The organism is Nostoc sp. ChiQUE02, from assembly GCF_034531305.2.
Taxonomy (GTDB): domain Bacteria; phylum Cyanobacteriota; class Cyanobacteriia; order Cyanobacteriales; family Nostocaceae; genus Nostoc.
This window is the reverse complement of record NZ_JAVRBN020000002.1, coordinates 57672-173014: the sequence shown is the minus strand read 5'-3', so window position 1 is coordinate 173014 and position 115343 is coordinate 57672. Positions and strand designations below refer to the sequence as shown.

Genomic DNA, 115343 nt, shown 5'->3' with positions numbered 1-115343 from the left:
AGTCTATTTCTTCTTCGTCATCTTGAAAATCCGGTTCGTGAACGTCACGTGCGATGATCCTACCGTTGGTTTGCAACCAGTCCAACAAAGAAGACTCTTGCTTTAAGGGGATGACATCGGCTCGCTGATTACGAGGTACTTCACGTAATGGAGAGTTCAACATATCGAAAAGGACAAGAAAAGGTTTACGTAAGTTGACATTTAGAGTCTATCACTTGACACGGATTAATTTAGTTATCCTTTCAACCCTTTAGTTGATAAATCCGCATTCAGATAGAAATTTTTTATTTAATAGGCGTATGGCTTACGCAAAACGCTTATTTAGTAATTTTTATGGCTCTACACATAGGTCATGAATATCTTGTTTATGCTGATGGAAAGGACTGATTTTTGAGGTGACAGGCGATGATCGGAAAAGCGGCTCTTATAGATGCGATCGCTGGTACAAATCGCGGTCTACTGGCGACCCAAGCACAGAAACAGGCTATCTTAGCAGCGATCGCCAATTTAGAAGATTTTAATCCTACACCCCGTCCGGTAGAAGCTAGTAATTTGCTAGATGGCAATTGGCGATTACTATACACCACCAGCAATGCTCTTTTAAACTTAGATCGTCTACCTTTCTGCAAACTGGGTCAAATCTATCAGTGTATCCGGGTAGATACTGCCAGTGTTTACAACATAGCTGAGATTTATGGCTTACCTTATTTAGAAGGATTAGTCAGTGTTGCTGCTAAATTTGAGCCAGTTTCAGGTCGGCGTGTCCAAGTGAAATTTGAGCGTTCTATTATCGGCTTACAACGTTTAATAGAATACAATTCTCCGGTAACTTTTATCCAACAAATTGAAGCAGGTAAAAAATTTCCGGCGTTTGATTTTGCAATCAAGAGTGATAAACAGCAAGGCTGGTTAGATATCACTTATATAGATAACGATCTGCGGATCGGCAGAGGTAACGAGGGGAGCGTGTTCATATTGAGTAAAACATAAGTTTATGAAAAATACTGTTTGCGATGAAGGTACGCTATAACGTGTACCTTGTCAAGTAGGGTCTAATACAGTTTTAAATTTGGGATGTGGTAAGGGGAGATGAGGCAGAAAGAATAACTAATATTCAATCCCTAATCCCCAGAGGGGGCCTTGAGTTCCTCAATCCCTAGCCCCTAATGCCCAATTCAGACAAATAACTTAACAAAGACTCTTGCTGCGACCTTCAGGTTGTAGAGTGAAATCAATTAGCCCTCTAGATTGGCGATTGATAACTAAAAGGGAAAACAATCATGGTTCAACGTGGTTCTAAAGTACGTATTCTCCGCCCTGAATCCTACTGGTTTCAGGATCTTGGAACTGTGGCTTCTATTGACCAAAGCGGCATCAAATACCCTGTAATTGTCCGCTTTGAGAAGGTCAATTACTCTGGTATCAATACCAACAACTTTGCTCAGGATGAATTGGTAGAGGTTGAAGCACCAAAGGCTAAACCACCGAAAAAATAGCAGCAAAGCTATAAGGGGGTTGTTTGATGCGACGATGAAGGGTAGTCTTAAGTCTGAAGTATGAAGTCTGAAACTTTCAGTTCATTCATCTTTCATCCAAGCCTACCCTAATCTATGAGAAGCTGCCCTGCGGGTATTTACGGTTTCTCTTGGGTAGTAATACGAGCCACATACGGATGTGTAAGTACTACCCCATCTCTTCTTCCTCGATCCCTGAAATACATCATCAAAATTGTCTGCTTAATCAGCTTGAATGCCTGAACTGCCTGAAGTTGAAACAGTCCGAAAGGGTCTAAACCAATTGACCCTCAACCAAGAAATCACGGGTGGAGATGTGTTGCTCGATCGCACCATCGCCTACCCGTTTTCTGTCGGTGAGTTTGTTGATGGAATTAAAAAGAATGCAATCGCTACTTGGCATCGTCGCGGTAAGTATCTCCTAGCCGAACTCACTCCCTCATCTTCCCCTTCCTTAACCAGTTGGCTAGGGGTTCATCTGCGAATGACCGGTCAACTACTATGGCTGCATCGAGATGAACCATTACATAAGCACACACGAGTTAGATTATTCTTTGGGGAACACCAGGAATTACGCTTTGTTGATCAACGTACCTTCGGTAAAATGTGGTGGGTTCCACCTGGTGTTGCTGTAGAAAGTATTATGACTGGTTTGGCCAAACTAGCAGCAGACCCATTTTCACCCGAATTCACTGTCGAATATCTAGCTCTTAAACTCCAAAACCGTCGCCGTCCGATTAAGACTGCGCTACTGGATCAATCGGTGGTGGCGGGATTAGGTAATATTTATGCTGATGAAGCATTGTTTAAAAGTGGAATTTTACCTGAAACTTTGTGTATAGATTTGCAGCTAAAGCAAATTGAGCGTTTGCGAACAGCCATAATTCAAGTGTTAGAAACCAGTATTGAGGCTGGTGGTACGACTTTTAGTAATTTTCTAAGCGTTAAAGGTACTAACGGCAACTATGGTGGTGTTGCCTGGGTATATAATCGCGCAGGAGAAGCCTGTCGAGTTTGTGACACCCCAATTATGCGGATCAGGTTAGCTGGGCGATCTAGTCACTTTTGCCCACAGTGTCAAACGCTACGGGGAGTTATGAGTTAGGAGAGACGCGATTAATCGCGTCTGTACAAGAGTTAGGAATTTTTACTTCTAACTCAGAACTCTCTTAAAATGCAGATAGATAAAACAAGTTACAAATTTGAGAGGGGAATTGATGGCAGTCAAAAAAGGAGATATGGTTCGCGCTGTCCGCGAGAAACTGGAAAACAGTCTGGAAGCAAAAGCCAGTGATGCTCGCTTTCCTTCCTATTTGTTTGACAGCAAGGGTGAAATTGTAGATGTCAAAGGTGATTACGCCCTTGTTAAGTTCGGGAAAGTACCAACACCTAATATTTGGTTACGTGTAGATCAACTCGAAGAGTTTAAATAATAAAAAAGAATTCAGAAGTCAGAATCTAGGAGATAGAATCAATGCTGAATTCTGACTCCTGAATTCTTGTTGATAAAAATCGCACTTTAATTTATGTCTTTTTCCCCTAACTCCCCAATTGTGTGTAATTTACCCCGTGTCACCATCGTGGGTGCGGGTAGGGTTGGCAGTACTTTAGCCCAACGCATTGCGGAGAAAAACCTGGCAGATGTAGTTTTACTAGATATTATTGCGGGAATGCCCCAAGGTTTGGCGCTGGATTTGATGGAAGCCAGGGGAATTGAAATACATAATCGCCAGATTATCGGCACAAATAATTATGCTGATACATCTGGTTCCCAAATTGTGGTGATTACCGCAGGACTTCCCCGCAAACCAGGGATGAGTCGGGATGACTTGCTGAAAACCAATGCCAAGATTGTGGTGGAAGCAGCAAAGAATGCGATCGCTCATTCTCCCAATGCTATTTTTATTGTCGTCACCAATCCGTTGGATGTGATGACTTATTTGGCTTGGCAAGCTACAGGTTTACCACGCGATCGCATTATGGGTATGGCTGGTGTGTTAGACTCGGCTCGCTTTGAAACCTTCGTTGCCCTAGAATTGGGCGTTTTGCCCGCCGATGTCAAAGCGATGGTATTAGGTAGCCACGGCGATTTAATGGTTCCCTTGTCTCGTTATGCTACCGTTAACGGCATTCCCATCACTGAATTGCTGGATGCAGCCACAATTGAACGCTTGGTAGAAAGAACTCGGAACGGTGGCGCAGAAATTGTGGAATTGATGCAGACGGGTGGTGCTTTTTTTGCTCCAGCATCGGCTACCAGTGTGATGGTAGAATCGATTTTGCTAAATCAGTCGCGGTTGTTGCCTGTGGCGGCGTATCTGCAAGGTGAATACGGTTTAGAAGATGTAGTAATTGGTGTTCCTTGTCGGTTGGGATGCGGTGGAATTGAGAGCGTTTTGGAATTGACGCTTACCCATGAGGAAAGAGAGGCTTTGCATACTTCGGCTGAATCTGTGCGTCAAAATATTGAGCGATCGCAGGAAATTTTAGCTGACAACAAGTCACTAAATAATTCGTAATTCGTAATTTGTAGAAATAGCAGCAAAAAAAAAGGCAGTAGGTTTTAATCCCGTTGCCTCATTTGTTATTCTGAAATTTATCACCCTATAACACCCTGACTTTTATCTGGAAAGCCTCTCTCAAAACATCTCCTCTAGAAGAGGAAAGGCTTTGAATTCTCCCCATTTCTTGGTAGCGAAGAGGATTGGGGGTTAGGTTTTGCGTTAACGAGGGTAATCCTGATCTGCGGGGTCGCCGTAGGGGTCTTCGCTAGCTGGACGGACGTTACCAAACTCCCCTTGGTCTGCGGGGTCGCCGTAAGGGTCTTCACTAGCTGGGCGAACGTTGCCATAAGACGAGATATCTGCGGGGTCACCGTAGGGGTCTTCACTAGCTGGGCTGATGTTGCCATAAGACGCCGGGTCGGCGGGGTCACCGTATGGGTCTTCGCTGGCTGGGCGGACATTGCGATCGCGATATTCAGCATCTTCAGCTCGATCGCTGTTCGATCCCAAGAGGAAATCTTTCGCCTTTCGCAAAAAGTCATCTACCATGATATGTCTCCTGATTTAAGTTCGTGTTTCCGACGTGCGCGATCGGCGTTATCCTCCGGGAAACCCGCTTTAGATTTACACACGCTTCGCTATCTAGAGTGGTGGAGCTGCGGATGAAGTTATGCCAGTTAGATCGCGACCTGAAGAACTCCCGTTATAGCCTTGGAATTGCCGATACTTTTGTGCTTCAGATTCCGGTACTCGAATTCCTTCTGATGGTGGAGTTACCCAGTGAGCGCGATGTTCAGCATCTCGGTAGTATACACGCCCGTTTTTGGAAAGATAGTACTTACCTTGCGCTCCTTCTTGTGGAGCATTCTTATGTTGATTGTAGAGGTAATAAAGAGCCGCAGCTCCGGCCAAAATAGCCACTTTTTGCCCTGTACCTAATCCTTTTTTAGCTTCGGGTTGGTTTGTAGCGTTGCGATCGCTTACTGTTCTACCAACGGTATCATCAACAGGTGGTGGCGTAGCAGTTTTGGAACCACCTCCGCAGCTACTCAGCAAAGGTACCATCAGCAATGCGGAAAGCAGCACTGCAAATAGACGCGAAACTATTTTACGTTCTTTATATATTGTGTTCATCGGATTTCGTCATCACCTGTATTTACTAAAAGCCTTGCTGTTGCAAATACAAAGTTGGAATTCCTGTTATTTCACCTGGAATTGAAAAAACATCTACCACTCAATTTACAACTGCACAGCTACAGCGTTTCACTGTTATGATGAGCGATTTTCTCAGGTATTCCATCCCGCCTTTGAGAGAAACTGCATTCATCCTAAGGAAATATCTTATTGATTTTTTATTAATCAATTTAGCTAAAACGCCGAGATATTCAGCAATTTCTCGGTTATTTTTTTGGGGTAAATAAATTAAAAAGATACAGCTACTATGATGATCTTTGCCAAAAAATACACTCAAATATGACATTAAAAAATACAGCCCAAACTAGAACTCGTCTCCTTTTGGCTTTGTGGGATTTGGGAGGAACGCAGCAGGAAGTTAAAAAGGGTCAACTCACTAAGCGAATTGTATCCAAAAGCCAGAAGGTAGCAGATTATCAGGGTTCATTTGAGGAATTACAGAATCAGGGTGCGATCGCATTCTCCAAAAAAGGATACTCTCTGACATCTCCCAAGGGTTTAGAGGTATTGGGCGAGGGTTTGAGAAGTGGTGATTTTAAGTTTGAAGGGACGATTGTCGGTACTTGGGCGGCGAATGCGTTGTTGCGGTGGATTAGTCAGATAGATGTCGCGTTAACTAGTGCATATGTACCAGCTAATGGGGTTAAAGGTGCGATCGCATCTTACGACGAGTTTAAGTCAGTAGCGTTGGAAGTCTACGAGAAGCTTAACCAAAACTACAACCTAGATGATCTGGTGCCAATTTATCGCATCAGGAGAGAAATAGGCGATCGGGTTAGTCGTGAAAATTTCAACACATGGCTGCTAGAAATTCAAGAGAAAGATATTTTGCAACTTCAGGGTGGAAGCATAGAAGATAGCGCCCCCGACAAGATTGAAGATTCCATTACGACTAAAGTCAGTGGATTACGCTGTTATGCTAAACGCCTCAATTTTTAAACTAAGTTACTCGGTTATTTCCGCTTTTTTTTCTTAGTCATTATTTTCAATAGATGCACAATCATGAATAATTCTTTCTCTTCATATTCAGATATCAATAAAGCTATTACAAGCCATAACCCATTTGATAGATCATTAGTAGTCAGAAATTATGATATCTGGAACCAAACTTTTCCTGATGTTCCTTCCATAAATGCTCATGCATCAGATGCTGTCTTTCAGGCAGTAGAGCAAATTAGCGCAGGAAAACGTTCAGTTATTGGTATAACTATCAAAGCTGAAAAAGGACTAGGTAAAAGTCACTTAATGAGTCGAATACGTCACCATATTCAGGATGAAGGTGATAGTTTTTTTGTCTATATGAGCGAAGTTGATTATGGTGATTTAAACAAAATACATTCTAAATTTCTAAACACATTGGCATCTAGTCTAAAACAGACTGGTAATCAAAGTGTAATGCAATGGCAAGAGATGGCAACTACTTTAGTCAATGAGGTATATAAGTCAAGCTACACTCCTCAAGAGTTAATGAAGCGATTTCCTGGGGTTTTAGCTCAACATCCCAAAATAGTTGATGCCTTGACTGCTAAAGTAATGAAACTTAAGCCAAATATTGAAAATCCTTATTTGATTCAGGCTATCCTATGGACACTTTCCTTAGATAAAGTTTCATTTGCAATTAATTGGCTTGCTGGCAGAGACTTAGCACAGTCACAAGCTGACTCTATGGGATTACCAAATACTAGTCAAGATGATAAAGAAGCTGAAGCATTCCAAACAGTATGCCAAATTCTAGACTTAATTGGTGATTACAGGACAATAGTCATCTGCTTTGATGAGTTAGAAAGCCTCAATTGTAATGAGCAGGGTTTTACAAGAGCACAGGTTATTGCTCTGTTTGCAAAAGATATATATAGCCAAATTAAACGTGGAGTCTTAATTCTAGCTATGTTCGATGAAACTTGGACGCAACAAGTTAAAGTTGTACCACAAGCAGATTCCGTTATTGACAGAATTGGTGAAAAGAAATTTGATTTAAGGCATCTTAATAGTGATGATGTAGTAACTCTTGTCTCGCACTGGCTGAAAGAGTTTTATGATACAAATAATTTAACTCCACCTCATCCTGTCTATCCTTTTGATGAAAATAATTTACGAGAGCTTGGTAAAGAAAAACCAATAGTTAGAAAGGTTTTACAGTGGTGTACAAATAATTGGAATTTACCTGGTGGTCTACCGCAGCAAGTAGATCCACTAAATAAAATTGAAAAAGCTTTTAATAAAGAACTTGCAGCACTTGATAACACAATAGAAAATTACTTTGAAGACAGTATTACCATAGCTGATGCTATACGTTTTTGTTTACTAACACTGAAAGGTGAAACTGTAGAAAGGCTAAAAATCGATGACGTTGAAGAAGTTATAGTCAAAAATGTAGACAAAGGCTACCTCAACTTTAGAATTATTGGTAAGGAAGACGGAAGAGTTGTCAAAATAGTAGTAGCAGTTGTGCAAGAATCTAGCAATAGATTTGTAAGTGCCGCATTGAAAAGATTAATAGATTATAAAACATTTGATATGACTCGTGGCTGCTTAGTTCGTGCTAAAGACGTGAAGACTAATACTAAAGGAAAAGAACATTTGGATGAACTACTTTCTAAAAATTTAGGAGGAGAATTTGTCAAGCTTAGTATTGAAGATGTTAAGCCTCTTTTAGCGATTTTATTTGTTAAGCAAGCTTACAAAGATTATGAAGTTAGCGAAGGGGAAATTTTTCAATTTATAGTTCAATACAAAATTGCAGTTGATAACTATTTGATACGTGAAATTTTAAGTGACCCATCTGGTCAAATTCCTAGTGGTTTAATAAATGAAGAATGTATTGCTGAAACTCAGTCTATACAAAATCAAAATGTAACTAAAGACGTAGATGCTATGCTCGATAATCTACTTGTTAAACTTGGTTTATGAGTAATTTAATTTTGCTCAATACTGCCTTATGTCTACCTTCTCGCGACGTTGAAGCTTTGCTACAAGGGCGAATAATTATAGCTCTACCCCGAACATTTATTCATCCGGGGCGTTCCTTTGCTCTTTATCCGTCTGCAACCTCAATCAACGTGTTACCTGATGAACAATACTACAAGTCAAATTTATTGACGATTACCCAGAAAGTTATTACTCCAATAAGTTCTGAAACAGTCTGGATTCAATCTTGGGGTAAGTGTGAACTGTGCCAAATGCTAAATAACTTAGAATCATTAAAAGCTTTGTCACAATTAAATATTTGGACAACAAAAGGATTACAAGAGATTTTGCTGCAAAGGAAGCATATCTTTCTTGCTTATTTGCGTGTCTATTTGTTGTCTCAGCCAATTGAAATACCTGTGAATCCACAAAGCCAGTTTATAGGTTTACCTGATCCGTTGACGGTATCTGTTGATTTACCAGTATTAAACGATCGCACCTTCGCCCAACGCAAACGCCAGTTAGAAAAGCTAGAACCCCCGCTGCATCCTGAATTGGAAGAATTGCAGAGTGCGATCGCATCCCTAAGCATTAGCCAACCAGCCGCGAAACAATTAGACGACGACATCAAAGCATTTTTGGGTTGGAGTAGTGACAAGCTCATTATTAAGCAACCCGATCCAAATTTAGCTTGGATAAATGATATTGCAAAATTAGGCGATCGCAGCATCGAACAAGACGAGGGTAAAAGTAACTATCAAGCTGGTACAGATTTTGAAATCATCGCACGCCGTAGCCTTGATTTTTTAGGATTCAGAGTTGAAGAAAACTACAAAGGCGGTGCAGGTGGCTTAGACTTATTTTGCTCACAACCTTATCCTCTTGTTTGCGAATGCAAAGCAGGTAAAAGCATTCCTGATCGTGCAGTAGAAGAATTAGATAGGATTGGTAGAAGGCATCTAAAAGAAAATTATCTTCAAGCTGTAAGGTTAATTATTGGCCCAGGTAAACCGACTAAAAATTTGAAAGAATCTGCTGAAATATCGAAAATCAGTATTATAAATGTAATGACTCTACAAAAACTAGTTGAATTCAAAGCAAAATATCCAGGTGCTATTAATTTAGTCGAATTACAGCAATATCTAGAACCTGGGCAAATTGACTATAGAATTGATGAATATATTGATAAAGCTGAGAGAAAAATTAAGTTGCGATCGCAGATTATTACAGTAGTCAAAGAACTCTTTGAACAAGATAGCGAAAGTTCAAAAGCTACACATCAGAGTTTCACAGTTACAGAAATTCGTGTTCATTATAATGTCACTCATAACCCCAAGCTAACTGATGAAGCAGTTCACGATTTGCTGATAGAACTTTCCTCACCTTTAACAGGTTATTTAGGACGAATAAAAAGCAGTGATTGGAAGAGCGATCGCTTTTACTTTCTCCGCGATTTACCTGTTAACTAAAGATAATACAATATATCTCTTTTCTCCCCTCTGCGTTCTCTGCGTCTTGGCGGTTCGTTTCAAAATAACTGAAGTGCGTAGATGTAGCCTGCTGTAAGCACCACAGTTATCCCAAAGTTAACATACCAGCTATAGTGTTCCTGAATCAAATTGAGACGCACACGCTCAAAAATTGTCCAACAACGCCGATAAAATACTTCATCTTCAGCTTTGCATCTATCGAGTTTTTCAGGTGGTAAAGTGCGTTTTGGAAAAATTTTACCTCGACGTGCAGGTTGTTTTGCGGTTGATTCATTTATAAATAATTAATACTATCTATTGACTTAATTTTATTTTATGAGAAGCATTAAAGCGCGTAGGCGCAGCCCACCGCAGGCATCAGAATCTTTGTCTTTTTCTCAGTATATTTTATTTATAGTGACAAAATTTACAAAAATTTTATACTTATCCACTGTGTAATTTCATTTACAGAAGATAGGAGATTTAGTACTGTCGAAGAAACACATTATACTGACTACACTGGAGTTCATTAATAACAAACCTCTACCAAGTTTAAAACTTAGGCGAGATGACCCATGTATTATCAAATTTGGAATTTCTTTCTTAAAGAAGATAAATACATTTATTGGAAAGATAAAACAAAAATTAACAAAACTTTTGATAAGGTTACATGGCAAAAGATTATTGATTTTTTGTTACTAGTAGAGCAAACTTTCTTATTGAAATGTCAACTAGCAGAAACAGATAGCCTTGAGCCGTTTCTCAAGCTAGCAACAGAAAATGGTTATAACCTGACCGCAGAAGAACTTGCCTGGTTTCTAATTACGAGAAGACAGATTTGGGATCTTTTTGATTTTGCACAAAAAACGCCATCTCTCAAAGAAGAATTGTTAATAGCTAAAGATCCGCAGCAGTTTGTCAACATAGCTGCGGAGAATGGCTATTACTTTTCTGTAGAAGAGTTATCTTGGCTGTTAATTGAAATCAAATCATCTTCACAATTAGTATCTATCAACAATAGCGTTGGAGAGATTCTCACAGGTTCAAACTACGGCAGAATTGAAATAGGATACTGGATTTGGCTGGCAGAAGACTGGGGAATTGTGCCACCATTCTGTCATAGGGATAAACCGGGTACTTTCTTATGTCAAAATATCAACAATCCTTTTTTACCTGATCGCTGTTTCTTACCCAAGAGCTATTTTAATCAACGCCTCATGGTAATTCATAATTAAAATAATTCGTCATTCATAATTACGAATTACGAATTATACAGTGAAGCATCCTAGACGGAAGATATATCTTCTATCTAGGATGCTTCACAATAAAAAATTGTTGCTGATACAACAATTATGGACAAAATGTGATATCTAGACTAGAGCTATCAGCTAGCAGAAACCGTCAAACTACCAGGTTTCTGAAGATCACCTTGCAAAACCACACCTCGCTGATTGGCATGGATATGACGCAAAATCTTGTAAATTGCCTCAACTTGCTCTGATGCGCCTGCTTTCTCGGCGAGTTCGTCAAGAGAAATGGGAGTTTTTTCTTTTTGTAATACTGCTAACACTCGTGTTTGCAAGTCGAGAATGGAGGCGGCTGCTTTTTTGCCAGCTTCTACGCCTGGTTGATGGTAGGCGTTGACGTTGACCAAACTAGCGTATAAACCAACAGCGCGTTCATACAAAGCTATTAATGCCCCTACAGTTCGGGGGTTAACTTGAGGAATGGTGACTGTAATCGAATCGCGGTGATTTTCATAAAGCGCTTGTCGGGTTCCTTGGAGAAAACCGGAAAGATAATCGCCTGATGTGACTCCTGGATCTATTTCAGTGGATGGGCCCTGACGATCTTCCAACACTTCAATAAAGGTAGCAAAGAAATTTGCTACACCCTCGCGTAACTGCTGGACGTAAGCGTGTTGATCTGTTGAGCCTTTGTTGCCATAAACGGCGATGCCTTGATGGACAACGTTGCCGTCTAAGTCTTTTTCCTTGCCCAAGGATTCCATCACCAGCTGTTGCAAATAGCGACTGAATAAAAATAAGCTGTCCTTGTAAGGTAGGACAACCATATCTTTTTCGCCCTTTCCATTGCCAGCAAAGTACCAAGACAAAGCAAGCAAGGCGGCTGGGTTATTTTTCACATCTGGGACGCGGGTAGCGTCATCCATTTCTTTTGCGCCTTCCAGCATGGCGCGAACATCAATCCCCTGCAATGCTGCTGGTACTAGCCCCACAGCAGACATTTCTGAGGTGCGTCCTCCTACCCAGTCATACATGGGAAATCTAGCCAGCCAACCTTCTTCTTTGGCCAGTTTATCGAGGTTGCTATCAGGACTGGTAATAGCTACCGCATATTGGGCAAACTCCAAATTGTGTCCGGCGTAAGCTTTTTTAACTTCAATCATGCCGTTGCGAGGTTCCGGTGTTCCTCCAGATTTGGAGATCACCAAGACCAAAGTGCTGGCGAGGCTGTTTCGCAGATGATTAAGAACGCGATCGATACCTGCTGGATCGTTGTTATCGATAAAATGAAGTTTCAGGGGCGGGAAATCAGGAGCAAGAGCTTCAGCGACGAATTGGGGACCGAGGGCGGAACCACCAATTCCAATGGAGATAATATCCGTGAAGCGGCTTGCTCTGGGAGGATGAATAGCACCTGTTTGGACTTTTTCCGCAAAGGATTCGATTTGTTCTAGGGTTTGGACAATTTCTTGTGTAAGTTCTGGAGTTGGCGCTAAATCAGGATTTCGCAGCCAGTAGTGTCCAACCATGCGGTTCTCGTCAGGATTTGCGATCGCACCCTTCTCGAGTTGAGCCATATCCGCAAACGCTTTGTCAAACTTCGGACGCAAGGAATCCACGAAAGCATCATCGAACCGCATTCGACTCACATCTAAGTACAGTCCCAATCCCTCGTGGAAATATAACCAGTTTTGGTATCGTTGCCAAAGTGCCCTAGCATCCATAGGGAAATCTCAAATAAAGTGTTTTTCAAAAACCAGTTTAATGGAAGGTTATAGCGATCCCTGCCTAGCCTTATACAGTTTACAGTTTTAAGTGTTCGCTTAACTCTTCTCCTTAAACATCTGGCATAGGGATGACACGCAGAAATTTCACAATTTCACCCCTAATTTCTATACCAATCAGATAATTATCGAGGGTGAAGCGGTGAAAAATGCCTTCACCATCAAGCTGTCGTAGTTCTTTTAAATCAGTCAGTTGCCACTTTTGGGCTAACTCAATAAAGACAAAATCATGCACCCGCTCGTAAGCAGCAGGTTCTAAATTCTTCAGGTCTAGCAAAAAAGACCTTGCATAGCGCATTTCTAGACTCACTAGGCGTTACCTTAACCAAAAATTGAGGGGCCACTGGCACAAGAAAAGAAAGCGCTGCTGAATCAGAAAAACATCAACAGTCGTATTGCTTCTTCATGGGTTAAGATATCCCACGGTTGCTGTGCTCGCTTGACTTTTTGTATGGCTTTCAGCATATAAAAGTCATAATGTAAAGCTTCGAGAACGTTCCAAATGTCTTGCAAATCCTCATCGGCTAACTGCTCGATTAAGTGATGCATTCTAAGTCGCAGCAAATTCATACGTCAATGATTCCCTACCAGCAAACACTAACAATAAATAGTATTCCCAAAAAATTAGTAAGGCCTAACGGCAATCTAGCACTATGCCCAAGCTACGCTAAAATTTATTCGCCCAGTGAAGAGGGCAGAGGTGCAGGGAGCAGGGAGCAGGGGGGACAAAGAAAATAACCATGCCCAATGCCCAATGCCCAATGCCCCATTCCTAAATAACTACTTAACATGGTTGACTATCTCATTTTCTTAGCAATTTCTACAGCACTTTTTGCTCTATTCGCACTAGGACTCAATTTACAGTGGGGCTTTACGGGGTTAATTAACTTTGGTCATATTGCTTTCATGACCATTGGAGCATATACAACCGTATTGTTAAGCTTAAAGGGCGTACCCCTACTGATATCGGCAGTAGCTGGGGCTATTGTCGCCGCCTTGTTGGGTTTGATAATTGGTTTTGCAACTCTACGCTTGCGGGAAGATTATCTAGGAATTGTCACTATTGGTACGGGCGAATTAATTCGTTTGGTGGTAAATAATCAGGAATTACCTGTGGGTGACACCTGGATTTCTGGGGCGTTTGGTGTGCAAAGTTATCCCATACCCCTATCCACAGAGCCAAATTTGTTTGTCAGATTTGTGATGATTGGGCTTTTGACACTGCTAGCTGCCGTAACTTTTTTTACGTTGTGGAAATGGATTCGCACCACCCAAATATCTCGGACTACTGATTTAGGTAAAAGGACAACTAGCAAACAAGAATTTATATCCCGCTTGAGTGTGGGAATTGTGTTAGCCGTTTTGGCAGCAGCGATTTATATTTCTGGGGCGATCGGACTGTATAATTACAACCCAAAAGCAGGTTTAATGTTGGTGTTGCTGCTAGTTTTAGCATTTGTATACTGGCGGTTAGAAATTTTGGTGCGATCGCCTTGGGGTAGAATTCTCAAAGCCATCCGCGAAGATGAAGAAATTCCCAAGGCGCTGGGAAAAAATGTTTTTTGGTATAAATTACAATCTCTCATGCTTGGGGGTGCGATCGCAGGTATCGCAGGTGCTTTCTTTGCTTGGCAACTCAGCGCCATTTACCCTGATAATTTTCAACCGCAGATCACCTTTGACACATGGATTATGGTGATTTTAGGTGGTTCTGGAAATAACGTTGGCACAATCTTAGGTGCGGTAATTTTCTTTGCTTACGATGCGCTGACGCGGGAAGTCTTACCCAGAATCGTCCCCCTTGATGAAGCTCGTTTGGGTGCATTTCGGATCATGATAATCGGACTAATTCTGATGGTACTGATGATTTGGCGACCTCAAGGTATTCTAGGGAAAAAGGAGGAACTTACTCTTGGTAAATAACCAGTCATCGCCACTTCCCCTTTTAGTAGCCACTAGACTTTCTAAAAGCTTTGGTGGTGTCAAAGCAGTTAATGAGGCGAGAATCGAAGTAGCTAAAGGCAGCATCACGGGCTTGATTGGCCCCAATGGTGCTGGTAAAACTACTTTATTTAACTTACTCTCAAACTTTATCCGTCCAGATAAGGGACGAGTGATTTTTGACGGCGAACCTATTCACAACTTGCAACCATACCAAATCGCCCAGCAGGGAGTAATCCGCACATTTCAGGTTGCACGGACTCTCTCGCGGTTGTCGGTGTTAGAAAATATGCTGCTGGCGGCGCAAAAACAAACTGGTGAAAACTTTTGGCAGGTGCAGTTGCAACCGCACGTTGTCGCTAAGGAAGAAAAGCAACTCCAAGAGCGAGCAATGTTCCTATTAGAATCAGTAGGCTTGGCAAAAAAAGCACACGATTATGCTGGTTGCTTGTCTGGTGGACAACGCAAGCTGCTGGAAATGGGGCGGGCGCTGATGACTAATCCCAAGTTGATTTTGTTGGATGAACCTGCTGCTGGGGTGAATCCGAAACTGATTGATGATATTTGCGATCGCATTATCACTTGGAACCGTCAAGATGGGATGACCTTTTTGATTATTGAACACAATATGGATGTGATTATGTCCTTGTGCGATCGCGTTTGGGTGCTTGCTGAAGGACAGAATTTAGCTGACGGTACCCCAGCAGAGATTCAAAGTAATCCCAAAGTTTTAGAGGCGTATTTGGGAAAATAGAGTGCGATTAGCTTTCCGTTCCAAAGCTTTCCTCCACAGGGACAGAGGCTTTTATTCTTGCTCTGATTCGCTGTTAGGGAACGCTTTGAGGCTTAGGTTTGAGAGAAAGTCGCACACGGTGTCAAATCTTCCGAAATTTGGCTCTTGTTAAAATCGAGTTGTATATCTCAGTGGAAAAAGCTTTTTATGTCAATGATGACAGTTAGAGATTTAGAGCAAGTTCAAACCGCTTTTACCGAAGCAGGTTTAGATTACCAGCTGGAACTCGAAAATGGGAAAATTTCAATAATGGGCCCGTCAGATATTGTATCCAGCGAAATTAGTAGTCGTCTCATCGCCTTTCTCTTTGCTTGGATAAATCCTCGTCGCTGGGGAAGAGTGTTTGATTCTGCTGGCGGTTTCATCATGCCAGATACAAACCTCAAAGCACCCGATGTTTCCTTTGTTCGGGCTTCCCGACTTCTCCAAAGTCCTCGTTACTTTGGAGAATTTGTCCCTGACTTGGTGGTAGAAATTAAATCTCAGAGCGATAAAATTAAACTTATAGCAGCCAAAATTCTGAAATTTATAGAACTAGGAGCCGTTGTCGGGATTCTGATTGATCCTGATGAAGAGACAGTTACAATTTACCGTTCTACAGGTGAACCGACAGTTTTAGAAAATGGCGATATTTTAACGATACCAGAACTTTTTCCCGGTTGGGAATTGCCCATTACTGAATTGTGGCCTCCTATCTTTACCGAGGAAGAAACACAAATTTTGTGAAGAACTTTAGTAGCTACTGAACCGCATTATCACTATAACGAATTACATTGGCGAATCCACAAACGTCATTACGAATTATTTTAATCTTCATTATTTTCTGCAAAATTGACTTGCTCATAAAGGTCGCGCAATTCAATTTGAAAATCAACTGTTTGCAGTGATAAAATTGCAGATTCATGTTCAAGTTCAGTAAATAACCATTGACTTTCCGCAGTTTTTACATACTGCATCACGTGATACTGATATTGATCGATTAAAATATATTCCTTGAATTCGGGGATAGAGCGATAATAAAGAAACTTATCGCCTTGGTCATAATTTTTAGTCGATTTAGATAAAACTTCAGCAATTAACATTGGGTTCATAACGGTTGTTGTGCTGGTTCCCGTATAAATAGGTTGTCCCTCAATCACCATCACATCGGGATACGTATGCTGCCGATAACGGGGTATCCACAAACGCACATCACCAATATAAACATCATAATTTTTACGCCTTAAAGCAATTTTTAATGATGCAGCTAAATTCAAAGCAATTTTATTATGATTTGTAGTGCCACCCGTCATCGGTACAATTTCTCCATCACGGTATTCGCTTTTATATTCCGCTTTTTCTTCAATTTCTAAATACTCTTCAGGTGTGTAATAGAATTTTTGTGTTTCTAACTGCATAAATATACGACCTATGATTGTGCCGTTGCTTATTCATCTTTCATATCTATGTTATACGCCAGTAAACCCCATTCTCTCGCTGCATTAACTGGCAAGCAATCAACTCCCGTCGCAGGGTGGCGCAGTCAAGATGGTAGCGTTTGAGAATGTCATTTACCAGGCGTTCAGGATAGTTGACTCCTATATCAAACTGGTTTACCAACCACTTGAGAATTACCAAGCGCTTTTTGCGACTAGCAGGAATTTCTTTGAGGCGTTGAACGGAGTCCTTGTCGGAGACATCGCCCTCGAAATAGTTTTTCAACACCTTGCTTTCCCAAGCTTCAGTATCCACATCTTCTATCAAAGATGCTATTTTCTCAGGTGTAAAAATTTCCTTACTAATACTTTGCAAAGCCTCGCTATCCAATTGATACAGACGGCTATTGCCCTCAGGGCGCATTGTTACCAAATTTAGCTCTTTAAGTTTCGCTAAATGATGAGATACCGTCGGTTCCTTGAGTTGCAGTAGCGCCGCCAATTCTTCGACGCTGCACTCCTGATTCGCCAGGATACCTACAATCTTCAATCGGCTATCATCCGCTAATGCCTTGAAAAAGCGGAGTAAGATGTTAAATTGCTCTGGTTGCATAACTGACTTCTAATTAGACATCTATCTAATTAGAAGTATATCTAAATTGAAAACCCATTGGCTCAGAACTCCAACTTCTCACCAAAAGTCGGGGTTCTTGTTGTTCAATTTAACTAAACTGTTCCTCTGCATCGAGGTTAAATAACATTTGCAGAGTTTGCATACAGCGTCGTCTAGCTTCAACATCTTGCTGCGATCGCAACTGTACCATCGGGTCATGTAAAATTTTATTGACAATTCCCCGCGTTAATGCTTCAATCACCTCTTGATGTTTTTCGGCGAATTCCGAACCCAATCTCGACAAAGCTTTTTCTAACTCTTGTTCGCGGATGGTTTCGACTTTATTTCGCAGACAGCTAATAGTAGTCACAGTTTCCAGACTGCGCCACCAAATATCAAAAGCTTCCACTTCTTCCTCTAAAAGTCGCTCGGCTTCCTGTGCAATCTTCCGACGGCTTTCGTAGTTCTGCGCTACTACTGCCTTCAAATCATCCACATTAAACGCTTGCACATTTTCTAATTCATTTACATCCGCATGAACATTACGCGGCACAGAAATATCAAATAACATCAGAGAGCGCTGAACTTCTAAAACCATTTCTAATTTGGCACGGTCAAGTATTGGCTCTGTTGCCGAAGTACTTGTAAACACCAAATCACTATCGGCAATTACAGTCATCATTTCCGATAGCGGATGAATTTCGATAGGTTGCTGAGGGAACTGCTTTGCTAATTCTTGAGCGCGATCGCGAGAGCGATTTACAATACTAATTTGCACAGCACCTTTAGAAAGTAAGTGTTGCACCAGCAGGCGCGACATTTTACCAGCGCCCAGAATTACCACTCGGCAAGCAGCTAAATTTGCCACTTTTATCTGCGCTAACTCTACAGCTGCCGAACTGATAGAGACAGCGCCAGTACCAATACTAGTTTCAGTGCGAACCCGCTTCCCAGCTGTCAGCGCTTGTTTAAATAATCGATTCAAAATGGTTTTTATACCGTTATATTGCTGCCCCAGTTTGTGAGTAGTTTTCACCTGAGCCAGAATTTGACCTTCTCCGAGTACGAGACTATCCAAACCACCTGCTACCCGCATCACGTGCATCACTGCATCATCATGTAACAGCATAAATAAGTGTTGTCGCAGAGAAAGCACGGGTAATTTACTATATTCCGCAAGAAACTGAGTTATTTCTCGGATACCTTGGTCTGCTTCACTGGTAACAATGTAAATTTCCAGGCGGTTACAAGTGCTAAGAATTGCAACTTCGTCAATATGGGGATAGCTGGCCAGTTGAGCGATCGCACTTTCAATTTGTGGTTCTGGAATGCTCAGTTTTTCCCGGACTTCTACTGGGGCTGTTTTATGGCTTAACCCCACCACTGCTATATTCATTTGCTAAATCGTAGTTACTAGTTGGTAGTTGAAAATAGGGCATTGAGTGAGAATAGGGAATGGGGAATTTTTGTTTATTGGTTGGTAGTTATTCCCAGCAACAAACAACTATTAATCACTAACTACTAACTACTAACTACTGTAGGGGTAAAGCATTTTGATAATTATTTTTCAGTTTTATAGAAAGATTTCTTTCCAAATGCTTCGTCCCTACTTTTACCATTCCCCATTCCCTAAAAATTAGTTCAGTTGGAGAGTCTTGGGTTCACCAAACATGTGAATTGTGTCAACAAATCGAGCAGTTTTCGACTGGTTGGAAATTACCAAGCTTTGAGTTCTAGCTCCGCCGTTGAAGAAACGTACACCATTCATCAGATTACCACTGGTAATGCCGCTAGCAGCGAACAGAACAGTTTTACCAGATGCCAATTCATGAGCATCATAGACCTTATCGGGGTCATTGATATTCATAGACTTTAAGCGATCAATATTGGCTTCTCTGCTTTCTCCAATCAAACCTGTTTTTACGACTGCTGGATCGTAAATCAGTTGACCTTGGAAGTGTCCACCCAAAGCACGCATTGCAGCTGCCGAGATTACACCTTCAGGAGCCGCACCAATACCCATCAACGCGTGGATATTAGTTCCAGCAAAACCGCAGCTTATAGCTGCACCCACATCACCGTCTGAAATTAGAGCGACTCTCGCTCCAGCCTCACGGATTTCTTTAATTAAATCGTTGTGGCGTTCGCGCTTCATGACCACGATCACGAGTTCTTCAATCGAGCGCTCTAGACACTCAGCGAGAATCTTGAGGTTTTCTGTTGCTGACTTGTTGATGTCTACCTTGCCCTTAGCTGCGGGAGGTGCTGCTAACTTCTTCATGTAAAAGTCAGGAGCAGCAAATAATCCACCCTTTTCAGAAATTGCCAAGACAGCCATCGAACCAGGTTGCCCATAAGCTACCAAGTTCGTACCTTCACAGGGATCAACGGCGATGTCAATTTCGATTAATTCATCAGGGTTACAGAGAGCTTCGGCATTTGGTTGAGTACAAATACCAACTTCTTCCCCGATGTATAACATAGGCGCGTCGTCACGTTCGCCTTCCCCAATCACAATGCGACCACGCATATAGATTTTATTCATCCGTTCCCGCATAGCTTCCACAGCTACCTGGTCAGCGATGTTTTTTTCGCCTTTACCCATCCACTTTGCGGATGCGATCGCGGCTTGCTCTACTACTTCAATAATCTCTAACCCAAGTGTATTTTCCACAGAGTCTGCCCTCTCAGCTGCTTGAATTTCCGTCGTTTCATCTGGCTATTTCAGTTTTCAAGTCTACCAAAGGGCGGATACACGTGGAAGAAAGTTAAGTTTTACTGCTAACTGGTTATAAAAGTGCCAGTTAAGACATCCTGATTTTTTACTCCTACTACTCCAGTATAAAGCGTGTTTAAAAGTAACTAAGTTAAGAACTAGCACAAATGGGTAGCAGTGTATATCTATTTTTTCAGTGTTTATCTTTAGGTATAAAATAATAAAGAAAAAAAGCTAGTGAATTCACTAAAAACTGGAGAATTATCGAAAAACGATAAATAGCTGGTCAAATTAAGAGGTTAATCGTGTTTATCGACTACATCACACTAATGTTAATCAATATGGTAGCCGGGTTATTTCTACTGGCTGACTATGTGTATCGTGGTATAGATAGTTCTAATCAAAGACAGTGGATTCCCGGCTTTGGAATTGCGGGTGCAATCGCACTCACAACTGGTTTACACATGAGCTTCACCTGGCCAGTTACTGGTAGCTTTAATATTGCCTTTGGTGAAACAAGTATCTTATTTGGAATCTTGTTTGTGGCGGCTGCGATCGCACTGGCTCAAGGTTGGGATTTATTGACAATAGCAGTTTACGGCTTCTTTGCTGGTGTAGTTGCGATCGTAGTGGGTATCCGCATCATCAACTTGAATTTGACAAAGCAACCTCTTTTATCGGGAATCGGCTTTATTTTAACTGGGTTAGGTGGCATTTTTGCAGCGCCAACTCTCTATTGGAAAACCAACCGAACTTGGCGGCTAATTGGTGTAGCTGTGCTGATAGTAGCCGCTCTAATTTGGGCATTGACTGGATATTTGGCTTACTGGAATCATTTAGAGGGTTTCCAAAAGTGGGTTCCAGCGCCGATGCGGTAAGCAATGATCTAGGCTAGAGACATAGTTAAAACCTTGCTTAAGAAAATATGCTGGACTTTCTTAATCCCCTCTTAAATCGCCATCCAGAGCAAGTCAAAGCCAACGTCGAACTTTACACATGGCAAACTTGTCCTTACTGCATTCGTGCCAAAATGCTGCTGTGGTGGAAAGGTGTAAATTTCACTGAATATAAAATCGATGGCGACGAAGCAGCCAGAGCTAAAATGGCAGAACGCGCTAATGGACGCCGTACCGTACCACAAATTTTTATCAATAACCAGCACATTGGCGGCTGCGATGACCTGTATCAGCTAGACACACAAAGTCAACTCGATCCGCTTTTAGCCCAATCCACTATTTAGCAGTGAAGGAGGCAGGAGGCAGGAGGCAGGAGGCAGAGGGCAGGAGGTTTTACCTCAGTTGGGAATTCAGGCCCCTTGCTGTTGAGAGAGCCACCAAATTAAAATTTTGGTGTTCTTGTCTTAAACTCTTGCTCTATAAAAGGTTACGACAGAGAGAACGAAGCAGTATTCCTTTTCCCTCCTGCCTCCTACCCTCTGACTTGAAAGAGCAGGGGGAGCTGGGGAGGCTGGGGAAGCTGGGGGAGAAAAACACTTTCATGCTTGGCTGTGAAATTTTTTCATCGGGACTGCCTTTATTGATAAGAATATGTTAACTAAGTATACAGAATATCTTATACATCAACAATGGATGAGTTGTGCCCTCGAATTAGCAAAAGCAGCAGGTGATGCAGGTGAAGTCCCCGTAGGTGCTGTTATCATTGATTCAACTGGCAAATTGCTGGCACAAGGAGAAAACAGAAAAGAGCGCGACAAAGACCCTACCGCTCATGCGGAAATCCTCGCTCTCAAGACAGCTGCAACAACTTTACAAAATTGGCATCTTAATGAATGCACCCTCTACGTAACTCTCGAACCTTGCCCGATGTGTGCAGGTGCTATTGTGCAATCGCGTCTAGGACTACTTGTATATGGAGTAGACGATACAAAAACTGGCGCAATTCGTACAGTTATTAACATACCCGACAGCGCTGCTTCTAATCACCGTCTCCAAGTAATCGGAGGCATTCTAGAGTCAGCTTGTCGTCAGCAATTACAGGCTTGGTTTGCCACTAGGCGGCTTAGGGTAAACTAACGGACAGAGGCAAAACTGTCCATCTAGTACGACACAAGTCACGCAAGAGAATCTACGGTGTAACTAATCAGGCTTTTCGTTAAATTTTTACCCGTCAATCATCTGCATTCGTCATGATGGAATTTTACTATTCATCCGATACCTGCCAGCGCACACCAGTAAATCCCCAGGCAAATCGTACGACCTCAAGGGTTTCTCCTTGGTTAAGTCCACTGGCATATTTATTAGGGCGTCACTGCCTACTACCATTATTCTTTGGGCAAATTAGAATAACCGGACAAAAAAATATCCCCACAACTGGGCCTGTTATCTTCGCTCCTACCCATAGAGCACGTTGGGATGGATTGCTTGTACCCTACGCTGTTGCTGATTGTATGACAGCAAAAGACCTACGGTTCATGGTAACTATTGATGAATGCCAAGGATTACAAGGCTGGTTTGTCCGGCGCTTAGGGGGCTTTCCAGTAAATACTCAACACCCGTCAGTTGGCTCTCTGCGACACGGAGTTGAGCTACTTAAACAGGGAAAAGCCGTGGTGATTTTTCCAGAAGGTAATATTTATCGTTATGGTAAAGTTCCTTTGAAGCCGGGAATTGCTCGTCTGGGTTTGAGTGCTGAATCTAGTCATTCCGGGCTGGGAGTGAAAATTATACCTATAGGCATTAATTACAGCCAACCTTATCCAAATTGGGGTACAGATGTCAGCATTCACATTGGCTCCCCAATTAGAGTCAAAGATTATGCAAGTGGCTGTATAAAAAAAGACGGAAAAAAACTTACTGGTGATTTAGCAAAGGCACTGGAACAATTAAGCCATCAAGAAACAGAAATTACTAATCATGCATTTGCAGAAATCACTAATTCTTGATGTAGTCAAAAGTCAAGAATCCCCAGAATGGCTCTTAACCATTGACCATTAACCGTGCATGATTAAGAAACTGCACGTTGTCAAGGTTTGACATTAATTTCTAACTGCTATATTGATCCTGCATAAGTCACAAAACATAAGTCACAAAACATTAGTGGTATTTTGCAAGCTTTGAAGATGTATATATCTACATTACCCTCTCTTGATCGGATATTCAGCCAAATTGGCATTTTTTTGAGCACATAACTAATAATTCTCTGTAAACTACTAAATTGGTTGATGATAAGTATTCTTACTATTTAGTTAGCCAGTTAAATAAAAGCCTTTGGATTCTCCGTAAACAAGACTGGTAAAAACAAAATTTTAGGAAGCGCAGACTGGGGACATCAGCATCTTTAAGTGGTTTGGTGCGATGCCTACGACGGGCTACGCCTATGCCAATAATTCAAGCAGTGCTTTGGGAAAATTCTCCTGCTAAATATCCCAGTTAACCTGAGATAATTATTGGGGCGGAAAGTCGCTAGTCAGACAGATGGTGATGCAGTCTAAATCATTTTCTCAAATCAATTCTTCGCCACCGCCTTGTCAAACCACTCCCAAGCTGCTTGCTAGTAAACTGATGATTGGAAAATCAGAGAAATTAATGCATTGAGGCAGTCTACCGTAGGTATCGCTCTGATGAGCGATATAAGTTAGTTAATATACAGCGTAATGGGAACTCTATTAAACCGATTTTTAGTCTAAATCAGAGATACTTAGGATGTAGCTTTGCTTTGTCCAAGACCAAAACAGAGTTAAGATACCCGAAGTTTCCATAACTTTTTGATATAGTTGTTCCACTAATTGATCCCATGAACACTGCTGCCGCTGTTACCTTGATGCACCGTACTGTTTTATCAGTCATAGCAGTCCTCAGCCTGCTATCACCTGTGAATGCTCAGGTATCACAGTCACCAGGCACTACCAGCCAACCACAACCCATTGACCCCAACGATCCCAATAACCTTCGTCCCATAACCCAAAATAACAGCCTTTTGAGCATTGAAGGGGGCGATCGCCTTGTGAAAGATGCAGAACAAGCCGTTTCTGCTCAAAACTACCCCTTAGCTGCGAAGAAACTGCAAGAAGCACGTCAAGTTTATAATCAGCTATCTAATTTTTATCAAGAGTTAAATTCTAGCTTTTCGGGAATTGACAATAGAGTTTCTGATTCTCAGCGTCAAAAAGCTCTATTAACAGCCCAAAAGCGAGATGAAGCAACCTTTCAGCTAGCATTGGTACATCGGGCACAAAATCAGCCAGAATTAGCAGTACCGTTGTTGATTCAAATAATTAAGAGTCAAAACCCAACGCGGGATTTAGGCAAGAAAGCCTATAAACAGTTGTTTGAATTGGGTTTTGTTGATTCTCCCTATCCCAGAGAAGGTGGTAGTTCATCTTCCTCATCCCCAAAAAAATAAATTAAATTTTTGTTGTCTCTTTTTCCCTATCTCTCCTATCTCCCTAACTAGTCGCCTGAGAACGCCCTAGTGCTAGGATAGAGCTATCCGCTGTAGCCAAAACCTGAGCGTTCTCAAAAATACAGCTCAGAGGCGCGTGTATCTACAGCCTTGCCAAAACCTGAAGTTGGCACAGGCATTTGCTCTATATCTGTTAATAATAGAAAAGTAAGTTTTTTCAGGAATTGCGATGATTAGTCCGCAGCAGGTTGAGGCAATGATCAAGGCGGAACTGCCAGACGCCCAGGTTCAGGTGCAAGACTTGACTGGTGGCGGTGACCACTATCAGGTGACAGTAGTTTCATCGCACTTTGCAGGTAAAGGACTAGTGCAACAGCACCAGTTAGTTTATGGTGCGTTGGGTCAAGCTATGTCAACTGAAGCGATTCATGCCTTGGCAGTAAAAACATACACTCCCGAAGCTTGGCAAGCAACAGCAGCTTCGTAAATAAGAGTTAGAAGTTAGGAGTTATGAATTTTGACTCTTCACTCCTCACTCCTCACTGTTGAATCCAACATAGGAAACACAAATACCATGACGCCAGAACTCAAAGACAAAATTGATAGCTTGCTACAACAGAACAAGATTTTAGTTTTCATGAAGGGAAACAAATTAATGCCCCAATGTGGTTTCTCCAACAACGTTGTGCAGATTCTCAATACCTTGGGAGTTCCCTTTGAGACGGTTGACGTTCTATCAGACTCTGAAATCCGTCAGGGAATCAAAGAATACTCTAACTGGCCGACAATTCCCCAAGTGTATATCAATGGTGAATTTGTTGGCGGTTCTGACATTTTGATTGAACTGTACCAAAAAGGTGAATTACAGGAAAAGGTAGAAGTAGCATTAGCTTCTTAATTTCTCTTTACGCAAATTAGAGGGTATACTGCTGAGTTTGCGCTTCGCAATCAAGGCAATGTGCCGTTTTTAATGTCCTTGAAAGGGGAGACACTATTTCTCTACCCTTTCAAGGTTTTTTAATAGTGACCAATGTTGGGTATGATTTTATAGCCAACCAACAATCCCCTCAGTCCCATTGGCAAGACCAATATAGGGCTGAGGGGATGCGTTTTATCAATACAATAATATCTCCAAAATCTCACACCACGGCAACCCGTTGACCAGTACAGATAATATGCTATGATCACCTGCGGTAATTAACGGTTACTATCAATAACCAGGTAAATGGTACTTAGTAGTAATCAGGTTGTGGCTGTGGTTGCGGCACTGCAAAATTTGATCCATCGTACAAGTAGCGGCTAGCTTCCTCTTCTAAGCGATGAATCAGGTAAGGTTCAATGGTGTTGCCATGTCGTAATGCGGCTAGATATCCATCCAAATACATCCGCATATCATCCGTGCGATAACCGCGATTCCATAACTCGACGAAGGCGTCGGTGAGTCTTTGGTAATAGCGGATGGTTTGTGTGTCTTGGAGCATAACTGCTGTATTAATCTCTTTGGAATGAGAATTGTAAATGATTCACGCTCAAATGTGAAGTGTAATTTCACTTTCGCATCAACTCAAAGTCAACACATCTACTTTGGGTAGCACCCTCCTAGCAGCTACAAGCTACTTTAATCCTATTCCAGAAAACATCGATTCTAGTTATCTGCTAAGTTATTTTTATAATTTTCATGGTCAACAGCCCAATTGTATTGGTGTTATATTCCTAGATGTGGGGATTAATTTTTGCGAAAAAATCCACTTTTACCATCAGGTTGAAAGGCTGTTCTAGTAAGGGTTAGCTGGGTGGTTTATAGACATTTGCTACATTACACCCATCTAAAATCAGAATGTTAAGATAGAACAACTTTTGATAAGTCTAACAACGCTTTTAATAAGTTTAACAAAAATTTAAGAATATTTCTAATCGCCTTTTGGCAAAGCATAAATTAAAGATATTGCCACTCTTTTTATGAGGAAATGTAAAGCTAATAGCAGTTGAAGTAACAAAGGCTACAAAACCTTAGAGATGGGCTTGTTACTTTGAAAGTCATCGACGCTAAGGGGTCTTGCCACCGTGGGTTCGGTTTGTATAGAAATCATTGAGGGGAATCCCCATCTGAGGTCGTTGTTGGGTTGGCACTTGCAACAACTGGAATACCGTGTGCATCAAGCTGCCAGTATTTATCAAGCAAGGGAAGTATTTTTAAGCCATCAACCAACACTGGTAGTTTTAGATGCAGACCTGCCTGATGGTGATGGCATTGAGTTTTGTCGTTGGTTGCATCGTCAGCAGCAGCCTCTAATCTTAATGCTATCTGCCCGTAATAGTGAAGCTGATATCGTCGCAGGTTTAAAGGCGGGTGCAGATGATTACCTGAGCAAACCTTTTGGGATGCAAGAGTTTTTAGCACGGGTAGAGGCACTGATTCGCCGGAAGCGCACACCTACAGCACCAGCTTATTTGGATTATGGGACTTTGCAAATCGATTTAGTTCAACGCCGCGTTCGCTTTCAGGGGGAGTTCATCGACTTAACGCCCCAAGAATTTAGTTTGCTGTACGTTTTGGCACAAGCTGGGGGAGTACCTCTGAGTAGGTCGGAATTGCTACGTCGTGCTTGGCCTGACGCTATCGATAACCCTCGTACCATTGATACTCACGTTTTGTCGTTGCGGAAAAAGGTTGAACTCGATCCTCGGCAACCGAACTTGATTCAAACTATCCGCAATGTGGGATACCGTTTTAACATGGAAATTTTGAATACCAATATTTCACAGTCACAAACAACAAAGTTAACTAGAGAAAGATTTAGTAATCAACGTTCAACACTTAGTAGTAGTCAAGTGTGATCGGGCGTGGGAGTGAGGGACAAGGAGATAATAAGACTAACCATGCCCAATACCCCATACCTCATGCCCAATGACAATTGACTAATTCAAACTTTAAAATCCAAAATCGTCTTGCGCCTCTGCTTGAATCAAGCTTTCTCGTAATTCAATCCAGTCTATCTCTGAGACTCTTTGATTTGCGAATAGTTGACCTTGTTGTATGTGTAATAACCGAGTGCAAAACATCTGGGCTAGTTCCAGTTGGTGATTTACCATCAGAATTGTGGTTTGATGAGTTTGATTCAACTCGGTTAAGACTTGCATTAGATGAGAAGCCTTACCAGCATCTAGGGCAGAGGTTGGCTCATCTAATAATAATATTTTAGGCTGGATGACTAAGGCACGAGCGATCGCTACTAATTGTCGTTGTCCCGCAGAAAGTTGCACCTCTGTTCGCCCTAACCATTCATTGGGAATGTGCAGTTTTTCTGTCCAGTGATTGACTCGTTGCTGAATTGTCTGTTTGGGCAAACCACGCAAAACTAAAGGATAAGCCAAGGCTTGCCCAACTGTCATCCCTAACAGCTTCGACTCTTGCAATACAAGTACAAGCATCTGACGTAGCTGGATGACAGGAATTTGGCGATATTCTTGATTTTCTAGATAGAGTTTACCACTCGTGGGTTCAATTAGGCGGTTGAGGAGGTGTAATAACGAAGTTTTCCCAGCGCCTACTGGCCCTACAATGGCAATGCGATCGCCCTGGAATACCTCCAAGGAAATATCTTGCAATATGGGGTATCCTTGCTGATTGCCTAGAACTTGGGTTTTCAGCTTTGTAAACAGATTAACTTGCTCTAGCCTGAGTGTGGCTTTTGCTGTATTCAAGGGGAGTGGTGACTGGGGACTAGGGACTGGGGACTGAGGAGAAATCAATGCCCATACCCAATTTTAAGTTAATTGTCTGGTAGTTAAGGCTGTAGCGATCGCCCAGCCATCGACCAATAGTAGCAGCAGCGTGAATACTAGTAAAATCAAGTACATCCACGGCTGTGCTAAAGGGCGAACATCTGTAGTATCAATACCTGTCTTTGCTTGGACAATTTGCACGAAACGGGCAAATCCAGCTACACGCATCGGTAGTAAATAAGCTTTCCCATCCTGGCTGAGGAAATAATAAACTAGCCCCCCCTGACCAGTGGTGCGGGGTTTTAACTCTTTCACCTCTGACCAAGGTAAAAACCAGCCTTTACGAAAAAAGCGAGGCACCCAGGCGGGGTAAGTAACCTGAATTCCCTGGTCATCTACCGTTACTCGTTGAGTCAATACAGCATACAAGGCAACTAAGCCGATGCTAATCCCTATCCATAATAATCCTGGGGGTACTGGTGCAGCTGTTACCTGCGATAAGAAGGGTAATGGGACTGTGAGTGCTATGTATAGACTCAACAACGTTATCCGAATCAAAGGAGACAGACGAAAAACAGAAGCTGAGATATTGGCTGAGTTTACTGTCACGGCTCAATTACAATGCTTTTCTTCATTGTAGGGTAGGTCTATGTCTTAGCTGGACTGTTGCACATAAGCTATGCCACTTTGAAACCGCAAATTATCCTTCACGGTAAATATTTTTGCACTACAATCCAACCAGTAAGGGATACCCAGGCAAATCCTACAAATAGAATAATATTTACGCCGATGTGTAAGGGTCTAGCCCAAGGTCGTGTGGAACTAATTTGCGTGGCACTGAAAGCAGACAGTAAAACTAATGCTACCACTATCAATCCAGAGACCAGGTGTGATGAATGACCTAAAGAACCAAAGTGCCCTAAAGTGCCAACAATACCGATCGCCAGCAATAGTAGCACTAAACTTACCATACTGATGCCCATTAGATAGTGGAGCGATCGCACTTCCCTATTTCCGCCCATAAATTGGGTAATAAAAGGGAATTGTTGCGAAGTTCTCGCCCGGAACATCCAAACGCCAGTGACTGCTAACATCAGATATGCCAGCAGAGACAACCCCATCGACCAGGCGGCTATTTTCCACAACCAAAGAAATGAAGGCAGATTCATAAGAATGATTGTAGATGAGAGTGGGGAAGCAGTGGGAGTGAGAGAAAGAAATGCCCCATGCCCCATAAATAATAAACAAAAAGGGCTGCTGAATTCAGCAACCCTTAAATTGAGCTAAATTGTTTTTTTTAATCAACAGATGCTAAACCAGCCACTTGTAAAGGTTTTGTAGTATCTCCGGTTTTTGTATTAATTTGCTGCACCATTGGTTTGGTATTAATAGGGTCTTTTCCAGCGGATGAGTCTGTATCAAACTCATAAGTACTGGGTTCTTCGAGCATCAGGCGATCGCACGGAATTTTATCTGATAAAATTGCACTTGCCATCATCCCTGTATGAATCTCCATTTGACCTTTTCGTGGAGCTTCAAACACTAAACGTTGTCCAGGGAAAACAACCCTTTCAAAATACCAGTTGGGAATATTGGAGATGCGAGCTACCTGTATTTTGCTCGTGGCATTAATGTAGCAGCAGAGAATTTTCCCCGATTGCTCAGGTGGTAGAGGATCTAATATTTGAGCCATAACTGCTGAGGAGCTTTACGCCACAATTTTACATTACACTAGCCAAGCCTAGCACCCACTGATCCCCAGTTGCTGTAACTGCGAATACCAACTGAGTCTTTGTAGATTATTTCTTTCTAAAGATATATTTTTAGTTATGAAAATTTTGTAATTATTTATGCCTTTTCCGGAATTATACACTACAAAGAAAAGTTTTTGATATTTTTTACTGGTATAAAAGCTTTAATCTCTTAAGACAGATCATTAGGGAATAGACATGACAATGATCCCTTTGCTTTTCCCATAGCGACGAAGTCAGTTTTGCTGTTTCATCTATGCCAAGATTAATCGGCTGGGATCATCGCTTAATGAATAAACTCGATGTTATGGTAAAGCTATATGAAAAAATGTCTTCATAAAGCTCTCTATAGATTCCATGTATGTTTTGTGCACAGCAATTTTAGCGTTTACGGCATTTGCTAACAGCAGGTTCATCGATACCAATAATTGGCTTAAATGTCAAGCGCAATTGTGATAAATAAAACCAAATAAAACAAGCACACACTTTCAAACTGGATGTTTCTCTCGCTTTCTCCAAAGATTGGCAAGATGGAAGTCAAAACACACATAATGGAAAATCGAATTCTTTACGTTCGCCTTCCTTGTAACCCCATCTTTCCTATTGGGGTTGTCTACCTGAGCGATCATGTCCACAAGCAGTTTCCTAATATTGAACAGCGCATCTTTGATTTGGGAACAGTGCCACCTTTAGACTACAGTTCGGCTCTGGATCGCTGTATTGATGAATTTAAACCGACACTACTAGTATTTTCTTGGCGGGATATTCAAATTTATGCCCCAGTTGGCGGACGTGGTGGCAACCCACTGCAAAACGCCTTTGAATTTTACTACGCTAAGAATCCTCTATTGAAACTACGTGGGGGATTGGGTGGTTTGCGAATCTTCATCGCTTACTATGTAGAGTTGTGGCGAAACCAGGGCTTAATCAAACGCGGCTTAAAACGTGCCCAAAAATATAATTCTGATGCCCGTGTAGTTGTAGGTGGTGGTGCAGTCAGCGTATTTTACGAACAGTTGGGTAAAAGCTTACCCCAAGGGACAATTATTTCTGTGGGTGAAGGCGAAACCCTGCTGGAAAAACTTTTAAATGGCAGAGATTTTCGAGATGAACGCTGTTACGTTGCAGGAGAAACTCAACCACGGAAACGCCTAATTCACGAACAACCCACCCCACTAGAAAAAACAGCTTGTAACTATGACTATATAGAAAGCATCTGGCCGGAATTTAACTTTTACCTGCAAGAAGAAGACTTTTATATAGGTGTACAAACTAAGCGTGGTTGCCCTCACAACTGTTGCTATTGCGTCTACACCGTCGTTGAAGGCAAACAAGTACGCATCAACCCAGCAGATGAAGTGGTTGCTGAGATGCGCCAATTATACGATCGCGGCATTCGCAACTTTTGGTTTACCGATGCTCAATTCATCCCTGCGAAAAAATTTATCGCCGATGCCATAGAACTATTGCAAAAAATCGTCGATTCTGGTATGACAGACATTCACTGGGCAGCATATATCAGAGCCGACAATTTGACACCCCAGTTGTGTGACTTGATGGCGAAAACCGGGATGAACTATTTTGAAATTGGGATTACCAGTGGTTCTCAAGAACTCGTGCGGAAAATGCGGATGGGGTATAACTTGCGAAACGTCTTGCAAAACTGCCGTGATTTAAAAGCAGCTGGTTTCAACGACTTAGTTTCCGTCAACTACTCCTTTAACGTCATTGACGAACGTCCCGAAACCATCCGCCAAACCATCGCTTACCACCGCGAACTAGAACGGATTTTTGGTGCTGATAAAGTCGAACCTGCCATCTTCTTTATTGGACTACAACCCCATACTCATTTGGAAGAATATGCTTTTAAAGAAGGCATCCTCAAGCCAGGGTATGATCCAATGAGTTTGATGCCGTGGACAGCCAAAAAACTCCTTTGGAATCCGGAACCCCTTGGTTCATTCTTCGGCAAAGTCTGCTTGCAAGCTTGGCAACAAAACCCCAACGACTTCGGACGCGAAGTCATGAAAATTTTAGAAGAACAACTGGGTTGCGCTGACTTAGAAGCAGCACTTACAGCACCGTTAGAAACGAAAGAAAAACAGTTAACAGGTGTATCCTAGAAAACACGAATTCTGAGTTTCTCCCCCTTTGTTCCCCAGTGCCTCTGCGGTTATTTTTACCAAATCCCATGTTAGAAGGTTCAATCCTACAACAGCTAGAAACAGCCCATCGCCATACCACCAGGCCAATTCGATTCGGTGTTTACTATAAAAATACCCTAGTTGCCCTGTGCCACGCTCTAGAAGACCATATCTTAACGGACGACGGTACACCCTTAGTAATCACAGCTTTCCAACAGGGTAAATGGTATCTACAAGAAGCTCAACGATATGCAGACATTGCCCAGTGCAGCCGCGAAATTGCCATCATGGCTGCCGCTGAATCCGGCTTTGCTGAACATCCTACCAGCCAGCTACCCAATGTAGACTTAGTAGCATTAGATCCACTCGATCCAGTGGCGCAGGAGTGGCACTTAATTATTTTGTCACCTAAATACACAGCGATGGTAATTTGTCAAGAATTATCAGAGGCTGATTATGGCAGCGCTGGAGTGCCGACATCAGACTTAGAGCGTAAATTCTACGGCTTGTGGACATTTGAGCCGGAGTTAGTGCAAGAGACAGCAGAAATAGCGATCGCTCACATCAGAAAATACAACCCAGAACTGGCGAAAAAACTCACAGCCGATAAAGAACAAATTGTACCGTCAATGGACAGATCCCAAAATTTAGGTGCAGTTGTCTCCCGTGTAGTAGATTACCTCCAGACTGGGCAAGATAATTTATCCATACCAACAGCGCTTCAGAAACAAACCCTAGATCGCAACTTGGTTTCTAACGAAATCCAAGCTTTTTTGCGAATGGCGCAACTGATGGATATGGCAGATGTCAACAATCCAATGGCAGCTGCGGAAATAGTAGTTCTTGCTGAAGCGATCGCCCAGCTTTTGGATCTTCCCGCATGGCAGATTAAGAGACTGCGGCTAGCGGCTTTGTTGCATCGCATAGATCCATTACAAAAAGCAGAAAGCGTTCTCACTGGCGGTATATCCACACGGTATCAAGAAGATGCCCCTAGTTGTCCCTTAACCTGTCCTTTAGTACCGGGGGCGCAAGTATTGCGAACCATGCCACGACTGCGAGCAGTTGCCCAAATTATTACTCATCAAAGTGAGTGGTGGAATGGCACAGGGGAACCAGCAGGTTTAGCTGGAGATGAAATTCCCCTAGAGTCGAGAATTTTGGCATTATTGGCAGACTTTCAGTGGCGAGTCAATGAGCGAAAATCGTCAAATGAAAGCCGGGAACAGATATTTACTCAAGCTTTAGATGAGTGCAGACAGCAACAATCTACCCGCTTTGACCCTAAACTTGTAGATACCCTAACTCTATTAGTTATGGGTTTACAACAGGGACTCGACTTACCCTTGATGACACCCAAAGTCAGCGCCGGTATCTGGATACTTGATTCCCAATGGGATAGCCACAGCAAGATAAGTGAGGAAATTGGTAGTTACTTTACATGAATATTGAAGCCATTAGATTAGGAAAACTCAAACAACTTCCAGGGGCCAATTTAGAAGATGAGGAACTCTCCCGACTGGATTTAAGCCGGATTAATCTTGCTGGCGCTACTCTTGTCGGCACTAATTTCGCGGCTTCCAAACTCGAAGGTGGGCATTTGGAGGGGGCGAATTTGATGGGGGCCAACCTCCAAGAAACTGACTTGCGGGCGAATTTGATGGGAGCAAACCTGATGCAAGCAGATTTAACAGGCGCTGACTTACGGGGTAGTAACTTGCGCGGCGCTAACTTGATGGGAGCAAGACTCAGTGATGTGTCATTAGTGGGTGCTTTCTTAAGTGGTGCCAATTTAATGAACGTGAACTTACAAGGCGTTGACTTGCGAGGTGCTGACTTGCGGGGTGCAAACCTGACTGGGGCAAATCTCAAAGGTGCAGACTTGAGTCGCGCCGATTTGCAAGGGGCATTGTTGAGTGAAGCCAACCTCGAAGAAGCGGACTTGCGGGGGGCAAATTTGGCAGGGGCGAATTTGACAGGAGCGAATTTACTCTGTGCAGAGTTAGAAGGTGCAAATTTGAGTGGTGTTAATTTGAATAAAGCGTGTGTGGTGGGTACTGTGGTTGAGACGCTTGCGTAAAGATTCTACCAAAAAGCCCAGTATCCTTGGCTATTGTTAAAATTTTTGCAGATGAAGCAGGTGAAAATTTGTGAGTCGAAGTGTACCTAGTCGGAGTCCCTATTAACGAATCAAAGCATGACCGACGAAAGCCAATCAAACAACTCAGATGAAGAAGAGTTTGATCCGGTAACAGATCCAAGGGATTGGTCGGCAGCAGAAACAGAGTTAGCCTGTTTCGCGCTTGCCAGAAGCAAAGGTAAACGGTTGGTTAAAATCATCAACACCAAAAAACCACCGATGCCGATTATTTGTATTTTTGAGGACTACCCAGAATGACACCCGTCGCCGCCCAAGTCTCAATTAGCGCAATCATTCCCATGTTGACTGCGATCGCAAATCGGCAATGGGAACAGTTTAAACAACTGGAGGCAGATTTTGTATCCCAGTACGGCGTAGAAGTATGGCAAGAGGTTTTTAATTTCCGTCTCAAGCCATCATTGGATAAAGATTCTGACAGATGGCTACTGATTCAGTGGTGTGGTGAAGGAATTATCTCAGTCAAAAATGTGGCGTAGGTGCGATCGCCAAAGTGAATTATAGCGATCGTTTTGATTCCCATCCAAAGGTTACTACTTCACCGTTTCGCAGTACTCTCAGCTATTGTTAAAATTTTCGCAAATGAAGCAGGTGAAAATTTGTGAGCCTAAAAGAAGTTATCAGACTAGCAAAGCAACTTTCAACCGTGGACAAAGTACGTTTGATCCAGCAAATTGCTCCTGATATAGAACGCGAGTTAACAGATCAATCATCTATCGTTCTCCGCAAATCATTATGAGGACTGTGTGCGGATTTGGGAAAAGCGCCTTCCGCAGAGGAAATTGATGCAGCCCGTAGTGAAGAATGGGCTAGTTTTCCACGAGAGGATATTTGATGCTGCGTGCTGTAGCTGCCACTCATGCAGTCATCTGGTACATTTTTGGCGATTCCCGATTGTCTACAACTGCCCAGAATACCATAGCTCAAATAGCATCTTCTTGAGATCAAGTTGCTTTCTTTTCCATTACCCTAGCCGATGGGAGGAGTAGCCGCCCGCCGATTTAGTTATTAGTCATTCGTTATTGGTCTTAGATCACTCTGAAAATCTTTCAACCCAAAGGATATCTTTGTCAATCTGCATAATTTGACGTTCGATTGCAGCTTTGATATCTTCACTAGGATTTAAATCAGCTTCTTTTTGATACCGAATTCTACGTCGTTCGTATGCTGCTAGTTTGGAATTATATATACCCAAAAATCCCCTACCTGCATAAACATTGCGAGAACGGGCATTTGCTTGTATTGCTTTCATATTAGCTGTTACTTCACGCTTTTGTAATTGTAATTCTTTTTTCTGATGGCGTAGTTCCTTGAGTAGTGCCTTTTGCTCTTTAGAAGAGTTAGGGGTAAAGTCTATGGCTTCTTGTAATTTCTCTGCCATATTTTCTAGGACTGATATATGTTTCTTCTGAAGCTCATTTATTTTCCACTGATTCAAAATATCTTTATGACTAGCTATTTCTGTCTCAAGATTTTGAATTGAGTTCATGATTCTTTGAATTGTAATGCCTGCATTGTTTTCCCATTCTGATACTTCAGAGAATGTATAAAGTCCCTGAAAATCAAGCATTACTTTTGTATAATTACTTTCTCTCAATAAAGTCTGAGCAAGTAAGGAAATTTCGCTCTCTACCTCTGATATTTGCTGCTGTAATTTGTTGTATTTGCGGGCGAATGCTTTTCCACCTGGACTGAAGAATACCCAAAAAATTAATCCCAACGATATCAATAGAAAAAGTATAGCAATAACAGGAGTTATTCCAATGTTAAAAGTTGAACTGCTAAAGACCAACCAGCAAGTAAAGATAGCTGCACAGAAAATTCCAGTAATAATAATTTGTAACTGAGGCATCTGAACACATGCAAAATTTTATATCAAATTACCTATTACTAGCTTTCCCAAAAATAATAAGAAATTAGCTATCTTTAGAAAATGTTACCCATTTTTAATTTTTAAGACTCCGTCCCCGTATCCACAAAGCTAGTACACTCATTAACAACACCCCCATCACTCCTTGCAGGGGATTATTATTTACACCAGTTACCCAATCAGGAACTTGACCAGAATATTTCACTAATTTACCTACATTAATAATGTAGTAACCCCAAACTAAACCACCATGTAGACCAATTGGAAAACCCAAGCGTCCCCTACGCCAACGCTTTCCCCATACTTGCGTTAACCCCAGCAGTACTAAAGCTGGAAATTGCGGCAGTGTATGAATAATTGCCTCCAAGGGTTTGATAAAGTGCAATGTAGCAAACGCAGTTGCATCTGTCCACAGTGCCACACGCGGACTGTAATCTCGTTGTAATTCATCTAGCAACCAGCCTCGAAATAACAATTCCTCAGCAAATCCAACACCTAACCCAACAAGTAAACCCTCTAAAATAACTTTCAGTAAAAAAACTTTCGGTTGTTGCCACACCAACCAACCCAACAAACTTTCTACCCCAAAAAGTATCAGAATATTAATTATCCCCAGAGCCAAGCCACGCAGTAAATCCACACCGTTTTGCCGCGTGAATTCTAAACCATAATGCCGCAGAATTTGGGGCTGCTGGTAGACATATTTACCCCATAATCTCAAAAGAAAAATAAAAATCGCATATAACAATACCAATGTCAATATACTTTCTAAGTTTGAATCATGTACTAGTAAGTATATTGGTGTAGCCAATGGCAACCATAGCAACAATAAAGTCAAAATAAAAGAACCCAGCCTAATAGGGGCAGGGCGTTCAGCTAAACGGGCAATGTTTTTTTTCATACCTAGTAAGTCACCAAACACCAGTCAATATTCTAAATTTCGACTAATGACCAATGACCAATGACTAATGACTAATGACTATTCGTCAGGTTCAATCGTGCTACTTAAACCGTGACTTTTCAATGTTTCGCAATAGAACTCAGCGTGTTCCTGAGCGCAAGTAATGACTAAAGCTAGCCCGTTAGTATGGGCTTCCATCATGATGCTAACAGCCTGGGGTTGGGTAAGGCTTGGCACAGTGGCTATTAGTGACTGCACAACATGCTCCATTGAGTTGTAGTCGTCGTTATGGAGCAAAACGCGATACCGAGGCGCTAGCTTACGGGTTGTGGAAGGCTTTTCAATAGTTTCAACTGACACGGCTCTTTGCTCTTTTCTTGTTGATTCACTACTACAAAGTGTCTGTGTAGCGATCGCTTAACAGTTATTTACCTATTCTATAGTATTTCTGTCCAGATACTATGCTAGAAAAACCCCTTTGCTGCCAGGGATTGGTCGTATTAGTTTTGCGTAGCTACTTGTGAGATACATATCTTAGACATCGTTGCCGTGAGAGTGCTACCTTAATCTTACAGAAGCTTTCCTTAAACTTAGCGCATTTTTACTTTTAAGATTAAGCAAGTTGTAAAATAATCCTTGCCCCTGCCCAAACTGCATAATAATGGACATGAGCCTAGATTTTCTTCAACCGGGACAAATTGTGTCTTTAGAGCATGGCGACAGGAATCTGTATGCAGAAGTCATTCAATTTGTAGTTTCCCGCCAGTTGTGTTGGGTGCGTCCTTTATTAATGGTTACTTTGATTCAAGAATCACCGCTAATTACCGATTTGCGGGATGCATCTGACCTGCTTTGGCCTGCCAATTTATTTCGGCCAGCTTTAGACACAGAAGTAATTACCTTCTTGAGCCAAATTTTAGCAAAAGAACCAAAAACTGAACCTGACTCAGCCGCCAAGCAGCAACTCAATCAGTTTATTCACCAACTTTGGCAAGCATATCAATAGGTATTAAGGCATAGAGCATGGGGCATTGGTCATTTATCATCCTCTTCCTGCTCCCTCGTCTCCTTACTCCCCATTACGCCTTATCCCCAGAGAGTTCTTTATTCCCCCTATCAAGCGTAGCGAATACCACCATCTTTCAATTCGTTGCATCCCTTCTTGTAACCGCTCATCACTAAGAAATTTGATCGCTACATCCTTCAAGTTTTGTGGCTCTTTCTAAAACTCCGTTACAAAACTTAATTACGTTAGCGTAGCGGTAGCGAGTCTGTAAGTGTCATTACGAATTATTTTAATATCCCAGGCTAGGAACCAACTGGATTCGACCAGCATCCATCTCTGCCATTAATAATTCTAGGGCTTCGTAATCAACATCAGAAATGTAACCCAGTTCCGTCAGTTCTGAGTTGATTTCATTTTCTATCTCAGGAGTTAGTTTTTTAATGTCAAGAGCTTTTTCTACCAATTTACGAATAGCGTACTGAGTTTTCATAACTAATAATCCAACTGTATATGATACCGATCATCCCAGATCGGTCTAAGTATAAAGAGCAATCAAATACTAATTTACTAGTGATATATATCACAATTTAATTAGCTAGATAGATAATTTGCTATGACTTTGCTGTATGCCATCAGCAAGGCTAAAGTGAGAGGTTTAACTTACCGTTAAGACTTGGCTAAATTAGCTTTAGTGATAGAATAAACAAATTTTTTCAGCATAGTTACTGATAATTTGTCTGCTCTATGGCTGTCTATAGTTGATTGTTTTTGAACTGGGATAAAAAAAAAGTATATAGAAACACATTTTAAACGGGAATTATAACAATCTTTAAACAGAGATACTAAACCAATAAAGATTCAGCAAAGAGAGCTAAGACGTATGGTCGATGCAACAAAAAAGAGTTTATGTTCAAATAATCCTTAGCTTGACGCTTCAAAAATTCTCAATAGGATGTAACTATGCAAGCAGTGCTTAACTATCCCAAGATTGCAGTTATTCGGCCCCAAGGGTGTTTGAATGGTGCAAACGCCTTGGAATTTGAACGAGATATGACCACAGCGTTGGCACAAAATGGTATTTCCATCTTGGTAGTAGACCTAGCAGGAGTAGAATCGTTAGACAGCGCGGGATTGATGGCATTGTTATCTACACACAAGCTGGCTCTTACTTTAGGACGGAGTTGCCAACTTTGTGCTGTTGCTCCATCAATTAGAATTATTTTTGAACTGACGCAACTCGATAGGGTATTTGAAATATTAGATGGTGAAACCGAATTAGCTGAAACATAACTTTATGTAAAAGCACGAAGGTTTGGGCAATAAGTGGACTTTATGTAAAGGAGTTGTAAGTTGCAACGATAAACTCTGTTATAAGACCTAATTCAATGCTAAGGTTGGGGTTGAGTAGCTGTAATTAAGGTAGCTAGAAGATAGCACAGTGGTTGTTGCAGTTGAAAAATTAATAACGTCGGATATTTTAAAACCAGCCCGTTACCTGGGTAACGAGCTGTTAGCAGTACACAAACCTTGGGATACGACAGCAATACGTTGGGTTTTAACCTACCCAGAAGTATATGAAGTCGGTGCATCTAATTTAGGGCACATCATCCTTTATAACATCTTGAATGCCCAACCGCGTCAATTGTGCGATCGCGCCTACCTCCCAGGACAAGACCTGGCAGCCAAACTACGCGAAACTAACACGCCATTGTTTGCGGTAGAGTCAAAGCGATCGCTGACAGAATTCGACATTTTAGGCTTTAGCCTCAGTTATGAACTGGGTGCAACTAATATCCTAGAAATGTTGGATTTGGCTGGAATTCCTTTAACGTGGCGAGAACGCCAAAAAGCAGGGGAAACAGGTGGAGAATTTACTAATCTCCAGTCCCAGTTTCCGTTGATTTTTGCGGGTGGGCAAACAGCGACATCAAATCCTGAGCCTTATGCCGACTTCTTCGACTTTTTCGCCCTTGGAGATGGAGAAGAACTGCTGCCAGAAATTGGTTTGGTGTTGGAAGAAGGCAAACAAGCAGGATTAAGTCGGGAACATCTGTTACTGGATTTGGCACAGATACCAGGTGTATATGTGCCTCAGTTTTACGAGATGGCAGAGGATGGCTCAGTTCATCCTCGTCGCCCAGACGTGCCAAAACGAATTCTACGCCGGGTTGCAACTCCTATACCAGCATATTCTATTGGGTTAGTTCCCTACGTAGAAACGGTGCATGACCGCTTGACCATTGAGATTCGACGTGGTTGCACTCGTGGCTGTCGCTTCTGTCAACCAGGAATGCTCACTCGACCAGCACGGGATGTAGAACCGGATAAAGTGGTAGAAGCAATTGAACAGGGTATGCGGGCTACTGGTTACAATGAGTTTTCCCTCCTATCTCTGAGTTGTTCTGATTATTTGTCCCTACCAGCAGTGGGGATGGAAATCAAAAATCGCTTAAAAAATGAAAACATTTCTCTGACTCTACCAAGCCAACGGGTAGACAGATTTGATGAGAATATTGCCAACATCCTTGGAGGTACGCGCCAAGGTGGACTGACTTTTGCTCCAGAAGCTGGAACTCAGCGGATGCGAGACATCGTGAATAAGGGGTTGACGAATGAAGAATTGTTGCGGGGGGTGAAAACGGCTTGGGAGCAAGGCTGGGATAAAATCAAGTTGTATTTTATGATTGGCTTGCCGGGTGAGACGGATGCCGACGTTTTGGGCATTGCGGAAACGGTAAGCTGGCTACAGCGAGAATGTCGGGGCAACGGCAGAAAACCCCTAAACTTTAACCTGACGATTTCTAACTTTACGCCCAAGCCTCATACACCATTCCAGTGGCACTCAGTTTCTACTGCTGAATTTAAGCGTAAACAAAACCTGCTACGGCAAGAATTTCGCCGGATAAAGGGAGTGAAGGTAAATTTTACCGATGTCCGGATTTCGGCAATGGAAGATTTTGTGGGACGAGGCGATCGCAATTTGAGCAAAGTAGTCCGCCGTGCCTGGGAATTGGGTGCAGGTATGGATTCCTGGTATGAAAATTTAGATCAAGCTTTTAGCGCTTGGGGGTCTGCGATCGCCCAAGCCGATTTAGATTGGAAATACCGCCAAGTAGAAAATGGCGAATGGAATTTGTTTCACGCAGAGGCACAGAAGGGCAAAGAAGCAGAGGAGCAGAGGAGCAGAGGAGCAGAGGAGAATACCCCACTCAGCACTCCCCACTCCCTCGATATTCCCCTTCCTTGGGATCATATTGATACCGGGATTGATAAAAAGTGGCTTAAGGAAGACTTGCAACGCGCCCTAGAAGCCGCAATTGTACCTGATTGCTCTTTTGATGGTTGTTCTCACTGTGGCGTCTGTGGCACCGACTTTGGGCATAACATCGTGATTGAATCTCCTGCTATCCCAAAATTTGCTGGTGAGTTTGTCCCTAACACAACCAAGGCGCAAAGACTGCGACTTTGGTTTGGTAAACAGGGTAATATGGCATTGATGAGTCATCTTGATTTAATCCGTCTATTTGACCGAGTTGTGCGGCGAGCAGGCTTGCCAATCGCTTTTACAGGTGGATTTCATCCAATGCCGCGGATTTCTCTAGCAACTGCTTTGGCTCTAGGGGCGACTAGCAGCGGTGAAATTGCAGATTTTGAGTTAACTGTGCCAGTGGAAGTTGATACTTTCCGAGAAAAGTTGGCTCGTGAAATGCCCACAGACATACCTATATATAATGTGGAGCAGATAGATTTAAAAGCTAGTGCTGCTACCCAACTGCTAGAGTCCGCAGAGTATTTGATTACTGTAGCAGCACTTGAAGAAACAACACCCATACAATGGCAAGACTGGATTAATACAATCAAAGCAAAAGAGGAACTTTGGTACGAGCACACAACTAAGTCAGGCAAGAGCCAGTTAATAAATCTGCGCGATCGCTTGTTTGAACTGGAATTAGTAGAAACCCACAAAGGCATTACAGAATCTATGTCGTCTGTAATCCGTTATCTAGGTAGCTATCGCCAGGACGGTTTGCTGTTGCGTCCCGAACAAATACTGTCTATGCTAGAGACAGTGGCTAGTGTAGAATTTCAACTCCTGCACATCCACCGCAATCGGCTAATTTTAGGGGTATAATTCCCGTAGGGCAACTTGCTAGTAGTTGTCTTAATATGGCACATCGTAGGAATTGATTTTTAGCAAGGTTGCGTTAGAATGGGTTGAAGAGAAATTTTCTGGCGCTGCATTGAATTAGCTGGTTCACTACCCTGGTATTCAGGGGGCGAAAGCAAAGATATTAGAGTGCAACTTCTAGGATTTTATCCCAGACAAACAAAAAGCAGATTAAATAACGCACACTCTCTCTATAGCTACCTTGTGAATCAGTAACTAACAGCAGGCTCGGTTAGCTTCTCTAAATCCATGCTTTTTAAACAACTGCTGAATGTCTAATCCACAGTAGTGCCCAAGAGCTAGTGCATTACTTTTTTAGAGTTGAAGCAACTGCTGTCGGTTATGCCGACTTGTAGACGTTCACAGACGGGCAAAGCGCGGCTTGCCTTAGGCTAGAGCGGCTCAAGGTAGGGTAGCAACTGGCGTTGCTGAGTATAACCCTAAGGATAAATCCGGGGAATGGAAAATAGAAATAGTTTCTTTTTCTTAACGAATTCAGTAGGTTACTCTCAAATGAAGCGTCCTGAGTTTAAATGCTCACTCAGGATTTAGAACTTTCAACTCAGAACTCTCTTGATTGAGGGTATTGCATCACAAATCAACCACGGATGGTTGATTTAATTGCTTAAACAATATGCAGCCGTTCTGGAATAATCAGCCGTGGAAATGCTCTCAAGAGCACCAATAGCTATTTAACTTAGAAGCTCAGGTTTGCGATTTTTATTATCAGTAGCGCCTTTTGAGGGTTGTGAGGGCAGCAAAAGTATAATATCAAACCGGAAAAACACTGTTAATGAGAACTGACGCCCAGACGCGGAGAGTTTTGAATTATAAGTAATTAACCGGACTTGATACAACAAACCTCCAGACCTGTAAGTGCTGCCAATTTTTGAGGAAATTGAATGCCAAAACAAATTATCATCGCGGAGCAGCACCAAATTGCTGCGGTTTTTTCTGAAGATCAAATACAGGAACTTGTTGTTGCTACAGGTCATCACCAAATAGGTGATATCTACTTAGGAGTAGTAGAAAACGTATTGCCTGGGATAGATGCGGCTTTTGTCAATATTGGCGACCCAGAGCGCAACGGTTTTATTCACGTCACTGACTTAGGACCATTAAAATTAAAGCGTACCGCAGCGGCAATCACAGAACTACTAGCACCACAGCAGAAAGTTTTGGTGCAAGTAATGAAAGAGCCAACGGGGACAAAAGGACCCAGGCTCACGGGTAATATCACCTTACCCGGACGCTACGTAGTACTGATGCCCTATGGTAGGGGCGTAAATTTATCCCGACGGATTAAAAGTGAAAGTGAGCGCAACCGCTTGCGAGCACTGGCGATTTTGGTCAAGCCGGCGGGAATGGGTTTGCTGGTGCGTACAGAAGCCGAAGGCAAACCCGAAGAAGCGATTATGGAAGATTTGGAGGTGCTGCAAAAGCAATGGGAGGCCATTCAGCAGGAAGCGCATTCCACCCGTGCTCCAGCACTGCTCAACCGGGACGATGACTTTATCCAGCGCGTATTGCGGGATATGTACGGCGCGGATGTAAATCGGATTGTCGTGGATTCCAGTACTGGTTTGAAGCGCGTGAAACAGTACTTGCAGAATTGGAGTGGAGGTCAAACACCGCAGGGATTGTTGATTGACCATCACCGCGATCGCTCCCCAATTTTAGAGTACTTCCGTATTAGTGCCGCTATTCGAGAAGCCCTGAAACCTAGAGTAGACCTACCTTCTGGAGGTTACATCATCATCGAGCCGACAGAGGCATTAACCGTAATCGATGTTAACTCAGGTTCCTTCACGCGATCGGCAACAGCCAGAGAAACAGTTTTGTGGACAAACTGCGAAGCTGCAACAGAAATTGCTCGCCAGTTGCGTCTGCGGAATATCGCCGGGGTGATCGTCGTTGATTTTATTGATATGGAATCGCGACGTGACCAACTGCAAGTTCTCGAACACTTTAATAAAGCACTCAAAGCAGACAAAGCTCGTCCCCAGATTGCCCAACTCACCGAACTGGGTTTAGTAGAACTAACCCGCAAACGCCAGGGTCAAAATATTTACGAATTGTTTGGTGAAACTTGTCCCACCTGTGGCGGTTTAGGGCATACCGTGCGTCTGCCTGGAGAAATCGAAAACCGATTGCCAATACCGGCAGAAACACCAGAGCGTGAGCGTTTTGTATCCCTGCCTCATCGAGAACCACGTCAACCATCTGCCCGCATCCCGGAACCACGAGAAACCTATGATGGGTTTGGGGAAGCATTTGAAGGTGACTCGGAATTGAGTAACCTAAATCTGATCAATCATCCTAGTTATCAAGAACTTGATAATAAGCGTCGTACTCGCACTCGCCGCAGTCGAATTGGCATCAATGGGTTAAACGGGAAAGATGAAGCTCGGGTTGTTCCCAATCCACTGGCTTTTGCCAATGAGCCAGACTTAGACCTTGATGTAGAACCAGAACTAGGAGTTGCACCAGAGATACCTTCACCCACCCTTGGTAAACCAGGTTGGAGTGAAAGAGTAGAGCGCACTAAAATTACCAAGGCAGAGCCAGTCAAACCAGTGGTAGAACCACCGGAGATTAGAACTGTAGAAATGAGCCTTCAAGAACAGGATATGTTTGCCTTGATGGGAATATCTCCCTTGGTGAAGTTAGAGCAAGAGGTTAAAAATACCAAGTCTGTGATTATTAATGTGATTCAGCCTGGTCAATTGCCAACGACTCCAACTGAATCAACCTCAGAATCAACTATTGCTCAAAAAGCAACACCTGAAATAACCGCTATTCCGCAAAAAGCAACACCTGAAATAACCACAAGCAAGATACCGACACCAAAAGTTATTGAACCAGAACAAAAATCTTTGATAGAAGAGACAACTGAACCATCAGAGTTGATTGTGAATCCTTCGGGACGCTTGTCTGCAAAAGCCGCTGCCGCGAACGAGATCGCTGATGAAACTGAAGCTAATAGCAGTGCCACTGCCAGCCGTCGTCGCCGCCGTCGTTCCTCGGCAATTGAGGATAATTAATTTGCTTTATGGTAGAGACACCAACTGCCGCTGCTGTTTGGTCGCCAACGCCTTTAGAACAATCCAGTTGGCTGGAGTTTTCTACCTTGTCAGGGATTCCAGGGTTGGTTGCAGGTGTGGATGAAGTAGGGCGAGGTGCTTTATTTGGTCCTGTGGTGGCGGCAGCAGTGATCCTACCAGATCATGCTTTGCCAATACTGATAGCAGCAAAAATTAAAGACAGTAAAAAGTTGTCTAGTTCTCGGAGAATTCAGCTAGCACAGCAAATTTGTGGGCTAGCTATAGACTGGAAAATTGGGTTTGCTTCTACTGCCGAAATCGACAAGATAAATATTTTGCAAGCGACACTGTTAGCAATGAAGCGGGCTGTGCTGAAGTTAAAGGTACAGCCTGCACTTTGCTTGGTTGACGGCAATCAGTCAATTAAAGACTTGCTACTGCCGCAACAAACAATAGTCAAAGGGGACGAGCGATCGCTCGCTATTGCCTCTGCTAGTATTGTCGCTAAGGTCTGGCGTGACGAACTAGTACTGCGTCTAGCATTAAAATACCCTATGTATAACCTGGAAGGTAATAAGGGTTATGGTAGCCAGCGGCATTTGCTGGCTTTACAACAATACGGGCCCTCGCCCCTACATCGTCAGTCTTTTCGTCCTTGCCAAATCAAACGTCTGAGTGTTGAGTGATTAAATAATTACTCAGCATTCAGGATTGGCAATTCAGTACTGTCTGCATCAAGTCCTCTATCTTTAGTTTGTGATATCACCCAGTAGCGATAATCCGCCAAAAGTTGATTTAATAATCGTTGCTTGACCGACAACAGCACACTTTTAAGTAAACCATTGCCAGTAGCTTCTAAAATCGGCTTAGGAGTGAAGGAAAATGGCGGTGGCAAATCCACCAGGACTTCTAAATCAGCCCTTCCTTGGAGACGAGTGCCAGTGCTAGACTCTTTGGGAGACAAATGCCCTTTTAAATTGAGAGCAAAACGCTGGTTAATATACTCGAAACCCAGGATTTCACAGCCTAGCGATCGCAAATAAATTATTCCATTTGATTCTGCCCAGACTCTCATGTCGACAGTAGGTTGGATACTTAATGACATAAAAGTCAAGGGACGCATTTTCAAGCGAAATACTTCCTCAGAAACCTGCTGAATCCGGCTATTATCAACCAAAGCCTTAACCAGACGTTGAGGCTGACGTAAGTAGTGCTGAATGGGAATAGGCTGCTCTGGAACAGCGATTTCAACCGATTGCGAGGCAGTAAACCGGGTAGCCATGAGCGGATAAAAATATCTGTTTCTTAATTTTAATATTTTTTAACAACTTAGTTCTGATTATTAGAAAAGTACAAAATTTATTGATCATAAAAATGATTGTTGCTTATCAGCTATACATGATTAGCAAAAAGTTGCTACTCTCATTACTATCTTTAGTTCAAGAAATATAGATTAGGATTTAACTCTTGACACAAAATTAAGAATATGCATCGTTGTCTGGTCAGAATCCAATATAATTGCTCTTAAATCTTTAGAGGAATTTACCAAAAAAACTGCCAGGAAATCTATCTGGTAGAAGTACTGATTTCCATAACTTGTTTTTCTGGATACATATTTCCGTCTATTCGTTGAGTGAGTAAATTTTAGAGATGGCAGTGTTTAGTAAAAGTAAATCTTGGATGTATTTACCAAAGTCAAAATATCATAATCTCTGTTTACGCATTAAACTCGCAACTCAAGGCTAAAGGCATGACTTTATCGATCGCACATTTAGGACCTCCCGGCACTTACGCAGAACAAGCAGCTGTTTTTTATGTCAATTGGTTAAGCAGAAGTACGGGAATTAAAGCTATCTTATGCCCCTATCCTACCATCTCCCAATCACTGCACGCCGTTGCTGATGGTCAAGCCCAGTTGGCTGTTGTACCAGTGGAAAATTCTATTGAAGGGAGTGTTACGACAACACTGGATACACTTTGGCAGTTGGACAGTTTGCGAATTCAGTTGGCTTTGGTATTACCCATTGCCCATATGTTAATTTCCTGTGCGTCTAGCTTAGATAAAATTAAAACTGTTTACTCTCACCCGCAAGCTTTGGCACAATGCCAGGGATGGTTAGAGCGGTTTCTCCCGACTGTACAGATTATTCCCAGCAATTCTACAACCGAAGCACTACAGCGATTAGAGCAAGAGACAACAACAGCAGCGATCGCTTCTAGTAGGGCAGCTCAACTCTACAACCTGCCGATACTTGCTAGTGGTATTAACGACTATCCAGAAAACTTTACTCGTTTTTGGGTAGCAAGTCAGGGTGAAGCGATCGCTGGATATCAGGCATTAACAACAGGTGCCAGTCACACATCGCTGGCTTTTAGTATGCCTGCCAACACACCCGGAGCATTGGTCAAACCTTTGCAAATATTTGCTCAACTAGGGATTAACCTCAGCCGGATTGAATCTCGTCCGACGAAGCGCTCGCTAGGCGAATACTTGTTTTTCATGGATTTAGAAGCGGATGCCAAGGAAGCACAAATGCAATCTGCTTTAGTAGAATTAACTATGCACACAGAGATTTTAAAAATTCTTGGCGCTTATAATATTTTGCCGATCAGCGCTCTTACTTGAGAAGTTAGGAGTTATCAGTTATCAGCTAGGGACTATAAATTATAAGTTGTCAATCTTTTATTTTTTGTTATTTCTTCCTAACTCCTAACTGCTGTACAGACGCGATTAATCGCGTCTCTACTCATTACTTTTCATTAAATGTGTCTTTAAGAACAGCGCGAGCTGCCAAATGATTACGAGTAGAGGTTAAAATTTCTGCTTCCCGCTCTAGACGAGTTGCAGTATCTTGCATTTCTAGCAATAATTGCTGCTCTGCTGCGACACCATAAAGGTTACTAGCTACCCAATAAGATAGCTCTGTTGGTAAATCAGGCAAATCTTCTGGCAGTTCGATATTTTGTTCGGTTAATTTGGCTGATAGACGCACAACATCTCGCAGTAGTTGTTCTACCTCTGAAGATAAAGGTCGCAAATCTTTCGTTGGTGGTTGGTCTTCAATCCACTCTACTAAGCCAACGCGGTATGGCTTTTCACGAACATACTCTAACACACGAAATCTTTGCTGCCCTAAAGTCAACATCTTGATCCGATCATCTGGCAGACGTTGGTGATGAATGATTTCGGCACAGCAACCAGTATTTGCAATTGTACCTTTAACTGGATCGAACATTAAAACACCAAACCTGCGATCGCTTTCCAAAATCGTGTTCATCATGATTCGGTAGCGAAATTCAAAGATGTGCAGGGGTAATGGCCTGGTAGGAAACAGAACTACTTCGGGTAACGGGAACAGAGGTAGTTCGCGAACTGCAATTTTAGAAGATGATGTCATTGTTATCTTGGTATAAACTTAATCTTTAAAATTTATTTTTCTCTGCTTTTCCCGTACTTTGTCTACATTCTATCATTTGTTTCCTAGCTAAATAAAAGCCCTGAGATATATTTCTTCAGGGCTATGTAAAAATTCATACCAATGTCATTTGCTAATGACAAATGACCAATGACTAATTAAAGTTTGACTTCGATATCTACACCTGATGGTAGATCCAATTTCATCAGGGCATCAATAGTCTTAGAAGAGGGCTGGTAAATGTCAATAATCCGGCGATGAGTACGGGTTTCAAAGTGTTCCCGTGAATCTTTATCTACGTGAGGCGATCGCAGCACACAATAGATCCGGCGTTTTGTTGGTAAAGGAATTGGGCCTATGGCTGTAGCGTTGGTGCGGTTAGCTGTGTCTACAATCTTCTCGCAAGATGTATCTAATAGGCGTCGGTCAAAAGCCTGTAAGCGAATTCTAATCTTCTGCTGCTGTAGAGTTGCCATCTTTAATTTTCCAGGTTCTGCGTAATTAGGGGAGTAGTTACAGGTTAAAGGTTACAAGTTATAGGTTACAGAAAACTATCACCTGTCCCCTGTAACCTATTACCTTATTTATAGAGGGAAGAGAAAGGAGCAGAGAGGCACAATAAATACCATCTCTGCTCCTTTGTTATGAGCAAAAAGGTGCTACTTGAGAATTTTGGAGACGACACCAGCACCGATGGTGCGACCACCTTCGCGGATAGCGAAGCGCATTCCTTGTTCAATAGCGATCGCGTTGATCAATTCTACTGTCATCTTGATGCGATCGCCTGGCATCACCATTTCTGCTTCGCTGCCATCATCAGAGGTGAAGGCTTTGATAGTACCAGTTACATCGGTTGTCCGTACGTAGAACTGGGGGCGGTAGCCGGAGAAAAATGGAGTCTTACGACCACCTTCTTTTTCTGTTAGGACATACACTTCCCCTTCGAATTGAGTGTGAGGTGTAATTGAACCTGGTTTGGCTATCACCATACCGCGCTCGATATCTTCTTTTTTGAGACCACGCAGTAGTACACCCGCATTATCTCCAGCCAGACCTTCTTCGAGGCTCTTCTTGAACATCTCAATCCCGGTGACAGCGGTACTACGAGTGTCTTTCAGACCAATTAGCTCGACAGTATCGCCAACCTTAACTTTCCCGCGTTCAATCCGTCCAGTAGCCACAGTACCACGACCTGTGATGGTGAACACGTCTTCTACAGCCATCAGGAAGGGCTTATCAACATCCCGCTCAGGAGTGGGGATGAAAGAATCCACAGCATCCATCAATTCGTAGATTTTGTCTACCCAAGGATTTTCACCTCTTTTGGTATTAGGATTCTTGGTCATTGCTTCGAGAGCTTGCAGACCAGAGCCTTTGATAATAGGGATATCATCGCCAGGAAAATCATAGCTAGAAAGCAGTTCTCTTAGTTCTAGTTCAACTAGTTCCAAGAGTTCTGGGTCATCCATTAAGTCTTCTTTGTTCAAGAATACAACCAGACTGGGAACACCCACCTGTTTTGCTAACAGAATGTGTTCGCGAGTTTGGGGCATAGGCCCATCGGTAGCAGCTACTACAAGGATGCCTCCATCCATCTGGGCAGCGCCAGTGATCATGTTCTTCACATAGTCAGCGTGTCCAGGACAGTCTACGTGAGCATAGTGCCGATTTTCGGTTTCATACTCAACGTGAGCGGTATTGATGGTAATACCCCGTGCCTTTTCTTCTGGCGCGTTATCGATTTGATCGTAGCCTTTAGCTATAGCTTGACCAAGAGCTGCCAATGTCAGGGTGATGGCTGCTGTTAACGTGGTTTTACCGTGGTCAACGTGGCCAATAGTACCGATATTTATGTGGGGTTTATTCCGTTCAAACTTTGCGCGTGCCATGAATGCTCATTTCCTTATTTTAACTAAGCGTTCCCTTTGCTTTTTGCAATGATAGTTTCAGCTACGCTGCGAGGCACCTCTTCGTAGTGGCTGAACTCCATCGTGAAGATACCCCGACCTTGCGTTTTGGACCGGATATCAGTGGCGTAGCCAAACATGGTCGCCAGTGGAACTTTGGATGCGACCTTAGCAAGTCCCTGTTCAGTGCTTTGGCTTTCAATCTGCCCTCGGCGGGCAATGAGGTCGCCAATGACGTTCCCAATAAAATCTTCGGGAACTTCAACTTCAACTTTCATCATAGGCTCTAAGAGGACGGGTGAAGCTTTCAGCACAGCCTCTTTCATCGCCATTGAGCCAGCGATTTTGAAAGCCATTTCCGAGGAGTCTACATCGTGGTATGACCCATCAGTTAGCGTCGCTTTAACGTCAATCAAAGGATATCCAGCCAAGACACCGGATTCGCAGCTTTCTTTCATTCCTTGTTCTGCGGGACCAATATACTCTTTAGGTACTGTACCGCCAACAATTTTGGAGACGAATTCAAAGCCAGTACCGGGTTCTCCTGGTTCCAAATCGATCACAACGTGACCGTATTGACCTTTACCACCGCTTTGACGGATAAACTTGCCTTCCACTTTGGAGACACGTTTCCGAATCGTTTCGCGGTAAGCTACTTGCGGCGCACCGACATTCGCTTCCACTTTGAATTCTCGTAACATCCGGTCTACTAGAATTTCTAGGTGGAGTTCTCCCATCCCTGCGATCACGGTTTGATTTGTTTCCGGATCGACGTGGACACGGAAGGTGGGGTCTTCTTCTGAGAGAGATTGCAGAGCCTTGGACAGCTTGTCCATATCGTTCTTAGTTTTGGGTTCAACCGCCACCGAGATTACAGGCTCAGGAATGAATAGGGATTCCAGAATTACTGGCGATGCATCATCACAGATTGTGTCACCTGTCAAGGTGTCTTTCAATCCAAGAGCTGCTCCCAAATCACCCGCTCGCAGTTCATCGACATCTTGTCGGTCATCTGCCTTCATTAAAACTAAGCGGGAAATCCGTTCTTTTTTATTCTTACTAGCGTTGAGAACGTAGCTGCCCTTTTTCAGGACACCAGAATAAACGCGAACAAATGTGAGGCGACCGTAAGGGTCAGCCATAATCTTGAATGCCAGAGCCGCTAAGGGTTCGTTGTCATCAGCCCGCCGCTCAACAGTATCGCCATTCGGCAGTATGCCTTGAATTGGCGGCACTTCACTTGGCGCTGGCAGGTAATCTACAACGGCATCTAGCATCAACTGCACGCCTTTGTTTTTGAATGCTGAACCGCAAAGTACTGGTACAATTGTCCCCGCAATTGTGCCTTTACGCAGGGCAGTACGAACTTCCTGTTCTGTAAGTTCTTCGCCATCGAAGTACTTAGTCATTAGAGCATCATCTGTTTCTGCCGCCGCTTCTATTAGCTTGGTGCGGTGTTCTTCTACCAGTGCTTGCAATTCTTCCGGGATATCGGTTTCCTGGATATCAGTTCCTTGATCGTTTGCGTAAATATACGCACGCTGCCGTACTAGGTCAACAATACCTTGGAAGTCGTTTTCGCTACCAATTGGTAGTTGAATGGCGATCGCATTCGCCCGCAGGCGATCGCGGATTTGCTCGTGAACTTTATAAAAGTTCGCTCCAGTGCGATCCATCTTGTTGATAAAGGCTATCCGAGGAACTTTGTAGCGCTCTGCTTGACGCCACACTGTCTCGGACTGCGGTTGCACGCCGCCCACAGAACAAAATACTGCGATTACACCATCCAACACGCGCATGGAACGCTCAACTTCAATTGTGAAGTCTACGTGACCCGGAGTATCGATAATGTTAATTTGATGATCTTTCCAACTGGTACTGATAGCAGCGGCAGTAATGGTAATTCCCCGCTCCCGCTCCTGCTCCATCCAGTCTGTGACGGCAGTTCCTTCATGAACTTCGCCAATTTTATGAATTATCCCAGAGTAAAACAATATTCTCTCTGTTGTTGTTGTTTTGCCCGCATCTATATGCGCCGCAATACCAATGTTGCGTACTTTCTCTAGCGGGATCGTACGTGCCACAGCTACCTCCTATAATTTTTGCCTCATGATATCTTGTATATTACTCTTTGTTAAGATTCTATACTTTTACGGAAAACCGTCTTTTTTTGTAAATCTACGATATACCGCTTCGGGAGGGCGATATATCGCTTTTCTACTTAGTAACGATAATGTGCAAATGCTTTGTTAGCTTCCGCCATCCGGTGCGTTTCTTCCCGTTTGCGAATGGCATTTCCAGTTTCGTTGGCAGCATCCATTAACTCATTTGCCAGTTTGCTTGCCATTGTCCGGCCTGGTCTAGAGCGGGAATATTGCACTAACCAACGCAGTGCTAGGGTAGTGCCCCGTTCTGAACGCACTTCCATTGGTACTTGGTAGGTTGCTCCACCAACTCGCCGAGCTTTTACTTCTACTAAAGGCGTGGCATTTCGCACTGCTCTTTCAAAGGTTTCCAAGGCAGCGCTACCAGTGCGTTCCTCAATAGTTTTCAATGCATCATAAACAATGCGTGCGGCAAGTGATTTCTTGCCATGACGCATGATCCGCCTGATAATCATGCTCACAAGGCGACTGTTATATACGGAGTCAGACGGAACTGGGCGCCTTTGAATAACACCACGACGAGACATACTTCACCTTTAATTCGGAATTGGCAACGAAATTATATGCTATCAGACACCGGAAACTAAAAGCGGTGGAACCCAACCCTCAGACTTCCTCAATTTTTTTCGACCGTTGCAGCAAGACTGACCTAGTTGACTGCCAATTTTGGATTTTGGTCGCACCTTTGGTGCACTTCCAGCGCAACTTGGATTTTGGATTAAGAGTTTTTGGTAGATGTTTTGACCACAGGGGTCAGAAAAAATAAAAAGTCTGTAAGCCTCATCCCCTTGTGGGTTCGACTAATCCAAAATCGCAAATCGCAAATCTAAAATTGTTTGACTTGCTACCTGCAACTAAATACTCAAGGCGACAAGATTATAAACATTAATGTCCAGATGAGAATTCTGCTGTCGGTTACAGCCTTCTCCTCAGAACTTCTACACTTTCTCGCTTAGTGTAGGTGTAGCTTGCTTGATTTTTTGAGATGGACTTTAGCAGCCTTCATAACTGCTGTTAAAACATAGGCGGCAATCGCTCTTGTCCTTCAGCGCTTTTAAGTAAGTTAGACGATTAATCGTGTTGGATGCGATTAATCGTCTAATACTATTTTTTCGCTTCTTTGGGACGCTTGGTTCCATACTTGGAACGGCCTTGCTTGCGGTCTTTGACTCCGGCTGTATCTAGGGTGCCACGGATAATGTGGTATCTCACGCCTGGTAGATCCTTAACCCGACCACCACGAATCATCACAACTGAGTGTTCTTGTAAGTTGTGACCAATACCTGGAATGTAAGCTGTAACTTCAAATCCAGATGTAAGTCTTACTCTTGCTACTTTACGTAGAGCTGAGTTAGGCTTTTTGGGTGTGGTCGTGTATACTCTGGTACAGACTCCCCGACGTTGGGGACATTGTTTCAGAGCAGGGGACTTGGTTTTCTGACGCGCTTGTTCGCGTTCATTACGTATTAGCTGCTGTATTGTTGGCATGAGTTACAGCGCGTAAAGCTGCTTATGGTCTAAGTTTTAACAAATCCTGATTATATCGTTTTTTACGGTTTTATGTCAATTGTTATTTTTCCTTAGTGATTGGTCATTTGTTTTCTTGACCAATGACCAATCACTAATGACTCAAGGAGAAGGAATTGCCACAGCCACAGGTAGCGATCGCCTGGGGGTTGTGGAAGCGAAAACCACCACCCATTAAGTCTTCTGAATAATCCACCCTCAAACCGTTGAGGTAATTTAAGCTTGCGTCATCTATGACTACTTGAATCTCATCCAAGTCGAAAACCTGGTCGCCAACTTTTATTGCTTCATCGAAGGACATATCATAAAATAACCCGGAACAACCACCTGGTTTTACTGCCAATCGAAACAAGACATTTGGCTGCTGCTTGGACTTTATTCGCCCAATCTCACTCGCGGCTGCTTGACTCAGATGAATCATGGAACTCGTTTTTTGCAATTGAATAGCCCATCTTCTATTTTACAGATGGGTTGACCCTCGCTTGTGCAAAATTCCAAATTACCGAAGGCATAAGCGCGATCGCTATTACTACATTTATAACACTAAGATGCTTCAGTCCCCACCTTAACTAGGTAGGGACTTCTGGGGTGCAATGTCTACCAAAGACGGTTTGCACAAAAATGTATTTAGTTTTGGGATTTGAGCTTTAATAGCGTTCTTTTAGTTTTAATCCTTGGTACGGGCATAGTCATCTTGGTAGCGAATAATATCATCTTCTCCCAAGTATTCGCCATTTTGCACTTCAATCAACACCAAGGGGATCACGCCAGGGTTCTCTAAACGATGAGATGTACATTGGGGTACATAGGTTGACTCATTATTACTCAGTAGGACTTCTTTCTCGCCACAAACTACCCTAGCTGTACCAGAGACGACAATCCAATGTTCACTGCGGTGGTGGTGCATTTGTAGGCTGAGGCGGTGTCCGGGCTTGACTTCGATGCGCTTAATTTTGTATCCGCGCCCTTCTTCCAAAACTGTAAAAGCACCCCAAGGACGTAATTCCGTTGCAGCAACGCCTCTGGAAGTGATGGCTGGAGGTAGGTGTAGAGTTTCAGTCTGTGTAGTTTCTTGATATCGAGCCATAGTTACCTCATTTGGAGACATAACAAACCGTTTGTACTCTTAACTATTGATAAAAAAGCGCTATCTTGCAACGTTAAAATCAGCAATTTTGTCGCACTTTGATAAACATAGCAAAATCAAACCTTATGGTGTAAACCATCACTACTAAAACTCTGATGTCTACACCAAGTCTTCATCAACCAAAATCACAGCTTGTTCTAAACTTTAACAAAAGGATGGGGCATTGGGCATTTGATGATTAAGATCCCTATTCCCCATTCCCTCATTTTCGTGGTTGCAGGAAAATACCAATTCCGTTATGAACACGAGCAGCGGTACTAGGCGATCGATCCAGTAGTTGCCCTCCTAAGTAAAGGCTGGTAGAACTACCACCGTCCAAATTTAGGGCATCCACACAGCCCATCAGTTGCATCAATTGGGCATGTTCTGCCAAATTAGGCCCATAACCACCGGCACGATTATGTACGGCAGTAATCATCAGCGTGCCTGTTGCCGTTGTGCAAATACCGCTACGAATAGCCTTTTCTGCAATAAAAGCATTGCTGAATTTTTCGCCTTTAGCATCAAGGACAATTTGACGATTTTGGATTAATAGCGGTCCAGCTCCGATAATGTGAGGATAACGACTAAAATCACTAGGAGCAGTGGCGCTAGAAATGCGTACTGCGGTTCCAATAGGTAGTTGTGAGGCAGTACTAGCAGCGTTAGCGCGTAAAGTTAGCAGGTAGCCATCCTGGGGAATTGGAACAGCTGTCCCACCAACTTTGCCACCTAGTAACTGTTCAATAATTTGATCTTTCTGTACCACTAGGATAATTTCGTTATCCGTCAAGGGCGTGTAAGTTGCTCCCCAAGCTGGGGTGTAACGAGCAATGCCGCTTTGGACGTAACCGCTGTTGAGAAACAGAATTGGTAGGCGCTGCTCATTTGCTGTGATTAAAGTTTCTTCTAAGGTGAGACGACCGAAGTAAAATTGGCCAGAATCATTCCAAGCGATCGCACCTCGATTAAGAATCGGGCCTGATAACCAGTGACTGTCCCGACGAATCGCACCCAATGGCAATCTGTTATTGCGGTTAAAATAACCACCATTAATTCCAGCTACTGCTAAGTAACGTTGTGCTGTTTGAATTAAGGGAGCAGTACCCGCAAGCCCATCAGGACTAGCCCACATGGGTTTCAACGTTAGCCCAAATTTGCGGGGATTTACTTCTAACCAGACCACCGGAAAGCGTTCTGTGCCTAATTTGACATAATGCTGTCGCCAGCGCAATCCTGGGGCCCAAGTAATATCTCGTTCTTCTAGAGGATCGGGTCGAATATTGATAATCAGGCGATTGGGGTTATCTACAGTACTAACTTGAGGCGATAGACCAAAGGGAACGCTCAGACTAATAATCGTTTGGTTTTTCACCACCTCCACTTTTTGAATCAGTGGTTCAGGGGCTGGTGGTATTGGTTCTGTTGGTGTAGCTGGTGATAATTGTTTGAGTAGGTTTGGCAGCAATGTTGGTGGTGCTGCTGGTGGCTGGGGAGTATGGCGTTCTATCAAAACAGGGTCGGCTATTCCATCCAGGGTAATCGTCCACTGTCTATTTGGCGGTACAGTGGATTTGGGAGTTGGCGTATCTGGATCAGAGGATGGAGTTTGGGGTTTTGCAATCGCTGATCCTTGTGTAACTTGCCAGGGAGTTGGACGATCTAAATCCACAAGAATCCGAGTCTGTTGCAAAGGAGTAACACTCGCGTCTGGAGGTTGCTGGCTCTGAACAATATTTGTGACTTGTGCTTTTGGGGTAGCAATCACCAAAGTGTTGCCATTGGTTTGAATTTGCCATCCAGCTGTTTGAGCAAAATTAGTAATATCCAGATAGCGATATGCTCCTAGTAGCCTGGTGGCTAAAACTAGTGGCTTTGTCACCGACGAAAACCACTGTATGGGTTGTATAGCTGAATTACTACTGTTTAAAAAATTTACTCCAATTAATTGCCTGAATGCCCCATCACTGAGATGAGTTGTCACCTGACCAGCTTTTCCAGGTCGCTGCAACCAAGTTCCTGGTAAGGTACGTCCATTGAGGGAAATTTGATTACCAGAGGATGCCACACCTGTTAAAGGAGGTGCAGATGACTGTGAGATTAACCTGGGTATTGATTTGGTGGTTTTTGGAGACTCTTGGGCATTGGTAGCACAGGTAGTAATTAAGCACAGTGCGGTCAAAAGTGTTGGTGACACAGTAGCCCGAAAAAACTTGCGTTCACCCTTGGTGTTGGTGGAGCCATCGCTAATCCCTGATTGGCAACAATTCGGCATTTTTACCATAATTTACTAGGTACTTTTGAAAACTATCACCCAAGGTATAAACTAACTAATTATTTGGAAATATAAAAATAAGATGAGTTTATTTTTGAAAAAACATGGTATTATATATATTGGATAGTTATCTCTTTTAAACATCAATCAACTTCTTTAGACGCTAAAGCTAGTACAATCAGGTGTTTTAACTGGCACTAATTCTAACCACACTATACACGGTAGTTTTGGTTATCAAAACTGGATTAAAATATTCAATCCTCACTGAATGTTGCTACTGTTGTTACTTCAGTAATGTCTAGTTAATAGTAATACATGCAGCAACTAAAGTAATAGATGCAGCGACTAGTAGGCGGCAAAATTCTAGACAACAACAAAAATATTTGGGAATTGTCAAATGGGTATATATTGTAATACGCTGATTTTATTGCTGGTTCAGGATAACTTTGACTTTAAAACATAGTACAGCGTTCAGCTTTAGTTTTGTTTCAGGTGAGCCGAAATAGGCTCTATGAGTAGCTAGCGTGCATCTGGAAAAAGGGGATTGAGAAAATACTTAGCTTCACAATATAAAAAAGAAACTGTCAGGGCAAAAATAATGTCTTGGCGGAGGTAATTTGTCTAACACCGCATAAATACATAAAAAATACGCAAGCATTTTAACACGGGTGAACTAACAAAGTAAAACCGAAGTTAAAATTTTTTTTCCCTAAATTTCCGTGCTTATATATTTGTCCATCGCTGAATTTAGAAATTTTTTCCCACAATGCAGTGGCAAAATTGGTAACTCAATACTTCAGGAACAGGGTATGAATAATAAACCGATGAATCAAGACCAACAAATCACAGCGGATATAAACTCAAGAAATACCTATCAGGGGCAAAAGTGGTTAGTAGAGGAACGAGATGCCTGTGGTGTAGGTTTTATTGCTCATCGTCAGAATCATACCAGCCATGAAATTGTCGAAAAAGCCTTAGCTGCTTTAACCTGCTTAGAACATCGGGGAGGTTGTAGCGCCGATCGAGACTCTGGTGATGGTGCTGGAGTATTGACAGCAATACCTTGGGAGTTGTTCCAACAAGACTTTGCCCAAAGGTGGAAGGAATTTCCATCCACCAATAATGTAGCTGTGGGGATGATATTTCTACCACAAGACCAGCAAGCTGCACAAAAAGCTAGGGCGGCAGTTGAGCAAATAGCTGCTGAAGAAAAATTGATTGTACTGGGGTGGCGAGTAGTGCCAGTGCAACCTGATTTACTTGGGGTACAAGCAAGAGAAAATCAACCCCAGATTGAACAAGTTTTGTTAGCTTCCGTTGACAAAAGTGGCGATGAATTAGAACGGCAGTTGTACATTACCCGCCGCCGAATTAGTAAAGTTGCAACCAATATCTCAGAAGAATTTTATATCTGCTCCTTTTCAAGTCGCACAATTGTCTACAAAGGCATGGTGCGTTCCGCCGTTTTGGGCAACTTTTATGACGATTTAAAAAATCCAGCTTACAAAAGCGCTTTTGCTGTCTATCACCGCCGCTTTAGTACCAATACGATGCCCAAGTGGCCCCTAGCCCAACCGATGCGGCTTTTGGGTCACAACGGCGAAATCAATACCTTATTGGGTAACATCAACTGGATGATGGCGCGAGAAGCTAGCCTGAATCATCCTGTATGGGGCGTTGGCGCAGCCTCTTTGCAGGAGACTCGCATCAAGGAACTTAAGCCATTAGTTCATATTGATAACAGCGACTCAGCTACCCTAGACAACGTAGTGGAATTGCTGGTTTGCTCTGGACGCAGCCCGTTGGAAGCTTTAATGATTATGGTTCCAGAGGCTTACCAAAATCAGCCTTCTTTACGTGACTCTCCAGAAATTGTTGATTTCTACGAATATTACAGCGGTCTGCAAGAAGCATGGGATGGGCCAGCACTTTTAGTATTCAGCGATGGCAAAAAAGTTGGTGCAACACTAGATCGTAATGGTTTAAGACCAGCTCGCTACGCGATCACCAAAGATGATTACATTGTTGTAGCTTCGGAAGCTGGTGTGGTGGATTTCCCAGAAGCCGATATTGTCGAGAAAGGTAGACTCGGCCCAGGGCAAATGATTGCCGTGGATTTAGAAAATCATGAAGTCCTGAAAAATTGGGATATTAAGCAGCGGATCGCCAAGCAGTACCCTTATGGAGAATGGCTGCAACAGTACCGTCAAGAACTCAAACAAATTGTCAGTAATCAGTCGTCAGATGTTAATGGAAATGGACATCTGACTGCTGAGAATGGTAACGGGCATAGTACAACTGACAAAATTGATAAGCAAACCTTGCTTCAGCGTCAAACTGCCTTTGGTTACACCACAGAAGACGTAGAAATGGTGATTCATCCAATGGCGATCGCAGGTTCTGAGCCGACTTTCTGTATGGGTGATGATATTCCTTTAGCGGTGCTGTCACAAAAGCCCCACCTGCTTTATGACTATTTCAAACAGCGCTTTGCTCAGGTAACGAACCCAGCGATCGATCCCCTGCGGGAAAAGCTAGTGATGTCTTTGAAAGTCGAACTGGGTGAACGGGGTAACTTATTAGAACCCAAGCCAGAATATGCTCGGAGATTGAAGCTAGAATCGCCAGTGTTAACGGATGGTGAATTAGAGGCGATTAAGCTATCAGGATTTGCCACGGCTGAGTTGTCAACCCTATTTGCGATCGCTAATGGCCCAGAAGGATTGAAAGCCGCTGTGCAGTCTTTACAAGCACAAGCAGCTGAGTCAGTTCGGGCAGGTGCAAAGATTTTAATATTAAGCGATCGGGATCGGGTCAATGACAGTATCAACACAGAATATACCTACATTCCTCCCTTATTAGCAGTGGGTGCCGTGCATCACCATCTGATTCGTGAAGGGTTGCGAATGAAAACATCCCTGATTGTGAATACTGCTCAATGCTGGAGTACCCATCACTTTGCTTGTCTGATTGGCTATGGTGCTGGCGCAGTTTGCCCGTATATGGCTTTAGATACGGTGCGTGATTGGTGGTCTGATCCCAAAACTCAAAAGTTAATGGGTGTGCAAAAAATTCCCACCCTCACCCTAGAACAAGCTTTAGAAAACTATCGCAAAGCAGTAGAGTCAGGTTTGCTAAAAATTCTCTCCAAAATGGGAATTTCTCTGCTCTCCAGCTATCAAGCAGCCCAAATCTTTGAAGCGATTGGCATTGGTGGAGATTTAATCGAACTGGGATTCCGTGGTACGACTTCCCGCATCGGTGGTTTGAGCGTTACCGAACTCGCTGATGAAGTACTTTCCTTCCATAGCAAGGCTTTCCCAGAACTGACGACTAATAAGTTAGAAAACCTGGGCTTTGTGCAATACCGTCCTAACGGCGAGTACCACATGAATAGCCCAGAAATGGTTAAGGCGTTGCATAAGGCTCTAGATGGCAAAAACTACGACCACTACGAAGTTTACAAAAAGCACCTCCAAGGCAGACCAGTAACAGCCTTGCGGGACTTGCTAGACTTCCAAGGCGATCGCCCAGCGGTTCCTATAGAAGAAGTAGAGTCGGTATATGAGATTGTCAAGCGCTTCTGCACAGGTGGCATGTCTTTAGGCGCTTTGTCAAGAGAAGCCCATGAAACTTTAGCGATCGCCATGAACCGCATTGGTGGTAAATCAAATTCTGGAGAAGGCGGCGAAGACCCAGTGCGCTACACAGTCCTGGATGATGTAGACGAGTCTGGTTACTCGCCAACCCTACCCCATTTAAAAGGGTTGCGGAATGGTGATAAAGCTTATAGTGCCATTAAGCAAGTTGCATCGGGACGCTTTGGTGTAACGCCAGAGTACCTAGTCAACGCCAAACAAATTGAAATCAAAATTGCCCAAGGTGCCAAGCCTGGGGAAGGTGGACAACTACCAGGGCCCAAGGTGAGCCAATACATTGCGATGTTAAGGCGCTCGAAGCCAGGTGTGACACTGATTTCGCCACCACCGCACCACGATATTTATTCTATTGAAGACTTAGCGCAACTGATTTTTGATCTCCACCAAATTAATCCCAAAGCAAAGGTGTCGGTGAAGCTCGTTGCAGAAGTTGGCATTGGCACGATCGCTGCTGGTGTAGCCAAGGCAAACGCTGATATCATTCAGATTTCTGGTCATGATGGTGGTACAGGTGCATCACCACTAAGTTCGATTAAACACGCTGGTTCACCGTGGGAACTCGGCTTAAGTGAAGTGCATCGCGTCTTAATGGAAAATAGCCTGCGCGATCGCGTGATTTTGCGTGTAGATGGCGGTCTCAAGAGTGGCTGGGATGTGGTAATAGGTGCATTGATGGGCGGTGAAGAATTTGGTTTCGGCTCCATCGCTATGATTGCTGAAGGCTGTATCATGGCGCGAGTTTGCCACATGAACACCTGCCCTGTGGGTGTTGCTACTCAGAAAGAAGAACTCCGTAAGCGGTTTACGGGAATGCCGGAACAAGTTGTCAACTTCTTCTACTTCATTGCCGAAGAAGTCCGTAGTTTGTTAGCCCGACTTGGGTACCGTTCTTTGTCAGAAATCATTGGACGTGCAGATTTATTAAAACTGCGCCAAGAGGTAAAACTAACCAAAACACAATCATTGAATCTCGACTGTTTACTTCAGCTACCAAATAGCAGAGACAATCGCAGTTGGTTGGTGCATGAAGAAGTCCACAGCAACGGCGTGGTTTTAGATGACAAGTTCCTTGCCGATCCCGAAATTCAGGCTGCTATTAGGGATCAGTCCACTGTCACCAAGACTTATCCGATTGTTAATACTGACAGAACAGTAGGCACAAGATTAGCAGGTGCGATCGCTTCTCAATACGGTGACAGTGGGTTTGAAGGACAAATTAATCTTAACTTCACAGGTAGTGTTGGACAAAGCTTTGGTGCTTTTAATCTCCCCGGTATAATTCTGAGCCTGGAAGGAGAAGCAAACGACTATGTAGGTAAAGGAATGCATGGTGGTGAAATCATCATCAAACCTCCAACTGATGCTACCTATAACGCATCACAAAACGTGATAGTTGGCAATACGTGCCTCTATGGTGCTACTGGCGGCATATTATTTGCCAACGGTCTAGCAGGAGAACGCTTTGCTGTGAGAAACTCCAAAGGCATAGCAGTGATTGAAGGTGCTGGGGATCACTGCTGTGAATACATGACAGGTGGTGTGATTGTCGTCCTCGGCAAAGTAGGACGTAACGTAGCAGCTGGAATGACTGGTGGACTGGCATACTTCTTGGATGAAGACGACTCATTTCGTGAGTTAGTCAACCCGGAAATTGTCAAAATTCAGCGGGTGATTACCGAAGTAGGTGCAAAGCAACTGCAAGAATTAATCCAAATTCATGCGGAACGCACTGGTTCACCAAAGGCGAAGAAAATTATACAAAATTGGCAAAAATTTTTGCCGAAATTCTGGCAGTTGGTTCCGCCTTCTGAAGCTGATAGTCCAGAAGCTAATCCTGAAAAAACAACTGAGTTCAGTTTAGTAACCAGTCATTAGTAACTATAACCGTTCTCATACTCTGCCTTAAGGCATTCTCCCGTCGGAGAAGCTGCACAAACAGATACTCTGCAAAAACTCCTTTAGATACCAAAAGCAGTCGCCTGAATTTACCCCTTAGAAAGAGCGTAGAGAGAAAATATATTCCCCCTAAAAAAGGGGGAATATACACTAACTGATTCACAACTGAACTTTAGACTAAGGCTACAAAAGTGACTGAGCAATTAAATCCTGTCAAAGTCTAAGTAATAAAGTCGAGATCGGCATTGTCCTGAAATCTACCTAATTGAGTATAGAAGGCATTACCTAAATGCTGATAGACTGCCATAGCAATGTTTACCAACAAGTAGGATTTGTGAATAAAAATGCTTATAGAAGCTCAAGCTCCCGATCGCAAAACTTCTGAAGAAGAACGCTTCCAAGATGATTATTATTCATACTTTGAATCTCCTGAAAATGCTACTCGATATACACCATCAGTTTGGTATCTCGATCAGGCTTTTAAGCAACGTTCATTCTCTTTGTTAGATTTGGGATGTGGCAATGGGGCTTTGAACAAATATTTACCTGAGCGATGTGACTATCTTGGGATAGATCACAGTGAAGGTGCAATTCAATACTGTTCAAAGCTATACCCTAATAAAAAGTTTACTGCCAAAGATTTATCGATAGTACTGCCAGAACTAGCTTCACAGAATCAAAAATTTGATGCCGTTGTCCTAGCCGGCTTGCTATTTCATAATGTTGACAAGGAAACACTAGAACAAAAAAACGATCAAGAACTCGTTCAATTCTGTTTGGATAAACTAATAAGCGACAAAGGATATTTGGTGCTTATTGTACCTTTTGCTTATGGTGACCATCCATCTCATAATCTGTATATTCGGGCAGAATGGCTACAAAAATTGCTAGAAAAATTGTTGAAAGCTGTAAAGGCAAAAATTGTTTACGAGAATATTTCTCTACAAATTGGCTTGGACAAAAAGGTTCAACAGCAGAAGACTACTCCTGACTGGTTTGTTCCTGATAGCACTACTGATTATTCCAACAAGTACGCTGGAACATATATGGCAACTTGGACAGTTATTGCCTCTCCATAGCTGGGTTAAACCGTTATCTAAATAACCAAGATTATTCATCAACTTAAAAGTTGATTTTTTTATTTTTGCACCAGTAACTGTCTAAATTCCAGTCCCAAATGCATCTTAACTACAAAATATAATTTTAGTTGTTATACCAATTCTTTATGAAGATGCACAGAAAAAACACTTGAAACTCCATGCCTTGCAACGGAATTATTCTATGCAGGTTCACATAGATTTGGTATTAGCCAATTACTATTGAGCAATTGTCCATAATTAATAACTATTATTTTTTGTTAGCAAGCAACTTTTGGTCTGTATCTTCCATTTCTAAAAGTTCTGGAATAGTCACAAAGCGATAGCCTTGCTTTCTAAAGTTGCTAATAATTTCGGGTAAAGCTTGTACAGTTTTGGAACGGTTACCACCACCATCATGCATTAGCACAATCCCACCAGGTTTTGAATCTTTAATCACGTTATCAATCAACTTTGGTACAGATGGCAACTTGTAGTCTATGGAGTCAGCCGACCACATCACTACACTATACTTTTGACCTTTAGCATAAGCAGCTAATCCATTGTGGAGGTTGCCACCAGGCGGTCGGAAGAGATTTGTTTTAGCACCTGTAACTTGATAAATTAGGTCTGTTGTGCGATCAATTTCAAAAGCAGCTGCTTGTTGATTAAAGAAGTGGTACCAGTGATGCCAAGTATGATTGCCAATGACGTGACCTTGAGCGACAATCTGTTTTCCTAATTCTGGATAATTTTTTAGGTTCTGCCCGACGACAAAAAACGTCCCTTTGATATTATTTGATTTCAGAATATCCAGCACTTGCCCTGTGGTCTCAGGCCAAGGACCATCATCAAAGGTTAGAGCAATTACTTTCTCCTCCTTAATGAGTTTTGCCGCTTTAACTATTGCCCCTTGAAAACGCGATGGTACAGCGTAAGATAGTCCTTTCGTTTGTGCTTCTTGTTGCCAACTTGTAAGCATCGCCGCCTTTAATTTCTCAATGCGCTGCTGAGTTCCTACGTTTGCAGCTACATCCTTGACATTTATACTTTGTCTACTCTGAGCCTCCGAAGCATTTGGCCTTAAAAGCATCATGAAAGCAAGGCTAAAAACACCACCTAAGACAAGCAGTGCAATTAATATTCCTTCTGGCCACAAAAACGACTTATTGTTTTCCACCTCATAGCTCCTTCAAAGATCGAACCATCAGCCACGGTTATGACGGTACGTTATAGCACATTTTTTTAGATATCTTAGATACCAGTTGCTTTCTGGTAATCCTGAAAATTGGAATTGAGACTAACGAAAATTTACAATAGAGAAGACAGACTATACTGCTTTAACTTAAATCTAGATGCTCTAGATTTAAACGAAGACTGAATAGACAATAATTGGTACTGTTGAATGTCAACCCATTCATAAAACGCAAGGTCTGTACTTCGACATTCTTACCGCTAGCTCTAAGAAGGAGCACAATCAGATAAGTAACCACACCCCAAAATCCTCTTAATAGCAGTTTTAAATTAGTTACTGTCTTTGACTTCCACGTTAAGGCAGCATTATCCTTTCAAGTTTTATAGCTTTGCAAATAAGATGAACTAAGCTGTTGCGCCTACAATTTGCACTTTTCGCAGACTGAAGTTTTTATCGTCAGACTTTCTGATAGGAAATTTGTATAATTTGCAACCTAGTAAATTATTTGATTAACATACAAAACTACTTACAAGAGGCGGAGTATCTTTCAAAAAACAGTATAGTAAGCTATTAGTTCTATTCTGGATGAGATATATTCTACTGCCTGCTGCCATTGCTTCCTTTTTAAGAAAAAGTTAAATTTTTAACTGACAGAATGTTACTTTGTACTTTTTATGAAATAGACAGACGAAAATTGATTCAATATGGTTTCTCATTGCCAAGGGGCACTTATTCGTTAATCTAGATACTTTTGACTCATTCAGCAAAAATAATTTTATCGCCAGTTTAGTTCTCTTTTAGACGCTAATGCTTTAGCCTAAGTTGCTAGTAGCTTTCTGTATGTTAATGTTTTTCTCGATAACTAAGGAGATTTATATCCTATTAATAGTACAGTTTAATATTCTCTGTCACCGTGTAATTACGGAAGTTAATCACATATATAGAGGCAAGTTTTTAAAATTGCATTGCAATAGTATTGCATCTATCTATTGAATCATTAAATTCTAGATTTAAATGTAAGATTTTTTACTAATGACACTTTAGTCAGCTAGATTATGTATTTTTAAGTACATTCAAATAGCTGGTAGTTGTTTTATGTAATATCACTTAATCATACATATCAAAATATATTTTCTTACTACTCAGCCTCCAGCAAGACTGCCCTCTGCCTTTTTTCGGTTAAGTGAAGCAGATATTGTCAGACATGGGATAAAGCGTTTTGCCACTCAACGGCCAATTTTCTGCTCAAAGAAAAAACCGACTGGCTATATCACTTTAGCAGTCGGTAACTAGCTTTTTTAGCAGGAGGAAGCAAAACCGAAAATCATCTCATAACTTGCCTTATAATTACAGCAATTATAACTAGGATTATTAATTATTTATTTAGGAATTCTAATCATTAGCTCATATTGCCTTAGACAGTTCATAGTTTGTTTACAGTATTCCTGCTTATCTTTGGTAGATGCAATAAGTGTATTATTTAATATATGTATGGGTTGACGCTAAACCAGACTTTCCTATTAATATACCTTTTGAGTCAAAATAATCAAAGTATTTGTCTCACTTCTTAAACTGGCTAGAAACTTTTATGATTCCTCACGAAAGTGATGCAAAAGAAGAGCGTGCGCCGTTAAAATTATGGCGTAGTTGGCAAGAAAATGTGATTTTAATTGCGATCGCATTGTGTTTGGCATTCCTAATCCGGACTTTTATCGCTGAACCCCGCTATATACCTTCTGACTCGATGTTGCCAACCTTACATACAGGCGATCGCTTGGTAGTTGAAAAAATCTCCTACCATTTTCACCCTCCCATAACTGGGGATATTATTGTTTTTCAGCCACCCGCAGAACTACAACGTCGGGGATATCCCAAAGACCAAGCTTTCATCAAGCGAGTTATTGGCCAGCCTGGTGAGGTAATTAGTGTTGTTTCTGGCAAAGTCTATCTCAACGGTCAACCCTTGGCAGAAGACTACATCGCTGAACCCCCAAATCAGCCATATCAACCAGTGAAAGTCCCAGAAGACGAATTCTTTGTCATGGGAGATAACCGCAACGATAGTAATGACTCTCGCTATTGGGGCTTTTTACCCAGAAACAATGTCATCGGTCGCGCAACGTTTCGCTTTTGGCCTCTCGATCGCATTGGGTTTATTTAATAAATTTTGGATTTTAGATTTTAGATTTTTCCTTCAATCCAAAATCCAAGTTGCCTTGTAAGCGCACCAAAGTACAACTCAAAATCTAAAATTGGCAGAGTTAGGAGTTATTTTAAAACTTCTAACTTTTAATTTAAAACCTTAAATAATACATTATCTGGGCGATCGCATCACCGGTTAACTCCAACCGCCGTTGGAAATCAGCCAGGTTACGGTAAGGCCCGGCTGATTGCCGATTTTGCACGACTGCTTGCGCCAGAGACAAATCTATAAATGGAATTTGTGCTAACTTTTCAACTGTTGCTGTGTTCGGGTTGACTAAATGGGTAGGATTTTCTAAAGATTCGTGGTCATAGTAAATAAAATTTAGCAGAGGCTTTAATGGCTCTAGGCGCGGCGCTGGGATACCTAAAGCCGCAGCGATGTCTTCAATACAGTAAAATTTAACACCAGAACCTGAAAGTTCCACAAGCGATCGCGCTTGGTGAATTGACAAACCTGGTAGGCGTAACCAATCATCTACAGTGGCTTGATTAGCATCAATGCGAATACCTAATTTGGCCGCTATCTGAATTTCTTCCCCAGATTGTAGGCGATAGTAGGGATCGTTGAGGAGCTTGGCCCGGAGTTTTTGCAGCCTGGGGTTCAAAGGTAGCCAGTTATTCATGATTGTTGCTTGCCTCAAGAAATCTGGTCTAGCAGTTGGCGGCGCTTTTGCTCAAATTCATATTCTGAAATCAGTCCATCCTGGCGTAGAGCATCTAAATCACGCAAAGCCTCAGCGATCGCTCCTACCTGATTACTTACCCTTTGTGAGTTTCTTGTCGCTGACTTGCCTAGATTAAAATTACGATCAAAAGCTTCTTCGTCTTGGGCTAAATACCAAACTCCCTCAATGGCACTAGCTACCTTGGGGATAGGCGTCCAGGAAAGCAAAACATACAAAACACCCCACAATGGCTGTCCAAGATAGAATTTATGTAATCCTGAAATTGTCAGTGTGCCAGAAAAAGCTAAAACAGCGGCAACACTTCGGCTTTTACGCTTAGTCAACATATTTATAACAAATATACCAATACCACAGTTCCTACAATAAGACAGTCAAAAGGCATAGAAACAATTCAAAACTCATTCATTCAAAATTCCAACTGTTCGCGTAGCGTCTCGTAGAGAAGAAAAGTAATTGTAGTAAACATCCTGGCTATATTGCTAAATTTTTAATGACTGTTAACCATATAAATTCATTTTAGTCAACTACCCTGTCTTGCGCTTCGGACTTTTAAGTGGTAAGCCCCACGACGATTTAGTATTTGAAGAAATTTGAGTAGGTTTCACATGACTGTGCATTGAGCTTTGATGCTAATTTTAAGTTTTTAACGGATCTAGATTAGTACGATGTCACAGACCTTCCTACCGTCAGAATGGCTTGAACAGCTTTGTGATCCTTACGCTGTGCTAGGAATTTCTGTGAGTGCTGATGAGCGTCAGATTTTTAAACGCTATCACACTTTAGCGAAGCTGCTACATCCTGATCGCTATGCCAAAAGCTGCAATCCAGACCAAGAATTAGCAACGGCAATATTTAGCCATTTAATCAATCCAGCTTATGAACAGCTGAAACATCGACACAAGCGCTTGATTGCCATCGCTATGCTGCGATCGGACGCAAGAGTGTTACAGCAGCAAGCTTTGTCTGTTCAAAGTGCCATAGCTCAAGAAATTATAGAAATGTCTGCACCCCAAGCACAATTGTTTTACGAAGAAGCGATCGCTTGCTATGCAGAAGCTCAATACAAATCACTACATAAATTTTCTCAGGTAACACAACAAATCAGTATACTGAATTTAGTTTACTTACAGTTGCATAAACCTGACCTGTTTGTACAGCAACAAGCTGTTCGCATAATCCCTGATGTAAAAGTTAAGCCAGTTGAATTGACATTAAATGAAAAAACTAATGTCAAACCAGTTTTGATAAATTACGCTCAACGTCACTACCAGCGAGCTATTGAGTACGTCAGGCTAGAAAACTGGGCCCTAGCTGTGCAAGAACTGCGCGAGGCCATCAAGTTAGAGCCAAATAACAGCAACTATTATGCTTTATTAGGTTTGGTACATCTAAAACAGAAATTTATCGGGATGGCCAGGGTTTACATCCGTCAAGCATTAAAACTTAATCCCGAAGATTCACTAGCTCTGAAATACGCTCTTGGGCTAAAAATTCAACCGGGTGAAAACACTAATCCTAAATCAATGGGTAAAGCTGTGAGTATTGCAGCTTTATTAAGTCGATTTAACGAAGGGAAACGTTCTCAAGTCAAGTGTTGAAATTTCGGTAACAAACCGTACTAAAACCGAAGCTGCGTGACTAGATTACTCTCCTAGACTAAAATAAAAATAGAAGTAAAACTATTAAGCTACTGAGTCTGGGCGCTCAGTTTAATATAAGCAATATGGGATTCTTCGATTCTGAAATAGTTCAGCAAGAAGCAAAACAGCTGTTTGAGGATTATCAAGCGCTGATCAAGCTTGGCAACGGCTACGGTAAATTTGACCGCGAGGGCAAAAAGCTGTTTATTGAGCAAATGGAAACCATGATGGATCGGTATCGCATCTTTATGAAGCGCTTCGAGCTATCAGAAGATTTCATGGCACAAATGACAGTAGAACAACTGAAAACACAACTAGGTCAGTTCGGTGTCACACCGCAACAAATGTTTGATCAAATGCACCTCACTTTAGAACGGATGAAAGCCGAGCTAGAAAAACAGACCTAGTCAATTTTAGATTTTCGACTTTCCTGCGGAACGCTACGCGAACGGCTACGCTCAGTCGAACGATTTTAGATTTTGGATTAATTGCCAATCCAAAATCCAAAATGCAAAATCCCAAATTATTGTGACTTGGGGCGAGAAAACTGGGAAGGTGGCTTGAAGTTTTCTACTGGTACGTTTTTAAGTGCCTTCTCCATAAAATCTTTCCAGATGGGAGCAACCATACCGCCACCGGTTGCACGGCTAGCTAATTGTCTGTTGTCGTCCCTCCCTACCCAAACAGCAGTGGTTAGCTGTGGTACGGTGCCAACAAACCAAATATCTTTTTCTGAGGAGGTTGTACCCGTTTTACCAGCGGTTGGACGACCTAGAGCAGCACCTTTACCGGTACCACTAGTAACTACCGTTCGCATCACATCGATAATAGCTGCTGATGCCCAAGGGTCTAGAACTAGCTGGGGTTTAGGGGTGTTATCTAGTAACACGTTACCACTACTATCGGTGACACGGGCAATTACAGTTGGTGGAGATTGCCAGCCATAATTAGCAAAGGTAGCATAGGCACTAGCCATTTCTAGGGGAGTGACACCAATAGCACCCAGAGGTAGAGAGGTAACTGGTTCCATCGGACTCATGATGCCCAAGGTACGGCAAGTTTCGATGACTCTATTCATGCCAACAGCCTTACCAATCTTGATCACGGGAATGTTGCGCGATTGGGCTAAAGCTGTGCGGATTGGCATAGGGCCGCTAAAACCCCCATCATAATTTCTAGGGAAGTACCGACCATTACCATCTTGATAACTAACTGGAGAATCTACTACCGTTGAGTCTGGTCCATATTTACCAGTAGCGAAAGCAGTATAGTAGACAAACGGTTTAAAAGAAGATCCAGGCTGCCGTTGAGATTGAGTTGCACGATTGAATTCACTGGTCTTAGGATCTACACCGCCCACCAGTGCTTTAATAAAATGCGTCCGCGGATCAATTGCCACCAAGGCCATTTGATTCTTAGATAATCCCTGCCCTAGTAGTGATTTATGCCACTTAACGACAGTTTCCTCCGCCATGATTTGGAAGTTGGCGTCAACTGTTGTTTGCACCCGCATCCCGCCTTTGAGTAGTGTCTCACGCCCAAACTTTTTAGCTAACTCCTGCGCTACAGTATTGGTTACATAGGGTAAAGCACTACCTTGAAACGATTTGATTCTACCAAGTTTGATTTCTTGCTTGAGGGCATCGTCGTACTCTGACTCGGTGATCCAATTCAATTCCAGCATCCGTCCGAGCACTTCTTTTTGTTTTTGTTTTGCTAGCTTCATGCTCACAAACGGGCTGAATTCTTCTGGTGCTTGGATCAAACCCGCCATCATTGCTGACTCACCCAAGCTTAAATATTCTGATGACTTATTAAAGTAACTGCGGGCTGCCGTTTGTACACCATAATTGTTATGACCCCAATAAACTTGATTGAGGTACATTTCTAAAATTTGGTCTTTAGTGAGAATTTGCTCTAACCGGATTGCTAGCACCCCCTCTGCTAACTTTCGGGTAAAGGCGCGCTTACGAGACAAAAATAGGTTTTTTACCAATTGCATAGTAACAGTAGAGCCACCCTCTTTGACTCCACCTGCTACAGCGTTAACTACTACAGCACGTCCGACACCAGTGGGGTTGATACCGTGGTGATCGTAGAAGTGGCTATCTTCACTTGCCAACACTGCGCGTTTTAAATTCGGGGAAATTCTATCTAGGGGTACGACTTCCCGATTGGCTTCCCCATGAATACTGGTTAAGAGTTTGCCCTTAACGTCATAAATGTAAGTCGTTTCTGAGGGAAAGAAGTTACGTAGCTGTCTTACATCTGGCAAATTACGGAAACTAATCGCTAAACCAACCAGTCCTCCGGCTACAATGGAACTTGCCAGCATGGTGATTGAGAGGAGAGTACCGCCAGCTACCTGACCAACTCCTTTCAAAAACTCAAAACCTGATGAAGCCTGACGTTGTGGCTGTTTGTTTTCAAAAGTCCTAGACGACGACACGGCGATTTCACTTCCTCACTTGTAAATTTAACTGTAATTGATTGGGCGAAGCAAGGCGGTTAATTTTTTGCAATTATAGTAGTTTGGCAGATGAGAAAGTGGATAAATTGCAAGTGTTTATAACCAACTTAACTTCTAGTGTGCAAAACATAGCTAATAATGAGTCTCTTAAGATGACGCAAGATTTTGCTTGGCTGCGTCGTGGTGTAGTAGAAGTTTTCCCACAATCAGTTGATGTTAACAGCGAAAGTCTAGAAAGGCTCTTACTAACTACAAACCAACCTTTGAGGGTAAAATTGGGGATTGACCCGACGGGTACTGATATTCATCTAGGTCATAGCATACCAGTACGAAAACTGCGAGGTTTTCAAGATGCAGGTCATACAGCAGTTTTAATTATTGGCGATTTTACAGCGCGGATTGGCGATCCAACTGGGAAATCTGAAGTGCGTCGTCAGCTTACAGAAGCAGAGGTAGCGCAAAATGCTCAGACTTATCTCGATCAAGTACGTCCTATCTTGGATTTTGACACACCAGGAAGGTTAGAGGTGCGCTATAACTCCGAATGGCTCTCTGGGCTAAACTTAGAGAAAATTTTGGAGTTACTCTCCACGATGACGGTGGGGCAGATGTTAGCGAAAGAAGGATTTGCCGATCGCTATAAAAAAGAGAATCCGATTTTTATCCATGAGTTCCTGTACCCGTTAATGCAAGGTTTTGATTCGGTTGCAGTTGAGGCAGACGTGGAATTAGGTGGGACTGATCAGAAATTTAACATTGCTGTAGGCAGAGATTTGCAGCGCCATTTTGGTCAAAAGCCCCAATTTGGAATGCTGCTGCCAATTTTGATTGGCACGGATGGCGTGCAAAAAATGTCTAAGTCTTTAGGTAATTATATCGGATTGTCAGAACACCCAGGACAAAAGTATCAAAAGTTGCAGGGAGTTCCCGATCATCTGCTGTCACAGTATTTTGAACTGTTGACGGATTTACCTTTGGACAAACTGCCAGAAAATCCCCGCGATCGCCAAACACTCCTAGCATGGGAAGTTGTTAAACAGTACCACGGCAAAACCGCAGCCCAAGAGGCAAAAGAAGCAGCCCAAAGCGGCGGTAAGGAAGGTGCAGTTCCAGAATTTTCTCTAGCTGACGTGCAGCAATTTCCTACTAAGTTAGCTTATATTCTCAATGTCACTGGCTTGTGTAAAAGTACAGGAGAAGGAAAGCGGAAAATTCAAGAGGGTGGGGTGCGCTTAGATGGCGATCGCATTACCGATGTTGATACTACTTTTGCTGATCCTGCTGAGTTACAAGGTAAGGTTTTACAAGTCGGGAAAAATAAGTTTGTGCGCTTAGTGTCTTAAATGGCGAATGGGGAGTAGAGAATGGGGAATGGTGAACAGGCAGAACAACGAGTGATTGTGGCATTGGATGTGCCGGATGAACAAAGTGCGATCGCTCTTATAAATCAACTTCCGCAAGTGGTTTGGTGGAAAGTCGGCTTAGAGTTATTTACCAGCACTGGCCCGAAAATTCTAGAAGTCCTGAAGTCCCGACAAAAGCGCATTTTCTTGGATTTAAAGTTTGATGATATCCCCAATACCGTTGCTGGTGCTTGCCGGAGTGCAGCTAGATACGGAGTGGATTTACTGACAATTCATGCTACTGCTGGTAGAGATGCCCTAAAAGCCGCAACTGAGGCGGCACAGGAAGGGGCTGCAAAAGCAGGTGTAGAACCACCAAAGTTAATTGCGATTACCCTGCTAACAAGCATTTCTGCTCGGCAGTTGGCATTTGATTTAAAAATACCCCTAGAATTGCCAGAATATGCTCTAGAAATGGCCCTACTTGCTCAAGAATCTGGTTTGGATGGGGTAGTTTGTTCGCCTCAAGAGGTGGCACAGCTACGACAAACTTGTGGAAATGACTTTTTGCTTGTTTGTCCAGGAGTTAGACCAACTTGGGCTGATATTGGCGATCAAAAGCGATCGCTTACCCCAAGGCAAGCCATTAAAGCAGGTGCAGATTACCTAGTAATTGGGCGTCCCATCACCGCTGCGACTGAGCCTGAGTTAGCCTGGAAAAGGATTTCTGAGGAGTTAAGCACGGTGGCATGAAGCTAAGAGTCAGTGAGAAACTGGGGGACAGAGTCCAGGGTGTAGGCGAGAACAATCTTGACTCTTCGCTCAGGAAGAAAAATTATAGTTGGCTTTTTGCTTGTAGCTTCTGGGTTGTAGTATCAAACAGCCTTGCTTACCCAGCGTTCTCGATAAACCTCACCCCTAAACCCTCTGCGCTAGCAGAAAAGGAAAATGTTAACAATGGGGCAAGGTCTTTGTGTTCTGAGCAAAATTTAGAAACATTAACTATACAGCTACTGCAAGATTTACCCAGTTATACTAATCGCGCTAGTCAACGCGCCCGTCGCCTCAGAAGAAGCAGTGATGTTTACAGTTATATGCTAGTGGCAGGAAGGGCTGAGTTTACTCCTCTGCCCCTTAACCTTGAAGAATATAGTGCAGATGCGCCTAAAAGTACTGCATCAGGAGTTGAGCAAGTTTTCTTTACTACCTTGGAGCGGCAGTACATAGGAAAGAAAGTTGTAGAATTGCAACAATTCCACTGGCTATTGTTGACTAAAACTAAAAGCGGTTGGCAACTAGTGATGATGTTTTCTCAAGCTGGTTCTCATTCAGAACAGCAGCCACTATCCCCACCACGTGATAGTAGTAACGGTACCGTTGCCCAAGGGATTAAAACTTGGTTACGTGATTGCCAAACTGGAAGTGTACGACGAATGCGTGCTGTAAATCTGGGAGACAAAATTGAATTTCGTCGAACTTTCAAGCACAGCGAATTCAGTTACAGATATCGTACCAGCATCTACTAGCGATCGCAGCTCCATCAGTGAGGCGTGTAGTTGCCAGATGCGATCGCTCAGTTAGGCGATCGGATAATGAATACGGAGAAGAAATAACGCTTGCTCATCATAATTCTCCAGATGGAGCAAAATTTTGATTATTGCGAGTGTCAACGCGAAACCAAAGATTTTCGCTATGACCCAAGAATACCAATTGAGCTGCATTGACACGCAGTTAGAGCTAGACCGTTCCAATCAATTTTGCTCTTTATCAATTTTCAATTCAGATACTTATTTCAAACCAAATAAATGTACATCATCCAATTAGCTTGTATCAGTGGAATTGCACCTATATCTTTGGGAGGATTTTCAGGAAGAATAGCTGATAAATTGCTAAAAAAAGCAGACATTATTTAAAAACGCAGACTGGCTTGAATTTAAGCGTTGTAACTCCTGTTTTTTGGCGATAACATGAGGATAAGTTTATTTCATGCTTCTCAAACCGCGTTTAGCGTCAGTTTTTTTATGGACATTCAGTTAATCAACATCGGCTTTGGTAACATAGTGTCTGCCAACCGAGTAGTTGCCATTGTCAGTCCAGAGTCTGCCCCGATTAAGCGGATTATTACCGATGCACGGGATAGAGGTCAACTGATTGATGCAACTTATGGCCGTCGGACTAGGGCTGTAATTATTACCGATTCCAGCCACGTAATTCTGTCAGCGATTCAGCCGGAAACGGTAGCAAATCGTTTTGTGATTTCCCGCGATCATCAGACTGTAGATAATTGATTAGGAGTGGATTAACAATCTCACTTCTATTTGCACCATATCGGCAGTACCATGTGAATTAGACAAGTTTTCTGTCACTCTTGCTACAAATTCTTTAGTCACTAGTGGACTAGGCCAGGAACACAAGACTAATGAATAATATCTATTGATTGATTCACAGGTTGAAGGGATGATGCCAGTTTTACCCATCCAGAGTAGTGCTACTACCAAAGAATGCTTACATTTAGGCAGGTTAATTGTTTTAACTGGCCCCAGTGGGGTTGGTAAAGGCACTTTAATGCGATCGCTCCTAGAGCGTCATCCAGAACTCTATTATTCCGTATCCGTGACAACTCGTTCTCCCCGTCCAGGGGAAATCGATGGCAAAAGTTATTACTTTATTAGCCGCATTAAGTTTGAACAATTAGTTGCTGAAGGTGAATTTTTAGAATGGGCAGAATTTGCTGGTAACTATTACGGCACACCCCGTGAAGCTGTACTTAACCAAATTCATTCGGGTAAGTTGGTGGTGCTGGAAATTGAACTAGAAGGAGCAAGACAAATTCGTGCTTCCTTCCCCAGTGCCCTCAGCATTTTTATTTTACCGCCTTCCTTTGATGAATTAGAGAAACGGATACGCTCTCGCGCCCAAGACTCTGAAGAAGCGATCGCCCGTCGTCTACTGCGCGCCCAAGAAGAAGTTCAAGCCGCAGATGAATTTGATATTCAAATCGTTAATGACGATTTTGAGACTGCTTTAAATGAGATTGAAGCAGTTTTGTTTAAATAAGTTAGGAGTTAAGAGTTAGAAGTTATGAATTTAAACTCCTAACTTCTAACTCCTAACTCCTAGTAATTAACCAAATAGACCTTGAATTAGTGCCAAATTACTAGTTAAAAAGTAAGCAACTACTGCACCACCAATACCACCAATCAAGAAAGAACTGGCGAAGTTGTTCCAGCTTTCTTTAGAGTTAAAAGCATCTGCTGGAGGTTTAGGTACGGTAACACTAGGAAGTGCTTTGGGCGGATTGCTATTGGCATACAGTGATAATGCGCCGGTGAGAAGTACAACCAGGCCAATGGCTGCTAGTAACCCAGCTAAGTTAGCATTATCTGTGTCCCGCAGTGGGCCCAATTTGGCAAAGGGTCCGAACAGCCAGTAACCGTGAGCCATGCCTACTTCTAAACCGCGCCTAGAAGGAGTCAGGCCTGAGCGATAGGCAGGTAAATTATTAATGAACCCCTTGATCAAGGGAGAAGAATTAACCGGGGTTTCTAGGTTGCCTAGCTGTGGATCGCCGAATGCGGGAAAAACAACTTCCCGATTTCTGGGATCGCTAGGAAGATTCTTTGATGCATCTACTGCTTGTGCCATATCTTATTGTTCGCCTCTAAATTAAAATGCTGGCATTTTTATATTAATAATAATTGTAGCTAAAGATGTCTTTTAGCTAGGAAGTTTAGAAAAATTAATTTAGCGAGTTTAAAGCCGTGAAACTCGCGACCTGTAAACAGAATCACGAGTTTCAAAAAACTATTTTTGTTGCCTATTTTAGTGATAATTCTGCCTAACTAAGCTGAATACATCAACTACACAATATTAGGCAAAAGACAAGACATTCAACTGTCCTAAATTCCATTTAACACTTATGGCAGTGGGTGGAAAAGTAAGTCGGGGAAAAAGCGGTTGAATTCAATCAAGATGCCTGCTGTGATGGTCAGCCATATCGTAGCTGCCACGGGCGCTGTGGAAATAAACTTAACCAAATAGGATGATTGGTCGCCTTTGTCTGCCATGAATTTAGTCTCCAAAACAAATGAATTAGTTAAGCTGTTTTAGCGTGGGGAAATGGGAATTTCTGTATCCTTGGCTGTCAATTTTCCAGAGAGAAACTCTTGGAGTGCTGCTACTGGCCAAGTAAAGCCTGACGCTATTATGGGTAGTGCCAAACCAAGATCGATTTGGATTTCTTTTAGTTCAGTGTCAGATTCCTTTTTGATCGCTTGCAGATAGGTACGACCTACCCAACCAATCCAACCAGCAATATATAGAAATAGAATGCTAGGGATAAGGAAGTCACCAGCACGATCTAGACGACCATCAACAATTAAGTGGGGATAACCTTCGGGGCCGCATAGCGCCTGAGAATAACGCTCAAACCGCTTTTTCCCGGATTGGGGATCAGCGGTGGTATTACGGGCATTAGCTGCTAGCTCTTGAAAAGCGGGATTGTCCTTGCACGGTGTCAAATTAGCCCCTAAAGCTTGCGCTGGGGGGGCAAAGTTGAACCAAAGACTAATCGCTAACATCAAAGCAAACAATCGTCGCATAGAGTTGTTTCCTTTTATTACAAAACAAGAAGTTCTTTGTACAAAACGAAGCGGCTTGTACAGTTGTTTATTTGCATAACTAGGAAGTCATCATACTCTTGGGTGGGAACCGAGTAAAGTTTCAGTAAATAAAAGTTAAAGCTTCTCAACCAAGTCCTTATCGGGTGCTAAGTGGTGAGTAACGAGTCCTAAGTATAAGAATTGTTGTTGTAGGGTAGTAAAGAAGGAATTTTTTGTCTCTACTACTCAAAACTCAGCACTCAGCACTCTCAATGGCAACCGTTTTAGCAATAGAAACCAGCTGTGATGAAACTGCCGTCGCAATTGTTAACAATCGTAAAGTTTGCAGCAGTATCGTAGCCTCGCAAATTCCAGTCCATCAGCAGTATGGCGGGGTAGTGCCAGAAGTAGCGTCTCGCCAGCACTTGGAAACAATCAATGAAGCGATCGCTCAAGCCTTAGAGCAAGCCCAACTAGACTGGGGAAAAATTGACGCAATTGCCGCCACTTGTGCCCCTGGACTCGTAGGAGCGCTGTTGGTGGGGTTAACTGCTGCCAAAACCCTGGCGATGGTACATAACAAACCATTTTTGGGAGTTCATCACCTTGAAGGTCACATTTACGCAACTTACTTGAGTGAATCAAGTTTAAATCCCCCTTTCTTGAGTTTATTAGTTTCTGGCGGACATACAAGCTTGATTTATGTCAAAGATTGTGGTAGTTACGAAACACTGGGACAAACCCGTGATGATGCAGCGGGTGAAGCTTTTGATAAAGTGGCGCGATTGTTAAAGCTGGGTTATCCGGGTGGGCCAGTGATTGACAAACTGGCACAAGAGGGCAATCCTCAAGCCTTTGCCCTACCGGAAGGAAGAGTTTCTCTACCAGGTGGGGGGTTTCATCGTTATGATGCGAGTTTTAGTGGATTAAAAACGGCTGTATTACGTTTAGTACAGCAGTTAGAGAAAGATGATGGACAAGTGCCAGTGGCAGATGTAGCAGCTAGCTTTCAGGATACCGTAGCGCGATCGCTAACCAAAAGAGCGATCGCCTGTGCCCTTGACTATGGTCTAGAGACAATTGCCATTGGTGGCGGTGTAGCAGCTAATAGCGGGTTGAGAAAAAATCTCCAAGCCGCCGCCGTTGAACATAACCTACGTGTTCTATTCCCACCTCTAAAATTCTGTACCGATAACGCCGCCATGATTGGCTGTGCCGCTGCTGAACATCTATCTCGTGGTCATACATCCCCCCTCACCCTAGGTGTTGAGTCTAGGTTAGCGCTTACCCAGGTGATGAAGTTGTATCAACCTGTTGAATAGTCATTTGTCATTTGTCCCGAAGTTCAGAGTGCCGGCTTCCAGTGCTCCGACTTCTCTCTTTGTCATTTGTTAGTTTTAACCATGAATAACCAATGACCAATGACCAATGACCAATGACTAATGACTAATAACTATTGACCGGATATGATCAGCCACTGCATCCGGTTGCTCCAACATAGCTAGATGTCCGCAATTAGGAATTTCCAGAACATTGTCACCACAGTATTGGAACAGTCTGTGGAAGCTAGCTAAATGACGCACATACTTGGGTTCCATAACTTTGTCTTCTGCGCCAGCCAAAAAATAAACTGGTTGCTTCAGTTGGGATACTAGCTCAGGTAAACGATTGATTTCTTCTTCGGTTGTGGAGTCTAACAAAGTTCCCAGAGCTGCTTCTGGGTCAGCCACAACGAAATCTATTACCCGCTGACGTGCCCAGTAGCGCTCCAAAGGACGAGCCACACTGGCTCTGGTAAACAGCAAATCAATCAAAGGCACTTGGGACAGCCAGCGTGGGCGGACTTGCAAAAATTTCTGACCCGCCGAGCGAAACTGCTCAAAGGCTTCTTTGAGGTAAATACCACCGCCAGCGTTGATACAGATAACTCCCTTAACACACTCAGGTATTTGATCTGCTCCCCAAAGAGCGATCGTTCCACCCAACGAGTGACCAATTAGCCAAGCACTGGTAATATTCAGCTGTTTCAGAAGAACTGCTAAATCCTGAGCATAGGCAGCAGGAGTATAAAGAGAATCGAAAGGTGAGCCAACCGCACTACCGGAGATAGGCGTCAGGCTCAGAGACGTTTGTGCTCGACTAAAATCGGTTTTTACCTGGGATTGCGATTCACCAAAACCCCGCAAATCATAGGAAAGGCACTGCAAATTATCTGATAGGCGAGAAATCACAGGTTGCCAATATCCACGGCTATTGAGCCAACCGTGGATAAATACTAAAGCATGGGGGCAGGAAGTGGGAGCCGTTAGCTCGTATGCGTGTGGAACGCCCAAGATTTCAATAGTTGCCATACTTATATCGTACCCTTAAGGGCGGGTGCGACTAAATACTGAGTGCGAAGAGTTAGAAGTTAAGAATGAAGAGTTGTTAATTTTTAACTCGTAACTCATAACTCCTCACTTTCTTCATTTACCCAGCAACCTCTGTCGCACTCCTTCAGCAATTTTGTGACCCAGATATTCAGGAATTAGACTTTCATTCGGCCCCAACAAGTAGAGAATTAGCCGTGTACGTCCGCGCCAAACCAGTAAATTGGCATTGACTACCAAAAGGTCTTCCTGCCAGATGGCGTACATAACTTTGTAGAATAATCCTGGTTGATTATCGGCTTCAATCACTAGGGCAGGGAGATGAAAGACCGGATCTACATAGAACTCAGTTTGTACCTGCTCTAAGCCAGTATCAAGATTGAATTCTACTGCCAGCATTTCTTCTACCTCAAACCGACCTCCTAAAGCCTCGCGAATGGCGCGACAGACATTTTCTGCGGTTTTCTCGGTCAAGGCTTTACTACCACGAGATACCAACAGTTTGATAAAAACTAACATCGGTGGACGGATCTGACCATATAGACTCAGACCGTGGATAGTCAACCCATAAGCTGCTAGTACACCAAAAATATCGCTAAGGAGAAAAGACTGGTTGCGGTAAGCAAAATGCAGGGCACTTTTGCTACCTTCCGGTTTCAGTTCAATAACAGCACGTCTAGTTTTATAAAGACGGTAGGCTAGCCGCAAATTTTGCAGTTGAATTTCACTGCTGACGAATTGCTCATAAAACTGGGGAAACGCTCGGTTAAAGCGCTTTAGAAGTTCCAGTGTCGAAGATTTTAAACCAGAAGCCATTGTTAAGGGTAAGACTCGCTTGCTTTCGTCACCTGGGGGCTGGGTGTTGGGTGCTGGGTGTTGGGGGCTGGAGATTGGGGACTGGGGAAGAAGCAAGGGAGCAGGGAACAAGGGAGAAGAGTTTTTCCCTCCGCCTCTTTTCAATGCCCCATACCCAATGCCCAATCCCTGGTATACAATTCACTCCTAAGCTAACGTGCATTTAAGCTCTATACGAGCAATTGCCAGGATTAGGTTTTGCCATTTTGAATTTTGAATTACTTATATTCTTCCCTTTTGGTGAATTTCTCCTAGCCTCTACAACAAAATGCTAAAGTTGAAAATGATTGGTGTGAAACACGCTCTAACTAGCTGTGACCATTGCAAATCCCGAAAACAACCGAAAAACTTTGAGTGTAAGGGGTAGTAAATGGGGGTAGCTATGTTAAACGTGAATCAACACTCCTGAGAGTGGAAACCAATTCAGTTATACTACCCGAACCACGTTGGCATGGGTTTTTGGAAAACTTGGTTTAGTACTCCTGAATCTGTAGGGACAACTAGGACAAACCCCTTTGAAGAGCATACAGCTGAAACTGCGGGTAACTCTAGCCCCAGTAGCATTAGCGAAGCTTCTTCAAAGGAGGCTCGGATCGTTTTCAGCACGGAACGAGATATTGACCTATATGAGCTAGAAGAACTTTGTGATGCAGTTGGTTGGTCGCGTCGTCCTCTAAGAAAAGTAAAAAAAGCTATTGAGCATAGTTTTCTCGTTGCCTCAATGTGGCAGGTGAGAGGAAATCAAAAGCGGCTCATTGGTTTTGCTCGTGCTACCTCAGATCACGCGTTTAATGCCACTATTTGGGATGTGGTGGTTCACCCAGACTTTCAAAGCCAAGGACTGGGTAAGGCACTGATGAAATACGTTCTCAAAAAACTTAGAAGCGAAGAAATTAGTAATGTCACTCTCTTCGCCGATCCCCATGTTGTAGATTTCTACCGAACTATGGGGTTTATGGCTGATCCAGAAGGCATCAAAGGCATGTTCTGGTATCCTCACTAGCGCTCAATCCAAATACAACCCGATTCGCACAATAAAATCAGGTATGGTAGTATAAATCTATTATTTTAGGTTTGGTTTGACTAGGTTTAGCCGACGAACGAGCAAGTATATCTCTTGTAAAACTAAGTCGGCAGAAAAACCTTTATCACTGTAAAGATGTAATCTAGCTCGTCTTTGCAGAAGACAAAAGATATTAGGCATCAGCCGTATTATCTGATATAGTTAACTTAATGCTTGTGCGAAAGCGTGATCGCTTTGATGGTAAGTTAAAACTAAACCAAAAAAGTAGATAAGTATAACCGGGATGTAGCGCAGCTTGGTAGCGCGCCTGCTTTGGGAGCAGGATGCCGCAGGTTCAAATCCTGTCATCCCGATTTAATTAATAAATTTAAGGCAAATTGGCTAAAGTTTTTTTGCTAAGATATGCAATTAAATTGCATATCTTTACGTAGAATATCAATTAGCCTGTTATGCTATTGGGTTGGCTGTTGAAGCCTAACACGTAAGTTTTGTCCTTAAGCAGTAAGATATTTCTAACACTGAGCTTTGTATATATTTGAGAAGATATTAAAGCAAGCGCAGATGGAACGATTGATTAAGTAATAGCGTCACCCTATATTAGAAAAAGCCGATAAAATGGCTTTTATCATCTCCAAGGTTGGAGAGATGTAGAGACTTTTCACTGTTTGAGAAGACATATAATAGGCATCTACGCCATTTCGCGGTGAATAGCAAAGCGAAATTGGCAAACACACAACCCTAGCACAGTCAATTTGTAAAAACCATACTATAGCAACCCCAAATAGTTGGGTAAGATTAGATTTTGACCGTTGACCCTTAACACTCAACCTCAACGCGCACAATGAATTTTTCCCAACTGAAATAGATTGCTATATAACTAAAGCTAGTTGGTGCTGTGCAAATCCAACCATTTGCTTAATTTAATTGGACTATTGATGCGAGGAGCAGTCATGAAATCATTTATTCGCTTAGGCGCAACATTGGGTATAGCTGGCAGTGTATTTTTAACGGGGCTTTCAGGAATAGGCAATTTACCAGGAATAGGCAATCTAGAAGCGATCGCGTTGCCACAAGATCAGGTAGTGAAAAAGCTCCAAGAAGTACCTGTATTCACGCTCACCAATCCCAAAGGCGAATTTGTAGTTCTTTCGAGAAACAACGCATCCAAGCCGATCTCGCAAGTAGGATTTTTTATTAGCAAGCAAGATGCTCAAAAATTCCTTGACAATCGGCTCAAAAAAGAAAATCCCCAGTTGGCAAGCACCCTACAGGTTAGACCTTTGTCCTTGGCAGACTACTATAAAATAGTCCAAGAAAGCAAAAAGAAATCAGACTCTGTAATTTATACTTTAGTACCGACGCAAGCACAGGTAGCTTCGGCAACAAGTATGCTGAATCAAAATGGTAAAAAAGGGGAGCAATTCAATGGTATTCCCTTATTTGTACCCAAATTTAAGAAAGATAATAGCTATATAACCATTCCCGTTGCCAAAGGCAACGAGCGCTACATCCCTTTCTTTTTTGAGAAAGAGCAAGCAGTGGCTCTGTTAGACGAATTCAAAAAAGCCGTGCCAAAGGAAGCAGACAACACTGAAATTCAGGTTGTCGATTTGTACGGTGTTATGGAGGCTCTCAATAGCAGCAGCGATCCTAGTATCAATAAAATTGTTCTCTATCCATCACGGGAGTCCATCAATTTCATTCGATCGCTTGCGCCGAATCAATCACCAGCTGCCAAGCCTGCTGCGCCCGCTCCGAAAAAATAACGGATATGCGTTTCAAGGTTGAGGTATGGGGGAGAAACATCTGATAGTTTCTGGTTTACAACTTTGGCAGTGGCGAAATGCAGCTCTTAAAGCAGCGATCGCCACTAATGTCCCACAAACGGAAGTAGATTGGCTGCTGCTCGAAGTTGCTGGGTTAGACCGCTTGGCACTGCGTTTGGAATCCTTTAAAAACTGGCCCCAAATTCAGCTGCAATTGCCTCTAGAAGAGTTAGACCATTTATGGCAGAGGCGATTAAATGACCGCTTACCAGTGCAGTATATTGCTGGAGTTACACCTTGGCGTAACTTTCAAATTGCAGTGTCAAGTGCGGTTTTGATTCCCAGACCAGAGACAGAATACTTAATTGATTTAGCTTTAGCATCTGCTAGTAATGCTTCAGGAGACTGGGCAGATTTAGGCACTGGGAGTGGAGCGATCGCACTGGGATTAGCAGATGTCTTGCCAAAAGCAACGATTCATGCAGTTGATTACAGTTTAGAAGCTCTGGCGATCGCCCAAACCAACGCCCATAATTTAGGTTTTGCTGACCGGATTAAATTTTATCAAGGTTCCTGGTGGGAGCCACTGGCATTCCTCAAAGGTAAGTTCAGTGGTATGGTGTCAAACCCCCCTTACATACCCACCAGCGCCTTACCTACTTTGCAACCAGAAGTAGTTAACCATGAACCACATCTAGCTTTGGATGGTGGTGGTGATGGCTTAGATTGTATTCGCCATTTGATAGAAATTGCCCCTAGTTATTTGCAACCTGGCGGCGTGTGGCTGATTGAGATGATGGCAGGACAGGCGGATGTAGTGCGTGAACTTTTGCAAAATCAAGGTAGCTATTGTAAAATTCAAATTCACGCTGATTTAGCTGGAATTGAACGCTTTGCCCTTGCTTATAAAAGTTAGGAATTATGAGTTATGAGTTATTAGAAAGAAGATACAAAATATTATTTACTCTTCACTGCTAACTCCTAACTCTATAAAAATGACACAAGTTTCTTTAACAAATCTAATAGCTGGCGCACGCGCTGGCCTTTTGGTGAGCTTTCCCACAGATACTGTTCCTGCACTTGCAGCGATACCCGAAAAAGCAGCATTAATTTTTGCGGCGAAGCAACGCAGTCAAGACAAACCTTTGATTTTGATGGCTGCTAGTGCTGAAGATTTGTGGCTGTATGTCAAAGGTAGTGAGAACGAGTATCAAGTTTGGCAGGAAATAGCAGATAAATATTGGCCAGGAGGGCTGACATTAGTGTTGCCAGCAAGTGAACGCCTGCCAAAAGTTATGAACCCGATTGACCCGACAACAATTGGCATTCGAGTCCCAAAGAGTGCGATCGCTCAAACTATTTTGGCGCAAACAGGGCCTCTTGCCACCACTAGCGCCAATTTTTCCGGTCAGCCACCTTTGCAAACGATGGCAGAAATTGAGAATCAGTTTCCCAAGGTTCTGACTCTAGCAACAACAGAATACCAAGGTGAAATGTCGGGAATGGGTGTACCTTCTACCGTTGCTAAATGGACAGGGATAAATTGGCAAATTTTGCGGCAAGGTGCGATCGAGTTAGAGATTTCGAGTGATAACCAGATATAGGTAGTTATAATGTTGTCTTCCTGATTTTAACAGCAGAGAAATCTGGAACTTAAGTTTGCGCTGTTGTGATCAATTAACAAGTTAATAATTGCCAGATTATGAATTGGAGCAACTGGATATATCTAGGAGCAGGAATAGCACTAGGTATCGTTTTTGATCGGTTATTTGTACGATCGTCAAATGTTTCATCTAGCTCATCCCTAGTAGCGCCATTAGCTCAACAGGATATGCCACCAATATCGCAACAGCTACAGCAAACGCAGCTGGCATATCAAATGGCAAGGGAAATGAGTCAGTTTAAAGCTGGTTTTTTGGCGCGGACTACCCATGAATTGCGATCGCCCCTTAATGGTTTGATTGGCTTACATCAGTTAATTTTGTCCGATCTATGTGAAGATCCAGCTGAAGAGCGAGAATTTATTGCCCAAGCTCACGAGCGAACGCTGAAGCTGCTCAAGCTGATGGATGAAATTCTCAGTGTTGCTAGAACTGAACATGGTACCAATAAATTAGATATTCAGCCTAGATCCTTAGCCCAAATTTTGGAGGAGGTTCATAAATTAACTTATATGCTGGCGGCAAATCGCAATTTTCCCTTGCAATTGTTACCAGTAGACCCAGAAATTTATATTTTGGCAGATAACCTCTGGCTCCGCCAAATATTGATAAGTTTAATAGACACTGCTATTACTCAAATGGAGGAAGGCAGCATCTGTATTTCCAGCAGTACCCTACTTACAAATAATTTTGTAAACATTTGGCTGGATGTACCAACCCATGCTATACCCTGGAGCGAGCCGATTGATTTGATCAAATCTGAAGATCAGCCGACTCAGATTGACCAACAAAACGCTGCTCTTTCCCCAGGAATGAGGCTATTAATCAATCAAACTCTGGTGGAAGTTATGGGAGGAAAGTTAGAAATTCTACCCTCAACCATTGCGAAGGAAGCACCTCAGCAGCTTACCAGACTACAAATTTCTATCCCCCTAGTGATTCCTGAAGCTGAACTTCTGTAGCAGAAACAAAAACACGGTTAGCTAGGTTGTGTAGCACCATTGTAGTGGTGGTGTTGGGTTGAAAACCAATTTTTTCGTAGAAACCCTGCTGGTGAGTAGTCATCAGGTAAACGCGCTCAACCCACCTCATACGGGGATGAGTTAAAACGGTTTCTACTAACTTGCTTCCCAACCCACTACTTTGATACTCTGGATGAATGACAACATCCCAAATTGTGGCGCGATATATGCCATCAGATGTTGCTCTAGCAAAGCCAATGAGTCGATCGCGATCGTAGACGGAAATCACTGGCTCACTGTTGGCAATGGCTATACCTAAATCTTCAACACTGCGTCCCTTTGCCCAGAAAGCTGAAACGTTTAATAGTTCTTGAAGTTGGTAAAGGTCAATTTCAGACTTGCGATAGCTAAATTGAATCTCAGACTCATTCATGTATGGCATCCACTTTTGGCACTATCTTTGTATAGTTAAGTCATATTTTGCTAGAAATTGCTCTACGTGTATATGTATATGCAACGAGAAAGAAAATTTAATGACAAATCCACTTCCACAGAGGATGAGTTGGGCCCTGCTGACGTATCCGATAAACTTGTTTTTCTAAACGTTGTTTTTCCTGCTCTGGTAGTCCGAGTAAGATATTCCGACTTTGCCAAACTAAAACAGCAGCAGTCATCCCAAGACAAAAGGCTAGACCGAAGGTAGACAATGGATGGTAGAAGAGTCCAAATCTCACTGCCACCCAGGTAAAATATTGTTGCCACAGAGAAATTTCTGCACGTAGTCCCCACAAGGAAACAGGCGCTATGGTAAGCCACAAACAGCCGACAAATAGCCACCTGCCATATATTGTCAGCTGATGTAGCCTTTGTACTTGTTGAGCAAAGGATGGGTCAGATTTCTCAAAGTCTGGGACAGGAGTTAATGGTTCTTCCGGTTGATCCATAGGGGAATAAAATTCCAAAGCATAGGTGAGCAATTCAAAATGCTTTAACCCAATTGTGAAATGCACAGAAGTTTATTTAACTATCCTGGGAACTAGCAGATGTATCAATCGGTTTAGGGCTGTCTACCACTTGGGATTGACCCCTGTGCTCTCGCCACCAAGTAAGGAGAGTACTGGCAATGAAAACACTTGAATAAGCTCCCATCGTGAAGCCAATAATCAAAGCAAGGGAAAAGTTTTTCAGTGTTTCTCCGCCAAATAGAAAGATAGCAGATAATGTCAGTAATACGGTTAAGGTAGTGTTGATCGATCTTGTCAAGGTTTGGTTAACCGCATCATCTACAATCTCGGCAATCGGGCGTTCAGGATTGATTTTAATGGTTTCCCGAATGCGATCGTAAATCACTACTGTGTCGTTGACTGAGAAACCTGTAATGGTAAGTAAGGCGACGATAAAAAGGCTATCTACTTCGATGCCTGCCACCAAACCCAAAATTGAAAAAGCCCCTACCGTAATCAAGATATCGTGTAATAGGGCAACGATCGCAAACACAGCATAATCTAACTGGAAGCGGAAGCTCATATAGATAGTAATACCGATGAAGGAAACTACCAGAGCTAATAGCCCAGACCTCAACAGTTCATTTCCCAAGGTAGGGCCAACGGAGTCAATTTGGTTTTTTTGCGGATCAAAAACACCAATTTGTTCGCTTAAAGAATTTTGCAAGTTGGTACGCTGATCGACACTCAAATCTTTTGACCGAATTAATACACCATTTTCTGCCCCATTTTCCGAGATAAGTTGGATGCTGCTATCACCTAGTCCTTGCGCCTTTGCTACTTCCCGAACAGCATTGATATCAATTGGTTTGTCGCAATTACCGGGTTTGGTGCAATCTCGGACAAACTGCAACCGTGTACCACCGATAAAATCTAAACCGGGGCGTAGGGGTGCGCGAATATTGGGTTGTTGCCAAGAAATCACCATTGAGATGATACCGGTGAGGATGATAACGGCAGAAATAGTCCACCAAAGCGATCGCGATTTGTTAATACTCAGTTTCATGGAGTCACCTCTGCCTTATTCGACGCTGGCAGGTTTGGACAGAAAAGTTCTGTCTTCCGCAAAGAATGAATTGAAATTGCCAAAAACAGCAATGTCCGACTACAGGTAATTGCGGTAAACATACTCACAGCTACCCCCAAAGCTAAGGTAAGAGCAAAGCCTTTGACTAAACCAGACCCCAGCCAAAACAGGGCAGCACAAGCAATCCATGTAGTGACGTTGCTATCTAAAATACTAGAAAATGCTCGGTAAAAACCAGATTCCACAGAACGATACAGAGATTTACCAGCCCGCAATTCTTCTCGCGTCCTTTCAAAAATTAGCACATTGGCATCAACTGCCATCCCAATACTGAGAATAAAACCAGCAATTCCTGGCAAAGTTAGGGTGACACCTAATAAAGCAAAGGTTGACCAAGTTAAGAGGGAGTAGATCACTAGTGACACATCCGCAATCAGTCCTGGTAATCGATAGTAAAACACCATGAATATTAATACTAAAGTCAAACCACCAACTCCAGCATAAATACTGCTTTGAATGCTATCTTTACCCAAGGTTGCTCCTACTGTCCGCCTTTCTGCGATTTCTACTGGTACGGGTAATGCGCCACCGCGTAGTTGCACGCCTAAGTCATTGGCTTCTTGGGCAGTAAACCGTCCTGTAATCACAGCAGAGCCACCAGTAATACCAGTGGCGGCAAATTCTACACCCACGGTAGGAGCGCTGATCAGTTCATTGTCCAGAAAAACACCAATGCTACGCCCAGTACCGGCGAGCTTTTTCGTCAAATCGGCAAACAGTTCACCACCCTTTTGGTCAAAACGAATGCCAACATGCCAGTTGTTACCTTGAGTCGGTTCACCATAGGCATCCTTGAGGTATTTGCCAATTAGCGGTGGATTGGTGCTTTCAAACAATTCTGCGATCGCTTGATTACTTTTCTGTAAATCTTCTTGATTTTTGACAATTGCTGCTTTGTCGGTACTCTTTCTTAACTCTTCTTGCTTGGCTTTCAATTCGACTCTAGATTTTTGGAAAGCAAGTAGTGGGATTTCTGTATTCGGCTTTTGGCTACGAAATTCTAACTGCGCTGTACCCCCTAGCACCCGTTCAGCTTGCTCAGGATCATTGACTCCTGGTAGTTGTACCAATATTTTATCTGCGCCGACTGTTTGGATCAGTGGCTCAGAAACACCCAAACCATTAATCCGACCTTCGACAACTTTCTTCACACCTTCCAATTCTCGTTCGGTGATTTTGGGAATTTCTGTTGATGGTTTCACCTGAATTGTTAGCTGTGAGCCTCCGCGCAAGTCGAGTCCAAGGGGTATCGGAATTGTGGCAATCACCGTAATAGCGGCGATTATCAGGACTAAAATCAAAATTAATAGCGATCGCTGTCTTTGCATACCATAACTCGCAACTGACAAACGCTATAATAGCGCTCTTTTGAGGAGTTATGAGTTGGGAGTTGAGAGTTAGGAGTTGTGAATTAGGAGTTAGGAGTTAGGAGTTGTAAATTTAAGATTGAATTCTTAACTTTTAACTCCTAACTTTTAACTCCTAACTTTTAGACTCGCAACGCTACCATTTTTTCCACAGCTTCCACTATTTGCTCTGGTTGGATGATTGTTAATCGTTCCAGATTGCCGTTGTAAGGTGTGGGGATATCTTGGGAAGAAAGTCGTAGTACTGGCGCATCCAATTCATCAAATAAGCGATCGTTTATTGAGGCGATGACTTCTGCTCCAATACCCGCAGTTCGCATGGATTCTTCCACCACAATGACTTTATGAGTCTTCCGTACTGATGCGCCAATTGTCTCAAAATCTAATGGTTTGAGCGAGATTAAATCAATAACTTCTGGATCATAACCTTGTTTTTCCAAAGTTTTTACCGCTTGCAGCACATGATGCCGCATCCGAGAATAAGTGATAATTGTGACATCCTTTCCTTGGCGCACAACTTCGGCTTTATCTAGGGGTAGTAAATATTCTTCTTCTGGTAAATCTTCTTTCAAGTTGTAAAGCAAAACGTGTTCAAAGAACAACACAGGGTTATCATCGCGGATTGCGGATTTTAGTAGTCCTTTGGCGTTTCTTGGTGTGGAGCAGGCAACAATCTTCAACCCTGGCACAGCTTGGAAGTAAGTTTCTAATCGTTGGGAATGTTCTGCGCCTAACTGCCTTCCCACCCCCCCAGGGCCGCGAATTACCATCGGAATTTTAAAGTTACCGCCGGAAGTATAGCGCAGCATCCCAGCGTTGTTGGATATTTGGTTGAAGGCGAGCAATAAAAAGCCCATATTCATGCCTTCAATGATGGGACGCAACCCAGTCATCGCTGCTCCCACTGCCATGCCAGTGAAGCTGTTTTCGGCGATGGGGGTGTCTAGAATGCGGAGTTCGCCATATTTTTGGTACAGGTCTTTGGTAACTTTGTAGGAACCGCCGTAGTGTCCTACATCTTCACCGAGAACGAATACGCTGGAGTCACGGGCCATTTCTTCATCAATGGCTTCCCGTAAGGCGTTGAAGAATAGTGTTTCTGCCATTTAGACCTTTTAGTACGATTATGGTTTTAGAATTTTATCGTGCTGCTGTCGCAAATACGGTGAGCGATCGCACTAGTTAGAGTTTGAGTTGTTTAGACGAACCGCCCAAGCATAGAGCGAGTAATTGCCCTAACTATATCAAAGCTATTTAATTTAGATGTTATCGGTTTTATGAGTTTTATAGGCGATCGCCTCCCACTCTGGCAAACTAGGCAATCCTATATTTAGGTACTATCTCGGGCAAAATATGCTATTTTAACTGCAAGCAAGCAGTTACACTGAATTTAGTACTGCCAAAGTTAGCAGTTGAACCACCTACTAATCAAGATTTTATAACTTGGTGTTAAGACCCAAAATAAGTGTGAGCGCACTCCCTAAAACACCCGCTCAAAAGGTTTTTTCCGATAACGTCGATAAATATCAAAATCACTGTCCAAATTAGCGTAGGCGTAGCCCGCCGTTGGCAAAGCCTCTCGTAGAGAAGGCATCGCAGCAATATCTAAGCGTTCCGAAATGACGATCAAGGATAAATCTGCAAAATCCCCTGGTAAATCTCTGTACTGAGTATTTAACTCAGCAATGCGTGAAAAATCTTGCGGCAATAGTTGCTCACACTCATAGAGTTGTTTAGCAACATCTAGAAGAAACTCGTTTTGTGTACGCCAATCTAAGTTCAGCAACCACACCACTTCTGCAATACAAATGGGCCTAGTCAAAAGCCTAGAAGTACAACTCTCAAAGAAGCGACGCACTTGTTGGTGATACTGATCTCTGGCGCTGTAGTACGCAAACAAAAACCCGCTATCCGCAAGTATAAGCGGATAGTAGGTCATGGGTGGCGCTTGTTGAGATATTGAGCGATCGCTTTCTTACGGTTTGAGCGTTCCGATAAATCCTTTGGTGCATCTTGCAGCAGATGTTCCGGGTGTCCACCCCGTCTCTCAACCAAAGTTTTACCCGCTTGTAAGGTCAGCCAGCGTTCAGCAATCAAACGTCGGATCAACTCACTCTTTTCCGTTTGCTCGTGAGCTAAAATATCGGCTAGCTGTCGTTCTGTTTCTTCATCCAGTCTTACACTGAGCATACCTTTGATCGGATTTGCAATACCTGTATGACAAATGTAACGCGGGTTAGTTAAATTTTGTTTGATTTTCGCACCAGCCCAAGCGAAAATACAAAGAATCTCACGCCCAAACACCAAAACACAACTCTGCGCCTGGGCGTCTCTGCGTGAGATTTCCTCAATTCTTACCATTCAACCGCACACCTTACTTTAACCATCGCGCCGCATCTTTGGCATGGTAGGTCAAAATCAAGTCTGCACCAGCGCGTTTAAACCCAGTTAAAGTTTCCATAACCACGCGCTCTTCATCAATCCAACCGTTGAGAGCCGCAGCTTTCACCATCGCATACTCACCAGAAACATTGTAAGCCGCAACTGGTAAGTTACTTGCTTCCTTTACCCGCCAGATAATATCCATGTATGCCAAGGCTGGCTTAACCATCAGCATATCAGCACCTTCGGCGATATCCAATTCAATCTCTTTAATTGCTTCGCGGGCGTTACCAGGGTCCATTTGGTAAGTTCTTCTGTCGCCAAATTGCGGTGTCGAGTCTGCTGCATCCCGAAATGGGCCATAATAACCCGAAGCATATTTAGCAGCATAAGACAAAATCGGCGTATCTTGAAATCCTGCTTCATCCAAACCCACGCGAATTGCTTGCACAAACCCATCCATCATTCCCGAAGGCGCGATGATATCGGCACCGGCTTTCGCTTGGGAAACTGCTGTTTTCTTCAACAATTCCAGAGTTGGGTCATTTAGAACTCGTCCTGTTAAATCACCAACTTGCAGATAACCACAATGACCGTGACTGGTGTACTCACACAAACAAGTATCAGCAATTACAATTAAATCTGGCACTGCTGCTTTTACGGCAGTTGCTGCTTTTTGGACGATACCGCAATCATGCCAAGCACCAGTGGCATCCACATCTTTATCAGCTGGGATACCAAATAGAATAATAGAAGGAATTCCTAAGTCGTAAACTTCTTTTGCTTCTTCAACTATTTTATCTACCGAAAGTTGGTAGACTCCGGGCATGGATTTCACCTCGTTAGCGATTCCCTCACCTGGTACAGCAAATAGTGGGTAGATTAAATCGCTTGTTGTCAAAACAGTTTCACGAACCATCCGGCGCAGTTGAGGATGAGTACGCAGACGACGGGGGCGGTGTGTAGGAAACATAAAATTTTATGAAGAAATACAACGCAGATGGACACAAAAGAAAGCGTCACAAAAGCAGGCTAAAATTTTCCTGCCGTCAGACAGACTACAAACAGTGCTTAACTGTCCTTTGCCCTACTCTTAATCAAGTTGTGGGGCAATTTTGTATTCTACAGCTTGGTTGCACCTATCCGACGGACTGGAAAAAAAACAACATAGGAAGCAATTCAAAATTCAAAATGGTAAGACCATCTGTTGGCAAAATGCTGGCGATTGGTTGTGTGTAAATTCAAGGATCAACAGCTTAGTAACCAATAACTGACAATGCCCAATCCTCAGAAATTCGTGCTAGAAAACTCGGAAAATATAGGGATAACGGAAGGGTATATCAGGATTGCTGAAAACTCCGATGAGCGCCCAAATTGTTAATCCCCAATGCAATAGATATCCCAGACCGGCTAGTGGCCCCAGCAATAATAGAGGTAATACTAACCAACCGAATAGAAAAAACAGTACTCCGAGAATCCCTCCATAAAACCAGACATTAAAGTGGAAATTGATGGATTCTTTAGCGTTTTCTTTAACAACAGGATCGTCAGATACGAGCAGTATGGCAATAGGTATACCCACAGATACCAGTGTTGTGCTGAAAAAAATGGCTCCATGCGACAAGGCAGATAGAAGCTTTCGCTTGTCTGTGTCGTACATTCCTTTCTCCTATTTAGTCAGATTGTTGGTTATACTACGACCCTATCACGAGCATCGTTGTCTTAAGATTAAAAGACTTGCCAGAGTCAAAAAAATTAAGCTAGCTAACAAACAAATACACTTATGTCTACTGAACTTCAGTCTGAACTTATTCAAGCAGTTGAACTTCGCCGCAACTTTGCGATTATTTCTCACCCTGATGCGGGTAAAACTACACTAACAGAAAAACTACTCCTGTACGGAGGTGCAATTCACGAAGCTGGGGCCGTTAAGGCGCGACGAGCACAGCGCAAGGCTACCTCTGACTGGATGGCGATGGAACAACAAAGGGGTATTTCTATTACCTCCACCGTGTTGCAATTTGAATACCAGAATTGTCAAATAAATTTATTAGACACTCCTGGACACCAAGATTTCAGTGAAGATACTTATCGCACTCTCGCCGCTGCCGATAATGCCGTGATGTTAATTGATGCGGCAAAAGGTTTGGAACCCCAAACCCGCAAATTGTTTGAAGTGTGTAAGTTGCGGGGTATCCCGATTTTTACATTTATCAACAAGCTCGATCGCCCAGGAAGGGAACCTCTGGAACTGTTGGATGAAATTGAGCAAGAATTGGGATTGCAAACCTATGCGGTAAACTGGCCAATTGGGATGGGCGATCGCTTTAAAGGTGTTTTTGACCGACACAAGCAACAAATACACCTGTTTGAACGCAGCGCCCACGGCAGCCGAGAAGCCCGTGATACGATAGTGGAGTTAGGTGATCCGAGAATAGAAGAACAGCTAGAACAAGACCTCTACTACCAACTGAAAAATGATCTAGAACTGTTAGAAGGAGTTGGGCCAGAGCTAGATTTACAGTTAGTACACGAAGGCAAAATGACGCCTGTGTTCTTTGGTAGCGCCATGACTAACTTTGGGGTAGAGTTATTCCTCAAGTATTTCCTCGACTATGCCCTCAAACCCGGTTCTCATTACAGCAGTGTTGGCGAAGTTGCTCCTACATACCCAGAATTTTCGGGGTTTGTCTTCAAACTGCAAGCGAACATGGACCCGAAGCACCGCGATCGCGTCGCATTTATCCGGGTCTGCACTGGTAAGTTTGAAAAAGATATGATGGTGAATCACGCCCGCATTGGTAAACTCATCCGTCTGTCTCGCCCGCAAAAACTCTTTGCCCAAGAGCGGGAATCGATTGATGTGGCTTATCCTGGCGATGTGATCGGTTTGAACAATCCTGGTGTTTTTGCGATCGGGGATACAATTTACACGGGACAAAAGCTCGAATATGAGGGAATTCCGTATTTTTCGCCGGAACTGTTTGCGTCTCTGAGGAATCCCAACCCCTCGAAATCTAAACAATTCCAAAAAGGCGTTGCGGAATTGCGAGAAGAAGGTGCTGTGCAAATTATGTATTCAACTGATGAAGCCAAGCGCGATCCAATTTTGGCGGCGGTGGGTCAGTTGCAATTCGAGGTGGTGCAGTTTCGCTTACAAAATGAGTATGGTGTAGAAACTCTACTAGAGTTATTGCCCTACAGTGTCGCCCGTTGGGTTGAGGGTGGTTGGGAAGCATTAGAAAAAGTGGGACGGATATTCAATACCACTACAGTTAAAGACAGTATGGGACGCCCAGTGTTGCTATTCCGCAATGAATGGAATTGTCAACAGTTATTGGGCGACCATCCAGAGTTAAAATTAAGCGCGATCGCTCCAGTATTTTCTAGTCAACAACCAGTGGAGGAATAATTCACTTGACAAGCAAAACTTGAGCGCGGTTGATTTCCACGGCATCCGAGGTTCGCGCTTCTGCACAAACGTGGATCACTTAGAAGAGATTGGAGTGCCAGAATTTGTATGCCTTCACATGCCAAATCGTCTTTGGAGGCTGGTTTAGTTGCCCTCAAGCAGGGAAATTACCAAACAGCGATCGCTCAACTAGAACCTATTGCTAGCAGCCAAAGCAATGCCACCGCTAGCTTACAAGCCCAGGTTGGTTTAGTGATGGCTTATGCACGTATTGGCGAAGCCTCCAAAGCGATCGCTATTTCCCAAAATCTCATTGAGAGTAACAATCCGCAAGTTCAAGAGTGGGCAACACGCGCTCTCGAACACCTGACAAAACGTAAAAAACCTGAGCAAGAATCAAAAAAAGTCGAAACTGGATTTGTTGCCTTTGAGAATTCAACCCCAGATCCAACTCCAGATTCTCCCCCAGTTACTCCTACATTAGAGGAAAAGCCAAAAGATCAAGTAATAGAAACCAAGAACAACGACACCCCAGCGATGGTGCCACTAGCTAGACTTAAAGCTACAGTAGCGACACCACCACCACCACCTGCGCCCCTAAGTGGGTTCATGGGTTCAGTTACCCGCACCCAAGCCAAATTATTCGGTGTTATTTATTGGCGACAAGCACAACGTGCTAGAGCATGGCAACCACTACGTAAACCGAAATTAATTCCTTTGCGGCTACTGTCAGCAGGAACATTCATCGCCCTGTTTTGCGTGATACGAGAAATACTCAACTTAGCATTGGGATTCATCAACCAGACTTTAGTCAAACTACCTTATCTGGAACCATTACAGCTTTTATACCGCGACCCTACTAAATTGTTGCTAATAGTATTGCTGATTTTGATCGGAGTATCACCTTGGTTGCTGGATCTGCTGCTGGCGAACTTGTATGGTCAGCGAGAATTTTCCAAAGATGTATTGAATACCCATAGCCGTGAAGCCGTTCGGGTGCTACAACGTTGTTGCCAACAGCGGCATTGGCCGTTACCCAAACTGCGGATTTTACCAATGGCTGCACCAATTATCCTGACATACGGTAGTTTACCACGTAATGCCAGGATTGTTGTGAGTCAAGGGCTATTAGAGCAACTAGCAGATGATGAAATCGCCACTATTTACGCCACGCAACTAGGGCATATTGCTCACTGGGATTTTGCTGTAATGTCTTTGTTGCTGCTGATGACACTACCAATTTATAAGCTATATCAGCAAGTGTCGGAGTTGGGAGACAAAATATCAGCGAGAATTTGGCGCTGGCCGGTGACAATTCTGGCTAGTCTCGTTTATGGAGTTTGGTGTTTGCTGACTGGGACTGGATTGTGGTTGTCGCGGTTGCGGCTTTATTATAGCGATCGCATCGCCGCTGAAATTACTGGTAATCCCAATGCGCTGATTCGTGCCTTACTTAAAATTGCCATTGGCATTGCAGCTGATATCCAAAAAGAGGAAGAGACCAGTTGGCAACTGGAAAGCTTAAATCTCCTGACACCAGTCAGCTACCAACAGAGTTTATCTTTAGGCACTATTGCCAGCAATCTATCTTTTGAATCCTTTTTGAAGTGGGATACTGCCAATCCCTATCGCCGATGGTTTACGATTAATAATAGCCATCCTTTGATGGGCGATCGCATCGAACGCCTCTGCCAAATAGCACGTCACTGGCATCTAGATACCGAACTACATTTTGCAAGCGTTCCATCAAAGGTTAAGCGTCAGTCTTTCTTATTACAAATCGCTCCTTGGTTGGGAATTCCTCTAGGAGTTCTGTTTGCAGCTTTGGTCTGGCTAACCTGGCAACTAGCATTCACACTCAAGTTTTTAAATCTAAAGTGGATATATGAAGATTGGTCTTTCATTACAGGCTGCCTTCTGATTGGCTTTAGCATCGGTACAGTGATGCGGATTAATTCTTTCTTCCCGGATATTAAACCTGCCACTGTGCAAACTGACGACAGCTTACCCAACCTGTTATCTGACCCTTCTGCCTTACCCATTGACAGCGTCAGCGTGCGACTTGTGGGCAAACTGTTAGGTCGTCAAGGCACTAGCAACTCCCTAGCGCAAGATTTAATCTTTCAATCCAGCGCGGGTTTGGTGAAGTTACACCATATTTCTTGGCTAGGACAGTCAGTCAATCACCAGGATCTAATCGGTCGGCAAATTATCGTCACAGGTTGGTTCCGGCGAGGAGCAACACCTTGGATCGATATCCAAACCCTGGAAACTCAAAGTGGTAAAACCATTCATAGCCCTCATCCCATTTGGTCTACTTTTTTGGCAGTTGCAGCACAGGCTTGGGGTGCATACGTTTTTCTCACTGGTTAGTCATTTGTCATTAGCAAAGGACAAAGGAAAAATCGGAATGTAAACAAAAGTTGCAGGTTTTCTTTACAAGTGTTACATTTATTTACACAAACTAAAGCAGCCGAGGTAACTAAGCATCACCGCTTAGTTATGAATCTGGATGCTTTTTTCCCTGCTCCATACCTTTTATCCTCCCAACACAGCAGCAAATTAACCAGCCAGTGGCTGGTTTTTGTTTCAAAATATGCTACCTTGCATAAAAAAATGTGTTTTATGTTACGATGCAGTAATACTAACGTCGGAAATGTATGCGCTAAACTAGCTACGTAGAAAATACCGTGGTAATGTAAGGAATGGTATTTGATTCTGCGAAAAAGGGCATGGAAAAAAGCGTGTACTTTAGCAGGCAATAGGCTATTAAATTTACAATTCTTAGAATTAAGGTGTTATTAGCTCACTATAGTGTGAGCCTTTGGATTAAACAAGCTTGATCCCGACGAAAAACTGTATTGTTGTATAGGTTGACAGTTTCGAGCAAAAAAATTGGTTGATGGCAGTCTTGGTCAATAGCATCTATTTAAAAGCCAAAGCTAAGTGATTGTTTTCTCGCCTTGCCATGTTCATTCAACTCTGGAGGTATAGTTCATGTCCGTTCGCCTATATATAGGTAATTTGCCTAAAGATGAAATAGATCGTCAAGATCTGCAAGCAGTTTTTGCAGCAGAAGGTGATGCTGTAACTACTAAATTAATTAAAGACCGCAAAACTGGCAAATGCCGTGGTTTCGGTTTTCTTACGGTCAATAACGACGAACAAGCTGACGAAATTATTGAAAAGTATAATGGTCAGATGTTCAAAGACACTCCCATTAAGCTAGAGAAGGCATTACCTCGGACAAAGGGTGAAGAGGGCGACGAGCAAGCTCCTAAACCAGTTAGTCTTGCTAGTAGTACCCCGGCTCCTACCCCCAACAGAGAAGGTAGCCGTCGTGAGAAAAGCTCTAAGAAGCCTCGTCGTGGCGGCGGTGGCGGCGGCGGTTCTCGTGAAAATAGCACCACAACTACCGATTCAGACGCTATTCGTCCAGATCCTCGTTGGGCTTCGGAATTAGAAAAGCTGAAGCAGATGCTAGCGGCACAAACTACGAATTAATCTGTAAGGGAGAGAAATTAAAAATTAAAAATCAGAATTTTTTTTTGATTTTTAATTTTTAATTGTCGATTATTATCTAGCTGCTTAGTTAAAATCTACTTGCAGCTAATTTTGTAAGTGTAATTGCATCGCCACTAGTCAGTACTAAGGCGTACCTTGTCCAGGCTAACTGAAACGGAAATCATTAGTTTCAATGTTGGTCTGTTTGAAGAATGTCTGCTAAAAAACAATATCGCTTCGCGCTGTTTCGTTTTACGAACTGAGACTACAGACTGCGGCTTACTCCAAAGGAAAGAAGGTAATTTTCCATAAAGGTGTTTGGAGAATGAGTTGGGCGATGCCTACGGCAAGCTAGTCCTATGCAAAAATTGCTAAAATAGAAAGTAGTACATCTGAACGATTCTAATTAATCAATTAGCTCTAGCATTCAATTAAAGTGTGCCAACAGCCTAGCTTCCAGAAAATCTGGATTTCAGTCAATAGAAAAGGCTGTAATGCATCTCCTCTAGATTACAAGAGTCATTGCATTAAACGACACATAAATTTCACGCATTCCCCATACTTACGTAATAGCAGCAAGTCTATACTGATAGAATTAGAACTTTTATAGAGTTGCTATTAAAGCCTGCTTAGAAAAAAATTAAGTTTTTGTGACTGAACGCATTAAAAAACCTAACTGATGTGAATGCGATCGCAGTAATTGTCTGGATTTGACAAATTATAGTCAATAATGGCTATTATGGCTGGCTGATATGCCAAGGTGAATGGAAGGCGCGTAGGCGCAGCCCGCTGTAGGCATCGCTCTAAAGATAATCTACACTCAAGGAGATACCGATCGTTTTCAGCTTCTGTTATGTCCTCAACTCTAGATTCTTTGCCACCTGCGCTCGCTAAAATTGTCCAGCGCTTTCAACGCGCTTCCGAACCGAAGCGACGCTACGAACAGCTAATCTGGTACGCTCAGAAGCTCAATGAGTTCCCAGAAGCTGATAAATTACCCGAAAATAAAGTTCCTGGTTGCGTGTCTCAAGTTTATATCACAGCAGCCTTGGATGACGGTAAGGTTGTGTTTCAAGGCGATTCCGATTCCCAGTTAACCAAAGGATTAGTCGGGCTTCTAGTTGAAGGATTACATGGACTAACGCCAACTGAGATTGTCCAACTTACTCCAGATTTTATTCAAGCAACAGGTTTAAACGTTAGCCTGACACCTTCCCGTGCTAATGGGTTTTACAACATTTTTAAAACCATGCAAAAAAAAGCATTGGAATGTAAGTTAGATTTGCCTAACTAAACTTGGTTATTAGTCATTGGTCATTAGTCATTAGTCATTTGTTATTTCCAAAAGACAATTGACTAATGAAAAATAACATACAACTACCAAAATTCAGTCTCATGTCAACCAATCTATTATCTACCCCTGCTGCGATTGGCTTTGGTGGAGTAGTTCAAGAATATCTCTGGAATTGGGAAAATCAGCAATTGCGCGTTGTTTATGAAACCCTCGGTAAAGGTTCACCGCTATTGCTACTACCAGCTTTCAGCACTGTTTCGACGCGTTTGGAAATGGGCGAACTTGCCAGGTTATTAGCTCCCCATTTTCAAGTTGTAGCTATAGACTGGCCTGGATTTGGACAATCTTCTCGCCCTAGTTTGAATTACAGACCGGAAATATATCAGCAATTTCTGGAAGATTTTGTCAAAGCTGTTTTCAATACTCCCATTACTGTGGTAGCGGCTGGTCATGCTGCTAGTTACGTTTTACAATTAGCTGTCAAACAACCTGCTACTTTCTCACGGATTTTGTTGTTAGCTCCTACTTGGCGTGGGCCTTTGCCGACAATGGGGGCAAGTCAAAAGATAGCTGGCTTTGTGAGAGAATTGGTGCGATTGCCTATACTTGGTCAAGCTCTCTACAAACTCAACACTACCCAATCTTTCTTAAGTTTTATGTACCGCCGTCATGTCTTTACTGACGCGGCTAAAATTACACCCAGTTTCATTGAGAAGAAGTGGCACACGACTCAACAACCAGGAGCGCGATTTGCATCTGCTGCCTTTGTAACTGGTAATCTCGATGCTGTACGCGAACAATCTGATTTTTTAGAACTTGTACAGTCTTTAACCGTACCGCTCATGGTAGTAATTGGAGAATCCAGCCCCCCTAAATCACGAGAAGAAATGAACGCTTTGGTAGCCTTACCAGGAGTGAGAAGCGTTGTTATACCTGGTTCTCTGGGACTGCATGAAGAATACCCAGCAGTTGTCTTAGAAACAGTTCAAGATTTTTTGTTCTCTTCAGAAAATTAAATCCTCACTTCTTCATCAAAGTATAATTTTCTTGTTTTCGATAATGATTATCATAGCTTCTCCGAGATTGTCAAGGTACTAACCTGCGGCTTTCGAGAAGTCTATAGATGACTTTTGCGGCTACTGTACGAGTTCTCCAAAAGAGTACCCGCAGCGTGGGTCGGCTTGTATGCAATATTCCTATCAGCCTACGCCAACTTGTGAATATTTATTACTTATTACAGATGCATAAAAATAAAATGTTTCTTGATTAAAATATGTGATTATTTTGCTGAAATCCAAAATAACAGCAAGTTCGCACAAAAATATAAAAAGATTTATCATAGGCGATAATGATTATCCATAAGGTGAGACAAGAGGAATTTAGAGTATGGTGGCTGACGTAATCAACAATTCAGTTCCCGTTACTGTTCTGACTGGCTATTTGGGAGCAGGTAAAACGACTCTACTCAATCACATCCTCACCTACGAACACGGCAAAAAAGTTGCTGTGATTGTCAATGAATTTGGGGAAGTGGGTATTGATAATCAATTGATTATCGATGCAGATGAAGAAATATTTGAAATGAACAATGGCTGTATCTGTTGTACAGTGCGTGGCGATTTAATTCGTATCATTGGCAATTTGATGAAGCGGCGCGATAAATTTGACCATTTAGTCATTGAAACAACTGGATTAGCCGATCCAGCACCAGTGATTCAGACATTTTTTGTAGATGAAGATTTGCAAAGTCAAATATCTTTAGATGCGGTAGTGACAGTGGTAGACGCCAAGCATATTTGGCAGCACTGGGATGCAGACGAAGCACAAGAACAGATTGCCTTTGCTGATGTAATTTTACTTAATAAAACTGATTTAGTAGCGCCAGAAGAGTTGAATGAATTAGAAAAACGGATTCGGGCGATGAATGCGATCGCAAAAATCTACCGTACTCAAAATTCTGAACTAGGAATGGATGCTTTATTAGGTGTAAAAGCCTTTGATTTAGACCGTGCATTAGAAATTGATCCAGATTTCTTAGGCGAAGATGCCCACGTACACGATGAAACCGTCTTTTCTGTGGCCTTAGTAGAAGCAGGTGCAGTCAATGGAGAAAAATTAAACGCTTGGATTTCCGAGTTACTGCGTACCCAAGGCCCAGATATTTTTCGGATGAAAGGCATTTTAAATATTGCTGGAGAAGATAATCGATTTGTATTCCAAGGAGTACACATGATATTTGATGGCAAACCAGATCGCCCTTGGAAACCCAGTGAAACCCCCAAAAACGAACTAGTTTTCATCGGTCGCAACCTTGATGCAGACCAACTCAAGCAAGATTTTCTCGCTTGTTTAGCGTAAATAAAAAGTTAGGAGTTAGGAGTTATGAGTGATGAGTTAAAAATTCCTAACTTTTAACTCCTAACTTCTAACTCTTCACTCCTGTAGAAAATTATGAACTCCACACCCAGCAAATCTAAGGAATTTGAACAACACTATTCGGGGACACTTTCAGATTATGTAACTGCGATCGCTTGGTCGCCACAAGGTAAAACTTTAGCAGCAACTTCCGCTGCCGGGGAAGTAGTTCAGTGGAATGATGGCGAACTCACAACCTTACAAACTGCTAACGGTAAATCAGTAGACTGTCTCGCCTTTTCGCCCGATGGCAAATTTTTAGCCGTTGGTGGACAAGATGGACAGGTGAAAATTTGGCGCGACACTGAATTAATCGCCACCTTGGAAAATGCTCCTGCATGGGTTGACAAGTTAGCTTGGAATTACACCAGTAACCAACTCGCTTTTAGTTTGGGGCGTTATGTCCAAGTCTGGGATGCAGATACTCATGAAATTGTCGTAACGCTGAATTTCGACAACTCTTCAGTATTGGGTATAGATTGGCGCATTGACGGACAATACTTAGCCATTAGTGGTTATAAGGGAGTCAAAATTTGGCATAGTCAAAACTGGGATGAAGAACCATACAGCTTAAATATGACTACTGTCAGTTTAGCTATGGCTTGGTCGCCCGATGGCAAATTTCTGGCTTCTGGCAACATGGATCGTAGTGTTACCGTTTTGGAATGGAACAATCCCGACCCTTGGGTGATGCGTGGTTTCCCTGGAAAAATTCGCCAATTAGCATGGTCAGAAGCTATTACGAAAGTGGGTGCGCCAATACTGGCATCTTCTAGCGTTGAAGGTATTGTGGTGTGGGAAAAGCTAGAGGATGATACTTTAGGTTGGGAAGCGCGAGTTTTAACAAATCATGTGGGTGTGATCAATGCGATCGCTTTTGCACCTAAAAGCTTCCTTCTCGCTTCTGCTGCTGCTGACGGCTGGTTATGTTTGTGGAACCAAGCCAAGGAAGTATCCCAAATTATCACAGGTGTCTCAGCAGGATTTTCCACTCTAGCTTGGCATCCCCAAGGTAAGTTACTGGCCGCAGGCGGTGAGCAGGGCGAATTACTTGTATGGTCAAAGATTTTGCGGGGTCAAGGATTCGGGCGTAGTTAAGCAATACTCACTAATTAAAGTTGAACCTCGGCAATTTATTGGCTATGCTGTATCAGCAAAGGTATCTTTGTGTAAATTATGAACATTGTCAAACTGATTTTACTTGCCTGTCCCGCACTTTTGACATTTATGCTGCTGGTAGTCAATCCAGCAAACGCATCCACTCTGAAATCTGTTTATGCTACCCAAATGATGACGGTAGTATCTACACAACAAATTCCTGAGCTGGCAAGACCAAACTTGATTCAAACATCTAATCCGATTATTGATCAACTTGGTTGCAATTGTGCCAACTGTGTTCAGTCTAAATTTCAGTCGCTACAAGGCAAGCTGCCATCAGTCGGTTTTTAATAAAGTTAGGAGTTATAAATATTGTCGGGGCACAGCGTTGCTGTGCCCTTATTAATTTTATAAGCTTTTTGTCCGTGGCGATCGCATCGGTTGCGGCATAATTATTTATGATATTCGCTAAAGGTGACGCCTAAAAAACGAGGTAGGAAAGCTGTTAGGTGAATTCCTAAATACTGAGAAAGCTGCTGGTAAGCCAGTCAAGTTGATGCAATTGCCATCTACACCCAAGCTGTTAAGCTCTTGTTAAAAGAGCTAGTCCGGGGATTAGAAAACTTGCTAGAGTGAACAGAGTTAGCCTTAATGTCTAATCGCCAAAACCTATACATCTCATGGATTTTGCTAATATTGCATCCCAGCTAAACGCTGGAACGATTTTGCCAGAGGGGATTGTTATTCTCACCCTCTTGGGGGTTTTGATTGTTGATTTGATTTTGGGGCGTACATCCGCGCGCTGGATTGGATATCTAGCGATCGCAGGTTTATTTGCTTCGATTGTCGCCCTATATTTTCAATGGGACGCTCCTAATCCCATCGGTTTTACCGGTAGTTTTAATGCTGATGACCTGAGTATCGTCTTTCGCGGTATTATTGCCTTGTCTGCGATCGCGACTATACTGATGTCAATTCGCTACGTTGAGCAGAGCGGCACCGCTTTAGCCGAATTCATCGCGATTTTGCTGAGTGCTACTTTAGGAGGGATGTTTTTATCCGGGGCTAGTGAGTTGGTGATGATTTTCATCTCCCTAGAAACCCTGAGTATTTCCTCTTACTTGTTAACAGGTTATACCAAGCGTGACCCCCGTTCCAATGAAGCAGCGCTGAAGTACTTGTTAATTGGAGCTTCCAGTACGGCAATATTTTTGTACGGTGTATCACTGCTGTATGGGCTATCTGGAGGACAAACTGAATTAAGTGCGATCGCTAATGGCATTGCCACAGCTAAAGTCGGACAATCTTTAGGTTTAGTGATTGCCCTGGTTTTTGCGATCGCAGGTATTGGCTTTAAAATCTCCGCTGCACCCTTCCACCAGTGGACACCAGACGTTTACGAAGGCGCTCCCACCCCAGTCATCGCCTTTTTGTCTGTCGGTTCCAAAGCAGCTGGGTTTGCCCTAGCCATTCGCTTGCTGACAACAGCCTTCCCCCTTGTTGCTGACGAGTGGAGGTTTGTCTTCACGGCTCTGGCCGTTCTCAGCATGATTTTGGGTAACGTAGTCGCCCTAGCCCAAACCAGCATGAAACGGATGCTAGCTTATTCATCCATTGCCCAAGCTGGGTTTGTAATGATTGGCTTGATTGCTGGTACACAGGCTGGCTATGCCAGTATGATATTTTACCTACTGGTTTACCTATTCATGAACCTGTGCGGCTTTACCTGCATCATCCTGTTCTCACTACGGACGGGAACCGACCAGATTGCCGAATACTCTGGTTTATATCAAAAAGACCCACTCCTAACACTGGCGTTGAGTATCTCCCTGCTTTCCTTGGGTGGTATTCCACCATTAGCTGGGTTTTTCGGCAAGATTTACTTATTCTGGGCTGGTTGGCAAGCAGGTCTTTATTGGTTAGTCTTGCTGGGCTTAGTTACCACCGTCGTCTCCATCTACTACTACATTCGCGTAGTTAAGATGATGGTAGTCAAAGAACCCCATGAAATGTCCGACGCGGTGAAAAATTATCCACAAGTGCGTTGGGATTTGCCTGGGATGAGACCTTTGCAGGTCGGGTTGGTGGTAACATTCATTGCCACTTCTATAGCAGGGATTTTGTCAAATCCACTGTTTACATTGGCTAACGATTCCATTTCCCATACCCCAATTTTGCAAGCAACAATCAACAGTAATGTAAAAGCACAAAATCCACTGCTTTTACCAAAGTTAGATTCGGTTAGTCAGTCTCAACCCTCAGTTGATTCTACAGCTAAGATTTAATAACCCGAGTCTTGACCAAACTTTGTACTCAAAAATACGCCTGTTTGCTAATCAGCAGACAGGCGTATGTCATATTTTTTAACTTAAAATAAAATCTACAATTTATATTTAAATATACTTGGTTTAAGGTTTGATTATCGCTAACCATCCTTAAAAATGAGGAGATTAAGCTACCTTTAAAAAAGAGAAACTTTGGGTAGATTCCGGAGCAAAATATTACTAATATCAAATGTATTGCTCTAAATAAAACTATTACTAATAGATAATAGGTATCTGAATTTTTGGCAAAAATACTCAAGAAGTAATTAAATTTTATGAGACTGAGCTAACAGGAATCTTAATTACAAATTCTGCACCTTCTCCTGGAACAGAAAAACAGCTAAGTTCTCCATTATGTTTTTCAACTATAATTTGATAGCTTATAGATAGCCCTAGTCCAGTACCTTTGCCCACAGTTTTAGTGGTAAAAAATGGATCAAATAGCTTTGAACGAACTTGTTCATTTATCCCCAAACCATTATCAGAAATACTAACGGCTATCCATTTTTCATCAATTAAGTCAGTTTTAATTTGAATTTGGGGATTATTCTTTGTCAGTTTTTGATTATCAGTAGTTTGTGAATTGACTGCCGACCACTTACCATTGTTCGCCGAGACCTCCAGTGCATCTATCGCATTAGCAAGAATATTCATAAACACTTGGTTGAGTTGACCAGGGTAGCAAGTTACATTCGGCAATTGGCTATATTTTTTGATAACCTTAATTTCTGAGTACTCATGCCTAGCTTGCAGGCGATGCTCCAAAATCATTAAAGTACTATCAATTCCTTCATGGATATTAACTTGCTTAAGTTCTGCTTCATCCAGCCTAGAAAAGTTACGTAGAGATTTAACAATTTCCTGAATACGTTCTGTTCCCACTGTCATTGACTGGAAGAGTTTAGTTATATCTTGAATCAGAAAATCTAAGTCTATTTCTTCTACTTGCTCTTGGATTTCTGGAGGAGTATTTGGACAAACTTGTTGATAAATTTGCACCAATTTCAGTAAATCCTGAGTGTATTTATGGGCGTGGTGAAGGTTACCAAAAATAAAACTCACTGGGTTATTAATTTCATGGGCGATACCAGCGACCATCTGACCTAAACTAGACATTTTCTCAGCTTGGATAAGCTGAGTTTGGGTAAGTTGTAGTTCGTTTAGCGTTTCTTGTAAAGCAGTTGTACGTTCCTCAACCCGAATTTCTAGCTCTTGATTAGCTTTCCAGAGCGCTTCCTCCGCTTGTTTACGTTTCTGAACTTCTTTTGCTAACTCATCGATTTTTTCGTTTAAGAGAACGAAATTATTGGTGGCTACAACTCTATTTTCCAAGCGTAAGAGAATTAAAGCTGAAGATTCAGGAGACCAAGGTTGAATAACGGCTCCTTGACTACGACATATTAACGTTTGTCCATCATTCTTTCGTAAAGTCAAGGAGCCAATAACCATTGCCCTGCTACTTGAACAAGCTTGCAGGTAATTGACAACATCGTTGGTAGATTCAGTTACAAGTTCAAAGAGCATTCTTCCTCGCAGTTCCTGACGGCGTAACCCTAACATATCCGCTACTGGTTGATTGGTAGCTAACAATTCACCCTTTCCACTCACCAGGAGTAAAGGTTCTGGTAAAACTCTGGCAAGTTCAAGAAATTGTTCAGGAGTCATGGGGCTTCCAATTTCAAGGTTCGGCTCTACTTTACATATCTGCACTAAGCTTATATCCTGGAGTTATTTTGATGCTGAGGGTTTAGACAGATTCTAGTCCTCTAAAGTATTCTCGACCTTCTGCATCTTCTGCTTCTTCTGTAAGTTTTAAGTAAACAATAACTCTACATCCAGAAGCACCCTGTGCTATGGTTTCTTGCAATTCTACTTTCGCATATCCCAGATTATTAGCTGCGATCGTCCCAAAGACGTTTGAAGTCATCATACACATGGCAGGGCGATTAAGTACTTTTTCACCAAATGGGCAGATGCGGTTGCCAAAGACAATTTTTTCATCATTCTGCTCAATGACATAAAAATCGCCCTGGATTCGTTTTTTTAAATCAATTAAGACATCAGCTACTTGCTTACGAGAAAGATTGGAGACTTCCAGGGCAGATTTATAATCTTGATTAATCTGCCTTCCCATCCTTTCACCAACTACGCTAATAAATCCAGAAGCTTCTTCTAAGCCAACTACATCCTGCAAAGTGCCAGATAATTCTCTGATTAATGTACGTAAAAATATATCGCGTTCTAAAGAAAGATTAAGTTTGGCTATTGAGTGGTTAAGTGCATTGGTCATAGGTTTTGAGGACACAATTTTAGAACTACAGTTATAGAGTTCCCCAAAATGCATCTAAAGTAACTGCTTAATCTTTTTCGTCAGACAATTTGATGCTTGCTTTTGTTTCTAATGAATAGTAATGTAATGTCCGTCACAAATTCTGAACCTTATCGTTATAACAGTTCCCGATTTTACAAAATCTCTTCTAGTTTAGTCTCCATTATTACCCAATACGCTTGGATTAAGGCTTGATCCTCCCTAAGCCTCCTTTTTAAGGAGGTAATTAAAGCAAGCCTTGGAAAGGGAGTTAGAGGGATTTTGCGGGGCAAAATATCACTAACTCCAGGTATATTGTATTATCACTCCATACATAAATTCGCTTACTCGTAATTAGGACAAAAGTTTCCTGTTTTCCATAAATAAACTTTGTTGCTTTAAAACTGTAATTAATTACGAATTATGAAGTAGCAATTATTTGATTATTATGACCTGCTAACATATTGAACATTTATTTTCCTAAGTTCCAAGTCAATTGTAGCAAAAATAATCCCAGTTTTTGGTATATCTCCTGCAATAAAATCGGCACATTGCTGAAGAACTTCTTCAACTACTGATAAAGAATCTGGGTCTTTACTGTGACCTACTACTGCCTTGAACATAAATTTATTTATTTTATGAATGCTACTTACTATAGTTATTAAATGGGAAGCTTAATGATAAATTCTGAACCTTGTCCTAATACTGAATTTACCTCTAGAGTTCCTCCATGTTTTTCGACAACAATTTGATGGGCAATTGATAATCCTAATCCTGTACCTTGACCCACAGGCTTGGTGGTGAATAAATAGTCAAAGATTTTTTGCTGGACATCAGACGACATTGCCACACCATTATCTTTAATCCGAATCAAGATATAATTTTTATCTTCAGTGAGAGTGGTTTGAATCAAAACTAGATTAGGATTTGCTTCAATTTCAATATATGTACGCCCTATATTAGACTCCTCTAAAGCATCAATAGCATTAGCTAACAAATTCATAAATACCTGATTTAGTTGTCCGATAAAGCATTCTAAGTCTGGCAATTTATCGTAATCTCTAATTACTTGAATATCGGGTCGATATTCAGATGCTTTTAAACGGTGTTTAAGAATCATGATTGTACTGTCGATGCCATCATGAATGTTGCAATAAACTTTGCGATCGCTATCTGCTCGAGAAAAGGTTCTCAGACTGGTACTAATGTTGCGAATGCGCTGAACTCCTTCTTTCATTGAGGAAATTAAATTAGGTAGATCGGAAAGCATATACTTCAAATCTATCGCTGCAATTCCTTCTTGAATTTCTGGAACTGGATTAGGATAGTGCTGCTGATAGAGGCCAATAATGTTAATCATGTCGTGGAAATATACTGAAGCGTGTCCGAGATTGCCATGAATAAAACCAACTGGATTATTAATTTCATGAGCAACTCCTGCTACTAATTGACCAAGGGCAGACATTTTTTCTGTCTGTACAAGCTGAAGTTGAGACTCTTGTAGGTCTTTTAATGCCTTAGACAACGCTGCTGTCCTTTCTAAAACTCGTTTTTCTAAAGTTTTTGTGAGATTTCTTAATTGAAGATGGGTTTTAATTCTAGCTAATAATTCTTCTTCATGAAATGGTTTTGTGATATAGTCAACCGCTCCTATATCTAGACCCTTTACCTTACTATCAGTATCAGAATTAGCCGTCATAAAAATTACGGGTATATCACAAGTAGCTGAATTTTCCTTCAGCCTCTTACAGGTTTCAAACCCATCTATTCCCGGCATCATCACATCTAATAAAATCAAATCAGGGAGTTGAGATTCAACCTGTCTAAGTGCTCTTTCTCCATCACTTTCTGTTATAACTTCAAAGCCTACATTAGTTAATATATCAAAGACAATTTCTAAGTTAGTAGTAGTATCATCCACCACTAGAATTAAACTATCTTCTGGGGCATAAAGCATTTTTATATCTGGTTTTTCATTCATATATTTAAATTAATTTACTCATTGTTAGTTGTTCACTATTGGCTTTGCGATCGCAGCTAAGTCACCTCTATTTTATTGGCAGACTAACTGACAAATTTCTCGTCTGACAAGCCTATAGTTCCCAAAAACTCTGATAACAGCAACATTTTCACGCTAAATTGCCTCGCTATATGAAGAGCATTAACCACCAATCTTCGTTTTCAGTGGAGATAACATCCTCTTTCATGAAGGCGAGTGTTCTGAGATTTAGTTATTATTACCCTTGTCTTTTTAAAAAATTAGCGCTATCTCAGAACAATATTCTTGATACCTTAAGTTTATTTTTTCAGTTAGTCAACAGTGTTTCTCATGAGTATTACTAAATGTAAGTTTTTTGTAAAAATTTTATAAGAAAATATATTTACATATAATTACGGTTATGTTTTTTAAAAAAACATTGAACAATACTGGTTAAGTTTGAAAATATTCATATAGATTTACACGCTGTATAACATGTCGTGTTGCAGTGAGTTTTTTTCAAAAAGTTGTCATAGGCTCTCTGTGAGTATCTTGATTTTTTCTCCTGTAATTAATGTTCGTTACTTCTAACTAATATATTTCTATGAAGGAACTACTTTCCTCTGATTTGTACTGTCCATTTTCATCCCATATCAATAAGCATGTTGATGTTTTAGAAGAGTATGCTCTTGAATGGGTAACTCGCTTTAACCTACTGGCAAATAAATCAGTTTATCGACGTTTCACCAAGTCAAATTTTTTCAAGCTAGTAGCAGGTGCTTATCCTTACTGCGATCTAGAGAAAATAAAGATTGCCAGTGACTTGTTCAGTTGGCTGTTTATTTGGGATGACCAATGCGATATGTCAGATTTAGGCCAACAACCTGAAGCACTCAAGCTTTTTCATCAGAGATTTATTGAAGTATTAAATGGAGCAGAACTTACAAGCAATGATATACACCTTAGCTATGCTTTAAGTGACCTACGACAACGGATGCTCGAAATAGGCAGCCTAAAATGGTTCCATCACTTTGTTTTTAGCTTTGAGGAATACTTCGCCGGATGTGTACAGGAAGCAAGTAACCGTGCACAGGAAATTATACCGGATATTGATACTTATATCAGAATACGGAACTTAAGTTCGGCAGGGGATCTTACCGTAGTATTGATTGAATTTTGCGATCAATTGCTCATTCCTGATATCTTACGACAGCACGACATCTTCAAAAAACTCAAGGAGAAGACAATTAATATTCTTGCCTGGTGTAATGATATCTTCTCCTATTCTAGAGAAATGGCAAGTGGTGATGTTCACAATCTAGTATTAGTATTGCACTATCAACAGGAACTACCTCTAGAACTAGCGATTAAGCGTGCAGTTGAAATCCACGATCGAGAGGTACGAGAACTGATCAAATTAGAAGCATATCTGCCATATTTTGGAGAAGAAGTAGATGTTGAGCTTGCAAAGTATATATCAGGAATGTATGCCTGGATACGCGGCAATCTTGATTGGTACTTTAATTCTGATCGCTATCAAACTATAGAAAGGCTGGAGTTAGTAGAAACTTTGGAGCTAGATAAATCTCAAAGCAATATGCAAGTACTTTCAAATATGAAAATTCTACTACCAACCTGAGGAAAAACTATACTATTTCAGCGAATATTTTCCACGATGCTCCCAACGACTTTTTGAAAAAGGGTGATTGGGAGCATCTGGAATTTTACTGCTTCAAAGTTAATCAATATTAATCCAGAACTAACAATACAAAAGTAATGCAATTTCAGTATGAAAAATCAAATGCAACTACCTAATCCACTAAAAACTCCCTCTTTAATCCAGAAAATCCAGTGGGTTGCAGACCCTGTTAGTTTTATGGAAAATGCGGCTCAACAATATCCCGACATTTTTACTGCTGAGGTAATTGGTTTTGGGGATACCGTGGTTTTTATAAACCATCCCCAAGCAATTAAGGAAATTTTCACTAACGATAGGAAGAAGTTCTTATTCGTTGGTAAAGTGAATAGAATATTTGAACCCTTAGCCGGGGAATATTCACTCCTCATGCTGAACGGTGAACGCCATAAACGGCGGCGACAACTTGCAATGCCTTCTTTTCATGGCGAAAGGATGCGAGCCTACGGTTCTTTGATTTCTAATCTCACCGAACAAGTCTTTAGTCAGTTACCACTAAATCAGCCCTTCTTAGCTCGTACTGCAATGCAGGAGATTTCTCTGCAAATTATTTTACAAGCTATCTTTGGCTTGCATAAGGGAGCACGTTACGACGAAATCAAGCGCTTGGTGGCGTTGGTTCTGGATCTTTTTAGCTCACCCTTTACTTCTAGCTTCCTCTTTTTCCCCTTCCTACAACAAGATTTAGGAGCTTGGAGTCCTTGGGGATGGTTTCTGCGTCAACGGCAAAAAATTTATGAATTGCTTTACGCTGAAATTGCCCAACGCCGAGAGCAACCCAATCCAGATCGCATCGATATCCTATCCTTGCTGATGTTAGCGCGGGATGAAGCAGGTAATCCGATGACAGATCACGAGTTGCGCGATTATTTGATGACACTGATGGTAGCAGGACATGAAACAGTTGCAACAGCAATGGCTTGGGGATTATATTGGATTCATCATTTACCGAAAGTCCGAGAGAAATTGCTTCAAGAACTTGATTCCTTCGGTGATTCTCCAGATCCCATAACCATTTCCCAACAGCCTTATCTCACGGCTGTTTGTAATGAAACTTTGCGTATTCACCCTATTGCGATGTTCGCGTTCCCCAGGATAGTCCAAGAACCCTGTGAACTACTAGGACATCCTTTAGCTTCTGGAACATTACTGGTTCCCAATATTTACCTGACTCATCAGCGTGAGGATTTATATCCCCAGCCTCAGCAATTTAAACCAGAACGCTTTCTAGAACACGAATTTTCTGCCTATGAATTCTTGCCGTTTGGTGGTGGAGTCCGTCGCTGTATGGGTGAAGCTTTGGCTATGTTTGAAATGAAGCTAGTATTAGCAAAAGTTCTATCAGGCTATCAACTTGATCTAGCTGGTAAGCGGCCAGAGCATCCTCAACGTCGAGGTTTTGCACTTGCGCCTGCTAATGGGGTCAAGATGGTAGTTAGAGAACGACATGTGCGTGAAGAGCCTCTAGTGAATATGACAACTACATCCGTCTTTTAGTAATCTGTCAAAGCGATTTTAATGAATATTAGAAACTTAGCTTGGGAACAAGTTGGGTTTTTATAATTTTAGGTTAGGTAGAGCGGAGCAAAACCTAATCTACGAAAAATAGATTTACGACCCATTTTTCCGGTGGCGCGTACTTAAAAACCCAGTTTTTCGCAAAAACTGGGTTTTTAGCACTCTTAAATTTGGGCTTGACAGATTACTAATCTAGCCCTCTAACTGTTGCATCGGTATCTCAATAGTAAACTCAGTCCCCTCTCCTGGCGTGGAATCACAGGTTAAACTACCTTTGTGTTTGTCCACGACAATCTGATAGCTAATCGACAACCCTAAACCCGTGCCACTTCCTACTGACTTGGTGGTAAAAAATGGGTCAAATATTTTCTGCTGCACGGCTTTTGTCATGCCAGAACCGTTATCAACAATCCGAATTATCGCCGTATTAGAATCTGTTAGTTCAGTAAAGATGTGAATTTGTCCTACCTTATTAGAAGCCGATGACGCATCTGTTAATTGTTCTTTGTCGTTTACTAATGATGGATGATTTATGATAAATGTCTCTTCTAAAGCATCAATCGCATTACTCAGGATATTCATAAACACTTGATTGAGTTGACCAGGGTAACAAATAACCTCTGGTAATTTCCCATATTTTTTGATAACTTCAATTTCCGGAAAATTGCTATTTTCTTTCAGTCGGTGCTGCAAAATCATTAAGGTGTTGTCTATTCCTTCATGAACATCTACAGGCTTCATCTCAGATTCATCTAGGCGAGAAAAGTTGCGTAAGCCCAAAACAATATTCCGGATACGCGAACTCCCCACTTTCATTGAATCTAGAATCTTGGGCAGGTCTTCTGCTAGGAAATCTATATCAATCTCCTCAGCTTTTTCCTCAACTAAAGGCGAAGGACGGGAAT

The 115343-nt window shown here is 42.5% G+C and carries 111 protein-coding genes and 1 tRNA gene (2 of these 112 cut by a window edge); 60 read left to right on the top strand and 52 right to left on the bottom strand.

The genetic code is table 11. The annotated features are described in order from the left end of the window. Nucleotides 1-163, bottom strand: the 5' portion of a protein-coding gene (locus tag RM347_RS02910; RefSeq protein WP_109011289.1) for a DUF3134 domain-containing protein. 74 nt of this gene lie to the left of the window's left edge; only the first 163 of its 237 coding nucleotides appear in the window; its start codon is at nucleotides 161-163; the stop codon falls past the left edge of the window. Between the two features lie 242 nt (nucleotides 164-405). Between RM347_RS02910 and RM347_RS02905 the strand changes: the two genes are divergently transcribed. The 5 genes from RM347_RS02905 (at nucleotide 406) to mdh (ending at nucleotide 4033) form a co-directional block, all read left to right on the top strand. Beyond that, nucleotides 406-990, top strand: coding sequence for a PAP/fibrillin family protein (locus tag RM347_RS02905; protein ID WP_322717993.1), 585 nt, complete (start codon nucleotides 406-408; stop codon nucleotides 988-990). A 290-nt stretch (nucleotides 991-1280) separates the two neighbouring features. Continuing rightward, on the top strand, nucleotides 1281-1496 hold the full coding sequence (locus tag RM347_RS02900; protein WP_069073932.1) for a photosystem I reaction center subunit IV: 216 nt from the start codon (nucleotides 1281-1283) through the stop codon (nucleotides 1494-1496). Between the two features lie 253 nt (nucleotides 1497-1749). Beyond that, nucleotides 1750-2619: a DNA-formamidopyrimidine glycosylase gene (locus RM347_RS02895; RefSeq protein WP_322717992.1), complete on the top strand. Its 870-nt coding sequence runs from the start codon at nucleotides 1750-1752 to the stop codon at nucleotides 2617-2619. A gap of 112 nt (nucleotides 2620-2731) precedes the next feature. Next, entirely contained in the window at nucleotides 2732-2947 is a 216-nt protein-coding gene (locus tag RM347_RS02890; protein WP_322717991.1) for an NAD(P)H-quinone oxidoreductase subunit O, read from the top strand. A gap of 93 nt (nucleotides 2948-3040) precedes the next feature. Next, nucleotides 3041-4033: a malate dehydrogenase gene (mdh, locus tag RM347_RS02885; RefSeq protein ID WP_322717990.1), complete on the top strand. Its 993-nt coding sequence runs from the start codon at nucleotides 3041-3043 to the stop codon at nucleotides 4031-4033. Nucleotides 4034-4237: 204 nt separating this feature from the next. On the opposite strand, the gene RM347_RS02880 is transcribed toward mdh, so the two are convergent. Together RM347_RS02880 and RM347_RS02875 are read right to left on the bottom strand one after the other, a co-directional pair. Beyond that, nucleotides 4238-4567 carry a translation initiation factor gene (locus RM347_RS02880; RefSeq protein ID WP_322717989.1) on the bottom strand — a complete coding sequence of 110 codons (330 nt, stop codon included), beginning with the start codon at nucleotides 4565-4567 and terminating at the stop codon, nucleotides 4238-4240. Between the two features lie 93 nt (nucleotides 4568-4660). Further along, the gene (locus RM347_RS02875) at nucleotides 4661-5152 is read right to left on the bottom strand and encodes a hypothetical protein (protein WP_322717988.1); all 492 of its coding nucleotides are present in this window, start codon (nucleotides 5150-5152) and stop codon (nucleotides 4661-4663) included. Nucleotides 5153-5491: 339 nt separating this feature from the next. Here RM347_RS02875 and RM347_RS02870 point away from each other — a divergent pair, with 339 nt between their 5' ends. The 4 genes from RM347_RS02870 to RM347_RS02855 all read left to right on the top strand — a co-directional run bounded on the left by RM347_RS02870 (nucleotide 5492) and on the right by RM347_RS02855 (nucleotide 10823). Continuing rightward, a complete protein-coding gene (locus tag RM347_RS02870; protein ID WP_322717987.1) occupies nucleotides 5492-6151 on the top strand; it encodes a hypothetical protein in 660 nt (219 codons plus the stop codon). Between the two features lie 63 nt (nucleotides 6152-6214). Beyond that, nucleotides 6215-8122, top strand: a complete 1908-nt coding sequence (locus RM347_RS02865) for a P-loop NTPase fold protein (protein WP_322717986.1) — start codon at nucleotides 6215-6217, stop codon at nucleotides 8120-8122. Continuing rightward, nucleotides 8119-9588 carry a DUF1802 family protein gene (locus RM347_RS02860; protein ID WP_322717985.1) on the top strand — a complete coding sequence of 490 codons (1470 nt, stop codon included), beginning with the start codon at nucleotides 8119-8121 and terminating at the stop codon, nucleotides 9586-9588. Before RM347_RS02865 ends, RM347_RS02860 begins: the two co-directional genes overlap by 4 nt. 575 nt (nucleotides 9589-10163) lie before the next feature. Then, nucleotides 10164-10823: a Nif11-like leader peptide family natural product precursor gene (locus RM347_RS02855; RefSeq protein WP_322717984.1), complete on the top strand. Its 660-nt coding sequence runs from the start codon at nucleotides 10164-10166 to the stop codon at nucleotides 10821-10823. Nucleotides 10824-10972: 149 nt separating this feature from the next. Here RM347_RS02855 and RM347_RS02850 read toward each other — a convergent pair whose 3' ends face one another. The 3 genes from RM347_RS02850 to RM347_RS02840 all read right to left on the bottom strand — a co-directional run bounded on the left by RM347_RS02850 (nucleotide 10973) and on the right by RM347_RS02840 (nucleotide 13189). Then, nucleotides 10973-12559 carry a glucose-6-phosphate isomerase gene (locus RM347_RS02850; RefSeq protein ID WP_322717983.1) on the bottom strand — a complete coding sequence of 529 codons (1587 nt, stop codon included), beginning with the start codon at nucleotides 12557-12559 and terminating at the stop codon, nucleotides 10973-10975. Between the two features lie 112 nt (nucleotides 12560-12671). Beyond that, on the bottom strand, nucleotides 12672-12929 hold the full coding sequence (locus RM347_RS02845; RefSeq protein WP_069073154.1) for a cytotoxic translational repressor of toxin-antitoxin stability system: 258 nt from the start codon (nucleotides 12927-12929) through the stop codon (nucleotides 12672-12674). A gap of 62 nt (nucleotides 12930-12991) precedes the next feature. Beyond that, nucleotides 12992-13189: a hypothetical protein gene (locus RM347_RS02840; RefSeq protein WP_322717982.1), complete on the bottom strand. Its 198-nt coding sequence runs from the start codon at nucleotides 13187-13189 to the stop codon at nucleotides 12992-12994. Nucleotides 13190-13408: 219 nt separating this feature from the next. On the opposite strand from RM347_RS02840, the gene RM347_RS02835 reads away from it, so the two are divergent. From RM347_RS02835 to RM347_RS02825, 3 genes are all read left to right on the top strand, one after another. Next, nucleotides 13409-14542 carry a branched-chain amino acid ABC transporter permease gene (locus RM347_RS02835; protein ID WP_322717981.1) on the top strand — a complete coding sequence of 378 codons (1134 nt, stop codon included), beginning with the start codon at nucleotides 13409-13411 and terminating at the stop codon, nucleotides 14540-14542. Then, entirely contained in the window at nucleotides 14532-15314 is a 783-nt protein-coding gene (locus tag RM347_RS02830) for an ABC transporter ATP-binding protein (RefSeq protein WP_322717980.1), read from the top strand. The genes RM347_RS02835 and RM347_RS02830 overlap by 11 nt, the downstream gene beginning before the upstream one ends. A gap of 186 nt (nucleotides 15315-15500) precedes the next feature. Then, nucleotides 15501-16079 carry a Uma2 family endonuclease gene (locus tag RM347_RS02825; protein WP_322717979.1) on the top strand — a complete coding sequence of 193 codons (579 nt, stop codon included), beginning with the start codon at nucleotides 15501-15503 and terminating at the stop codon, nucleotides 16077-16079. Nucleotides 16080-16159: 80 nt separating this feature from the next. On the opposite strand, the gene RM347_RS02820 is transcribed toward RM347_RS02825, so the two are convergent. The 4 genes from RM347_RS02820 to glpX form a co-directional block, all read right to left on the bottom strand. Next, a complete protein-coding gene (locus tag RM347_RS02820) occupies nucleotides 16160-16750 on the bottom strand; it encodes a Uma2 family endonuclease (protein ID WP_322717978.1) in 591 nt (196 codons plus the stop codon). 46 nt (nucleotides 16751-16796) lie between these two features. Next, the gene (locus RM347_RS02815; protein ID WP_322717977.1) at nucleotides 16797-17381 is read right to left on the bottom strand and encodes a metalloregulator ArsR/SmtB family transcription factor; all 585 of its coding nucleotides are present in this window, start codon (nucleotides 17379-17381) and stop codon (nucleotides 16797-16799) included. Nucleotides 17382-17490: 109 nt separating this feature from the next. Beyond that, nucleotides 17491-18777, bottom strand: coding sequence for a glutamyl-tRNA reductase (locus RM347_RS02810; protein ID WP_322717976.1), 1287 nt, complete (start codon nucleotides 18775-18777; stop codon nucleotides 17491-17493). 240 nt (nucleotides 18778-19017) lie between these two features. After that, nucleotides 19018-20055 (bottom strand): class II fructose-bisphosphatase, encoded by a 1038-nt coding sequence (gene glpX / locus RM347_RS02805; RefSeq protein WP_322717975.1) that lies wholly within the window; start codon nucleotides 20053-20055, stop codon nucleotides 19018-19020. A gap of 347 nt (nucleotides 20056-20402) precedes the next feature. Here glpX and RM347_RS02800 point away from each other — a divergent pair, with 347 nt between their 5' ends. The 7 genes from RM347_RS02800 (at nucleotide 20403) to grxD (ending at nucleotide 25357) form a co-directional block, all read left to right on the top strand. Further along, entirely contained in the window at nucleotides 20403-20975 is a 573-nt protein-coding gene (locus tag RM347_RS02800) for a DUF981 family protein (RefSeq protein WP_322717974.1), read from the top strand. Nucleotides 20976-21022: 47 nt separating this feature from the next. Continuing rightward, nucleotides 21023-21337, top strand: a complete 315-nt coding sequence (gene grxC / locus RM347_RS02795) for a glutaredoxin 3 (RefSeq protein WP_322717973.1) — start codon at nucleotides 21023-21025, stop codon at nucleotides 21335-21337. 307 nt (nucleotides 21338-21644) lie between these two features. Then, nucleotides 21645-22130, top strand: coding sequence for a tRNA adenosine(34) deaminase TadA (gene tadA, locus RM347_RS02790; protein WP_322717972.1), 486 nt, complete (start codon nucleotides 21645-21647; stop codon nucleotides 22128-22130). Nucleotides 22131-22243: 113 nt separating this feature from the next. Next, nucleotides 22244-22999, top strand: a complete 756-nt coding sequence (locus tag RM347_RS02785) for a lysophospholipid acyltransferase family protein (RefSeq protein WP_322717971.1) — start codon at nucleotides 22244-22246, stop codon at nucleotides 22997-22999. Nucleotides 23000-23850: 851 nt separating this feature from the next. After that, nucleotides 23851-24459 (top strand): hypothetical protein, encoded by a 609-nt coding sequence (locus RM347_RS02780; RefSeq protein ID WP_322717970.1) that lies wholly within the window; start codon nucleotides 23851-23853, stop codon nucleotides 24457-24459. 229 nt (nucleotides 24460-24688) lie between these two features. Then, on the top strand, nucleotides 24689-24946 hold the full coding sequence (locus RM347_RS02775) for a BolA family protein (RefSeq protein ID WP_162396946.1): 258 nt from the start codon (nucleotides 24689-24691) through the stop codon (nucleotides 24944-24946). 87 nt (nucleotides 24947-25033) lie between these two features. Continuing rightward, a complete protein-coding gene (gene grxD, locus RM347_RS02770; protein WP_322717969.1) occupies nucleotides 25034-25357 on the top strand; it encodes a Grx4 family monothiol glutaredoxin in 324 nt (107 codons plus the stop codon). 334 nt (nucleotides 25358-25691) lie between these two features. Here grxD and RM347_RS02765 read toward each other — a convergent pair whose 3' ends face one another. Continuing rightward, nucleotides 25692-25940 carry a DUF6761 family protein gene (locus tag RM347_RS02765; RefSeq protein WP_322717968.1) on the bottom strand — a complete coding sequence of 83 codons (249 nt, stop codon included), beginning with the start codon at nucleotides 25938-25940 and terminating at the stop codon, nucleotides 25692-25694. Between the two features lie 583 nt (nucleotides 25941-26523). Between RM347_RS02765 and RM347_RS02760 the strand changes: the two genes are divergently transcribed. Next, on the top strand, nucleotides 26524-27297 hold the full coding sequence (locus tag RM347_RS02760; protein ID WP_322717967.1) for a response regulator transcription factor: 774 nt from the start codon (nucleotides 26524-26526) through the stop codon (nucleotides 27295-27297). Nucleotides 27298-27390: 93 nt separating this feature from the next. Here RM347_RS02760 and RM347_RS02755 read toward each other — a convergent pair whose 3' ends face one another. From RM347_RS02755 to RM347_RS02740, 4 genes are all read right to left on the bottom strand, one after another. Then, nucleotides 27391-28164, bottom strand: a complete 774-nt coding sequence (locus tag RM347_RS02755; protein ID WP_322718147.1) for an ABC transporter ATP-binding protein — start codon at nucleotides 28162-28164, stop codon at nucleotides 27391-27393. Nucleotides 28165-28227: 63 nt separating this feature from the next. Continuing rightward, nucleotides 28228-28794 carry a hypothetical protein gene (locus RM347_RS02750; protein WP_322717966.1) on the bottom strand — a complete coding sequence of 189 codons (567 nt, stop codon included), beginning with the start codon at nucleotides 28792-28794 and terminating at the stop codon, nucleotides 28228-28230. A 98-nt stretch (nucleotides 28795-28892) separates the two neighbouring features. Further along, complete coding sequence (locus RM347_RS02745; RefSeq protein ID WP_322717965.1) at nucleotides 28893-29354, bottom strand: DUF4079 domain-containing protein; 462 nt, start codon at nucleotides 29352-29354, stop codon at nucleotides 28893-28895. A gap of 128 nt (nucleotides 29355-29482) precedes the next feature. Next, nucleotides 29483-29878, bottom strand: coding sequence for a DUF1830 domain-containing protein (locus RM347_RS02740; RefSeq protein ID WP_322717964.1), 396 nt, complete (start codon nucleotides 29876-29878; stop codon nucleotides 29483-29485). A 588-nt stretch (nucleotides 29879-30466) separates the two neighbouring features. Here RM347_RS02740 and RM347_RS02735 point away from each other — a divergent pair. The 6 genes from RM347_RS02735 (at nucleotide 30467) to RM347_RS02710 (ending at nucleotide 34977) form a co-directional block, all read left to right on the top strand. Next, nucleotides 30467-32059: a photosystem II high light acclimation radical SAM protein gene (locus RM347_RS02735; protein ID WP_322717963.1), complete on the top strand. Its 1593-nt coding sequence runs from the start codon at nucleotides 30467-30469 to the stop codon at nucleotides 32057-32059. A gap of 68 nt (nucleotides 32060-32127) precedes the next feature. Next, nucleotides 32128-33525, top strand: coding sequence for a DICT sensory domain-containing protein (locus tag RM347_RS02730; RefSeq protein ID WP_322717962.1), 1398 nt, complete (start codon nucleotides 32128-32130; stop codon nucleotides 33523-33525). After that, nucleotides 33522-34160 carry a pentapeptide repeat-containing protein gene (locus RM347_RS02725; protein ID WP_114082785.1) on the top strand — a complete coding sequence of 213 codons (639 nt, stop codon included), beginning with the start codon at nucleotides 33522-33524 and terminating at the stop codon, nucleotides 34158-34160. The genes RM347_RS02730 and RM347_RS02725 overlap by 4 nt, the downstream gene beginning before the upstream one ends. A 117-nt stretch (nucleotides 34161-34277) precedes the next feature. After that, nucleotides 34278-34478, top strand: coding sequence for a hypothetical protein (locus tag RM347_RS02720; protein ID WP_322717961.1), 201 nt, complete (start codon nucleotides 34278-34280; stop codon nucleotides 34476-34478). Continuing rightward, the gene (locus tag RM347_RS02715) at nucleotides 34475-34717 is read left to right on the top strand and encodes a hypothetical protein (RefSeq protein ID WP_322717960.1); all 243 of its coding nucleotides are present in this window, start codon (nucleotides 34475-34477) and stop codon (nucleotides 34715-34717) included. Before RM347_RS02720 ends, RM347_RS02715 begins: the two co-directional genes overlap by 4 nt. 122 nt (nucleotides 34718-34839) lie before the next feature. Further along, nucleotides 34840-34977: a hypothetical protein gene (locus tag RM347_RS02710; RefSeq protein ID WP_322717959.1), complete on the top strand. Its 138-nt coding sequence runs from the start codon at nucleotides 34840-34842 to the stop codon at nucleotides 34975-34977. 294 nt (nucleotides 34978-35271) lie between these two features. Here the strand turns inward: RM347_RS02710 and RM347_RS02705 are convergent, their stop codons facing one another. The 3 genes from RM347_RS02705 to clpS form a co-directional block, all read right to left on the bottom strand. Then, on the bottom strand, nucleotides 35272-36090 hold the full coding sequence (locus RM347_RS02705; protein WP_322717958.1) for a hypothetical protein: 819 nt from the start codon (nucleotides 36088-36090) through the stop codon (nucleotides 35272-35274). A gap of 94 nt (nucleotides 36091-36184) precedes the next feature. After that, nucleotides 36185-37009, bottom strand: coding sequence for a CPBP family intramembrane glutamic endopeptidase (locus RM347_RS02700; protein WP_322717957.1), 825 nt, complete (start codon nucleotides 37007-37009; stop codon nucleotides 36185-36187). Nucleotides 37010-37087: 78 nt separating this feature from the next. Beyond that, the gene (clpS, locus tag RM347_RS02695; protein ID WP_322717956.1) at nucleotides 37088-37369 is read right to left on the bottom strand and encodes an ATP-dependent Clp protease adapter ClpS; all 282 of its coding nucleotides are present in this window, start codon (nucleotides 37367-37369) and stop codon (nucleotides 37088-37090) included. A 301-nt stretch (nucleotides 37370-37670) separates the two neighbouring features. Between clpS and RM347_RS02690 the strand changes: the two genes are divergently transcribed. Then, nucleotides 37671-38015, top strand: coding sequence for a hypothetical protein (locus RM347_RS02690; protein ID WP_322717955.1), 345 nt, complete (start codon nucleotides 37671-37673; stop codon nucleotides 38013-38015). Between the two features lie 289 nt (nucleotides 38016-38304). Here RM347_RS02690 and RM347_RS02685 read toward each other — a convergent pair whose 3' ends face one another. After that, nucleotides 38305-38505, bottom strand: a complete 201-nt coding sequence (locus RM347_RS02685; RefSeq protein ID WP_322717954.1) for a hypothetical protein — start codon at nucleotides 38503-38505, stop codon at nucleotides 38305-38307. Nucleotides 38506-38975: 470 nt separating this feature from the next. On the opposite strand from RM347_RS02685, the gene RM347_RS02680 reads away from it, so the two are divergent. The 4 genes from RM347_RS02680 to RM347_RS02665 all read left to right on the top strand — a co-directional run bounded on the left by RM347_RS02680 (nucleotide 38976) and on the right by RM347_RS02665 (nucleotide 45913). Beyond that, entirely contained in the window at nucleotides 38976-39305 is a 330-nt protein-coding gene (locus tag RM347_RS02680; RefSeq protein WP_322717953.1) for an STAS domain-containing protein, read from the top strand. Nucleotides 39306-39453: 148 nt separating this feature from the next. Beyond that, the gene (locus RM347_RS02675) at nucleotides 39454-42147 is read left to right on the top strand and encodes a TIGR03960 family B12-binding radical SAM protein (RefSeq protein WP_322717952.1); all 2694 of its coding nucleotides are present in this window, start codon (nucleotides 39454-39456) and stop codon (nucleotides 42145-42147) included. Nucleotides 42148-43085: 938 nt separating this feature from the next. Beyond that, nucleotides 43086-45227, top strand: a complete 2142-nt coding sequence (locus RM347_RS02670) for an Rne/Rng family ribonuclease (RefSeq protein ID WP_322717951.1) — start codon at nucleotides 43086-43088, stop codon at nucleotides 45225-45227. Between the two features lie 8 nt (nucleotides 45228-45235). Next, nucleotides 45236-45913, top strand: a complete 678-nt coding sequence (locus RM347_RS02665; RefSeq protein WP_322717950.1) for a ribonuclease HII — start codon at nucleotides 45236-45238, stop codon at nucleotides 45911-45913. 8 nt (nucleotides 45914-45921) lie between these two features. Here the strand turns inward: RM347_RS02665 and RM347_RS02660 are convergent, their stop codons facing one another. Further along, a complete protein-coding gene (locus RM347_RS02660; RefSeq protein WP_322717949.1) occupies nucleotides 45922-46509 on the bottom strand; it encodes a DUF1997 domain-containing protein in 588 nt (195 codons plus the stop codon). Nucleotides 46510-46977: 468 nt separating this feature from the next. Here RM347_RS02660 and pheA point away from each other — a divergent pair, with 468 nt between their 5' ends. After that, on the top strand, nucleotides 46978-47853 hold the full coding sequence (pheA, locus tag RM347_RS02655) for a prephenate dehydratase (RefSeq protein ID WP_322717948.1): 876 nt from the start codon (nucleotides 46978-46980) through the stop codon (nucleotides 47851-47853). A gap of 124 nt (nucleotides 47854-47977) precedes the next feature. Here the strand turns inward: pheA and RM347_RS02650 are convergent, their stop codons facing one another. The 9 genes from RM347_RS02650 to RM347_RS02610 all read right to left on the bottom strand — a co-directional run bounded on the left by RM347_RS02650 (nucleotide 47978) and on the right by RM347_RS02610 (nucleotide 57652). Further along, nucleotides 47978-48625: an LON peptidase substrate-binding domain-containing protein gene (locus tag RM347_RS02650; protein WP_190892871.1), complete on the bottom strand. Its 648-nt coding sequence runs from the start codon at nucleotides 48623-48625 to the stop codon at nucleotides 47978-47980. Between the two features lie 176 nt (nucleotides 48626-48801). Beyond that, entirely contained in the window at nucleotides 48802-49119 is a 318-nt protein-coding gene (gene rpsJ / locus RM347_RS02645; protein WP_008232935.1) for a 30S ribosomal protein S10, read from the bottom strand. Between the two features lie 183 nt (nucleotides 49120-49302). Continuing rightward, on the bottom strand, nucleotides 49303-50532 hold the full coding sequence (gene tuf, locus RM347_RS02640; RefSeq protein ID WP_322717947.1) for an elongation factor Tu: 1230 nt from the start codon (nucleotides 50530-50532) through the stop codon (nucleotides 49303-49305). 23 nt (nucleotides 50533-50555) lie between these two features. Continuing rightward, complete coding sequence (gene fusA, locus RM347_RS02635) at nucleotides 50556-52634, bottom strand: elongation factor G (protein WP_322717946.1); 2079 nt, start codon at nucleotides 52632-52634, stop codon at nucleotides 50556-50558. 137 nt (nucleotides 52635-52771) lie between these two features. Next, the gene (gene rpsG, locus RM347_RS02630; RefSeq protein ID WP_229465239.1) at nucleotides 52772-53242 is read right to left on the bottom strand and encodes a 30S ribosomal protein S7; all 471 of its coding nucleotides are present in this window, start codon (nucleotides 53240-53242) and stop codon (nucleotides 52772-52774) included. 577 nt (nucleotides 53243-53819) lie between these two features. Beyond that, nucleotides 53820-54203 (bottom strand): 30S ribosomal protein S12, encoded by a 384-nt coding sequence (gene rpsL, locus RM347_RS02625; protein ID WP_012410236.1) that lies wholly within the window; start codon nucleotides 54201-54203, stop codon nucleotides 53820-53822. 133 nt (nucleotides 54204-54336) lie between these two features. Continuing rightward, nucleotides 54337-54663, bottom strand: a complete 327-nt coding sequence (locus tag RM347_RS02620) for a HesB/IscA family protein (protein WP_322717945.1) — start codon at nucleotides 54661-54663, stop codon at nucleotides 54337-54339. Nucleotides 54664-54909: 246 nt separating this feature from the next. Next, on the bottom strand, nucleotides 54910-55329 hold the full coding sequence (locus RM347_RS02615) for a cupin domain-containing protein (RefSeq protein ID WP_069070111.1): 420 nt from the start codon (nucleotides 55327-55329) through the stop codon (nucleotides 54910-54912). Nucleotides 55330-55591: 262 nt separating this feature from the next. Next, nucleotides 55592-57652 carry a phosphodiester glycosidase family protein gene (locus RM347_RS02610; protein ID WP_416211888.1) on the bottom strand — a complete coding sequence of 687 codons (2061 nt, stop codon included), beginning with the start codon at nucleotides 57650-57652 and terminating at the stop codon, nucleotides 55592-55594. An 800-nt stretch (nucleotides 57653-58452) separates the two neighbouring features. Between RM347_RS02610 and RM347_RS02605 the strand changes: the two genes are divergently transcribed. Both RM347_RS02605 and RM347_RS02600 read left to right on the top strand, forming a co-directional pair. Beyond that, a complete protein-coding gene (locus RM347_RS02605) occupies nucleotides 58453-63177 on the top strand; it encodes a glutamate synthase-related protein (RefSeq protein WP_322717943.1) in 4725 nt (1574 codons plus the stop codon). A 365-nt stretch (nucleotides 63178-63542) separates the two neighbouring features. Continuing rightward, nucleotides 63543-64277: a class I SAM-dependent methyltransferase gene (locus RM347_RS02600; RefSeq protein ID WP_322717942.1), complete on the top strand. Its 735-nt coding sequence runs from the start codon at nucleotides 63543-63545 to the stop codon at nucleotides 64275-64277. 268 nt (nucleotides 64278-64545) lie between these two features. Here RM347_RS02600 and RM347_RS02595 read toward each other — a convergent pair whose 3' ends face one another. After that, entirely contained in the window at nucleotides 64546-65454 is a 909-nt protein-coding gene (locus RM347_RS02595; protein WP_322717941.1) for a polysaccharide deacetylase family protein, read from the bottom strand. Between the two features lie 1603 nt (nucleotides 65455-67057). On the opposite strand from RM347_RS02595, the gene lepB reads away from it, so the two are divergent. Continuing rightward, nucleotides 67058-67630: a signal peptidase I gene (gene lepB / locus RM347_RS02590; RefSeq protein WP_322717940.1), complete on the top strand. Its 573-nt coding sequence runs from the start codon at nucleotides 67058-67060 to the stop codon at nucleotides 67628-67630. A 133-nt stretch (nucleotides 67631-67763) separates the two neighbouring features. Here lepB and RM347_RS02585 read toward each other — a convergent pair whose 3' ends face one another. Together RM347_RS02585 and RM347_RS02580 are read right to left on the bottom strand one after the other, a co-directional pair. Next, complete coding sequence (locus tag RM347_RS02585) at nucleotides 67764-68297, bottom strand: ComEA family DNA-binding protein (protein WP_322717939.1); 534 nt, start codon at nucleotides 68295-68297, stop codon at nucleotides 67764-67766. Nucleotides 68298-68311: 14 nt separating this feature from the next. Continuing rightward, the gene (locus RM347_RS02580) at nucleotides 68312-68686 is read right to left on the bottom strand and encodes an NINE protein (RefSeq protein WP_322717938.1); all 375 of its coding nucleotides are present in this window, start codon (nucleotides 68684-68686) and stop codon (nucleotides 68312-68314) included. Between the two features lie 339 nt (nucleotides 68687-69025). Between RM347_RS02580 and RM347_RS02575 the strand changes: the two genes are divergently transcribed. Together RM347_RS02575 and RM347_RS02570 are read left to right on the top strand one after the other, a co-directional pair. Then, nucleotides 69026-69958 (top strand): J domain-containing protein, encoded by a 933-nt coding sequence (locus RM347_RS02575; protein WP_322717937.1) that lies wholly within the window; start codon nucleotides 69026-69028, stop codon nucleotides 69956-69958. A 125-nt stretch (nucleotides 69959-70083) separates the two neighbouring features. Beyond that, complete coding sequence (locus RM347_RS02570) at nucleotides 70084-70407, top strand: DUF1825 family protein (RefSeq protein WP_179067573.1); 324 nt, start codon at nucleotides 70084-70086, stop codon at nucleotides 70405-70407. A 116-nt stretch (nucleotides 70408-70523) separates the two neighbouring features. On the opposite strand, the gene RM347_RS02565 is transcribed toward RM347_RS02570, so the two are convergent. Continuing rightward, nucleotides 70524-72449: a transglycosylase domain-containing protein gene (locus tag RM347_RS02565; protein ID WP_322717936.1), complete on the bottom strand. Its 1926-nt coding sequence runs from the start codon at nucleotides 72447-72449 to the stop codon at nucleotides 70524-70526. A gap of 173 nt (nucleotides 72450-72622) precedes the next feature. On the opposite strand from RM347_RS02565, the gene tyrS reads away from it, so the two are divergent. From tyrS to gmk, 5 genes are all read left to right on the top strand, one after another. Beyond that, on the top strand, nucleotides 72623-73813 hold the full coding sequence (gene tyrS / locus RM347_RS02560; RefSeq protein ID WP_322717935.1) for a tyrosine--tRNA ligase: 1191 nt from the start codon (nucleotides 72623-72625) through the stop codon (nucleotides 73811-73813). A gap of 21 nt (nucleotides 73814-73834) precedes the next feature. Further along, nucleotides 73835-74566 carry an orotidine-5'-phosphate decarboxylase gene (pyrF, locus tag RM347_RS02555; protein WP_322717934.1) on the top strand — a complete coding sequence of 244 codons (732 nt, stop codon included), beginning with the start codon at nucleotides 73835-73837 and terminating at the stop codon, nucleotides 74564-74566. Then, a complete protein-coding gene (locus RM347_RS02550) occupies nucleotides 74563-75339 on the top strand; it encodes a hypothetical protein (protein ID WP_322717933.1) in 777 nt (258 codons plus the stop codon). Before pyrF ends, RM347_RS02550 begins: the two co-directional genes overlap by 4 nt. Nucleotides 75340-75834: 495 nt before the next feature. Next, nucleotides 75835-76101, top strand: a complete 267-nt coding sequence (gene remA / locus RM347_RS02545; RefSeq protein WP_073639751.1) for an extracellular matrix/biofilm regulator RemA — start codon at nucleotides 75835-75837, stop codon at nucleotides 76099-76101. 169 nt (nucleotides 76102-76270) lie between these two features. Further along, a complete protein-coding gene (gene gmk, locus RM347_RS02540) occupies nucleotides 76271-76870 on the top strand; it encodes a guanylate kinase (protein ID WP_322718146.1) in 600 nt (199 codons plus the stop codon). Nucleotides 76871-76936: 66 nt separating this feature from the next. Here gmk and RM347_RS02535 read toward each other — a convergent pair whose 3' ends face one another. The 3 genes from RM347_RS02535 to RM347_RS02525 all read right to left on the bottom strand — a co-directional run bounded on the left by RM347_RS02535 (nucleotide 76937) and on the right by RM347_RS02525 (nucleotide 78414). Further along, on the bottom strand, nucleotides 76937-77458 hold the full coding sequence (locus RM347_RS02535; RefSeq protein ID WP_322717932.1) for a photosystem I reaction center protein subunit XI: 522 nt from the start codon (nucleotides 77456-77458) through the stop codon (nucleotides 76937-76939). A 272-nt stretch (nucleotides 77459-77730) separates the two neighbouring features. Beyond that, nucleotides 77731-77880 (bottom strand): photosystem I reaction center subunit IX, encoded by a 150-nt coding sequence (gene psaJ / locus RM347_RS02530; protein WP_281485063.1) that lies wholly within the window; start codon nucleotides 77878-77880, stop codon nucleotides 77731-77733. A 39-nt stretch (nucleotides 77881-77919) separates the two neighbouring features. After that, nucleotides 77920-78414 carry a Photosystem I reaction center subunit III gene (locus RM347_RS02525; protein ID WP_322717931.1) on the bottom strand — a complete coding sequence of 165 codons (495 nt, stop codon included), beginning with the start codon at nucleotides 78412-78414 and terminating at the stop codon, nucleotides 77920-77922. Between the two features lie 272 nt (nucleotides 78415-78686). Here RM347_RS02525 and tsaD point away from each other — a divergent pair, with 272 nt between their 5' ends. Continuing rightward, nucleotides 78687-79736: a tRNA (adenosine(37)-N6)-threonylcarbamoyltransferase complex transferase subunit TsaD gene (tsaD, locus tag RM347_RS02520; RefSeq protein ID WP_322718145.1), complete on the top strand. Its 1050-nt coding sequence runs from the start codon at nucleotides 78687-78689 to the stop codon at nucleotides 79734-79736. Nucleotides 79737-79853: 117 nt separating this feature from the next. Here tsaD and RM347_RS02515 read toward each other — a convergent pair whose 3' ends face one another. Beyond that, nucleotides 79854-80765: an alpha/beta fold hydrolase gene (locus RM347_RS02515; protein ID WP_322717930.1), complete on the bottom strand. Its 912-nt coding sequence runs from the start codon at nucleotides 80763-80765 to the stop codon at nucleotides 79854-79856. A gap of 114 nt (nucleotides 80766-80879) precedes the next feature. Further along, nucleotides 80880-81599, bottom strand: coding sequence for a hypothetical protein (locus tag RM347_RS02510; RefSeq protein WP_012410214.1), 720 nt, complete (start codon nucleotides 81597-81599; stop codon nucleotides 80880-80882). A 490-nt stretch (nucleotides 81600-82089) separates the two neighbouring features. On the opposite strand from RM347_RS02510, the gene RM347_RS02505 reads away from it, so the two are divergent. The 6 genes from RM347_RS02505 to RM347_RS02480 all read left to right on the top strand — a co-directional run bounded on the left by RM347_RS02505 (nucleotide 82090) and on the right by RM347_RS02480 (nucleotide 87051). After that, nucleotides 82090-82641, top strand: coding sequence for a GNAT family N-acetyltransferase (locus RM347_RS02505; protein ID WP_322717929.1), 552 nt, complete (start codon nucleotides 82090-82092; stop codon nucleotides 82639-82641). Nucleotides 82642-82941: 300 nt separating this feature from the next. Further along, nucleotides 82942-83015: transfer RNA gene (locus RM347_RS02500), tRNA-Pro, on the top strand. A 597-nt stretch (nucleotides 83016-83612) separates the two neighbouring features. Then, on the top strand, nucleotides 83613-84428 hold the full coding sequence (locus RM347_RS02495; protein ID WP_322717928.1) for a Tic22 family protein: 816 nt from the start codon (nucleotides 83613-83615) through the stop codon (nucleotides 84426-84428). A gap of 25 nt (nucleotides 84429-84453) precedes the next feature. Then, nucleotides 84454-85344: a peptide chain release factor N(5)-glutamine methyltransferase gene (gene prmC, locus RM347_RS02490; RefSeq protein ID WP_322717927.1), complete on the top strand. Its 891-nt coding sequence runs from the start codon at nucleotides 84454-84456 to the stop codon at nucleotides 85342-85344. A gap of 79 nt (nucleotides 85345-85423) precedes the next feature. Beyond that, the gene (locus RM347_RS02485) at nucleotides 85424-86032 is read left to right on the top strand and encodes an L-threonylcarbamoyladenylate synthase (RefSeq protein ID WP_322717926.1); all 609 of its coding nucleotides are present in this window, start codon (nucleotides 85424-85426) and stop codon (nucleotides 86030-86032) included. Nucleotides 86033-86130: 98 nt separating this feature from the next. Beyond that, a complete protein-coding gene (locus tag RM347_RS02480) occupies nucleotides 86131-87051 on the top strand; it encodes a sensor histidine kinase (RefSeq protein ID WP_322717925.1) in 921 nt (306 codons plus the stop codon). Here the strand turns inward: RM347_RS02480 and RM347_RS02475 are convergent. The 9 genes from RM347_RS02475 to RM347_RS02435 form a co-directional block, all read right to left on the bottom strand. Beyond that, nucleotides 87014-87484 (bottom strand): GNAT family N-acetyltransferase, encoded by a 471-nt coding sequence (locus RM347_RS02475; protein ID WP_322717924.1) that lies wholly within the window; start codon nucleotides 87482-87484, stop codon nucleotides 87014-87016. The two genes, RM347_RS02480 and RM347_RS02475, sit on opposite strands and share 38 nt — an antisense overlap. Nucleotides 87485-87581: 97 nt before the next feature. Next, nucleotides 87582-87995: a hypothetical protein gene (locus tag RM347_RS02470; protein ID WP_322718144.1), complete on the bottom strand. Its 414-nt coding sequence runs from the start codon at nucleotides 87993-87995 to the stop codon at nucleotides 87582-87584. Between the two features lie 76 nt (nucleotides 87996-88071). Continuing rightward, nucleotides 88072-89061: a protein translocase subunit SecF gene (gene secF / locus RM347_RS02465; RefSeq protein ID WP_322717923.1), complete on the bottom strand. Its 990-nt coding sequence runs from the start codon at nucleotides 89059-89061 to the stop codon at nucleotides 88072-88074. Next, nucleotides 89058-90470, bottom strand: a complete 1413-nt coding sequence (gene secD, locus RM347_RS02460) for a protein translocase subunit SecD (RefSeq protein ID WP_322718143.1) — start codon at nucleotides 90468-90470, stop codon at nucleotides 89058-89060. The genes secF and secD overlap by 4 nt, the downstream gene beginning before the upstream one ends. Nucleotides 90471-90631: 161 nt before the next feature. After that, nucleotides 90632-91615, bottom strand: a complete 984-nt coding sequence (locus tag RM347_RS02455; RefSeq protein WP_322717922.1) for an alpha-ketoacid dehydrogenase subunit beta — start codon at nucleotides 91613-91615, stop codon at nucleotides 90632-90634. 374 nt (nucleotides 91616-91989) lie between these two features. Then, entirely contained in the window at nucleotides 91990-92448 is a 459-nt protein-coding gene (locus RM347_RS02450; protein ID WP_322717921.1) for a type II toxin-antitoxin system VapC family toxin, read from the bottom strand. After that, nucleotides 92445-92870, bottom strand: coding sequence for a hypothetical protein (locus RM347_RS02445; RefSeq protein WP_322717920.1), 426 nt, complete (start codon nucleotides 92868-92870; stop codon nucleotides 92445-92447). The genes RM347_RS02450 and RM347_RS02445 overlap by 4 nt, the downstream gene beginning before the upstream one ends. Nucleotides 92871-92883: 13 nt before the next feature. Continuing rightward, complete coding sequence (gene hemB / locus RM347_RS02440; RefSeq protein WP_322717919.1) at nucleotides 92884-93864, bottom strand: porphobilinogen synthase; 981 nt, start codon at nucleotides 93862-93864, stop codon at nucleotides 92884-92886. A 327-nt stretch (nucleotides 93865-94191) separates the two neighbouring features. Further along, a complete protein-coding gene (locus RM347_RS02435; protein WP_322717917.1) occupies nucleotides 94192-94551 on the bottom strand; it encodes a DUF4870 domain-containing protein in 360 nt (119 codons plus the stop codon). Between the two features lie 123 nt (nucleotides 94552-94674). On the opposite strand from RM347_RS02435, the gene prfC reads away from it, so the two are divergent. From prfC to RM347_RS02390, 9 genes are all read left to right on the top strand, one after another. Further along, nucleotides 94675-96303, top strand: coding sequence for a peptide chain release factor 3 (gene prfC, locus RM347_RS02430; RefSeq protein ID WP_322717916.1), 1629 nt, complete (start codon nucleotides 94675-94677; stop codon nucleotides 96301-96303). A gap of 108 nt (nucleotides 96304-96411) precedes the next feature. Continuing rightward, entirely contained in the window at nucleotides 96412-98676 is a 2265-nt protein-coding gene (locus tag RM347_RS02425; RefSeq protein WP_322717915.1) for a M48 family metalloprotease, read from the top strand. A gap of 624 nt (nucleotides 98677-99300) precedes the next feature. Next, complete coding sequence (locus RM347_RS02420) at nucleotides 99301-99807, top strand: RNA recognition motif domain-containing protein (protein WP_322717914.1); 507 nt, start codon at nucleotides 99301-99303, stop codon at nucleotides 99805-99807. An 853-nt stretch (nucleotides 99808-100660) separates the two neighbouring features. After that, nucleotides 100661-101101 carry a SufE family protein gene (locus RM347_RS02415; protein ID WP_322717913.1) on the top strand — a complete coding sequence of 147 codons (441 nt, stop codon included), beginning with the start codon at nucleotides 100661-100663 and terminating at the stop codon, nucleotides 101099-101101. 101 nt (nucleotides 101102-101202) lie between these two features. Continuing rightward, nucleotides 101203-102117 (top strand): alpha/beta fold hydrolase, encoded by a 915-nt coding sequence (locus RM347_RS02410; RefSeq protein WP_322718142.1) that lies wholly within the window; start codon nucleotides 101203-101205, stop codon nucleotides 102115-102117. A 370-nt stretch (nucleotides 102118-102487) separates the two neighbouring features. Further along, entirely contained in the window at nucleotides 102488-103459 is a 972-nt protein-coding gene (locus RM347_RS02405) for a CobW family GTP-binding protein (RefSeq protein WP_322717912.1), read from the top strand. Nucleotides 103460-103552: 93 nt separating this feature from the next. After that, nucleotides 103553-104614, top strand: coding sequence for a WD40 repeat domain-containing protein (locus RM347_RS02400; protein ID WP_322717911.1), 1062 nt, complete (start codon nucleotides 103553-103555; stop codon nucleotides 104612-104614). Nucleotides 104615-104692: 78 nt separating this feature from the next. Further along, complete coding sequence (locus tag RM347_RS02395; protein WP_322717910.1) at nucleotides 104693-104965, top strand: hypothetical protein; 273 nt, start codon at nucleotides 104693-104695, stop codon at nucleotides 104963-104965. Between the two features lie 329 nt (nucleotides 104966-105294). Next, on the top strand, nucleotides 105295-106899 hold the full coding sequence (locus RM347_RS02390; RefSeq protein WP_322717909.1) for an NAD(P)H-quinone oxidoreductase subunit N: 1605 nt from the start codon (nucleotides 105295-105297) through the stop codon (nucleotides 106897-106899). A 312-nt stretch (nucleotides 106900-107211) separates the two neighbouring features. Here RM347_RS02390 and RM347_RS02385 read toward each other — a convergent pair whose 3' ends face one another. The 4 genes from RM347_RS02385 to RM347_RS02370 all read right to left on the bottom strand — a co-directional run bounded on the left by RM347_RS02385 (nucleotide 107212) and on the right by RM347_RS02370 (nucleotide 111227). Next, nucleotides 107212-108603: an ATP-binding protein gene (locus RM347_RS02385; protein WP_322717908.1), complete on the bottom strand. Its 1392-nt coding sequence runs from the start codon at nucleotides 108601-108603 to the stop codon at nucleotides 107212-107214. 82 nt (nucleotides 108604-108685) lie between these two features. Continuing rightward, nucleotides 108686-109228: a methanogen output domain 1-containing protein gene (locus tag RM347_RS02380; RefSeq protein WP_322717907.1), complete on the bottom strand. Its 543-nt coding sequence runs from the start codon at nucleotides 109226-109228 to the stop codon at nucleotides 108686-108688. Between the two features lie 464 nt (nucleotides 109229-109692). Beyond that, nucleotides 109693-109869 (bottom strand): hypothetical protein, encoded by a 177-nt coding sequence (locus RM347_RS02375; protein WP_322717906.1) that lies wholly within the window; start codon nucleotides 109867-109869, stop codon nucleotides 109693-109695. 38 nt (nucleotides 109870-109907) lie between these two features. Next, entirely contained in the window at nucleotides 109908-111227 is a 1320-nt protein-coding gene (locus tag RM347_RS02370) for a hybrid sensor histidine kinase/response regulator (protein ID WP_322717905.1), read from the bottom strand. 601 nt (nucleotides 111228-111828) lie between these two features. On the opposite strand from RM347_RS02370, the gene RM347_RS02365 reads away from it, so the two are divergent. Then, complete coding sequence (locus RM347_RS02365; protein WP_322717904.1) at nucleotides 111829-112863, top strand: terpene synthase family protein; 1035 nt, start codon at nucleotides 111829-111831, stop codon at nucleotides 112861-112863. Between the two features lie 162 nt (nucleotides 112864-113025). Further along, on the top strand, nucleotides 113026-114417 hold the full coding sequence (locus RM347_RS02360; protein WP_322718141.1) for a cytochrome P450: 1392 nt from the start codon (nucleotides 113026-113028) through the stop codon (nucleotides 114415-114417). A gap of 213 nt (nucleotides 114418-114630) precedes the next feature. Here the strand turns inward: RM347_RS02360 and RM347_RS02355 are convergent, their stop codons facing one another. Beyond that, nucleotides 114631-115343: the 3' end of an ATP-binding sensor histidine kinase gene (locus RM347_RS02355; protein WP_322717903.1), read on the bottom strand. The gene runs 4957 nt beyond the window's last position; 713 of the gene's 5670 nt are visible here — the last part of the coding sequence; the start codon falls outside the window, past its right edge — the gene reads right to left on this strand; its stop codon occupies nucleotides 114631-114633.

Bases quoted from the DNA above. Each gene is read 5' to 3' on its own strand.
- RM347_RS02905 (WP_322717993.1), top strand. From the start codon at position 406: ATGATCGGAAAAGCGGCTCTTATAGATGCGATCGCTGGTACAAATCGC.
- RM347_RS02900 (WP_069073932.1), top strand. From the start codon at position 1,281: ATGGTTCAACGTGGTTCTAAAGTACGTATTCTCCGCCCTGAATCCTAC.
- RM347_RS02895 (WP_322717992.1), top strand. From the start codon at position 1,750: ATGCCTGAACTGCCTGAAGTTGAAACAGTCCGAAAGGGTCTAAACCAA.
- RM347_RS02890 (WP_322717991.1), top strand. From the start codon at position 2,732: ATGGCAGTCAAAAAAGGAGATATGGTTCGCGCTGTCCGCGAGAAACTG.
- mdh (WP_322717990.1), top strand. From the start codon at position 3,041: ATGTCTTTTTCCCCTAACTCCCCAATTGTGTGTAATTTACCCCGTGTC.
- RM347_RS02880 (WP_322717989.1), bottom strand. From the start codon at position 4,567: ATGGTAGATGACTTTTTGCGAAAGGCGAAAGATTTCCTCTTGGGATCG.
- RM347_RS02875 (WP_322717988.1), bottom strand. From the start codon at position 5,152: ATGAACACAATATATAAAGAACGTAAAATAGTTTCGCGTCTATTTGCA.
- RM347_RS02870 (WP_322717987.1), top strand. From the start codon at position 5,492: ATGACATTAAAAAATACAGCCCAAACTAGAACTCGTCTCCTTTTGGCT.
- RM347_RS02865 (WP_322717986.1), top strand. From the start codon at position 6,215: ATGAATAATTCTTTCTCTTCATATTCAGATATCAATAAAGCTATTACA.
- RM347_RS02860 (WP_322717985.1), top strand. From the start codon at position 8,119: ATGAGTAATTTAATTTTGCTCAATACTGCCTTATGTCTACCTTCTCGC.
- RM347_RS02855 (WP_322717984.1), top strand. From the start codon at position 10,164: ATGTATTATCAAATTTGGAATTTCTTTCTTAAAGAAGATAAATACATT.
- RM347_RS02850 (WP_322717983.1), bottom strand. From the start codon at position 12,559: ATGGATGCTAGGGCACTTTGGCAACGATACCAAAACTGGTTATATTTC.
- RM347_RS02840 (WP_322717982.1), bottom strand. From the start codon at position 13,189: ATGAATTTGCTGCGACTTAGAATGCATCACTTAATCGAGCAGTTAGCC.
- RM347_RS02835 (WP_322717981.1), top strand. From the start codon at position 13,409: ATGGTTGACTATCTCATTTTCTTAGCAATTTCTACAGCACTTTTTGCT.
- RM347_RS02825 (WP_322717979.1), top strand. From the start codon at position 15,501: ATGTCAATGATGACAGTTAGAGATTTAGAGCAAGTTCAAACCGCTTTT.
- RM347_RS02820 (WP_322717978.1), bottom strand. From the start codon at position 16,750: ATGCAGTTAGAAACACAAAAATTCTATTACACACCTGAAGAGTATTTA.
- RM347_RS02815 (WP_322717977.1), bottom strand. From the start codon at position 17,381: ATGCAACCAGAGCAATTTAACATCTTACTCCGCTTTTTCAAGGCATTA.
- RM347_RS02810 (WP_322717976.1), bottom strand. From the start codon at position 18,777: ATGAATATAGCAGTGGTGGGGTTAAGCCATAAAACAGCCCCAGTAGAA.
- grxC (WP_322717973.1), top strand. From the start codon at position 21,023: ATGCTGGACTTTCTTAATCCCCTCTTAAATCGCCATCCAGAGCAAGTC.
- tadA (WP_322717972.1), top strand. From the start codon at position 21,645: ATGTTAACTAAGTATACAGAATATCTTATACATCAACAATGGATGAGT.
- RM347_RS02785 (WP_322717971.1), top strand. From the start codon at position 22,244: ATGATGGAATTTTACTATTCATCCGATACCTGCCAGCGCACACCAGTA.
- RM347_RS02780 (WP_322717970.1), top strand. From the start codon at position 23,851: ATGAACACTGCTGCCGCTGTTACCTTGATGCACCGTACTGTTTTATCA.
- RM347_RS02775 (WP_162396946.1), top strand. From the start codon at position 24,689: ATGATTAGTCCGCAGCAGGTTGAGGCAATGATCAAGGCGGAACTGCCA.
- grxD (WP_322717969.1), top strand. From the start codon at position 25,034: ATGACGCCAGAACTCAAAGACAAAATTGATAGCTTGCTACAACAGAAC.
- RM347_RS02765 (WP_322717968.1), bottom strand. From the start codon at position 25,940: ATGCTCCAAGACACACAAACCATCCGCTATTACCAAAGACTCACCGAC.
- RM347_RS02745 (WP_322717965.1), bottom strand. From the start codon at position 29,354: ATGAATCTGCCTTCATTTCTTTGGTTGTGGAAAATAGCCGCCTGGTCG.
- RM347_RS02740 (WP_322717964.1), bottom strand. From the start codon at position 29,878: ATGGCTCAAATATTAGATCCTCTACCACCTGAGCAATCGGGGAAAATT.
- RM347_RS02735 (WP_322717963.1), top strand. From the start codon at position 30,467: ATGGAAGTCAAAACACACATAATGGAAAATCGAATTCTTTACGTTCGC.
- RM347_RS02730 (WP_322717962.1), top strand. From the start codon at position 32,128: ATGTTAGAAGGTTCAATCCTACAACAGCTAGAAACAGCCCATCGCCAT.
- RM347_RS02725 (WP_114082785.1), top strand. From the start codon at position 33,522: ATGAATATTGAAGCCATTAGATTAGGAAAACTCAAACAACTTCCAGGG.
- RM347_RS02720 (WP_322717961.1), top strand. From the start codon at position 34,278: ATGACCGACGAAAGCCAATCAAACAACTCAGATGAAGAAGAGTTTGAT.
- RM347_RS02715 (WP_322717960.1), top strand. From the start codon at position 34,475: ATGACACCCGTCGCCGCCCAAGTCTCAATTAGCGCAATCATTCCCATG.
- RM347_RS02705 (WP_322717958.1), bottom strand. From the start codon at position 36,090: ATGCCTCAGTTACAAATTATTATTACTGGAATTTTCTGTGCAGCTATC.
- RM347_RS02700 (WP_322717957.1), bottom strand. From the start codon at position 37,009: ATGAAAAAAAACATTGCCCGTTTAGCTGAACGCCCTGCCCCTATTAGG.
- RM347_RS02690 (WP_322717955.1), top strand. From the start codon at position 37,671: ATGGACATGAGCCTAGATTTTCTTCAACCGGGACAAATTGTGTCTTTA.
- RM347_RS02685 (WP_322717954.1), bottom strand. From the start codon at position 38,505: ATGAAAACTCAGTACGCTATTCGTAAATTGGTAGAAAAAGCTCTTGAC.
- RM347_RS02680 (WP_322717953.1), top strand. From the start codon at position 38,976: ATGCAAGCAGTGCTTAACTATCCCAAGATTGCAGTTATTCGGCCCCAA.
- RM347_RS02670 (WP_322717951.1), top strand. From the start codon at position 43,086: ATGCCAAAACAAATTATCATCGCGGAGCAGCACCAAATTGCTGCGGTT.
- RM347_RS02665 (WP_322717950.1), top strand. From the start codon at position 45,236: ATGGTAGAGACACCAACTGCCGCTGCTGTTTGGTCGCCAACGCCTTTA.
- RM347_RS02660 (WP_322717949.1), bottom strand. From the start codon at position 46,509: ATGGCTACCCGGTTTACTGCCTCGCAATCGGTTGAAATCGCTGTTCCA.
- pheA (WP_322717948.1), top strand. From the start codon at position 46,978: ATGACTTTATCGATCGCACATTTAGGACCTCCCGGCACTTACGCAGAA.
- RM347_RS02650 (WP_190892871.1), bottom strand. From the start codon at position 48,625: ATGACATCATCTTCTAAAATTGCAGTTCGCGAACTACCTCTGTTCCCG.
- rpsJ (WP_008232935.1), bottom strand. From the start codon at position 49,119: ATGGCAACTCTACAGCAGCAGAAGATTAGAATTCGCTTACAGGCTTTT.
- tuf (WP_322717947.1), bottom strand. From the start codon at position 50,532: ATGGCACGCGCAAAGTTTGAACGGAATAAACCCCACATAAATATCGGT.
- rpsG (WP_229465239.1), bottom strand. From the start codon at position 53,242: ATGTCTCGTCGTGGTGTTATTCAAAGGCGCCCAGTTCCGTCTGACTCC.
- rpsL (WP_012410236.1), bottom strand. From the start codon at position 54,203: ATGCCAACAATACAGCAGCTAATACGTAATGAACGCGAACAAGCGCGT.
- RM347_RS02620 (WP_322717945.1), bottom strand. From the start codon at position 54,663: ATGATTCATCTGAGTCAAGCAGCCGCGAGTGAGATTGGGCGAATAAAG.
- RM347_RS02615 (WP_069070111.1), bottom strand. From the start codon at position 55,329: ATGGCTCGATATCAAGAAACTACACAGACTGAAACTCTACACCTACCT.
- RM347_RS02610 (WP_416211888.1), bottom strand. From the start codon at position 57,652: ATGGTAAAAATGCCGAATTGTTGCCAATCAGGGATTAGCGATGGCTCC.
- RM347_RS02605 (WP_322717943.1), top strand. From the start codon at position 58,453: ATGAATAATAAACCGATGAATCAAGACCAACAAATCACAGCGGATATA.
- RM347_RS02600 (WP_322717942.1), top strand. From the start codon at position 63,543: ATGCTTATAGAAGCTCAAGCTCCCGATCGCAAAACTTCTGAAGAAGAA.
- lepB (WP_322717940.1), top strand. From the start codon at position 67,058: ATGATTCCTCACGAAAGTGATGCAAAAGAAGAGCGTGCGCCGTTAAAA.
- RM347_RS02585 (WP_322717939.1), bottom strand. From the start codon at position 68,297: ATGAATAACTGGCTACCTTTGAACCCCAGGCTGCAAAAACTCCGGGCC.
- RM347_RS02580 (WP_322717938.1), bottom strand. From the start codon at position 68,686: ATGTTGACTAAGCGTAAAAGCCGAAGTGTTGCCGCTGTTTTAGCTTTT.
- RM347_RS02575 (WP_322717937.1), top strand. From the start codon at position 69,026: ATGTCACAGACCTTCCTACCGTCAGAATGGCTTGAACAGCTTTGTGAT.
- RM347_RS02570 (WP_179067573.1), top strand. From the start codon at position 70,084: ATGGGATTCTTCGATTCTGAAATAGTTCAGCAAGAAGCAAAACAGCTG.
- tyrS (WP_322717935.1), top strand. From the start codon at position 72,623: ATGACGCAAGATTTTGCTTGGCTGCGTCGTGGTGTAGTAGAAGTTTTC.
- pyrF (WP_322717934.1), top strand. From the start codon at position 73,835: ATGGGGAATGGTGAACAGGCAGAACAACGAGTGATTGTGGCATTGGAT.
- RM347_RS02550 (WP_322717933.1), top strand. From the start codon at position 74,563: ATGAAGCTAAGAGTCAGTGAGAAACTGGGGGACAGAGTCCAGGGTGTA.
- remA (WP_073639751.1), top strand. From the start codon at position 75,835: ATGGACATTCAGTTAATCAACATCGGCTTTGGTAACATAGTGTCTGCC.
- gmk (WP_322718146.1), top strand. From the start codon at position 76,271: ATGATGCCAGTTTTACCCATCCAGAGTAGTGCTACTACCAAAGAATGC.
- RM347_RS02535 (WP_322717932.1), bottom strand. From the start codon at position 77,458: ATGGCACAAGCAGTAGATGCATCAAAGAATCTTCCTAGCGATCCCAGA.
- psaJ (WP_281485063.1), bottom strand. From the start codon at position 77,880: ATGGCAGACAAAGGCGACCAATCATCCTATTTGGTTAAGTTTATTTCC.
- RM347_RS02525 (WP_322717931.1), bottom strand. From the start codon at position 78,414: ATGCGACGATTGTTTGCTTTGATGTTAGCGATTAGTCTTTGGTTCAAC.
- tsaD (WP_322718145.1), top strand. From the start codon at position 78,687: ATGGCAACCGTTTTAGCAATAGAAACCAGCTGTGATGAAACTGCCGTC.
- RM347_RS02515 (WP_322717930.1), bottom strand. From the start codon at position 80,765: ATGGCAACTATTGAAATCTTGGGCGTTCCACACGCATACGAGCTAACG.
- RM347_RS02510 (WP_012410214.1), bottom strand. From the start codon at position 81,599: ATGGCTTCTGGTTTAAAATCTTCGACACTGGAACTTCTAAAGCGCTTT.
- RM347_RS02505 (WP_322717929.1), top strand. From the start codon at position 82,090: ATGGGTTTTTGGAAAACTTGGTTTAGTACTCCTGAATCTGTAGGGACA.
- RM347_RS02495 (WP_322717928.1), top strand. From the start codon at position 83,613: ATGAAATCATTTATTCGCTTAGGCGCAACATTGGGTATAGCTGGCAGT.
- prmC (WP_322717927.1), top strand. From the start codon at position 84,454: ATGGGGGAGAAACATCTGATAGTTTCTGGTTTACAACTTTGGCAGTGG.
- RM347_RS02485 (WP_322717926.1), top strand. From the start codon at position 85,424: ATGACACAAGTTTCTTTAACAAATCTAATAGCTGGCGCACGCGCTGGC.
- RM347_RS02480 (WP_322717925.1), top strand. From the start codon at position 86,131: ATGAATTGGAGCAACTGGATATATCTAGGAGCAGGAATAGCACTAGGT.
- RM347_RS02475 (WP_322717924.1), bottom strand. From the start codon at position 87,484: ATGAATGAGTCTGAGATTCAATTTAGCTATCGCAAGTCTGAAATTGAC.
- RM347_RS02470 (WP_322718144.1), bottom strand. From the start codon at position 87,995: ATGGATCAACCGGAAGAACCATTAACTCCTGTCCCAGACTTTGAGAAA.
- secF (WP_322717923.1), bottom strand. From the start codon at position 89,061: ATGAAACTGAGTATTAACAAATCGCGATCGCTTTGGTGGACTATTTCT.
- secD (WP_322718143.1), bottom strand. From the start codon at position 90,470: ATGCAAAGACAGCGATCGCTATTAATTTTGATTTTAGTCCTGATAATC.
- RM347_RS02455 (WP_322717922.1), bottom strand. From the start codon at position 91,615: ATGGCAGAAACACTATTCTTCAACGCCTTACGGGAAGCCATTGATGAA.
- RM347_RS02450 (WP_322717921.1), bottom strand. From the start codon at position 92,448: ATGACCTACTATCCGCTTATACTTGCGGATAGCGGGTTTTTGTTTGCG.
- RM347_RS02445 (WP_322717920.1), bottom strand. From the start codon at position 92,870: ATGGTAAGAATTGAGGAAATCTCACGCAGAGACGCCCAGGCGCAGAGT.
- hemB (WP_322717919.1), bottom strand. From the start codon at position 93,864: ATGTTTCCTACACACCGCCCCCGTCGTCTGCGTACTCATCCTCAACTG.
- RM347_RS02435 (WP_322717917.1), bottom strand. From the start codon at position 94,551: ATGTACGACACAGACAAGCGAAAGCTTCTATCTGCCTTGTCGCATGGA.
- prfC (WP_322717916.1), top strand. From the start codon at position 94,675: ATGTCTACTGAACTTCAGTCTGAACTTATTCAAGCAGTTGAACTTCGC.
- RM347_RS02425 (WP_322717915.1), top strand. From the start codon at position 96,412: ATGCCTTCACATGCCAAATCGTCTTTGGAGGCTGGTTTAGTTGCCCTC.
- RM347_RS02420 (WP_322717914.1), top strand. From the start codon at position 99,301: ATGTCCGTTCGCCTATATATAGGTAATTTGCCTAAAGATGAAATAGAT.
- RM347_RS02415 (WP_322717913.1), top strand. From the start codon at position 100,661: ATGTCCTCAACTCTAGATTCTTTGCCACCTGCGCTCGCTAAAATTGTC.
- RM347_RS02410 (WP_322718142.1), top strand. From the start codon at position 101,203: ATGTCAACCAATCTATTATCTACCCCTGCTGCGATTGGCTTTGGTGGA.
- RM347_RS02405 (WP_322717912.1), top strand. From the start codon at position 102,488: ATGGTGGCTGACGTAATCAACAATTCAGTTCCCGTTACTGTTCTGACT.
- RM347_RS02400 (WP_322717911.1), top strand. From the start codon at position 103,553: ATGAACTCCACACCCAGCAAATCTAAGGAATTTGAACAACACTATTCG.
- RM347_RS02395 (WP_322717910.1), top strand. From the start codon at position 104,693: ATGAACATTGTCAAACTGATTTTACTTGCCTGTCCCGCACTTTTGACA.
- RM347_RS02390 (WP_322717909.1), top strand. From the start codon at position 105,295: ATGGATTTTGCTAATATTGCATCCCAGCTAAACGCTGGAACGATTTTG.
- RM347_RS02385 (WP_322717908.1), bottom strand. From the start codon at position 108,603: ATGACTCCTGAACAATTTCTTGAACTTGCCAGAGTTTTACCAGAACCT.
- RM347_RS02380 (WP_322717907.1), bottom strand. From the start codon at position 109,228: ATGACCAATGCACTTAACCACTCAATAGCCAAACTTAATCTTTCTTTA.
- RM347_RS02375 (WP_322717906.1), bottom strand. From the start codon at position 109,869: ATGTTCAAGGCAGTAGTAGGTCACAGTAAAGACCCAGATTCTTTATCA.
- RM347_RS02370 (WP_322717905.1), bottom strand. From the start codon at position 111,227: ATGAATGAAAAACCAGATATAAAAATGCTTTATGCCCCAGAAGATAGT.
- RM347_RS02365 (WP_322717904.1), top strand. From the start codon at position 111,829: ATGAAGGAACTACTTTCCTCTGATTTGTACTGTCCATTTTCATCCCAT.
- RM347_RS02360 (WP_322718141.1), top strand. From the start codon at position 113,026: ATGCAACTACCTAATCCACTAAAAACTCCCTCTTTAATCCAGAAAATC.